This is a genomic window from Mycobacterium sp. IDUB_5 (genome assembly GCF_055419565.1).
Genome location: NZ_JBVAXX010000001.1, coordinates 1 through 115,343 on the forward strand (window position 1 = coordinate 1; position 115,343 = coordinate 115,343).

At 66.9% G+C, this 115,343-nt stretch carries 107 protein-coding genes and 1 pseudogene (1 of these 108 running past the window's edge); 57 read left to right on the forward strand and 51 right to left on the reverse strand.

What is annotated here, in order from left to right; translation table 11 throughout:
* The first annotated feature begins 694 nt into the window (after nt 1-694).
* The 7 genes from ACZY1G_RS00005 to ACZY1G_RS00035 are packed head-to-tail and all read left to right on the forward strand — an operon-like array spanning nt 695 to nt 7,009.
* The gene (locus ACZY1G_RS00005) at nt 695-1,894 is read left to right on the forward strand and encodes an NAD(P)/FAD-dependent oxidoreductase (protein WP_463821764.1); all 1,200 of its coding nucleotides are present in this window, start codon (nt 695-697) and stop codon (nt 1,892-1,894) included.
* Entirely contained in the window at nt 1,891-3,051 is a 1,161-nt protein-coding gene (locus ACZY1G_RS00010; protein WP_463821146.1) for an NAD(P)/FAD-dependent oxidoreductase, read from the forward strand. Before ACZY1G_RS00005 ends, ACZY1G_RS00010 begins: the two co-directional genes overlap by 4 nt.
* Nucleotides 3,044-3,454: a cupin domain-containing protein gene (locus ACZY1G_RS00015; protein ID WP_463821148.1), complete on the forward strand. Its 411-nt coding sequence runs from the start codon at nt 3,044-3,046 to the stop codon at nt 3,452-3,454. Before ACZY1G_RS00010 ends, ACZY1G_RS00015 begins: the two co-directional genes overlap by 8 nt.
* On the forward strand, nt 3,454-4,197 hold the full coding sequence (locus ACZY1G_RS00020; protein ID WP_463821150.1) for an SDR family oxidoreductase: 744 nt from the start codon (nt 3,454-3,456) through the stop codon (nt 4,195-4,197). The genes ACZY1G_RS00015 and ACZY1G_RS00020 overlap by 1 nt, the downstream gene beginning before the upstream one ends.
* Entirely contained in the window at nt 4,194-4,922 is a 729-nt protein-coding gene (locus ACZY1G_RS00025) for an SDR family NAD(P)-dependent oxidoreductase (protein WP_463821152.1), read from the forward strand. Before ACZY1G_RS00020 ends, ACZY1G_RS00025 begins: the two co-directional genes overlap by 4 nt.
* Nucleotides 4,923-4,932: 10 nt before the next feature.
* Complete coding sequence (locus tag ACZY1G_RS00030) at nt 4,933-5,583, forward strand: nitroreductase (protein ID WP_463821154.1); 651 nt, start codon at nt 4,933-4,935, stop codon at nt 5,581-5,583.
* The gene (locus ACZY1G_RS00035; protein WP_463821156.1) at nt 5,561-7,009 is read left to right on the forward strand and encodes an ATP-binding protein; all 1,449 of its coding nucleotides are present in this window, start codon (nt 5,561-5,563) and stop codon (nt 7,007-7,009) included. The genes ACZY1G_RS00030 and ACZY1G_RS00035 overlap by 23 nt, the downstream gene beginning before the upstream one ends.
* Here the strand turns inward: ACZY1G_RS00035 and ACZY1G_RS00040 are convergent.
* Nucleotides 7,006-9,798: an AAA family ATPase gene (locus ACZY1G_RS00040; RefSeq protein ID WP_463821158.1), complete on the reverse strand. Its 2,793-nt coding sequence runs from the start codon at nt 9,796-9,798 to the stop codon at nt 7,006-7,008. The genes ACZY1G_RS00035 and ACZY1G_RS00040 overlap by 4 nt on opposite strands.
* A gap of 169 nt (nt 9,799-9,967) precedes the next feature.
* On the reverse strand, nt 9,968-10,486 hold the full coding sequence (locus tag ACZY1G_RS00045; protein WP_463821159.1) for a DUF4334 domain-containing protein: 519 nt from the start codon (nt 10,484-10,486) through the stop codon (nt 9,968-9,970).
* Nucleotides 10,487-10,619: 133 nt separating this feature from the next.
* On the opposite strand from ACZY1G_RS00045, the gene ACZY1G_RS00050 reads away from it, so the two are divergent.
* The 3 genes from ACZY1G_RS00050 (at nt 10,620) to ACZY1G_RS00060 (ending at nt 13,496) form a co-directional block, all read left to right on the forward strand.
* Nucleotides 10,620-11,894 carry an FAD-dependent monooxygenase gene (locus tag ACZY1G_RS00050; protein ID WP_463821161.1) on the forward strand — a complete coding sequence of 425 codons (1,275 nt, stop codon included), beginning with the start codon at nt 10,620-10,622 and terminating at the stop codon, nt 11,892-11,894.
* Between the two features lie 8 nt (nt 11,895-11,902).
* On the forward strand, nt 11,903-12,613 hold the full coding sequence (locus ACZY1G_RS00055) for a TetR/AcrR family transcriptional regulator (protein ID WP_463821162.1): 711 nt from the start codon (nt 11,903-11,905) through the stop codon (nt 12,611-12,613).
* Between the two features lie 211 nt (nt 12,614-12,824).
* Nucleotides 12,825-13,496, forward strand: a complete 672-nt coding sequence (locus tag ACZY1G_RS00060; protein WP_463821164.1) for an SDR family NAD(P)-dependent oxidoreductase — start codon at nt 12,825-12,827, stop codon at nt 13,494-13,496.
* Between the two features lie 174 nt (nt 13,497-13,670).
* On the opposite strand, the gene ACZY1G_RS00065 is transcribed toward ACZY1G_RS00060, so the two are convergent.
* On the reverse strand, nt 13,671-16,409 hold the full coding sequence (locus tag ACZY1G_RS00065; protein ID WP_463821166.1) for an AAA family ATPase: 2,739 nt from the start codon (nt 16,407-16,409) through the stop codon (nt 13,671-13,673).
* A 253-nt stretch (nt 16,410-16,662) separates the two neighbouring features.
* Between ACZY1G_RS00065 and ACZY1G_RS00070 the strand changes: the two genes are divergently transcribed.
* From ACZY1G_RS00070 to glmS, 4 genes are all read left to right on the forward strand, one after another.
* The gene (locus ACZY1G_RS00070) at nt 16,663-17,619 is read left to right on the forward strand and encodes an alpha/beta hydrolase (RefSeq protein WP_463821168.1); all 957 of its coding nucleotides are present in this window, start codon (nt 16,663-16,665) and stop codon (nt 17,617-17,619) included.
* A gap of 64 nt (nt 17,620-17,683) precedes the next feature.
* Nucleotides 17,684-18,508 carry an SDR family NAD(P)-dependent oxidoreductase gene (locus ACZY1G_RS00075; RefSeq protein ID WP_463821170.1) on the forward strand — a complete coding sequence of 275 codons (825 nt, stop codon included), beginning with the start codon at nt 17,684-17,686 and terminating at the stop codon, nt 18,506-18,508.
* A 69-nt stretch (nt 18,509-18,577) separates the two neighbouring features.
* Nucleotides 18,578-19,336 carry an SDR family oxidoreductase gene (locus ACZY1G_RS00080; RefSeq protein ID WP_463821172.1) on the forward strand — a complete coding sequence of 253 codons (759 nt, stop codon included), beginning with the start codon at nt 18,578-18,580 and terminating at the stop codon, nt 19,334-19,336.
* Between the two features lie 64 nt (nt 19,337-19,400).
* The gene (gene glmS / locus ACZY1G_RS00085) at nt 19,401-21,269 is read left to right on the forward strand and encodes a glutamine--fructose-6-phosphate transaminase (isomerizing) (protein ID WP_463821174.1); all 1,869 of its coding nucleotides are present in this window, start codon (nt 19,401-19,403) and stop codon (nt 21,267-21,269) included.
* A 218-nt stretch (nt 21,270-21,487) separates the two neighbouring features.
* Here glmS and ACZY1G_RS00090 read toward each other — a convergent pair whose 3' ends face one another.
* The 4 genes from ACZY1G_RS00090 to ACZY1G_RS00105 all read right to left on the reverse strand — a co-directional run bounded on the left by ACZY1G_RS00090 (nt 21,488) and on the right by ACZY1G_RS00105 (nt 26,376).
* On the reverse strand, nt 21,488-22,513 hold the full coding sequence (locus ACZY1G_RS00090) for an NAD-dependent epimerase/dehydratase family protein (protein ID WP_463821176.1): 1,026 nt from the start codon (nt 22,511-22,513) through the stop codon (nt 21,488-21,490).
* A gap of 164 nt (nt 22,514-22,677) precedes the next feature.
* On the reverse strand, nt 22,678-23,625 hold the full coding sequence (locus ACZY1G_RS00095; protein ID WP_463821765.1) for an alpha/beta hydrolase: 948 nt from the start codon (nt 23,623-23,625) through the stop codon (nt 22,678-22,680).
* Nucleotides 23,626-24,741: 1,116 nt separating this feature from the next.
* Entirely contained in the window at nt 24,742-25,290 is a 549-nt protein-coding gene (locus ACZY1G_RS00100; RefSeq protein WP_463821178.1) for a TetR/AcrR family transcriptional regulator, read from the reverse strand.
* Nucleotides 25,291-25,509: 219 nt separating this feature from the next.
* Nucleotides 25,510-26,376, reverse strand: a complete 867-nt coding sequence (locus tag ACZY1G_RS00105; RefSeq protein ID WP_463812955.1) for an alpha/beta fold hydrolase — start codon at nt 26,374-26,376, stop codon at nt 25,510-25,512.
* Between the two features lie 145 nt (nt 26,377-26,521).
* On the opposite strand from ACZY1G_RS00105, the gene ACZY1G_RS00110 reads away from it, so the two are divergent.
* Nucleotides 26,522-27,271, forward strand: a complete 750-nt coding sequence (locus tag ACZY1G_RS00110) for a GntR family transcriptional regulator (protein ID WP_463812956.1) — start codon at nt 26,522-26,524, stop codon at nt 27,269-27,271.
* A 15-nt stretch (nt 27,272-27,286) separates the two neighbouring features.
* On the opposite strand, the gene ACZY1G_RS00115 is transcribed toward ACZY1G_RS00110, so the two are convergent.
* From ACZY1G_RS00115 to ACZY1G_RS00135, 5 genes are read right to left on the reverse strand one after another with little or no spacing between them, the layout of a single operon-like run.
* A complete protein-coding gene (locus tag ACZY1G_RS00115) occupies nt 27,287-28,072 on the reverse strand; it encodes an SDR family NAD(P)-dependent oxidoreductase (protein WP_463812957.1) in 786 nt (261 codons plus the stop codon).
* Nucleotides 28,073-28,077: 5 nt separating this feature from the next.
* Nucleotides 28,078-29,322, reverse strand: coding sequence for a flavin-dependent oxidoreductase (locus tag ACZY1G_RS00120; protein WP_463821180.1), 1,245 nt, complete (start codon nt 29,320-29,322; stop codon nt 28,078-28,080).
* A complete protein-coding gene (locus tag ACZY1G_RS00125; RefSeq protein WP_463821182.1) occupies nt 29,319-30,818 on the reverse strand; it encodes an aldehyde dehydrogenase family protein in 1,500 nt (499 codons plus the stop codon). Before ACZY1G_RS00125 ends, ACZY1G_RS00120 begins: the two co-directional genes overlap by 4 nt.
* Entirely contained in the window at nt 30,815-31,801 is a 987-nt protein-coding gene (locus tag ACZY1G_RS00130) for a PDR/VanB family oxidoreductase (protein ID WP_463812961.1), read from the reverse strand. Before ACZY1G_RS00130 ends, ACZY1G_RS00125 begins: the two co-directional genes overlap by 4 nt.
* Before the next feature lie 12 nt (nt 31,802-31,813).
* Nucleotides 31,814-32,902 carry an aromatic ring-hydroxylating dioxygenase subunit alpha gene (locus tag ACZY1G_RS00135; RefSeq protein WP_463821184.1) on the reverse strand — a complete coding sequence of 363 codons (1,089 nt, stop codon included), beginning with the start codon at nt 32,900-32,902 and terminating at the stop codon, nt 31,814-31,816.
* 213 nt (nt 32,903-33,115) lie between these two features.
* On the opposite strand from ACZY1G_RS00135, the gene ACZY1G_RS00140 reads away from it, so the two are divergent.
* The 10 genes from ACZY1G_RS00140 to ACZY1G_RS00185 are packed head-to-tail and all read left to right on the forward strand — an operon-like array spanning nt 33,116 to nt 41,100.
* The gene (locus tag ACZY1G_RS00140; RefSeq protein WP_463812964.1) at nt 33,116-33,586 is read left to right on the forward strand and encodes an SRPBCC family protein; all 471 of its coding nucleotides are present in this window, start codon (nt 33,116-33,118) and stop codon (nt 33,584-33,586) included.
* Nucleotides 33,587-33,599: 13 nt separating this feature from the next.
* Entirely contained in the window at nt 33,600-33,959 is a 360-nt protein-coding gene (locus tag ACZY1G_RS00145; protein WP_463812965.1) for a nuclear transport factor 2 family protein, read from the forward strand.
* Complete coding sequence (locus ACZY1G_RS00150; RefSeq protein WP_463812966.1) at nt 33,952-34,716, forward strand: SDR family oxidoreductase; 765 nt, start codon at nt 33,952-33,954, stop codon at nt 34,714-34,716. Before ACZY1G_RS00145 ends, ACZY1G_RS00150 begins: the two co-directional genes overlap by 8 nt.
* A 17-nt stretch (nt 34,717-34,733) precedes the next feature.
* Nucleotides 34,734-35,477: an SDR family NAD(P)-dependent oxidoreductase gene (locus ACZY1G_RS00155; RefSeq protein WP_463812967.1), complete on the forward strand. Its 744-nt coding sequence runs from the start codon at nt 34,734-34,736 to the stop codon at nt 35,475-35,477.
* Nucleotides 35,478-35,529: 52 nt separating this feature from the next.
* Nucleotides 35,530-36,420, forward strand: a complete 891-nt coding sequence (locus tag ACZY1G_RS00160) for a fumarylacetoacetate hydrolase family protein (RefSeq protein WP_463812968.1) — start codon at nt 35,530-35,532, stop codon at nt 36,418-36,420.
* The gene (locus ACZY1G_RS00165; RefSeq protein ID WP_463812969.1) at nt 36,417-37,520 is read left to right on the forward strand and encodes a quinone oxidoreductase family protein; all 1,104 of its coding nucleotides are present in this window, start codon (nt 36,417-36,419) and stop codon (nt 37,518-37,520) included. Before ACZY1G_RS00160 ends, ACZY1G_RS00165 begins: the two co-directional genes overlap by 4 nt.
* 32 nt (nt 37,521-37,552) lie before the next feature.
* Nucleotides 37,553-38,473 carry a VOC family protein gene (locus tag ACZY1G_RS00170; protein ID WP_463821186.1) on the forward strand — a complete coding sequence of 307 codons (921 nt, stop codon included), beginning with the start codon at nt 37,553-37,555 and terminating at the stop codon, nt 38,471-38,473.
* A complete protein-coding gene (locus ACZY1G_RS00175) occupies nt 38,470-39,543 on the forward strand; it encodes a cupin domain-containing protein (RefSeq protein WP_463821188.1) in 1,074 nt (357 codons plus the stop codon). Before ACZY1G_RS00170 ends, ACZY1G_RS00175 begins: the two co-directional genes overlap by 4 nt.
* 2 nt (nt 39,544-39,545) lie before the next feature.
* Nucleotides 39,546-40,367 (forward strand): fumarylacetoacetate hydrolase family protein, encoded by an 822-nt coding sequence (locus ACZY1G_RS00180; protein ID WP_463812973.1) that lies wholly within the window; start codon nt 39,546-39,548, stop codon nt 40,365-40,367.
* 7 nt (nt 40,368-40,374) lie between these two features.
* Nucleotides 40,375-41,100 carry a maleylpyruvate isomerase family mycothiol-dependent enzyme gene (locus ACZY1G_RS00185; protein ID WP_463821190.1) on the forward strand — a complete coding sequence of 242 codons (726 nt, stop codon included), beginning with the start codon at nt 40,375-40,377 and terminating at the stop codon, nt 41,098-41,100.
* A gap of 7 nt (nt 41,101-41,107) precedes the next feature.
* Here ACZY1G_RS00185 and ACZY1G_RS00190 read toward each other — a convergent pair whose 3' ends face one another.
* From ACZY1G_RS00190 to ACZY1G_RS00205, 4 genes are read right to left on the reverse strand one after another with little or no spacing between them, the layout of a single operon-like run.
* The gene (locus ACZY1G_RS00190) at nt 41,108-41,974 is read right to left on the reverse strand and encodes an NmrA family NAD(P)-binding protein (protein WP_463821192.1); all 867 of its coding nucleotides are present in this window, start codon (nt 41,972-41,974) and stop codon (nt 41,108-41,110) included.
* Entirely contained in the window at nt 41,971-42,870 is a 900-nt protein-coding gene (locus ACZY1G_RS00195) for an LLM class flavin-dependent oxidoreductase (RefSeq protein ID WP_463812977.1), read from the reverse strand. Before ACZY1G_RS00195 ends, ACZY1G_RS00190 begins: the two co-directional genes overlap by 4 nt.
* A complete protein-coding gene (locus ACZY1G_RS00200) occupies nt 42,867-43,640 on the reverse strand; it encodes an SDR family NAD(P)-dependent oxidoreductase (RefSeq protein ID WP_463821194.1) in 774 nt (257 codons plus the stop codon). Before ACZY1G_RS00200 ends, ACZY1G_RS00195 begins: the two co-directional genes overlap by 4 nt.
* 26 nt (nt 43,641-43,666) lie before the next feature.
* Nucleotides 43,667-44,752 (reverse strand): alkene reductase, encoded by a 1,086-nt coding sequence (locus ACZY1G_RS00205; protein ID WP_463812979.1) that lies wholly within the window; start codon nt 44,750-44,752, stop codon nt 43,667-43,669.
* 211 nt (nt 44,753-44,963) lie between these two features.
* Here ACZY1G_RS00205 and ACZY1G_RS00210 point away from each other — a divergent pair, with 211 nt between their 5' ends.
* The gene (locus ACZY1G_RS00210; protein ID WP_463812981.1) at nt 44,964-45,476 is read left to right on the forward strand and encodes a MarR family winged helix-turn-helix transcriptional regulator; all 513 of its coding nucleotides are present in this window, start codon (nt 44,964-44,966) and stop codon (nt 45,474-45,476) included.
* A 64-nt stretch (nt 45,477-45,540) separates the two neighbouring features.
* On the opposite strand, the gene ACZY1G_RS00215 is transcribed toward ACZY1G_RS00210, so the two are convergent.
* From ACZY1G_RS00215 to ACZY1G_RS00230, 4 genes are all read right to left on the reverse strand, one after another.
* Nucleotides 45,541-46,008, reverse strand: coding sequence for a DUF1348 family protein (locus ACZY1G_RS00215; protein WP_463812982.1), 468 nt, complete (start codon nt 46,006-46,008; stop codon nt 45,541-45,543).
* A 40-nt stretch (nt 46,009-46,048) separates the two neighbouring features.
* Nucleotides 46,049-46,678 carry an isochorismatase family protein gene (locus ACZY1G_RS00220; RefSeq protein WP_463812984.1) on the reverse strand — a complete coding sequence of 210 codons (630 nt, stop codon included), beginning with the start codon at nt 46,676-46,678 and terminating at the stop codon, nt 46,049-46,051.
* A 167-nt stretch (nt 46,679-46,845) separates the two neighbouring features.
* A complete protein-coding gene (locus tag ACZY1G_RS00225; RefSeq protein WP_463821196.1) occupies nt 46,846-49,593 on the reverse strand; it encodes a LuxR C-terminal-related transcriptional regulator in 2,748 nt (915 codons plus the stop codon).
* A 357-nt stretch (nt 49,594-49,950) separates the two neighbouring features.
* Nucleotides 49,951-50,124 carry a hypothetical protein gene (locus ACZY1G_RS00230; protein ID WP_463821198.1) on the reverse strand — a complete coding sequence of 58 codons (174 nt, stop codon included), beginning with the start codon at nt 50,122-50,124 and terminating at the stop codon, nt 49,951-49,953.
* 321 nt (nt 50,125-50,445) lie between these two features.
* On the opposite strand from ACZY1G_RS00230, the gene ACZY1G_RS00235 reads away from it, so the two are divergent.
* Nucleotides 50,446-51,057, forward strand: a complete 612-nt coding sequence (locus ACZY1G_RS00235) for an MspA family porin (protein WP_463821200.1) — start codon at nt 50,446-50,448, stop codon at nt 51,055-51,057.
* Nucleotides 51,058-51,069: 12 nt separating this feature from the next.
* The gene (locus ACZY1G_RS00240) at nt 51,070-51,561 is read left to right on the forward strand and encodes a hypothetical protein (protein ID WP_463821202.1); all 492 of its coding nucleotides are present in this window, start codon (nt 51,070-51,072) and stop codon (nt 51,559-51,561) included.
* 16 nt (nt 51,562-51,577) lie between these two features.
* Here ACZY1G_RS00240 and ACZY1G_RS00245 read toward each other — a convergent pair whose 3' ends face one another.
* Nucleotides 51,578-52,243: a cutinase family protein gene (locus tag ACZY1G_RS00245; protein WP_463821203.1), complete on the reverse strand. Its 666-nt coding sequence runs from the start codon at nt 52,241-52,243 to the stop codon at nt 51,578-51,580.
* Between the two features lie 249 nt (nt 52,244-52,492).
* Between ACZY1G_RS00245 and ACZY1G_RS00250 the strand changes: the two genes are divergently transcribed.
* Both ACZY1G_RS00250 and ACZY1G_RS00255 read left to right on the forward strand, forming a co-directional pair.
* The gene (locus ACZY1G_RS00250) at nt 52,493-53,485 is read left to right on the forward strand and encodes an NADPH:quinone reductase (protein WP_463821205.1); all 993 of its coding nucleotides are present in this window, start codon (nt 52,493-52,495) and stop codon (nt 53,483-53,485) included.
* A 122-nt stretch (nt 53,486-53,607) separates the two neighbouring features.
* Entirely contained in the window at nt 53,608-54,828 is a 1,221-nt protein-coding gene (locus ACZY1G_RS00255; RefSeq protein WP_463812995.1) for a multidrug effflux MFS transporter, read from the forward strand.
* A gap of 209 nt (nt 54,829-55,037) precedes the next feature.
* On the opposite strand, the gene ACZY1G_RS00260 is transcribed toward ACZY1G_RS00255, so the two are convergent.
* The 3 genes from ACZY1G_RS00260 to ACZY1G_RS00270 form a co-directional block, all read right to left on the reverse strand.
* Nucleotides 55,038-56,432, reverse strand: a complete 1,395-nt coding sequence (locus tag ACZY1G_RS00260) for an FAD-dependent oxidoreductase (RefSeq protein ID WP_463821207.1) — start codon at nt 56,430-56,432, stop codon at nt 55,038-55,040.
* 160 nt (nt 56,433-56,592) lie between these two features.
* Nucleotides 56,593-57,051 carry a nuclear transport factor 2 family protein gene (locus ACZY1G_RS00265; RefSeq protein WP_463821209.1) on the reverse strand — a complete coding sequence of 153 codons (459 nt, stop codon included), beginning with the start codon at nt 57,049-57,051 and terminating at the stop codon, nt 56,593-56,595.
* A gap of 545 nt (nt 57,052-57,596) precedes the next feature.
* Nucleotides 57,597-58,175 carry a TetR/AcrR family transcriptional regulator gene (locus ACZY1G_RS00270; protein ID WP_463813000.1) on the reverse strand — a complete coding sequence of 193 codons (579 nt, stop codon included), beginning with the start codon at nt 58,173-58,175 and terminating at the stop codon, nt 57,597-57,599.
* A gap of 95 nt (nt 58,176-58,270) precedes the next feature.
* On the opposite strand from ACZY1G_RS00270, the gene ACZY1G_RS00275 reads away from it, so the two are divergent.
* Both ACZY1G_RS00275 and ACZY1G_RS00280 read left to right on the forward strand, forming a co-directional pair.
* Nucleotides 58,271-59,149: an SDR family NAD(P)-dependent oxidoreductase gene (locus ACZY1G_RS00275; protein WP_463813002.1), complete on the forward strand. Its 879-nt coding sequence runs from the start codon at nt 58,271-58,273 to the stop codon at nt 59,147-59,149.
* Nucleotides 59,150-59,467, forward strand: a complete 318-nt coding sequence (locus ACZY1G_RS00280) for an NIPSNAP domain-containing protein (protein WP_463813004.1) — start codon at nt 59,150-59,152, stop codon at nt 59,465-59,467. It abuts the gene before it with no gap.
* 57 nt (nt 59,468-59,524) lie between these two features.
* On the opposite strand, the gene ACZY1G_RS00285 is transcribed toward ACZY1G_RS00280, so the two are convergent.
* The 8 genes from ACZY1G_RS00285 to ACZY1G_RS00320 all read right to left on the reverse strand — a co-directional run bounded on the left by ACZY1G_RS00285 (nt 59,525) and on the right by ACZY1G_RS00320 (nt 67,580).
* Entirely contained in the window at nt 59,525-60,679 is a 1,155-nt protein-coding gene (locus tag ACZY1G_RS00285) for a hypothetical protein (protein ID WP_463821211.1), read from the reverse strand.
* 1,236 nt (nt 60,680-61,915) lie between these two features.
* Complete coding sequence (gene dnaB, locus ACZY1G_RS00290) at nt 61,916-64,516, reverse strand: replicative DNA helicase (protein WP_463821213.1); 2,601 nt, start codon at nt 64,514-64,516, stop codon at nt 61,916-61,918.
* A 465-nt stretch (nt 64,517-64,981) separates the two neighbouring features.
* On the reverse strand, nt 64,982-65,437 hold the full coding sequence (gene rplI / locus ACZY1G_RS00295; RefSeq protein ID WP_463821215.1) for a 50S ribosomal protein L9: 456 nt from the start codon (nt 65,435-65,437) through the stop codon (nt 64,982-64,984).
* 11 nt (nt 65,438-65,448) lie between these two features.
* Nucleotides 65,449-65,706: a 30S ribosomal protein S18 gene (rpsR, locus tag ACZY1G_RS00300; RefSeq protein WP_335330002.1), complete on the reverse strand. Its 258-nt coding sequence runs from the start codon at nt 65,704-65,706 to the stop codon at nt 65,449-65,451.
* Between the two features lie 40 nt (nt 65,707-65,746).
* Nucleotides 65,747-66,253: a single-stranded DNA-binding protein gene (locus ACZY1G_RS00305; protein WP_043403644.1), complete on the reverse strand. Its 507-nt coding sequence runs from the start codon at nt 66,251-66,253 to the stop codon at nt 65,747-65,749.
* Nucleotides 66,254-66,319: 66 nt separating this feature from the next.
* A complete protein-coding gene (rpsF, locus tag ACZY1G_RS00310) occupies nt 66,320-66,610 on the reverse strand; it encodes a 30S ribosomal protein S6 (RefSeq protein ID WP_003931678.1) in 291 nt (96 codons plus the stop codon).
* A gap of 113 nt (nt 66,611-66,723) precedes the next feature.
* Nucleotides 66,724-67,194, reverse strand: a complete 471-nt coding sequence (locus ACZY1G_RS00315) for a DUF5078 domain-containing protein (protein WP_463821217.1) — start codon at nt 67,192-67,194, stop codon at nt 66,724-66,726.
* An 86-nt stretch (nt 67,195-67,280) separates the two neighbouring features.
* Nucleotides 67,281-67,580 carry a hypothetical protein gene (locus ACZY1G_RS00320; protein WP_463813015.1) on the reverse strand — a complete coding sequence of 100 codons (300 nt, stop codon included), beginning with the start codon at nt 67,578-67,580 and terminating at the stop codon, nt 67,281-67,283.
* Between the two features lie 108 nt (nt 67,581-67,688).
* Between ACZY1G_RS00320 and ACZY1G_RS00325 the strand changes: the two genes are divergently transcribed.
* Nucleotides 67,689-68,498: a DUF1206 domain-containing protein gene (locus tag ACZY1G_RS00325; RefSeq protein WP_463813017.1), complete on the forward strand. Its 810-nt coding sequence runs from the start codon at nt 67,689-67,691 to the stop codon at nt 68,496-68,498.
* Here the strand turns inward: ACZY1G_RS00325 and ACZY1G_RS00330 are convergent.
* From ACZY1G_RS00330 to ACZY1G_RS00345, 4 genes are read right to left on the reverse strand one after another with little or no spacing between them, the layout of a single operon-like run.
* Nucleotides 68,453-70,063, reverse strand: a complete 1,611-nt coding sequence (locus ACZY1G_RS00330; RefSeq protein ID WP_463821766.1) for a glycosyltransferase family 87 protein — start codon at nt 70,061-70,063, stop codon at nt 68,453-68,455. The two genes, ACZY1G_RS00325 and ACZY1G_RS00330, sit on opposite strands and share 46 nt — an antisense overlap.
* Before the next feature lie 59 nt (nt 70,064-70,122).
* Entirely contained in the window at nt 70,123-72,471 is a 2,349-nt protein-coding gene (locus ACZY1G_RS00335) for a transglycosylase domain-containing protein (RefSeq protein WP_463821218.1), read from the reverse strand.
* Nucleotides 72,472-72,479: 8 nt separating this feature from the next.
* On the reverse strand, nt 72,480-72,602 hold the full coding sequence (locus tag ACZY1G_RS00340) for a hypothetical protein (RefSeq protein WP_463813021.1): 123 nt from the start codon (nt 72,600-72,602) through the stop codon (nt 72,480-72,482).
* A gap of 38 nt (nt 72,603-72,640) precedes the next feature.
* Nucleotides 72,641-73,072 (reverse strand): DUF5318 domain-containing protein, encoded by a 432-nt coding sequence (locus tag ACZY1G_RS00345; RefSeq protein ID WP_335329994.1) that lies wholly within the window; start codon nt 73,070-73,072, stop codon nt 72,641-72,643.
* Between the two features lie 112 nt (nt 73,073-73,184).
* On the opposite strand from ACZY1G_RS00345, the gene ACZY1G_RS00350 reads away from it, so the two are divergent.
* From ACZY1G_RS00350 to ACZY1G_RS00360, 3 genes are all read left to right on the forward strand, one after another.
* Entirely contained in the window at nt 73,185-74,054 is an 870-nt protein-coding gene (locus ACZY1G_RS00350) for a DUF1707 SHOCT-like domain-containing protein (protein ID WP_463821220.1), read from the forward strand.
* 115 nt (nt 74,055-74,169) lie between these two features.
* Nucleotides 74,170-74,715, forward strand: a complete 546-nt coding sequence (locus ACZY1G_RS00355; protein ID WP_463813025.1) for a PadR family transcriptional regulator — start codon at nt 74,170-74,172, stop codon at nt 74,713-74,715.
* Between the two features lie 69 nt (nt 74,716-74,784).
* On the forward strand, nt 74,785-75,873 hold the full coding sequence (locus ACZY1G_RS00360; protein WP_463813027.1) for an inositol-3-phosphate synthase: 1,089 nt from the start codon (nt 74,785-74,787) through the stop codon (nt 75,871-75,873).
* A 77-nt stretch (nt 75,874-75,950) separates the two neighbouring features.
* On the opposite strand, the gene ACZY1G_RS00365 is transcribed toward ACZY1G_RS00360, so the two are convergent.
* Nucleotides 75,951-77,150 carry an enhanced intracellular survival protein Eis gene (locus ACZY1G_RS00365; protein WP_463813029.1) on the reverse strand — a complete coding sequence of 400 codons (1,200 nt, stop codon included), beginning with the start codon at nt 77,148-77,150 and terminating at the stop codon, nt 75,951-75,953.
* Between the two features lie 69 nt (nt 77,151-77,219).
* On the opposite strand from ACZY1G_RS00365, the gene ACZY1G_RS00370 reads away from it, so the two are divergent.
* From ACZY1G_RS00370 to ACZY1G_RS00395, 6 genes are all read left to right on the forward strand, one after another.
* On the forward strand, nt 77,220-78,116 hold the full coding sequence (locus tag ACZY1G_RS00370) for an alpha/beta fold hydrolase (protein WP_463821222.1): 897 nt from the start codon (nt 77,220-77,222) through the stop codon (nt 78,114-78,116).
* 134 nt (nt 78,117-78,250) lie between these two features.
* Entirely contained in the window at nt 78,251-80,320 is a 2,070-nt protein-coding gene (locus ACZY1G_RS00375) for a PhoX family protein (RefSeq protein WP_463821224.1), read from the forward strand.
* 151 nt (nt 80,321-80,471) lie between these two features.
* Nucleotides 80,472-81,266: an LLM class F420-dependent oxidoreductase gene (locus ACZY1G_RS00380; RefSeq protein ID WP_463813035.1), complete on the forward strand. Its 795-nt coding sequence runs from the start codon at nt 80,472-80,474 to the stop codon at nt 81,264-81,266.
* 83 nt (nt 81,267-81,349) lie between these two features.
* Nucleotides 81,350-83,149, forward strand: a complete 1,800-nt coding sequence (locus tag ACZY1G_RS00385) for an ABC transporter substrate-binding protein/permease (protein ID WP_463821226.1) — start codon at nt 81,350-81,352, stop codon at nt 83,147-83,149.
* The gene (locus tag ACZY1G_RS00390) at nt 83,149-83,895 is read left to right on the forward strand and encodes an amino acid ABC transporter ATP-binding protein (protein ID WP_463821228.1); all 747 of its coding nucleotides are present in this window, start codon (nt 83,149-83,151) and stop codon (nt 83,893-83,895) included. The genes ACZY1G_RS00385 and ACZY1G_RS00390 overlap by 1 nt, the downstream gene beginning before the upstream one ends.
* 68 nt (nt 83,896-83,963) lie before the next feature.
* Complete coding sequence (locus tag ACZY1G_RS00395; protein ID WP_463813041.1) at nt 83,964-84,404, forward strand: MarR family winged helix-turn-helix transcriptional regulator; 441 nt, start codon at nt 83,964-83,966, stop codon at nt 84,402-84,404.
* 3 nt (nt 84,405-84,407) lie between these two features.
* On the opposite strand, the gene ggh is transcribed toward ACZY1G_RS00395, so the two are convergent.
* Nucleotides 84,408-85,748, reverse strand: a complete 1,341-nt coding sequence (gene ggh / locus ACZY1G_RS00400; RefSeq protein ID WP_463813043.1) for a glucosylglycerate hydrolase — start codon at nt 85,746-85,748, stop codon at nt 84,408-84,410.
* A gap of 54 nt (nt 85,749-85,802) precedes the next feature.
* On the opposite strand from ggh, the gene ACZY1G_RS00405 reads away from it, so the two are divergent.
* Nucleotides 85,803-86,468, forward strand: a complete 666-nt coding sequence (locus tag ACZY1G_RS00405; RefSeq protein ID WP_463813044.1) for an SDR family oxidoreductase — start codon at nt 85,803-85,805, stop codon at nt 86,466-86,468.
* A gap of 55 nt (nt 86,469-86,523) precedes the next feature.
* Here the strand turns inward: ACZY1G_RS00405 and leuS are convergent, their stop codons facing one another.
* Nucleotides 86,524-89,358, reverse strand: a complete 2,835-nt coding sequence (gene leuS, locus ACZY1G_RS00410; RefSeq protein ID WP_463821229.1) for a leucine--tRNA ligase — start codon at nt 89,356-89,358, stop codon at nt 86,524-86,526.
* 197 nt (nt 89,359-89,555) lie between these two features.
* Between leuS and ACZY1G_RS00415 the strand changes: the two genes are divergently transcribed.
* Together ACZY1G_RS00415 and ACZY1G_RS00420 are read left to right on the forward strand one after the other, a co-directional pair.
* Nucleotides 89,556-90,506: an LpqN/LpqT family lipoprotein gene (locus ACZY1G_RS00415; RefSeq protein ID WP_463813048.1), complete on the forward strand. Its 951-nt coding sequence runs from the start codon at nt 89,556-89,558 to the stop codon at nt 90,504-90,506.
* A gap of 75 nt (nt 90,507-90,581) precedes the next feature.
* Nucleotides 90,582-90,935 (forward strand): hypothetical protein, encoded by a 354-nt coding sequence (locus ACZY1G_RS00420; protein WP_463813050.1) that lies wholly within the window; start codon nt 90,582-90,584, stop codon nt 90,933-90,935.
* Nucleotides 90,936-90,966: 31 nt separating this feature from the next.
* Here the strand turns inward: ACZY1G_RS00420 and ACZY1G_RS00425 are convergent, their stop codons facing one another.
* Nucleotides 90,967-91,572 carry a YqgE/AlgH family protein gene (locus tag ACZY1G_RS00425; protein WP_463813052.1) on the reverse strand — a complete coding sequence of 202 codons (606 nt, stop codon included), beginning with the start codon at nt 91,570-91,572 and terminating at the stop codon, nt 90,967-90,969.
* A gap of 132 nt (nt 91,573-91,704) precedes the next feature.
* Between ACZY1G_RS00425 and ACZY1G_RS00430 the strand changes: the two genes are divergently transcribed.
* Both ACZY1G_RS00430 and ACZY1G_RS00435 read left to right on the forward strand, forming a co-directional pair.
* Nucleotides 91,705-93,012, forward strand: coding sequence for an MFS transporter (locus ACZY1G_RS00430; RefSeq protein ID WP_463813054.1), 1,308 nt, complete (start codon nt 91,705-91,707; stop codon nt 93,010-93,012).
* 10 nt (nt 93,013-93,022) lie between these two features.
* Complete coding sequence (locus ACZY1G_RS00435; protein ID WP_463821230.1) at nt 93,023-93,802, forward strand: TIGR03084 family metal-binding protein; 780 nt, start codon at nt 93,023-93,025, stop codon at nt 93,800-93,802.
* Here the strand turns inward: ACZY1G_RS00435 and ACZY1G_RS00440 are convergent, their stop codons facing one another.
* Both ACZY1G_RS00440 and ACZY1G_RS00445 read right to left on the reverse strand, forming a co-directional pair.
* Nucleotides 93,803-94,297, reverse strand: a complete 495-nt coding sequence (locus ACZY1G_RS00440) for a pullulanase (RefSeq protein ID WP_463813058.1) — start codon at nt 94,295-94,297, stop codon at nt 93,803-93,805.
* 18 nt (nt 94,298-94,315) lie between these two features.
* Nucleotides 94,316-95,770, reverse strand: a complete 1,455-nt coding sequence (locus ACZY1G_RS00445) for a CCA tRNA nucleotidyltransferase (protein ID WP_463813059.1) — start codon at nt 95,768-95,770, stop codon at nt 94,316-94,318.
* A gap of 85 nt (nt 95,771-95,855) precedes the next feature.
* On the opposite strand from ACZY1G_RS00445, the gene ACZY1G_RS00450 reads away from it, so the two are divergent.
* The 8 genes and pseudogenes from ACZY1G_RS00450 (at nt 95,856) to ACZY1G_RS00485 (ending at nt 106,170) form a co-directional block, all read left to right on the forward strand.
* Complete coding sequence (locus tag ACZY1G_RS00450) at nt 95,856-96,641, forward strand: NUDIX hydrolase (protein WP_463813060.1); 786 nt, start codon at nt 95,856-95,858, stop codon at nt 96,639-96,641.
* On the forward strand, nt 96,638-99,010 hold the full coding sequence (locus tag ACZY1G_RS00455; protein WP_463821231.1) for a hypothetical protein: 2,373 nt from the start codon (nt 96,638-96,640) through the stop codon (nt 99,008-99,010). Before ACZY1G_RS00450 ends, ACZY1G_RS00455 begins: the two co-directional genes overlap by 4 nt.
* A complete protein-coding gene (gene murJ / locus ACZY1G_RS00460) occupies nt 99,007-102,561 on the forward strand; it encodes a murein biosynthesis integral membrane protein MurJ (RefSeq protein ID WP_463821232.1) in 3,555 nt (1,184 codons plus the stop codon). Before ACZY1G_RS00455 ends, murJ begins: the two co-directional genes overlap by 4 nt.
* A gap of 49 nt (nt 102,562-102,610) precedes the next feature.
* Nucleotides 102,611-103,186, forward strand: coding sequence for an RNA polymerase sigma factor SigM (gene sigM, locus ACZY1G_RS00465; RefSeq protein WP_463813063.1), 576 nt, complete (start codon nt 102,611-102,613; stop codon nt 103,184-103,186).
* 56 nt (nt 103,187-103,242) lie between these two features.
* A pseudogene (locus ACZY1G_RS00470) lies at nt 103,243-103,503 on the forward strand (hypothetical protein); the annotation flags it as partial.
* Nucleotides 103,504-103,580: 77 nt separating this feature from the next.
* Nucleotides 103,581-104,576: a thioredoxin-disulfide reductase gene (trxB, locus tag ACZY1G_RS00475; RefSeq protein WP_463813064.1), complete on the forward strand. Its 996-nt coding sequence runs from the start codon at nt 103,581-103,583 to the stop codon at nt 104,574-104,576.
* A complete protein-coding gene (gene trxA, locus ACZY1G_RS00480) occupies nt 104,573-104,908 on the forward strand; it encodes a thioredoxin (RefSeq protein ID WP_463813065.1) in 336 nt (111 codons plus the stop codon). Before trxB ends, trxA begins: the two co-directional genes overlap by 4 nt.
* A 74-nt stretch (nt 104,909-104,982) precedes the next feature.
* Nucleotides 104,983-106,170 (forward strand): N-acetylmuramoyl-L-alanine amidase, encoded by a 1,188-nt coding sequence (locus ACZY1G_RS00485; RefSeq protein WP_463813066.1) that lies wholly within the window; start codon nt 104,983-104,985, stop codon nt 106,168-106,170.
* Nucleotides 106,171-106,178: 8 nt separating this feature from the next.
* Here ACZY1G_RS00485 and ACZY1G_RS00490 read toward each other — a convergent pair whose 3' ends face one another.
* The 9 genes from ACZY1G_RS00490 to rpmH all read right to left on the reverse strand — a co-directional run bounded on the left by ACZY1G_RS00490 (nt 106,179) and on the right by rpmH (nt 112,460).
* Entirely contained in the window at nt 106,179-106,916 is a 738-nt protein-coding gene (locus tag ACZY1G_RS00490; RefSeq protein WP_463813067.1) for an acetyltransferase, read from the reverse strand.
* A 220-nt stretch (nt 106,917-107,136) separates the two neighbouring features.
* Nucleotides 107,137-108,129, reverse strand: coding sequence for a ParB/RepB/Spo0J family partition protein (locus tag ACZY1G_RS00495; RefSeq protein WP_463813068.1), 993 nt, complete (start codon nt 108,127-108,129; stop codon nt 107,137-107,139).
* Between the two features lie 43 nt (nt 108,130-108,172).
* Nucleotides 108,173-109,105 (reverse strand): ParA family protein, encoded by a 933-nt coding sequence (locus tag ACZY1G_RS00500; protein ID WP_463813069.1) that lies wholly within the window; start codon nt 109,103-109,105, stop codon nt 108,173-108,175.
* A complete protein-coding gene (rsmG, locus tag ACZY1G_RS00505; protein ID WP_463813070.1) occupies nt 109,102-109,785 on the reverse strand; it encodes a 16S rRNA (guanine(527)-N(7))-methyltransferase RsmG in 684 nt (227 codons plus the stop codon). The genes ACZY1G_RS00500 and rsmG overlap by 4 nt, the downstream gene beginning before the upstream one ends.
* A 71-nt stretch (nt 109,786-109,856) precedes the next feature.
* Entirely contained in the window at nt 109,857-110,423 is a 567-nt protein-coding gene (locus ACZY1G_RS00510) for a Jag family protein (protein WP_463821233.1), read from the reverse strand.
* A 36-nt stretch (nt 110,424-110,459) separates the two neighbouring features.
* On the reverse strand, nt 110,460-111,506 hold the full coding sequence (gene yidC, locus ACZY1G_RS00515; protein WP_463821767.1) for a membrane protein insertase YidC: 1,047 nt from the start codon (nt 111,504-111,506) through the stop codon (nt 110,460-110,462).
* A 43-nt stretch (nt 111,507-111,549) separates the two neighbouring features.
* On the reverse strand, nt 111,550-111,939 hold the full coding sequence (gene yidD, locus ACZY1G_RS00520; RefSeq protein WP_463821235.1) for a membrane protein insertion efficiency factor YidD: 390 nt from the start codon (nt 111,937-111,939) through the stop codon (nt 111,550-111,552).
* Complete coding sequence (gene rnpA / locus ACZY1G_RS00525) at nt 111,936-112,295, reverse strand: ribonuclease P protein component (RefSeq protein WP_463813073.1); 360 nt, start codon at nt 112,293-112,295, stop codon at nt 111,936-111,938. The genes yidD and rnpA overlap by 4 nt, the downstream gene beginning before the upstream one ends.
* 21 nt (nt 112,296-112,316) lie before the next feature.
* A complete protein-coding gene (gene rpmH, locus ACZY1G_RS00530) occupies nt 112,317-112,460 on the reverse strand; it encodes a 50S ribosomal protein L34 (RefSeq protein WP_046365060.1) in 144 nt (47 codons plus the stop codon).
* Between the two features lie 595 nt (nt 112,461-113,055).
* Between rpmH and dnaA the strand changes: the two genes are divergently transcribed.
* The gene (gene dnaA / locus ACZY1G_RS00535; RefSeq protein ID WP_463813074.1) at nt 113,056-114,525 is read left to right on the forward strand and encodes a chromosomal replication initiator protein DnaA; all 1,470 of its coding nucleotides are present in this window, start codon (nt 113,056-113,058) and stop codon (nt 114,523-114,525) included.
* Nucleotides 114,526-115,109: 584 nt separating this feature from the next.
* On the forward strand, nt 115,110-115,343 hold the 5' portion of the coding sequence (gene dnaN / locus ACZY1G_RS00540; RefSeq protein ID WP_463821237.1) for a DNA polymerase III subunit beta. The gene runs 960 nt beyond the window's last position; 234 of the gene's 1,194 nt are visible here — the first part of the coding sequence; its start codon is at nt 115,110-115,112; its stop codon lies beyond the right edge, outside the window.

Consider the following 115,343-nt stretch of genomic DNA (forward strand, 5'->3'; position numbering starts at 1 on the left):
GCTTCGGCACGAGATTGATCCTTCCAGCAAGGACGAATCCTCACAGGTCAGGAGTCAACCAAACTGGGGGCAGTCCCCATCGGCGTCTGCCACGACAACTTCGTTAGACACATGACAACCGCATGACAACTCCGCTGAGAATATGACACGCGGGCTGAGAACCTACAGCTACTACCTATGTGGCTTCTCAAACTTTCTGTCCAGTCGCGATTCCTGGGACTGCGATGATCACGGATTTCGCAGGCGACGTCCATACGTCGATTTCTCACTTTCGTGTCCACTCGGGGATAAAGCGACAGCAACGCTATGCAGATGACTTTCTTTCCAGCAGCCGCCTACTCGTCGATCCTCTGGCGCTTTCGCGCGTGTCGGTGGCCACGACGACACTGGGTGGCAGGCGTCGAAGGCAAGTGCAGGCGTGCTGACGGGAAGCGGCACCCACTCACCGATCTTCTGACGCTGCAATGCCGAGGCCACCCGCTTACCCCGATCAGGCATGGAGCTTGCCGCGCCGACAGGCGTGGCGAGGCGGAAGTTCAGAGTGGTGGCCGCGGTGGTCGCGCCGGCCGCAGCTCGCTCAAAGCCGGGGTAGCAACGTAGCCCTCTCGTGGACTACGGGATTCGCGTGGTCCTTGACACCGCTTTGCGTGCAACTGTCAAAACATCACATCGACGATGGAAGGGCGCGGCGGTCATGAAGGACGCTCTGATACTTGGCGGCGGATTCGCGGGGGTGTGGAGTGCGGCGGGTGCGGTGCGGCTGGCCCGAACTGCGGGCAGAGATAGGTTGCGAGTGCGGCTGATCAGCGCCAGTGACGACATGGTGATCCGGCCGCGGCTCTACGAACGCAACCCGGATAAGATGCGGATCGACCTGGATAGGCTGCTTAAGCCCATTGGAGTCGAGCGCCTCAACGCCCGGGTAGAGTCCATCGACACCGCCTCCCAGACTGTGATGGCGCGCGGCGCCGATGGCGCATTGGAGACAGCGTCTTATGACCGGCTGGTGCTGGCCACCGGCAGCCAGCTCAACCGGCCTGCTTTCCGCGGCGCCGCGCACGCATTCGACATCGACACCCTCGACGCCGCGGTCGCACTCGATGCCCATCTGCACCATCTGCCACAGCTGTCAACACCAGCTCGGTACACCGCGGTCGTGGTCGGTGCCGGTTTCACTGGACTGGAGATTGCCACAGAACTCGTCGGACGGCTGGGTGATGTGGCGGCAGGCCAGGAGGTTCGGGTGATCCTGGTGGAGCGCGCCGAGGTGCCAGGTCCTGAGCTGGGATATGCGCCGCGCCCGGTCATCATTGAGGCTCTTGACACGCTGGGTGTCGAGCGACGCCTTGGCCGCACCGTCGCCAAAGCGACCGAGACACAGGTGACCCTCGACGATGGCGAGGTGATCCCAGCCGCGACGCTGATCTGGACCGTCGGCATGTCCGCCAGCCCGCTGACGGCGCAAATCCCAGCCGAACGTGACCGGTTCGGCCGCCTGCTGGCAGACGAGTACCTGCGTGTGACACCGACCGTCTACGCGGCTGGGGACACCGCTGCGGCCGTCGCCGGTGGCGGCCACCCGACCATCCAGAGCTGTCAACACGCTCAGCCGATGGGTAAGTATGCGGGCCACAACGTCGCTGCGGATCTGCTCGGTTTGCCGATGCTGCCGTTCACTGCAGGTCCCTACAGCAACTGCATCGATCTCGGCGACGCCGGGGCGTTGATGACGGTGGGCTGGGAACGCACGGTCGAGAAGGCGGGCCCGGAAGCCAAAGCGATGAAGCACGCCATCAATACCCAATGGATCTACCCACCCACCGACTCGGCTGACGCGCTGCTCGCGAAGGCCGGCCACTTCAGTAACAGCGCCTATTCACAGGAGATCTCATGACCACCACCGTTGTAGTCGTCGGCGGCGGATACGCCGGCGTCATGGCCGCCAACCGGCTCAGTCAGCGTTCCGACACCGACATCATCATGGTCAACCCGCGGCCGCATTTCGTCGAGCGAATCCGCCTGCACCAGTTAGTGGCCGGCAACGACGACGCCGTGGAGGACTACGCGACGGTGCTGACCGACCGCGCCAAGCTGGTGGTCGACACCGCCGCGCGCATCGACGCCGCCGGCCGTCAACTTCACCTGGCTTCGGGAGCCACCATGGGCTACGACTACCTGGTGTACGCCGTCGGCAGCACCGCGCCGCTGCCCGACGCGGTACCCGGCGCCCGCGACTTCGCCTTTCCGCTCGGCGAATACGAGGCGGCGCAACGACTTACACAACGATTGTCAGACGTTCCACTGCAAGCACCCATCGTGGTCGTCGGCGGGGGCCTGACCGGGATTGAAGCGGCGTCTGAGTTCGCCGAGGCTGGTCGACGCGTCACCCTGGTCACCGGGGCGTTAGGCCCGTCACTGGCCAAAGGTGGCCGCCGCTCGGTGGCCAAACGACTGAAGATGCTCGGCGTCACCGTAATAGAGAACGCCCTCGTGAGTCAGGTACATGCGGATCGCGTCACGTTGCGCGACGGCACGAACTTGCCCAGTTCAGCGACGGTGTGGACAGCTGGTTTCGGCACACCGAACTTGGCCGCCGCCAGCGGCTTGACCACTGACCGGCTCGGCCGGCTGCTCACTGACGAGACCCTCACCAGCATCGATGATTCCTCGATCATCGCCGCCGGCGACGCCGCATCCCCGTCGGGCGTGCCGCTGCGGATGAGCTGCCAGCTCGCCATGCCGCTGGCCTCCCACGCCGCCGACACCCTCCTGGCCCACCTGGATGGCAACAAACCCGCGAACCTGAACCCCGCCTCAGTGGGTCAGTGCATCAGCCTGGGCCGCCACGCCGGCACCATTCAAATGTCGCATTTCAATGACGTAGCCATGCCGATGCATCTCGGCGGGCGCCTCGCGGCCACCATCAAAGAGCAAGTGTGCAAGGGCACCGTGTCGTTCTTGACCAAGGAGGCCCGCAAGCCGGGTAGCTACTTCTGGCCCAAAGGCGGTAAGAGACAGCAAAGTCTGCAGAAGGGCGCGGCACATGTCTGAGGTGATGGAGAAGCTCATGAAGGCCATGACGGTCATCCAGTCCGTCACACCGCCGATCATCCCCCAGGGCGCCGATGCGATGACCGCGATCATCGAATGGGGCCCCGGCGACGCGGGCGCGCCGCCGCATCGCCACCCCGGCGGGCCGTGCTTCGGCTACGTCCTGGAAGGCGAAATGCTCTTCGAGCTGGAAGGCGAAGCGCCCCGCGTCATCAAAGCCGGCGAAGCTTTCTGGGAACCGGGAGGCGACGTCATCCACTACTCCGACGGCAACAACCGCGACGACATCCCGCTGCGGTTCCTGGTGACCATGCTGTGCCGACCGGGCACCGACATGTTCGTCCTCGTCGAGGATGCCGAACTCGAACAACGCAAAGACCGCCGGATCCCGAAAGGACACTGATGAAAATCACCGTTGTGGGCGCCACCGGACAGATTGGCTCCCAGGTTGTCGAAATGCTCACCGTCACAGGCCATCAGGTGAGGGCGGCGTCGCGTTCGTCGGGGGTGGATGCTATGTCGGGCGATGGTGTAACGGACGCGTTCGACGGTGCCGACGTCATCGTCGACGTCCTCAATTCGCCCAGCTTGGAACCCGGCCCGGCATTAGAGTTCTTCACTCACTCGGCTACCACCCTGCTATCGGAAGCCAAAACGGCGCAGGTGCAAAATTATGTGCTGTTGTCGATTGTCGGCGTAGACGGTATCGAGGCCGACGGCTATTTGCGCGGCAAACTCCTGCAGGAGGAACTGGTGGCCGCCTCCGGTGTGCCGTACACCATCGTGCGGGCCACCCAGTTCCACGAATTCACCGAAGGAATCGCCGGGTCTCTGGTGGTCGACGGTGAGGTCCGCGTACCGGATGCGCTAATTCAGCCCGTCGCGGCAGCCGAGGTCGCCGCCGTGGTTGCTCGCGTCGCGGCGGAGGCGCCTCGCAACGGCGTGCTGAATTTCGGCGGGCCGGAGAAGATGCCGTTCGCCGAGATGGCCCGCACCGTCCTCACCCATCAGGGCAAGAACCTGCCCGTCATCATCGACCCACGGGCAACCTATTTCGGCGTTCCCGTCCAGCAGAACAGCCTGGTCACCGGTGACGGTGCCGAACGGGGCAGCACCCGCCTGGTGGATTGGCTGGGTGGACAGTGATCGAAGGCGAGCTGGCAGGCCGCACCGCGCTGGTGACCGGCGGCACCGCCGGGATCGGGCTTGCCACTGCTCGTCGCCTGGTGGACGCCGGGGCCTTCGTCGTCATCACCGGGCGCAACCGGGAACGCGGTGAACATGCGCAGGACGAACTCGGACCGCACGCCCGGTTCGTCGCCGTCGACATGGCCGATCTGGACGGGGTGGACCGGCTCTCACGCGACTATGAGCTCGACATCCTGGTCAACAATGCGGCACGATTCCCCGCCGCCCTGACCGTCGACCAGGACGAGAGCGACTTCGGGCACACCTTCGCCACCAATGTTCGCGGACTCTACTTCCTGGTTGCCCAAACAGTTCCCGCGATGATCCGCCGCGGCGGCGGGGCCATCGTCAACGTCACCTCCATGGTGGCGTCCAAAGGTGTTCCCGGCGCCTCGGTGTACAGCGCGTCGAAAGCTGCAGTCGAACAGTTGACCCGGACCTGGGCCGTCGAATTCGGCGCCCACAACATCCGGGTCAACAACGTCGCCCCGGGCCCAACTGCCACCGACGGCGTTGTCATCGAATGGGGCGCCACCAACGCCCAACTCGGCCGCGCCCTGCCCCTGGGGCGCACCGCTGATCCCGCGGAGATCGCCGAGGCCGTCTACTTCCTGGCCTCACCGCGCGCCAGTTTCATCACCGGCACCACATTGCACGTCGATGGCGGCGGTACCGCCGTCTGAAAGGATCGTGATGGACTTCGATGACGTGGTGATTCGTCGCCACTCCTCACGTATGTTCCTGTCCGACAAACCCGTCCCGCGGGAATTGTTGAACGAAGCTCTAACGTTGGCCATGCGCGCACCGTCGAACTCGAATGTTCAGCCCTGGCGGCTGTTTTTAGCATCCGGTGCTCGCCGTGACCGCCTCGCCGCATCGTTGGCCGCGAAGGTGCGCACCGACCCGCCGCCCACGCTGGGCTTGCCCGACTCCCACAGCCACCTGCGCCGCCAGCTTGGCGCCCTGCTCTACGGTGCGATGGGCGTAGCACGCGACGACAACCGGGGACGCTGGAACGCCCAGCTGCGCAACTGGGACTTCTTCAACGCCCCGGTCGCCGGAATCGTCTGCATGCACCGCGACCTCGGGCTGCCCGACGCCGTTGGAGTGGGTATGTTCTTGCAGACCCTGCTGCTCGCCCTGACCGAACGCGGTCTTGACAGCTGCGTGCAGGTCTCCACCGCCCTCTACCCGGACCTGGTGCGCCAGCAGCTCGACATTCCCGACGACCTAGCCGTCCTGTGCGGCATCTGCATCGGCTATGCCGATCCCGCCTTCGCGGCCAACAGCATTGACACACCGCGAAATCCGGTCTCCGACAATGTCGTTATCCGCGAAGATTAGCGTGACTGCAGCCCTTCGAGACGAGCTTCGGACAGTCTTCATCTTCCAGTTTCTGACCGACGAGCAGCTCGATGCGTTGTGCAGCAACGGAAGCGTCCATAGTGTCGGGCCCGGGCCGGTAGCTCATGAAGGTGAGCCGGCCGATTTCTTCTACGTGTTCCTCGACGGCGGTGAAGTGGTTGCGACCAAGCGATCCGGCGGTCGTGACGTCGAGTTGCATCGCACGTCCGAGCTTGGAACGTACTTCGGCGCGATTTCCAGTTCCACCCAGGTCCACGACGTTACTGTCCGAATGACGCTGCGCTCGCGACTATTTGTGGTTGAGGCTGAGTCGTTCGCCCGCTTCACTCAGAGCTGGTGGCCCATCGCCATGCACCTGCTTGACACCAGCGTCGCCCGCAGCCTGAGTCAGCGTCAGCTACTCGGATTACAGGAACGCCAACACGCCTTGGCGACCATTACCGCCGGCCTCACCCACCAGCTGAACAACCCGGCTGCAGCCACCGTCCGGGCGGTCGCCGACCTGCGCGACAGTATGGCCGAGTCCGACAGCAATCTCAGGGCGCTCGCCATCACCGCGCCCGATGCATTGGGCGACCTGCTCGGCATCCGCGCTGACATCACCAGCTTGGTAGCGAGTGCATCAACGTTGTCTCCGCTGGAGGCCGCGGACCGCGAAGAAGCACTCGACGACTGGCTCGCGAGGCGCGGTATCGCCGACAGCTGGCGCTACACCTCGACGTTCGTCGACGCCGGCGTCGACGAAGAGTGGCTTGATCGCATCGAAACGGCGGTGACAGCCGCAACGTTGGAGTGCGCCGTGAGCTGGATCAAACACTTCATCGACACCGAGATGCGGGTCCGTGAGATCGCCGAGGCGGGCGCCCGCATTGCAGCCTTGGTCAACGGCGCCAAACCTTACTCGCAGATGGACCGCGGTCCATATCAGTGCATCAACATCCACGAAATGCTACGCAGCACCGTGCTGATGTTCGGTGACAAGATCGCTATGGCCGATAAGGGAAAGCCCGTCACCCTTGTCAAGGATCTCGATTACCGCCTACCCGAAATACATTGTTATCCGGCCGATCTCAACCAAGTGTGGACTAACTTGATCAACAACGCGCTTTACGCAATGGACGGACACGGCACTCTCACCGTCCGCACCCGGCGCGACGGCGACACCATGGTCCGGGTGGAGATCTGCGACGATGGCCCCGGGATCCCCGAGCACATTCTCGGTCGCATCTTCGACCCGTTCTTCACCACGAAACCTGTCGGGTCCGGCTCTGGCCTGGGCCTGGACTTGGCGTGGCGGGTCGTGGTGAACCGGCACCGCGGCCACATCACCGTGCAGTCCGAGCCGGGTGACACGCGGTTCATCGTGTGCCTGCCGCTGGAGGCTCCAGCCCCTGACGCCGGTTAAGCGAACTTCTGCCGAAGTTCGCGTCTGGTGCGAACGCCCATTTTGGTATACACCTTGCGCAGATGCCAATCGACGGTGTGCGCACTGAGGAACAGCTGGCTGGCAATCTCCTGGTTGGTTAGCCCCTTGCCTGCTAGTTCGGCGATCTGGCGCTCTTGAGGGCTCAGGTCATCGCCAACGGCGGTGGGCGATTTTCTGGTCTTCTGCCCCGCAGCCTGCAGCTCGCGGCGGGCCCGCTCAGCGAACGCCATCGACCCCATCGCGACTAGATCTTTGTGGGCAACTCGCAGCGGTTCGCGCGCCGCAGTGGCAGGTCCGTTGCGGCGCAACCACTCTCCGTATATCAGCCGCACCCGAGCCAGTTGCACTACCTGGGAAGTGGCCTCGAAATGCCCGATGCTCTCCAGATAAAGCGCTTCGGCGCGCTTTCCGCTGCTGAGAAGCGCCTCTGAGCGAGTTAGCGAACCCAGCGCCCGCGGCGTGCCGGCCGCCAGTGTCCGCTCGCGCAGTTGCTCTAATGCTTGCCCGGCGAACTGTAAGTCGTCGGTGCGCACAGCCGCTTCGATCGCTTCGACCAACAGGTAGCCGTGGAAGCCGAGGTCGTCATACTGAAGTCCGCGGCGTGCGGCGGCAAGGGCGTCGGGGTAGCGGCCACGCCCGTTGTTCACTAACGCCGTGGCGTAATGCGCCAATCCAATGGCGCGGCCCTCGCCGCGGAGTTGACTTGACTCGATTGCGGCGATCGCGAGCGCGCCAACCTCCTGAACATCACCCTTCCATGCCGCCACGCTGAGGCCGTGATAGCGCAACGGGACGTAGTTGATGGCGTTCGACAAATCGCTGGCCTCAGCGACTAACGCAGTAGCCGTAGTCAATTCACCGTTCTCTACGTGTGCACCGGCGCGCGACAGCAACGCCGACGGCAGCAGTGCCAATGCCCCGGCATCAGTCGCCATCCGCACGGCGTGCGCCGACACTGCGCTCCAGCCGTCCTCCCACGTCTCGTGGATCAAACATTCGTGCACCAGCGGAAAGGCTCGCCAGAACCATCCTGAATCCGAGCGGACGCACTCCATGAGTGCATCCCGTGCGCGGCGCATCGCGGGCATCGCCGCCGCAGCGCCCAGGGCCAGGCGGTCGGCCAGCGCGTGGGTGATCACCTCGAGTGGCGTCTGTGGTGGCAAAGCAGCCAGCGCTACCCGGGCGGTCTCGGCGATCTGCACGGTCAGACCGGGCGCGCTGCGACCCACGTACATCGCCGCACTCAGCGCTTCCAGATAGGTCTCGGTAGCCAGAGCAGCGTCGAGGACCTTCAATTGCGCGGCCGCCGCGGTGAATTCGGTGACCGCTTCGGACAGGGCAGCGGCATGCCCGCTGGCCCGCGCCGACGTGAACGCCAATCGCGTCCGCAGCTGGGCCAATCGTGCCCGCTGCAGCTCGCTCAGCGGGCCCAGTTCGGCCGTCGCCAGCAGATGGCGTGACTGATCGAACGACGCAATCTCATGGTGAGCTTCCGCGGCGGCCAGCGCGCGCGTGCTGCGCATGGATGGATCGGGTGTTAATTCCGCTGCCCGCGTCAAAAAAGCTGCCGCGGCGGCTGTTCCGCCCCGCTGCCGCGCTCGGCCCGCCGACGCCTCCAAGTCGAGCGCCACCGGTTCGTCAAGTGCCTCGCAGGCCAACGCACGATGCCAGGCCCGACGGTCCGGATCCGCCGCCGGATCGGTCACTGCGGCCAGCGCTCCATGCGCGCGCCGCCGTTGTTCCGGGGTGGCCGATCGGTAGGCAACCGAACGCGCCAGCGGGTGATGGAACTGCACGCGGGTGTCGATCCGAAGTAGTCCGATGTCCTGCGCCGGCAGCATCGCTACGGGTTTGAGGTCCAGATGCGCCAGCGCGCGGAACAGCAACGCCGGATCACCCACTGGTTCTGCGGCTGCCGTCACCAGACACGTCTGCGTTTCGGCGGGGAGTTCCGACAAAAGCTGGAGGTATCGCCCTTCCACGCTGGCGCTCACCGGCCCGTGTTGCCCTCCGGCGGGGTCGAAAACATTGAGGGCTCGTGAGCTTTCGAGCAGCGCCAAGGGGTTACCGTGCGACTCTGCGACAATCCGGTCCGCGATGGCGCAGTCGAGGCGCCCCGGGAACGCCGACTCCAGCAGGTTGCGGGCGTCCCCGTCGTTGAGCCCGCCGACGGCCAGGGTCGGCAGGCCTGCGGTGCCGTCGATCGGAGTGCGCAGCGCGAACACCAGCCCGGCCGCCTCGGCGTCCAAGCGACGCGCGATGAAGAACAGCGTCTGGGCCGACACCGAGTCCAACCACTGTGCGTCGTCGACCAAGCAGAGCACTGGCCGTTCCTCGGCGGCGGCAGCCAGCAGCCCTAGCACCGCTAGCCCAACCAAGAGGCGATGGGGCGCAGCCCCGGCATCGCTGATACCGAAGGCGTGCTCCAGGGCCTCGCGTTGCGGTGGCGGAAGTCCCCCGCGGAAGTCGAGCACTGGTGCGCACAGCTGCTGCAGACCGGCGAACGCGAGATCCATGTCGGACTCCACGCCAGCCACAGACAGCACCGTGCAGTCTGCCGCCGAGTCCCGGAGGTTCTGCAGAAGAGCGGTTTTACCGATACCAGCTTCGCCGAGGAGCACCAGAACCTCACTGCGGCCAGACCGCAGGGCAGTGAGCAGTTGTTGGAGCCGTCGCCACTGGGGATCGCGGCCCGACAACGCCGTGGACTGGTAGGAGGTTGCCGTCAACTCACGACCCGAGCGCCAAACACGGGCAAATTCTGCCACGCTTGTGCACGGAAAGCAGAGCTGCGCGTGCCCCCAGGACTGGGCAAGACATGCCGCCGGGTCGAGCACCGCCCTTGAAAAACCAGTAGGTCAGCCGCTTGCGGCGCCACTCTCCCCGGCCAGTGCCGCCTGGCCTGGCGGGCGTTCCGACGATTCGCAGCGACGCCATTCACCGCGGTTCAGCGCACCGGCGAAGCAGCGCGTATACAGGGCGGTCCACCATGCCACGCCGTTCGACAGCGGCCACAATCGTGTCTCGGTCTACGGCACGCAGATAGTCGATGACCGGCGCCTGATCATAAATAAGTGCGCTGCTGACCACGCCCCGGTACTCGATCGAGCGCACCCGTCCGTTCGGCGTCATGGTCTCGACCTCCCTTCTCCGCGCCGAGACGTCCCGCGAACCTGTGGCGAACAGCGCAAGCAACGACACCAGGTCGGCGGCGAACACTCCTGTGCCGTCGGTGTCCGGGTACAACAGCGGGTCGACGGTCTCCTCGTCGACGAAACGCACTCCCCACCAACCACTTTCGATGAACATCTTGCCGCCCGGCGTTTCGGCGTAACTGGGGTCGACCTTCCAGGTACCGATCAAGGTCTCCATGTCCACGGGGTCCAGCGTGGCGTAGGAGACCTCCAGCTCGCGCTGGGTCACAGCGGTGGTTCCACAGCACTGAATCGCAGTCATCGTGGGGTCCTTTCGCTCTTGGGTGCGCCCCGGCGGGGCCGATCGGTGCAACCGGCCAGACGACCGGAATAGTCCGCGCCCAGCTACATCGACATCCGGGAATGAAACTGAATGTCTGACGATTATGTTCAGTATGAATACGGAACAAGCAGCATCGAAGCGCCAGAAGTCCGGCACGAACCGCGCCCTGGTGGTTGGAATGGGTGTCAGCGGGATCGCCACAGCAACTCGCCTGCGTGCCGCCGGGTGGACACCTGTGATCATTGAGCGCGCCGCAGAACGCCGACAGGGCGGCTATTTCATCGGACTCTTCGAGGCAGGGATGATCGCCGCAGACCGGCTCGGCGTCCTCAGCCACCTACACGACCGCAATCCCGGCGCCCTGAGCTACCTCATTGACCGCAGCGGGCACGAGCTGCGCACCTTCTCCATGAAGGATCTGCCCGGGCGTCCGTGGTTGATGTTGCGTGGCGACGTTGAGCAAGCCGCTTTCGCGACGCTGCCCGCTGATGTCGAGGTCCGTTACTCAACGATTCCGACGGCCATCACACAGGACGACCGGGGGGTTGACGTCACCTTGGTGAACTCGCAGTCCGGCGACACCGTGACCGAACGCTTCGACCTCGTGGTCGGCGCCGACGGGCTGCGGTCAACGGTACGGTCCTTGGCATTCGGCCCACACGAGAACTACCTGCATCGACTGGGCTACATGATCGCCGCATTCGAATTTCCCGGCACTCCGGCCGGTCTCGAGCCGGGCGTCAGCGTGCAGCTGGTCGAGCCCGACCGGGCGATGTGGGTGTTCGCGTTCGAAGACCACAACCCCACCATCATGATTTCCTACCGGACCGACGACGTGGACGCCGAGTTCACCCGCCCCGCCCCTGAACGCATCCGTGAAATCTTTTCCGATCAACCCCTTGGAGCCACGCTCGCCGACGTGCTCGACGTCCTCGACCACGCCGACAATGTGCTCTTCGATTCCGCCGAGCAGGTCCATATGGACCGTTGGCATGAGGGGCGGGTGGTGCTGCTCGGCGATTCAGCCTGGTGCGTCACGCTCTATGCGGGGATGGGCGTCTCGGCCGGTCTGATCGGCGCCGACCTGCTAGGCGAGCTTCTTGAACGCCACCCCCACGACATCGCGACCGCTTTGAGCGAATGGGAGCAGGGCCTGCGCCCCTATGTCCAGGAGTATCAGGCGGTGGGCCTAAAGCAGCGAGCGTTCTTCGTTCCAGACACGTCGGGGCAGGTCCGGCTGCGGCGGGCCATGTCCGTGGTCACCCGCTTCTCGCTCGGGCGTCGGGTTCTCAGCGCCGTCCTGGAGGGCGCCGTGGAGGCCCGTACTGCCGACATCACGGCCACGGCGCTGCAGCGTCTCGGGTTCACGCGGCCGGCGACGGTATGAATGCAGGCGTGACATCCGACCTCCCGGAGCATCATTCTCCGACGGCAGCACGCATCGTTGACGCTGCTCAGGACTTGTTGCAGCGGCGCGGCAGCAAGGCGGTCACCATCGCCGCCGTCGCGCAGAAGGCGCACGTCGGCACGGGCACCGTGTACCTCTACTGGTCCAGCAAAGCCGAGCTCCTTCTCGGTCTGATCGGTCGCGATTTCCTCGATCTGGCCGAACAGTTCATCGGCGACCTGCGGACCGACCCAGATCTGGCGCGGCCCTCTCGGCTGTTCCCGAGCCTGATGTCCCGAGCAGCACATCGACCGTTCGTCCAAGCAATGCTGCGCAACAACGACGATCTGCTGGGGTCGCTTGCCGACGACCCGACGTCTGCAGCGCTGGTGGACGCCTTGGGGCCCGACGCACTGATGAGCGCGCTGCTGCCGACCTGGCGCGACAACGGCCTTGCGCGCACGGATTGGAGTTCTGACGCGCAAGCCTATGCCCTCATGGCGCTTTATCGCGGCTTCCTGCTTCTCAGCGACGAGCAGCAGACCGAACCAGCGACGTCGGATCCCTCGATTGTCTTGGCCCGGGCCGTCATCGCGCTGTTGGGACCTGAACGTGCGACGAAGACGCAAATGCGCAGGGTTGTTGCAGACGGCATCGACTTCCTGGAACGCGGTGCCGCACTGGTACGGGAGATCATTGCTGGAAAGGGCACGCACTGACCGCGGATCGCACTGGCGGGCAACGACGGTCACGCGCGCTGGACCGACACCCGGCGGACCACCCGATGCGCCGACAACCGTGGTTGTGCGCGCCCAGGGCGAACCGGAGGTCGGCCGCTAGCGTGCCTGCTCGCGCCGGACTACGGGGTTTCCGTGGGCCTTACCGCCGGAACGCCTGACAGTGTTGACCTGACGCGGTATTGGAGGCTATGTGAGCGTTGCGGAACTAAGGGGTCGCACCGCCCTGGTGACAGGCGGGACTTCGGGCATTGGACTGGCCACCGCGCGGTTGCTTACACACGCAGGCGCCCATGTCATTGTCAGTGATGAGGACCCCGACCGGGGCAAGCTGGCTGCAACTCAGCTCGGCAGCGGCACGCGGTTCCTTCCCGCTAGGCTTGCCGACCTGGGCGACGTCGATTTCCTTGCGCGGCAGACCCCGATCGACATCCTGATTGCCGCTGCCGCCATCGCCGACCTGCACCTTCTGCAAGGGGTGTACTTCCTGGTGGCCGCGGTGGTCCCACCGATGATCCGCCGCGGCGGCGGGGCGATGGTCAACCTTCTCCCCAGCGCGCCCGAGTTCAACGCTCCTATGCGGTCTTTAACCCGCACCTGGGCGGCCGAATTCGGCCCCCACGACATCCGGGTCAACAGCGTTGCTTGCGGCCCCTCGGGGACCGACAACGCACTCAGGCGCACGGCGGAGCCCAATGAGATCGCTGAGGCCATCGCGTTTCTCGCATCACCCCGCGCAAGCTGCATCAGCGGCACCACCCTGAGTGTTGACGGTGGAGCCGCCCTCTGGCGAGGGGGTCAGTGGGTTAAACGTATGGATCGTTATCCAGGGACCGGCCCAGGTCTGGTGACCCCTAACCGGTGAGGATCCGTTCGTCAGGTAGAAATCAAACTCAGTGCCGAGCGCATTCCCTGGCCGAGGTCCGCAGCCCGGTAACCGGTCGAGTTCGAGAGCCGGTCGCCGCAACCAGCCAGTGAGCACGCTACTTCGCTCGCGACGGAACAACCCGCGACGAGGGATGCGCTGCTGCACGATAGGTCAGCGAAGTTCGACGCTGCGTAATTGGCGGCGAGACGTGATGGCAAGTTTGGCGTAGACGTTGCTGAGGTGCCATTCGACGGTGTGGGCGCTGATGAAGAGCTGCGATCCGATCTCGGTGTTGGTGAGTCCGGCTGCGGCCAGTTTGGCAACCTGGGTCTCCTGAGGGGTCAACGCGGTACCGGTCCGTGTGCGCTTGGCGGCTTTCTCACCCACCGACAACAGCTCGCGGCGGGCTCGGTCGGCATAAGCGTGCACTCCAAACCCTGTAAACATGTCGTGGGCGAGGCGCAGTTGTTCGCGAGCGTCGTTGCGGCGACTTTTCCGTCGCAGCCACTCACCATAAAGGAGATGTCCGCGCGCGAGCTGAACCTTGACTCGGCTTCGGCCGAGAAGGTCGATCGCGGCGCGGAAGAGCCGTTCGGCGTCGTCGTCGTCGGCCAGTAGCGCCGCGCTGCGGGCACTGACGCCCAGTCCCCACGGGGTGCCTGCGGCATTCGTTCGTTCTTGCAGTTTGGCCAGGGCGTCGGCGGCCACCTCACGGTGCCCTACGCGGACGGCGCATTCGACGAGTTCACTGAGGTTCCAGCCGGCAATGCCCAGGTCGTCGTAATCGCAGGCAGGTTGCAGCGCCGCCAAGGCGGCTTGGTACCGGCCCAACCCGTTGTTGAGAACACCGATGGCGTACGCGGCCAGGGCGATCGTTCGGTTCTCGCCGCGCTGCATACCGTCACGCAGCGCAGCCTCGGCCATCGCGATGGTCTGCCCCTCGTCGCCGGTCCACGCCGCCAACGTCAGCTTGTGGTAGCGCAACGGTGCGTACCCGATGGCCGCGGAGATGTCGTCGGCTTCGGCGATCGACAGCCGTGCGGCTGCCAGATCGCCGGCCATCACCTGGGCTCCGGCGCGACTGACGAGCGCGGTGGGCAGGATCTGCAGGGCGGCAGTGTTGGTAGCCAGGCGCACGGCGATCGCCGAGAGCCGCTCCCAGGCGTCGTCGTCCCAGATCTCGTGGACGGTGACTTCCACCGCCAGCGGGTAGGCCTCCCACTGCCAATTGTCCTCGGTGATGGCCGAGGCCGAGGTCCGCATCGCTGCCGCCGCCGTCGCCGCGTCGGATACCACTCGCCGCGCGAGGCCCTGGGCGAGTAATCCGACCGGTCGGGCCCTTGAGCTACCGTCGCGGTGAGCCACTGTCGCGTGAGCGATGCCGGTCAAGGCAGCAGGCTCACCCCCTCGTCCGATGTAGAGCAGCCCGCAGAGGGCCTCCAAGAACGCTTGATCGGCTTCGTCGGCGTCCCGGGGTGCCAGCCGCTGAGCTGCTGCGGCCATCGATGTGGCGTGTTCGGCCAGCGGAGGACCGGACTGATTGGCGCGGCGGCGGTGGAACGCCAGCTGGGTGGCCAGATGTAGGCGCCGGGCGTCATCGAGGTCGTCGAGCGGCGCCAGTGCCGCTGCGGCGACTAGCTCGGTGGCGGCGTCGAAATCCGCTGCGCGACGCTTCGCCTGGGCCGCCTTTAAAGCCCTCGTACCGCGCCGAGCCGGATCCGGTGTCAGTTCGAAGGCCTGGGTGAGAAACGCAGCAGCGGCGGCGATTCCGCCGCGTTGTTGGGCGCGTTCAGCAGCTCGCTCCAGTTCCTCGGCAACTGACTCCTCGGGCGCAGGGGCGGCGAAAGCGCGATGCCAGGCGCGGCGGTCGGGATCGGCGTCGGCATCGATACTCTCAGCCAGCGCGGCGTGCACTCGTTGTCGCTGGTCTGCGTCGGCGTCGCGGTAGGCCACCGAGCGCACCAACGGGTGACGGAAACGCACCCGCGAGTCGATGTCGATCAGCCCGGTGGCGCGCACCGCGGCGAAGGCCGACGCCTCGACACCCAGGCGCGTCGCGGCGCGGCTGAGCAGAGCGGGATCACCGACCGGCTCAGCGGCTGCCAGCGTCAACAGCAGCCGGGCATCGGCGCACAGCGCCGAGATGCGCTGCAGGTACCGCGATTCCACTGTCGCGGCCACCGAATGCGCGTCAGGCTTGTGGTAACCGCCGGCCAGATCAGCCGATGCCAAATCGCCCACAAACTCCAACAGCGCCAGCGGGTTCCCGCGCGTCTCGGCGACGATGCGGTCACGCACGCGCGGGTCGATACGCCCCAGGACGGCGGCGTCGACGAGTTCACACGCATCGGGCACCGCCAGTCCCGAGACCGCTAGTTCGGGCAGTCCACGCAACTCGGCCGTCGTCTCACGCGACGCAAACACCACCATCACGCGTTCAGCCAGAAGCCGCCGCGCCACGAAACTCAGCGTCTGCGCCGACACCTGGTCCAACCACTGTGCATCGTCGACGATGCACAACACCGGGGAGTCCAGCGACGCGCGGGCGATCAAGGCCAGAACCGCCAGGCCGACCAGGAACCGATCCGGTGCCGGCCCCGAAACCTGACCGAAAGCGGTGCCCAACGCCCGGCGCTGCGGATCCGGCAGCGCCTCTATACCTGCGGTCAGCGGGGAAATGAGGCGGTGCACACCAGCGAACGGCAGCTCCATGTCGGACTCCACGCCCGCGGTGCGCAGCACCCGGACATCGGATGCGGTGGACACCAAACGTTCGATCAGGGCGGTCTTGCCGACACCGGCCTCGCCACGCAACACCACCACCGCGCTGTGCCCGGTGCTCGCGGATTGCAACAACTTCGTCAACCGGGACAGTTCCACGACTCGGCCACACAAGACGGCTTCGCTCACAGCTCACACCCGACCGACGCCGTACAACGGCGATCGACGAGGTGCCCCGGCCACCCTGCGCACACTTTCGCGGACATCCCTTCCCACTACGGCGGCGCACACGTACTCGCCGTGTCGACCCCACGAGTCGGTGGCCGCAAGTTGTCGTAACCAACCCTAATATCGCTGCAATCCCACACCCCGGAGTCGATGTTCAAACCCCAGGGGGTTTCCGGGGGGCGCACACCGACCCCAGCTGGCAGCGTTGGCAGCTGTGTCCGCCGACCAGCTTGACCCCATCAGCCGGGGGTCCACCGACTGGACGCCACCTCCGGCTTTCCAGGAGATGGGGGTGATGCGGGCCCGCCAGCTCCTACACGACCTGCAGGCGGGCTGCGCCGACAATGATGGCTCACCAGCGGTCGAGGAGCAGTGGCTCGACATCGCCTGCGATTGGAACGACGTCCGGGTGCGCCTGGTCCGTCCCGTCGGCACGACCGGGGCGCTGCCGGTGGTCGTCTACGTCCATGGTGGCGGCTGGATGCTTGGCGATTGGCTCACCCACGATCGGCTAGTACGAGAACTGGCCGACGGCGCCCGGGCCGCGGTGGCCTTCGTCGAATACGACCGTTCTCCCCAGGCTCAATACCCGGCGGCCATCGAGCAGACCTACGCCGTGGCGGAGTGGATGAGCCGCCACGGGACGCGTGCGGGAGTCGATTCCTCCAAGATCGCCATCGCAGGAGACTCTGAAGGCGGCGCCATTGCCGCGGCGGTGACCCTGTTGGCCAAGGACCGCGGCACCTTCGCGTTCGCCCATCAACTGCTTCTCTATCCGGTCACCGACGCCGCGCAAGACAGTGGGAGCTACCGGCAGTTCGCCGAAGGCCCGTTCCTCAGCGCAACGACAATGAACTGGTTCTGGGATAACTACCTGCCCGAGGTCGCGATGCGCGCGCAGGCCACCGCCTCGCCGCTGCGTGCGCCCCTGGACCGTCTTCGCGGTCTACCGCCGGCGCTGGTCATCGTCTGCGAGAACGACATCCTGCGTGACGAGGGTGAAGCGTACGCCCGCCGTCTCACCGCCGCCGGGGTGCCGACCACCAGCGTCCGCTTCAACGGCGTTCTGCACGACTTCATGATGCTCAACCGTGAACGCACGACGCCACCGGCTGACACGGCAATCGAGTTGGCCGCGACCGTACTGCGAAAGATGTTGGCGGCGAGATGAACACGTTGATGTTCGGCGAGTTCAACCCTTGCATCCTCGCAACCGAGACAAGGGAAATCCACATATGACCCCCGACAAAGCAACCAACAAGAAGCCCGCAACCATCGACGAGGTGCACCCCGTTGGTGCCGCTGGGTCCGCCAAGCGACGTGTCGCACTGATCACCGGCGCCAGCCGCGGAATTGGGGCCGCGACCGCGCTGCTGCTCGGACAGCGCGGTTACCGGGTCGCGGTTCATCACGACCGAAGCCCAGCAGAAGCTGAACACATCGCCTCCCGGATTACCGAATACGGCGGTGACGCCCTGATAGTGAGCGCCGACCTCGCTGTGCCCGCCGAAGTCACCGAGATGGTCGAAACCATCACCCACCGGTGGGGTGCCGTGGAGGCCCTCGTGCACGCTGCACGGGTACCCCACCTACGCACCTCTTTCGCCGAGCTTCGGCTCGACGGCCTCGAACGCGCTGTAGCCCAGGAACTTCGGGCGGCCTACCTCGTGACGAACGCTGTCAGTCCCGACATGATTGCTCGCAGTTACGGACGTCTGGTCTACCTCAGCACGGTCCACTCCCGTCGTCCGGCGGACATGCGGATCGTCGAGGGAACCGCCAAGGCCGCACTCGATCAGTTCGTCCGCTACATCGCCCAGGAACTGGCTCTGCACGGCATCACCGCCAACCTAGTCGCCCCCGGCAACGTCGCCGGCGTTGATTCACACCCTACGAAGTGGTCCGACGACGAACTCTGGGTTCTCGGCGCGGCCAACACCGAGGCACGACTCGTCCTGCCCGGCGATGTCGCCCGCACGATTGCGTTCTTCACCAGCGACGACTGCGTGACCACCACCGGCCACTACGCCTTCGTCGAGACCGGACTGGCTACGCACTAACCCGAAGCCGAAGACTAACTCTCGAAACCCTTTGTAACCGCGTCACCTCACTAGGAAGGCAGCACGGCAATGGCCGAACCCACGAAGAGCATTACCGTCATCGGCGCTACCGGCCTAATCGGCCGTCAACTCGTCCCGCTGTTTCGCGACGCTGGACACAACGTCACCGCAGCCTCCCGTGACTCCGGTGTCGATCTGCTCACCGGCCAGGGCCTCGACGCTGCCCTTGCCGGCGCTGAGGTCATCATCGACGTGATCAATTCCGCCACCCCCGAAGACTCCGCTGAAGCCTTTTTCCAGCAGACCTCGGCCAAACTGGCCGCTGCCTCCGCCAAAACCGGCGTCAAACACTATGTCGTGCTGTCCATCGTCGGCGCAGACGAGATGGCCCCCAAAGCTGGATACATCCGCGGCAAGGTCGCCCAGGAGAGCGCGGCCGCGACCTCGGGAGTTCCCTGGACGGTCGTGCGGGCCACCCAGTTCCACGACTTGGCCGAACCCATCACCGAATCCCTGATCGCCGGTGACGAGGTGCGCGCCCCGGCCGCACTGATCCAGCCCATCGACTCCGCCGAGGTCACCGCGATCCTGGCTCGCATTGCCATCAGCGAGCCGCTCAACACCGTTCACAACGTCGGAGGCCCGCAGAAAATGTCCTTCTCCGACATGGCCCGCGCCGTCCTGCGCCACCAGAACCGAACGCTCAGCATCATCGACGACCCGTCGGCAACGTACAGCGGGCTGAACATCGATTACACAACGCTCGTCACCGACGACGAGGCCGAACTGGGCACCACGCGGCTGACCGACTGGCTGGCGCGCCGCTGATCTGCTCGGCCCCTTCTGCCGACCCACGACCCACGACCGACGACCCACGAGAGAATCTGCGGACATGTGTGCAATCGTCGGTTATGTGGGGCGCCGGCCCGCCTGCAACATCTTGATGGGCGCGCTACGCCGGATGGAATATCGCGGCTACGACTCGTCGGGTATCGCCCTGCTCCATGAAGACGGAGGACTGACCGTCTGCAGACGTGCCGGCAGGTTGGTCAATCTCGAAGCGGCGCTTGATGACACCGACGGCGACGCTCTTGCCGGCAGCACTGGCATCGGCCATACCCGCTGGGCTTCGCACGGCCGTCCCACCGACCGCAATGCCCATCCGCATCGGGACAGCAATGGCAAGTTCGCCGTGGTGCACAACGGCATCATCGAGAATTTCGCGGCGCTGCGTGCCGAACTGGAGGTCGCCGGTGTCGAGTTCGCCAGTGACACCGACACCGAGGTGGCCGTCCACCTGGTGGCGCAGGCCTACCGCAACGGGGAGACCGCCGGAGACTTCGAGGGCTCGGTGCTGTCGGTTCTGCGCCGGCTCGAAGGCCACTTCACCCTGGTGTTCGCCTTCGCCGACCAACCCGGCACCATCGTCGCCGCGCGCCGCTCCACCCCCCTAGTGGTCGGCGTCGGTGAGGGCGAGATGTTCATCGGGTCCGACGTCGCGGCGTTCATCGAACACACCCGCGACGCAATCGAACCGGGCCAGGACCAGGCCGTGATCCTCACTGCCGACGGCTACCGGATCACCGACTTCCACGGCGTCGACGCCTCCGACCGTGCCCGCCCGTTCCATATCGACTGGGACCTCTCGGCCGCCGAGAAGGGCGGCTACGAGTACTTCATGCTCAAGGAGATCGCCGAGCAGCCGACCGCGGTCGCCGACACCCTGCTAGGGCACTTCGCCGACGGTCGCATCGTGCTCGACGAGCAGCGGCTCTCCGATCAGGAACTGCGCGAGATCGACAAGGTGTTCATCGTCGCGTGCGGCACCGCCTATCACTCCGGGCTGCTGGCCAAGTACGCCATCGAGCACTGGACGCGGCTGCCCGTCGAGGTGGAATTGGCCAGCGAGTTCCGGTATCGCGACCCGGTGCTGGACCGCAGCACGCTGGTGATCGCGATCTCACAGTCCGGGGAGACAGCCGACACCCTGGAGGCCGTACGGCACGCCAAGGAGCAAAAGGCCAAGGTGCTGGCGATCTGCAACACCAACGGATCGCAGATTCCGCGTGAGGCCGATGCCGTGCTCTACACGCGAGCCGGACCAGAGATCGGCGTCGCGTCGACCAAGACTTTCCTCGCTCAGATCGCCGCGAACTATCTCGTCGGGCTGGCGCTGGCCCAGGCCCGCGGCACCAAGTACCCCGACGAGGTGGCCCGGGAGTACCACGACCTGGAGGCGATGGCCGATCAGGTTGAGAGGACACTGGGCTGCATTGCGCCGGTCACCGAGTTGGCGCGCAAGTTCGCCAACTCATCGGCCGTGCTATTTCTCGGCCGTCATGTCGGCTATCCGGTGGCGTTAGAAGGTGCTCTCAAGCTCAAAGAATTGGCGTACATGCACGCCGAGGGGTTCGCCGCCGGTGAGCTCAAGCACGGGCCGATTGCGCTGATCGAGGACGACCTGCCCGTCATCGTCGTGATGCCGTCGCCGAAGAACGCGGCAATGCTGCACGCCAAGCTGCTGAGCAACATCCGCGAGATCCAGGCCCGCGGTGCGGTCACCATCGTCATCGCCGAGGAGGGCGACGACACCGTGGCTCCGTTCGCCGATCACCTGATCAAGATCCCGGCGGTGCCAACGCTTTTCCAGCCGCTGCTGTCGACAATCCCCCTGCAGGTGTTCGCCGCCGGCGTGGCCCAGGCGCGCGGGTACGACGTGGACAAGCCGCGCAACCTCGCCAAGTCGGTCACCGTCGAGTAAAACGACGCGGGCCGGGCCCGCGAAACTCACTTAGCATGCCGGGAACGAACAAACCACGGCAACGAAATAAACGCGGCAGAACGACACCCGGCCACCGGCTTCGCAAGCGGGTCACGGCCGTCTTTCATGCGATTACCGCAGTCGGCTCCCTGACTGCGCATGACGCCAGAAACGATAAGCAAGGATCCTCTTCCCGCAGGCGGGCAGCTGGCTATCGATCAAACGAGACCTCGATCAATGAGCGATCGGGCCGTGTCGTGGATCGTTTCGGCCACTGGGCGCGGGGTCCATCCAAGAATAGATTTGGCTTTGGCGTTGCTGATCTGTGGCCGCTTACCCAGATGTGTGAGCGCTTCGCGGAGCGCGGGAACAGTCTCGGCGAGTCGGCGCACTTCGTCTTCGCTGTATTCCTCGGTGGGGACTCGAGATCCCGCCTCGCCCAGCTGGGCGCGCAGGATGGTAGCGATTCCGAGGAAGCTCTGCGGAGGTCCATCTGCCACGAGGAGGAATCGCTCACCGGAGGCACTGTCATTGGTCATCGCCTGGAGGTGCGCGGTCGCGACGTCGCGCACGTCGACGACCCCGAAGTACTGAGGCACGAGGCGGTCGAGTTCGCCGGTGAGCATGGACTGGATGAACCTCACCGAGGTCGACAGGTGCGTTCCAATGGTGGGACCGAAGATGCCCACGGGTACCAGAGTGGTGAGCTGCAGATTCCCGCCCTCACGGGCGACAAAGTCCCACGCGGCCCGTTCGGCGATCGCTTTCGAACGGATGTAGGCGGTGTTGCTGTCATTAGGGTCGGTCCAGTCCTTCTCAGACCATCGGTCGGTGGATTTCGAAGAGTAACCGACTGCCGCGAATGACGAGGTGAGTACTACTTTCGCGCACCCCGCGTCTCGGGCGTGCCGCAGAACCCGCAACGTTCCCTGGTGGGCCGGCAGGATGATGTCATCATCGTTGTCTGGAGCTTCCGCCGGAAACGGTGAAGCGATATGCATGACTGAGTGCGTCCCCGCAACAGCCTCTGACCAGCCGTCGTCTGCAGCGAGGTCGGCAACCGCGAAGTCCATGTCGTGCGGGTTGAGGCCTGCAGAGGCAACAGCATTCATGACCGCCTGCACGCGTCGCTCGTTGCGAATGGCGGCCCGCACGGCATAGCCGCTTCTGAGTAACTGGTTGACCACATGGCTGCCGACGTAACCGGCGGCACCTGTGACGAGAACTGTCGGTTGATCACGCATCGCAAATCACCCTCGCACCCTTGCGCTTCCGACCCGCCGCCTGCACTGTCCCCGGCGTGAGCGAACAAGCGACTGCGCACCAGCCCGTTTCTCGCGCCGCCTGCGACCCAGGCTTGCGGCCAGCCGTTCACAACTTACTCCCGGTGTACTAATCGCGATAACCGTCACTGTGTGAACGCCTTTCGCAGGGTGTGGGCGGCGAATTCGATTGCAGCGGTGGCGGCGGCGGTGTCTCGAACCGGGTTAAGCATCATGAAGTCGTGGATGATGCCGTTGACCCGCAGACTGGTGGTGGGTACCCCGGCGGCGGTAAGCTTGCGGGCATAAGCCTCGCCCTCGTCGCGTAGCACATCGTTTTCGTCCACAATCACCAGTGCCGGCGGCAATCCCTGGAGTTCATCGATGCTGGCGCGCAAAGGTGACGCGGTAATCTCGCTGCGCAGCAACGCCTCCGGCAAATAGCAGTCCCAAAACCAGGCCATCGCCTTGGCGGTCAGAAACGGCCCATTGGCGAACTCGCTGTAGCTATCGGTGTTCTGGGCGGCATCGGTGACCGGGTAGTACATCGACTGGTGGATGAAGCTCACATCGCCCCGCTGCTTGGACATGATCGCCACGGCTGCAGTCATGTTCCCGCCAACCGAATCGCCGGCAACGGACATCCGGGCCGCGTCCAACCCCTCGTCGGCGCCGTGGCGGGTAATCCACCGCGCGGCGGCGTAGGCCTGTTCGATGGCCACCGGGTATTGGGCTTCTGGAGAGCGGTCGTACTCGACGAACGCGACAGCGGCGTGGGCTCCGACCGCCAGCTCGCGCACCAGGCGGTCGTGGGTGGCGGCGTTGCCCAGCACCCAGCCGCCGCCGTGGATGTAGAGCACCACCGGCAACGGCCCGCTGATACCGGGTGGGGTGACGATGCGCACAGCGACATCGCCGTACTCACACGGCACGGTCACCCAGCGCTGATCAACGTCAAGCTTGGCGACGGGCGCAGCCTGTACGTCATCAAGGACCTTTCGGGCGCCCTCAGGGCCCAACTCGTAAAGAAATGGTGGGTCGGCTGTGGCGTCGGCGAACGTTTGGGCGGCCGGTTCGAGCACATGATCAGACATGACCCCAGTTTTCCCATCGCGGCGGTCCAGGAGGACCCCGCGAAACTCGTAGTCTGTCGGGTCGACGCCCGAAACTTGCCGTCCGGCGAAGTGATTACCGCGCAGCCACTCGCTGAAGGAAGCCCAGGCAAGGATTGTTGCGGCGGATGACGAGAACCCAGGACGCTTCACACGCCAAAATATGAGCAGGCCGCGTTAAGCACTCAACCTTGCCCACTTGACAGCTCCCGTCTGCGCTGGCGTGGTGCAGGCCGGGTCGGCGCAGAGAACCGAAGAGTCTATTTGTTCGGCGTTCCTCCGTTCGTGAAGTCGTACAGCATCATCGGACCTCGGGCGGTCGCTGCTGTTGCTGTGGCTGTGACACTCAAAGTTCTCAACTACATGTCCAATTGGACATCGTGTGGACAATTCGAATGAGAACTGGACTTCAAATTTGAGAAGGCACAACTCCTGTGGCTTCTCAAACTTCAAGTCCACAAGCGGTTCGCTGACCTGCGCCGACGGAGGCGTTCTCACGTGGTGTCCACCCCGGGAAATCTCACTTTCATGTCCACTCGTCCAGGGACGCGAATTGAGCTCGTGCCGGGTTCAATTCGCCTCACGATGCCTCACAAGGGGTATCGTCACGTGACGGCAAAAAGTACCTGCCCAAGCGACAGAAAGCCGATGTTCTTCACGCCTGTAGCAACCAGCCGCAGCAAAGGTGAGTTCCTCACCGGAGCGCGCCGTCTGGTGCCCTCCAGCCGACACTGTTCCCCTTACCGGCGAGGTGCGTCACCGCGACGAACTACGGACGGGCTCGGGGACCCCGTACACAGGTAACCCCTGGTCGGCTTGACCAGAGCCAGCGGTCCCCGATGCACTTACTGCAAAGGGTGGTGATGGTGTCGCCCCTCGAATCCGTCGACACGCTGAAGTCAGCCAGTTCGAGCTACCGCAGGTAGTCGCGCCCAGCCTGGTCGTGATGGACCAACTACTTGTATCGAACGCCCGTTCCAGGGCGTTCACGCACCGCTTGGGACACCACGCGCCTGTCTATCGGGTAGCCCGCGACCGTGAGTGGATGCAGCCACGGGCCTGCAGGCCCGGCTCAACGTTGGCGGTCACACATACCGTCTAGAAAGCTGGCCACCCGCGAAGTGCGAGATCCGCGACCCCTTGCAGTTCGTCACGGGTGGCTCCGCTTCGGGCTTGGACGGCGAGCCCTTGGCAGACTGCTAACACCCACCGGGCGAGCAACACCGAGTCGACGCTGATCGGCTCGCCGCCGGCGACCGCCCTGTCGAACCGTTCGGCGAGCCGACGGACCGACGCCCTGCGCAGCTCGGTCAGTCCGGGTGCCCGCCCAACGGTCAGGCAGCCGGGGATGTCGCCGCTGACCGCCTTTGCTGCGCCATGCACCATGGCCTCGGCAACCTCGCGGGCCGTCGGCTGCGCGAGAGCGCCGACCAGGTAGTCGCCGGGGCCGGCGAGATAGCGCTGAACGGTGCGCGCGAACAGGTTCTCCTTGGTGCCGAACTCGGCGTAGACGCCGCGCCGGTTCACACCCGTCACGTCGCTGACGTCGGAAATCGACACCCCGTCGAAACCGCGTTCCCAGAACAACCTCATCGCGGCGTCTTCGACCCGGTCGGGGTCGAACTCCCTGGGCCGCCCTACGGCCACCTGTCGCCCCCTCTGTGGAATGCCGGTCACATTTGAGTCTGGGTTGCCGACGGGCTTATGGGTTTGATCGCAACGTGCGTGATCGCAGCATGCCGCGGGTACGGGACGTTATGGGGCTCAGTCGGTTACGCGTAAACCCGACGTCAACCGGAGACGTCAGGCCCGGTCGCGATCTCTGGATCCACGGCGGGGTGGTGGACTGTTGCGGTGAGACGTCTCTTAGACCTTGGCCAGGAACGCGCGAATGAGACCACTAATTTCCTCGCCGTGGGTTTCGAGGGCGAAGTGTCCGGCGTCGAGTAGGTGGTACTCGCCATTTGGCAGATCTCGCCGAAACGCCTCGGCGCCAGCGGCTCCGAAGATCTCGTCGTTCTTGCCCCAGGTGACCAGTAGCGGTGGTTGGTGTACACGGAAGTACTCCTGGAATGCCGGGTATCCGTCGAGATTGAATTGATAGTCCCAGAAGAGCTGCAGCTGAATCGCGTCGTTGCCGGCGCGGTCGAGCCCGGCCTGATCGAGCAGCCAGGCCTCTGGCGCGATGCGGTCCAGCCGGTCCGCGGGCACCCCGTGCGTGTACTGCCAATGGGTGGCTTTGGCGGTGAGCAGCTCCCGCACGCCGGCTTCATTGGCGGCTCGGTCCTTGGCGTGGGCGAACAGGATGTCCCAGAACGGCGTAAAGCCCTCCAGGTAGGCGTTGCCGCTCTGGGAGATGATCCCGGTGATGCGTTCTGGATGAGCGCTGGCGATCCGCAATCCGATGGGGGCGCCGTAGTCGTGGATGTAGATGGCGAAGCGTTCCAGTCCGAGCTGCTGGATGAGACCTTCGGTGATCTCGGTGAGTCGGTCGAAACTGTAGGTGAAGTCGCCGACCGACGGCATCGCCGACTGGCCGAACCCGATGTGGTCCGGCGCCACGAGGTGGTATTCGTCGGACAGCGATGTGATCAGGTTGCGAAACATGTGGGAACTCGATGGGAACCCATGCAGGAGAAGCAGGGTTGGCTTCGACGGGTCGCCTGCCTCACGGTAGAACACGTCGAGTCCGTCGATGCTCGCGGTGTGATAGCGGGTGCTGAAGTCGGTCATTGCGAAGCCATTTCTCGTAGTGGCGTGAACGTCTCGTCATTGCCCACGCTGGTAGGAAAGCGCATCCACGCGCGAACTGCTACTGTGTATACACAATCGATGCCCTGCCGTCCAGCCCTTGCCCCACGATCGAAGGAAGCACCCGATGCCGGTTCGCGTTGACTCGGCGCTCGACGATCTCGCGGTTCCGACGCTCGACAATCCCCGTGAGATCAGTTCACAATTGCACACCCATCTGCGACGGCTCATCAACGACGGCGAGATCGCCCCGGGCACCGAACTGAACCAGGCCGACCTTGCCCGCCGGTTCAGCGTGAGCCGCATCCCCATGCGCGAGGCGTTCCGAATGTTGCAGCAGGAGGGGCTCATCGACGTCGCGCTCAACCAACGCGCGGTCGTTCGGGCGCTCGACGCCACGGAGGTCGACCAGTTGTACGGGGTGCGGATCACCCTGGAAGCTCTTGGGGCGCGCATCACCGCGGGCCGCCTGAGTGAGGCAGAGGTGGCCGAGGCCCGAGTGTGCCTGAACACCATGCGAAAGACCAAGCGCGCCAAGGACATGAGTGAGTGGGTCGCCGCCCATCGACGCTTCCACAGCCTGTGCACGGCGCGGGCGGGAACGCCCCTGGCGGGGATCATTCTGTCCTATTCGGAGCGCAGCGAGCGATACGTGCGGTTCGGTCAACGGGCCCACGCGGACACATTCGCCGTGGCCGAAGCCGAACACGAACGGTTGTTGACTGCATTGGTCGAAGGACAGGGCGAAACTGCTGGTGCGTCGATGGCACATCATCTCGCACACACTGCTGCAACCGTTTTGGCCGACCTGGACGCGGGCTTCGAAGCGGTCACGGTGGCTCAGTCGTTGCAGATGTGCGGGGGCGGGTCGCTGTAGACGTCCGCGTACCCGTCAGCTGAAGACGAGACCCCCGTCCACCACCAGCGTCTGGCCAGTGATGAACCCGCTGGCCGGTGAGCACAGGAACGTGATGGCCCCGGTGAGGTCGGCGGGCGTCATCGCCCGGGGAATGGCGCGCTGTCGCTCCAGGGTGGGGAAGTACGACGTGTCGTTCAGCGCGGCTGAGGATTCGTTGTCGACGAGTCCGGGTGCGACGGCGTTGACGGTGACGCCGTCGCGACCCACTTCCTTCGCGATGGATCTGGTCATCGCCATGACGGCACCCTTGGACGCGGTGTAGTGCGCGAAGAACGGCACCCCGGCGTGCACGGTCGCGGAGGCGATGTTGACCACGCGACCGTAGCCTTGCGCCTTCATCCTGGGGTAGACCGCGGCGGTGGCCAGCCACACACCTTTGGCGTTGACGCCCATCACTTTGTCCCAGTCGTCGACTGAGATATCGGCGAAACTCTTCTTGGCGCCCAGACCTTCGTAGATGGCCGCATTGTTCACCAGGACGTCGACCCGATCGAACCTGTCCACTGCTGCCGACACCATGGCCTCCAGTGAAGCCGGATCGACGACGTCGGTGCGGTGAAAGAATGCATCCGCTCCGTCGCTGTCGAGCTTCGCGGCCAGCGCCTGACCCTCCTCGACCAGGACGTCGGCTACCACGACCTTGGCACCCTGGCCGGCGAGGTGCGTCGCCAGTGACGCTCCGATACCGCGGGCTGCACCGGTGACGACGACGACCGAGCCCGCGACGGACTTTGGCTCCACGGCAGGGGAATCCGACATCTGACTCACCTGGCCTCGTCGGGAACGGAGAAGCCGGCAACCTGGCGGTACCGTTGCGAGATCTCGTCCAACTCCGCACGGCTGATCACGGTGTCGATGTCATCGAAGGGCTTGTCGCCGGTACGTTCCCACACTTCCTTGAGGATGGCGTCCGGCGGGGTTGCGCGGTTGGTCAGCACCACCGCCGACGTCTTGGGCCGCCGGTCGGCTTCATAGGCCAAGAGGGCCGTGGGAGCATCGTCGTCGGACTGCAACGCCTCGCGGAGCGCACGGGCGTCCAGGATTGCCTGGCCGGCTCCGTTGGACCCACGTGGCACCATCGGGTGGGCGGCATCACCGAGAAGCGTTGCCCGCCCCACGGTCCACGACTCCAACGGGTCCTGGTCCACCATGGGGTACTCCAACACCGTGTCGGCGCCTCGCAGCAGGGCGGGCACGTCCAACCAGTCGAAGGTCCAGTCGGAGAAGGCGGGGGCGAAGTCTGCGGGGTCCCCTGGTTTACCCCAGTCGCGGTCCCCGGAATAGGGTCGTTCGATCTCGGCGACCCAGTTGATCAGTTGGGTGCCGTCGGGGTTGTCGCGAATCGGGTAGATGACGAGCTTTCCGTCGCGTAACCACCCGGCGCGAACCATGCTCGCCCCGGACAGGAACGGCTGCCCGACCGTGGTTCCGCGCCACATCAGGACTCCGGAGTAGCGCGGTGCGCCCTCGTCGGGATGGAATTGTTTGCGGATGGCCGAATGCACCCCGTCGCAACCGATCACGGCGCGACCAGTCACCGGCTCCTGCGGTTCGCCGGTGGTCGCCGAGCGGAAGCGCGCCGTGATGCTCGAACGATCCTGGTCCACCCCGAGGCATTGATGGTCCCCGGTGATGGCGTCATCGCCCAGCCGCTCTCTGACGATGTCTGCCAGGGTCAATTGCAGATGCCCGCGGTGGATCGACAGCTGCGGTGTGGGGTAACCGGCATATCGGCCGGCTGGTTCGGTGTAGATGTGCTGACCGAAACGGTTGAAGAACGCCGACTCGCGAGTTTCGACGGCGATGGCCTCCAAACGTTCCAAGACGCCGAGGTCTGCCAGGACCGCGGTGGCGTGCGGGAGGACGTTGATGCCGACCCCGAGCGGCCGTAGCTCGGGTGCTGCCTCGTAGACGCGGCACGGGATGCCTGCTGCGTGCAGTTCCAAGGCCAGTGTGAGGCCCCCGATCCCTGCGCCGACGATGGTGATGGGTGCTGTCGTGGTCGTCATGGCTGAGCCTTCTTCGCCTGAGTGGGGTTGGCATGCATATCGATTCGATCCGCCAGAATTTGCACTTCGGTGGCCTCGTCGACCGCGATCTCGCCGTGGCCGCGGCCGATGCCGCTCTGTTTGAAGCCACCAAAGGGCATCGACGGGTCCGACGCGCCGACGCGGTGGATGTTGACGAAGACCGAGCCGGCTTGAATGCGCCGCCCGACGTCGAAGGCGTGCTCGACGTCGTCGGACCAGACCGACGCCGCCAGCCCGTATTCGCTGTCGTTGGCCAATGCGACGGCTTCGTCTTCGGTCTCGAACGCGAGAATGGGCACGACGGGGCCGAATTGCTCCTGCTGCACCAAGGGTGAGTCCTGACGCAGACCGGTGACGACCGTGGGCCGGATGAAGTACCCGTCCTCGGGGCTGGAATCGAGATACTGTCCGACCTCGGCGACGTGGGCACCCTCGCTGCGGCTGGTCTCGATCAGATCGGTCACCGTGCGGTGTTGCTGACCGTTGTTCAACGGCCCCATCCGGACCGCGGGGTTGAGACCCTCTCCGACCACCAGCGCGTTGGTCGCGGCGGTGAAGGCTTCGGTAAATTCCTCGAACAGATTGCGCTGCACGTAGAGCCGCTTCGGCGCGTAACACACCTGGCCGGTGCTGGTGAACGCGCCCCGGACCAGTTCGTCGACCAATTGCGTTGTCACAGTGGCGCTGTCGAGGACGATGGCGGGATCGTTGCCGCCCAGTTCGAGGCTGAGGTTCTTGAGGTTCACGCTTGCGTCACGCATGATGGCCCGGCCGGTGGCGGTACTTCCGGTGAAGCTGACCTTGCGCACCCGGGGGTGGGTGGTCAGTGACGCGCCAACCTCCGGACCGGAACCCGCGACGACGTTCACCACACCGGGGCCGACCGTCGCCGCAAGGCGGCGCAGCACCAAGGCCAGCGCCAGCGGCGAGTTGTCGGGCAACTTGACCACGACGGTATTGCCGGCCACGAGCGCCGGAGCGATCATCAGCGTCGCGAGCAGCACGGGATAGTTCCACGGCACGATGACGGCGACCACTCCCATGGGGGCACGGCGTTCGACGATGCGCCCCCGGTGGTCCTCGGTGACCGACTCCCGAGATGCATGGTCCGCGAGTCCGGCGTAATAACGCAGGGTTCGGGCCGTGTTGGCGATCTCGGCGGTGGCGTCGGCCAGGATCTTGCCGTGTTCGCGGGTGAGCAACGTCGACAGGGACGCTCGGTCCGCGTCGATGTCGTCGGCAGTCCTATGCAACGCGGCCGCCCGATCGGGGGCAGGTCGGGCGGCCCAACCCGCGAACGCGGCTTCCGCCGCCGCCACCGCGGCGTCGACCGACGCGCGATCTCCGGTGGAGTAGCCGCCGACGGTCTCAGAAAGTCTGGCCGGATTGCGCACCTCAATGATGGGCCCGTCGACGTCGCGCCCGTCGATCAGCAGCGGGATGGTGACCGTAGCGGCGTGGTTGGCGGCGGTCATGACACGTCGATCGTCACGACCGGCGTCTCGCCGGCGGCGGCCTGGATGACGCGCGATACGCAGCAGCACATCCTGCGGTTGGCGTCGCGTTGGCGGGCGCTGTAGAAGACGTCGCGATGATCCACCACGCCGTCCACCCCGAGGAGCCTGACCTCGCACAGTCCGCACTCCCCCTTGCGGCAGTCCGACATCATGTCGACGCCGGCGCCTTCGAGGGCCTGCAGCATCGACTGATGCGTTCCCACCCGGGTCTCCACCTGCAGGCGCGGGATGCGCACGATGAACTCTTCCGCGTCGAACCACCCGCTGTTGCCGAAGGTCTCATAGCGCAGATTCGAGGGCGGGAGCCCGGCGTCGGCCCAGCACCGCCGTACGGCGTCCATCAGCCGGATCGGCCCGCACACGTACAGCTCGGTGTCGTGGTCGACGGTCTCCACCAGCTTGGCGGCGTCCAGCGAGGTGCCCTCGTCGTCGACGTGGACGACCATGCTGTCTCCGTGGAGTTCCTGCAACTGCGGTAGGTAGGCCATCGCCGGTCGCGAACGTCCGACGTAGACGAAGGTGTAGTCGGCTCTGAGGTGGTGCAGCACTCGCGCCATCTCGGCCACCGCGGTGATTCCGATGCCGCCTGCGAGCAGGAGGTAACGCGGAGCACCGACACGGAGCGGGAAGTTCTGCAGCGGCTGGGTGAGTTCGACGGAATCACCCACCGTGAGCGAGTGCATGAACACCGATCCGCCCCGCGAGTTCGGCGCCCGCAGGACGCTGATGGCCAGATGCGTGCCACCGTCGTGCGATTCGATCACGGAGTACGATCGGGTGTCTCGCCGCCCGTCCACCTGGACGACGACATCGACATGTGAGCCTGGTTGGGCGGCAACGGGATTCGATACTTCGACGACGATCCGACGGATTCCCGTGGCGATGTCACGCGCCTCGACGACGGTGCCAAGTTGCCAGACTTCCTTGTTGGTGGCGGCCATTGGTCAACCCCGTCAGCTCTGGGAGGGGAGGCGGCCTTCGGCCTCCAGTTGGCAGGTGAGCAGTCGACGGATCCACATGCCACCGGCGTCGATGTTCAAGTTGTAGAACTCGTAGTCGGGGTTGGCGTCGATCGCCTTCTGCTGGGCCTGCAGCATCGCCGTGTCCTCGGTGAAGACGTGTCGAATGCCGTCGCGGATCTGCGTGGTCAGCAGTTGGCTGTCCATCAGGTAGTTGCGCATCCACGCCCAGTGGTACCGGCACGTCGTGTCGGTCTCCGGGGTGATCGTGTTCATCACGTACCCGTTGATGCCCTGACTGCGATCCCCCTGCGGTGCACCGGTCCCGGTCTTCGCGACGCCAACGTCGATGCAGATGGTGGAGGGATACCGGTAGTGGATGATCTGCCACCGGTCGACGTTGCCGTCGAAACCGGGGAACTTGTTTCGCATCTGGGCGGCCATGAACGGCACCGGCGGGATGTCGATCATCCACCTGCTGAGGGTGACGCTGTTCCCGTCGTGCACCACGTCGAACTCCGAGGTGCTGATGTTCTCCCCGCCGATGCTGCTGGTGTGCAGGAACTCTTCGTGGGTGAGGTCCATCAGGTTGTCGAGCACGAGCTGAAAATTGCATTGCAGCGCGATCGTTTCCCCGTCGCCGGCCCACTCGTCCATCTGGTGCATGTCGGGCACCTCGTCGGCCTTCGCGAGGTAGGGGTCCCCCAGCCACACCCACACGAAGCGGTGGCGCTCCACCACGGGGTATGACGGGACGGTGGCGCTGGGGTTGAGCACCTCTTGGGCCGGCATCGACGTACAGCGGCCGGCCGAGTCGTAGACGATGCCGTGGTACGGGCAGCGGATCCCGTCGCGGCTGACCAGCTTGCCCATGGACAGGGGGGCGAGGCGGTGCCAGCAGGCGTCGGCCAGCGCCACTGCCCGGCCGTCCTCGGTTCGATAGAGCACCAGCGGCGTTCCGTTGACCCGCACGGCGGTTGGGGTGCGGCCGACCTCGCGATCCCACGCGGCGGCATACCAGCCGTTCTGCGGTGCCGGCTGCGTCTTGATCGTCGTGGAGCTGCGAGATTCGACCGTGGTCATCGTCTGCACCCTTTCGGTTCGGGAGTCCCACCCATGTGGTCCGGGTCACGTTCCTCAAAGAGTATACACATTGTCGAGGGTCCGCAAGGGGTCGAGCCGATTCGGAAATTGGCGCACGCCAAAGTGTAGACACATTGATGTGAAGTGGGTTACGGTGGTCCACGTCACAACGTCGCCCGCGTGCAGCGACCCGCTAACCCAAGGAGGCACAACATGATCGACATCAGCCGGACGATCCCGATCAACGACGGCATCCAACCCGCGTTGACGGTGGACGACGTCTGGGCCGGGCTCGTCGAGAAAGCCGAGAACCCCCTGCCCTACGTCGCCGCGATCAGCGCATGCTCCGTCGTCGAACGGTTCGAAGGTGGCCTCATCCGCGACATCGAACACGTCGGACCCGTCCGCGAAGTGGTGACGTTCTACCCCAAGAAGCTCGTCCACTTCGTCCGCACCCATGGCGCCGCTCGCGGCACCATCGACAACGAAATCTGCCTCGACGAGGCCGGCAACGACGTGCTCAAATTCAGCTTCCGACTGGTCGTGGACGGAATCGCCGAAGGCAGCGCCGAGGAGGCAGCCTTCGGCGAACAGATGCAGTCGGACTACCTCGACGCCGTCCACACGACGCTGCAAGCCGTCCGCGACCGCATCGTCGGTACCACCACGTCGGCTGCGAGCTAGGGGAATGACCGTGATGACGGCACCGACAGCGGCCCAAGTCTTCGCGATCGTCGACTCGATGGACCTGCAGGCACTCGGCGAACTCTTCGCCGACGACGGGTCACTGGTCTTCGCCAACCGGCCGGCCTTGATCGGTCCCGACCAAATCCGGGAGGGCGTGGGATGTTTCTACGACACCATCGCCGGGCTGAAGCACACCATCCTCGCCGAGAGGACTTTCGGCGCCGACACCGTCATCGAGCTCACCGTCGACTACCTCCGCCACGACGGTGGCGAAGTCACCATCCCGGTCGCCACCATGTGGCACGTCGACCACACGGGCAAGTTCGACAGCTACCGCGTGTACTTCGATCTGGCGCCGGTCTATGCCTGACTACCCGGAGCTGGCCGGCAAGGTCGCGGTCGTCACCGGTGGCGCCGGCGGCATCGGTCGCGCCTGCGTCAACGCCTTTGCCGCCCAGCGTGTCTCGGTGGTGATCGCCGACAGCGACGACGCCGCGGGTCGAGCGGCGCTCGAGGGCTTGCCACCCAAATCTGAAGCCATCTTCGTGCCGACCGACGTGACCGACCCCGCCTCGGTCGCCGCGATGGTCCAGGCAGCCGTGGACACCTTCGGCGGGCTGGACATCGCCTTCAACAACGCCGGCGTCGAGGCCGCCGGTCGAACCATCGCCGACATGACCGACCGGGACTGGCAACGGGTTATCGACGTCAACCTGACCGGCGTATGGCAGTGCCTACGGGCCGAAATACCTGCCCTGCTTGCGCGCGGCGGCGGCTCCGTCGTGAACACGGCGTCGGCATTGGGACAAGTGGCGTTGCCGCTGCAAGCGTCCTACGTCGCGTCCAAGCACGGCGTGATCGGTTTGACCAGGGCTGCGGCACTCGAGTTTTCCGCCCGCGGGATCCGCATCAACGCGATCTGCCCCGGAGTGGTACAGACCGCCATGATCGACGAGGTGGCCGCAGCCAACCCCGGCTTCATGGCCGACATGCATACCAAGCATCCCATCGGCCGCATCGCCGCCGTCGACGAAATCGCCGACGGCGTCCTGTGGCTCAGCTCGTCGGCATCGGCGTTCGTCACCGGCAGCGCATTGAGCATCGACGGCGGATACAGCGCCGCATGAACGAGAGGGAACCCCACGTGAGCGACTTCGACGGGACGGTGGCCATGATTACCGGCGCCGCCCGCGGCATCGGCGAGGCATCCGCCAAGGCACTGTCGGACGCCGGCGCCGCGGTGGCGATTTGCGACGTCCTCGACGACGATGGCGAACGCACCGCGGCCGCCATCAACGCCGCGGGCGGCTCGGCGGTCTACATCCACACCGACGTGGCCGACCCCGCATCGGTCCAATCCGCCGTCACCGCAATCGTCGAACGGTTCGGTCGCCTGGATTTCGCCCACAACAACGCCGGAGTGTTCAGCCCCGCGCCGACGGCCGACCTGGACGTCGAGCGGTGGCGGTGGGTCATCGACGTCAACCTGACCGGGGTGTTCCTCTGCATGAAGTACCAGCTGCCGCACATCGTGAAAAGCCGCGGCGCAGTGGTCAACACGGCATCTGTATGGTCTCAGGCCGGAGCGGCCACCCAGGCGGCCTACAGCGCCAGCAAGCACGGCGTGGTCGGCCTCACCCGCACCGCCGCCTTGGACTACGGCGCCACCGGAGTACGGGTCAACGCCATCGCACCCGGACCCATCGCCACCGCCATGACCGCCTCGGTACCCGAGGACATCATGAACGTGGTGGTCGGCCGCACGGCCGCGGGCCGTTACGGCCGGCCCGAGGAGGTCGGCAAGGCCGTCGTATGGCTCTGCTCACCGGCCTCCTCCTACGTCAACGGCGTGGTCCTGCCCGTCGACGGAGGATGGCTGGCCTCGTGACGACCCCACCACCGCACATCAACCCCGACCCACTGAACGAGGAGAACCGACCATGACCGACCGCACGTGGGCGCTCGCGCAATACCGCACCCCGCACGGCATCGCGACCGGCATCCACGTCGACGACCACGTCTTCGCCGCACCGCCCGCCTTCGGCGGACTCGACGTGATGGACATCCTTGCCAACTGGGGGCACTGGGCCACGGTGCTGCGCGCCCTCGACCTCGACACCCTCACACCGGTCGGGGACGCCGAACTGGTGGCGCCCCTGACCTACCCGAACAAGGTGATCTGCGCCGGCGCGAACTACTACGACCACGCCGACGAGATGGGCGTCGGCCGGCCAGACCCGGCGGTCGAACCCTTCTTCTTCCTCAAGACTCCCACTACCACCGTCGTCGGGCCCACCGCGGAGGTCGCCATCTTCGACGACGGTCGCTCGCAGGTGGACTGGGAGGCCGAGCTGGGGGTCGTGATCGGGCGCAGGTGCGCGAACGTGGACTCCGCCGACGCCGACGACGTCATCGCCGGCTACCTCGTCGCCAACGACGTCTCCGACCGCGGGGTCTTCCATCGCAACGGCGCCGTGGCACCGCCCTTCGAGTGGGATTGGCTGGGGCACAAGAGCCAAGACGGCTTCTGCCCGCTCGGTCCAGGACTGGTGCCGGCCTGGCTGGTGCCCGATCCGCACGCGCTCAAGATCCGCCTGGACGTCAACGGCATCGTCAAGCAGGACTCCGACACCTCGCAAATGGTCGTCGACGTCCTCCGGTTGGTGTCCGCCGCCAGCCGAATCTTCACACTCGAGCCCGGCGACGTCATCCTCACCGGCACCCCCGCCGGCGTCGGTATGCCGCGCAAGGACTTCCTGCGTCCCGACGACGTCGTCACCGTGGAAATCGAAGGCATCGGCCGCATCTCGAACAAGGTCGTGGCCAAGTGAGCAGCCCCACGGCGACCACGTCGGGGTGGCCCTTCGCGGCACCGGTACCGGCCACCATGCGTGCGGTGGCCTTCCACGAATTCGGCGGACCCGAGGTGCTGCGCGTCGACGAGGTGCCCACCCCCCGAGCGGGTTCCGGTGAGGTCCTCATTCGCATCGCCGCGGTGAGCGTCGGACGCCTGCTCGACCTCGTCGCCCGCTCCGGCCGTCACCCCTATGCGACGTTCACCTTCCCGCACGTGCTCGGGGCCGAGCACGCCGGCGTCGTCGCAGCCGTCGGCGAGGGTGTCACGGGGTTCACCGTCGGCGACCGAGTCGCCACGTTTCCCGTCCTCACCGACCCGAACTGTCCCACGGTGGCTGCGGGATTCGCCGAGCTCTCCCCCACCGCACGGATCATCGGCACCCACCTGTCCGGCGCCTACGCCGACTACATCGCCGTACCCGCCACCAACGTCTTCGGAGTACCCGACGGCATGTCCCCGGCCGATGCCGTGGCACTCGCACTGGCAGGCGTGGTGGCGATGAACCAATTCACCCGTGCCGGACTCGTCGCGGGACACCGCGTCGTCGTCCAAGGGGCGTCTTCGGCGCTGGGCTCCACCACCGCACTGCTGGCCCGCCACCTCGGAGCCCGGGTGATCGTCACCTCGCGCGACGAGATCAAACGCGCCCGGCTGCGCGAACTGGGCTTCGCCGCGGTGCTGCAGGCCTCCTCGCCGACCTTCGCCGACGACGTCCGAGACGTGTTCGGTGGCCGCGGCGCCGACATCGTGGTGGACAACCTTGGCGATCCCCAGGTGTGGACCCACGGCATGGATGCGTTGGCCGCCGGCGGGGCGATGGTGTCGTCGGGCGCCTTCCTCGGCAGGACGGTGCCGGTGGACCTGCAACGCCTGTACTCGTTGGGGCAGCGCGTCATCGGGGTGCGTTCGGGCAACCTCGACGCGGCACACCGTCTCTGGGGAGAGGCGGGGGCGGGCTTCCGCAGTGTCGTCGACCGCACCTTCGCGCTCACCGAGGCGCCGCGAGCCCACGAATACGTCGAGGCCAGCGCCAACGTCGGCCGTGTCGCCCTGCTCACCGAACCCCAATCCTGAACCCCCATCCATTCCAGAAAGGGACCCTTCCCATGAGCGAAGCGCCTACGCCCGCAACCGAACCCGCCGCACCGGTGTCGAAGCTGGGCTACGTCACCTTCGACACCCCCGATGTCGAACGCATGGTGTGGTACTACACGCAGGTCCTCGACCTGGAGGTCGTCGAGCAGTCCCACGACTACGCCTACCTGACCACCGGCGCTGACCACCACTGCGTGGTGATCCGCAAGACCGACGGCGTCAAGCCCCGCTCCGCGGTCGGCTACGAGGTATGGGGTTCGCTCGGTGACGCTCACCGGCGGCTCAATGACGCCGGCTACGAGGTGTCTCGCCGCACCGACCTCGCGCCGGGAACCCCCGACGTCCTTGTCATGGCCGAGCCCTCCACCGGCGCCGAACTCCACCTCTTCGAGAGCCAAACCCCCAGCGGCGTCGACGGTCGGGCCACCCTGCGCCCAACCAAACTCGGTCACGTCGCCGCCTTCACCACCGAACTGGAACGGCTCCAGGGCTTCTACCAAGATCTGCTGGGTTTCCGCTGGTCGGACACCATCGGCGACTTCTTCGTGTTCCTGCGGTGCAACGCCGACCACCACGCCGCCAACTTTCTGCGCAGCATCAACAAGACCGGCATGCATCACATCGCCTACGAGATGCGCGATCCCAACCACCTCATCACGATGGTCGACCATTTGGCCAAGAACGACATCCGGCTGCACTGGGGCCCTGGTCGACATGGGCCCGGACACAACATGTTCACCTATCACCGCGATCCCGACGGCAACACCATCGAGTTGTTCACCCAGCTCGACCTCATCCACGACGAGTCCAAGGGGTATTTCGAGCCACGCCCGTGGCACGAGACTTACCCGCAGTACCCCCGGACCTGGGAGGTCGACATCGCCACCATCAACATGTGGGGTCCGTTCAACGAGGCGGAGTTGGAGCGATGAGCACCCCGACCCACGTCGACGACCCGGCGTTGCAACAGCTGTACCGCGACTTCGCCGCCGAGCACCTCAACCCGCTGTGGACCCAACTCGGTGACCTGATGCCGACGGCCCCGGCCCCCAGGGCGGTTCCCTTCGTGTGGAAGTGGTCGACGCTCTACCCGCTCGCCCAGCGCGCCGGCGAACTCGTCGCGGTGGGCCGCGGCGGGGAGCGACGGGCGATCGCGCTGGCCAACCCCGGCCTCGGTGGACTGCCCTACGCAACGCCGACGCTGTGGGCGGCCATCCAGTACCTCGGCCCCAAGGAGACCGCACCCGAGCACCGTCACAGCCAGAACGCCTTTCGCTTCGTCGTCGAGGGCGACGGGGTGTGGACCGTGGTCAACGGGGACCCGGTGGCGATGCGACGGGGTGATCTGCTCCTGACCCCTGGGTGGGCCTTTCACGGTCACCACAACGAGACCGATCATCCGATGGCGTGGATCGACGGTCTGGACATCCCGTTCGTCAACTACACCGACACCGGGTTCTTCGAGTTCGGCTCCGACGGTGTCACCGACGAGTCGACGCCTGATGTGTCGCGGGCCGAGCGACTGTGGTCCCACCCTGGTCTGCGACCGCTCGTCGGGCTCGGCCGGCGGACCACCACGCCCATCACCGCCTACCGGTGGGAACACACTGACGCCGCTCTGCGCGAGCAACTGGCGCTCGAGGACGAGGGTTACGCCGCCACCACCGAACCCGGGCACGCCGCGGTGCGTTTCACCAACCCCACCACCGGTGGCGACATCATGTCGACCATCCGTGCCGAGTTTCACCGGCTGCGCGGCGGCACCCGCACCCGGGCCCGCCGAGACGTCGGGTCCACGGTGTACCAGGTGTTCGACGGGGTCGGGCGGTTCCAGTTGGGGGACAACATGACCGAGGTCGCCACCGGCGACCTCGTCGTCGTCCCGTCCTGGACCGAATGGTCGATCGACGCCGAGACGGACTTCGACGTGTTCGCCTTCTCGGACGCGCCGATCATCGAGCGGCTGCACTTTGACCGCAGCCACGTCACCGAAGGAGCCTGACCATGAGACTCGCCACCCTGCGCACCGCCACCGGCACCGTGGCCGTGCGCGTCGACGATGCCGCGACCGCGACGGTGATCGACGGATACGCCGACCTGTCAGTCCTGCTGACCGAGCCCGACTGGGAGACGCTGGCCCGCGACGCGGCCGGCGTCACGGTCGACTTGGCCCACGCCGACTACGCACCGGTGGTGCCGAAACCGGGAAAGATCGTCTGCGTCGGACTGAACTACGCCACGCACATCACCGAGATGGGCCGTGAGCTTCCGCAGTACCCGACGCTGTTCGCCAAGTTCGCCGAGGCCCTCACCGGTCCGTACGACGACGTCGTCGTCCCCGGATACGCTGCGGCCGAACTCGATTGGGAGGCCGAACTGGCCGTGGTCATCGGCAGGAAGGCCTATCAGGTCCCCGAGGCCGATGCCGACGGCTACATCGCGGGGTATTCGGCGATCAACGACTACACGATGCGTGACTATCAGTACCGCACCCTGCAGTGGGACCAGGGCAAGACCTTCGAGAAGACCAGCGGCTTCGGCCCGCATCTGGTCACCGACTACACCCTCGGGACCCGCATCGAAGCGCGCCTGCAGGGCGAGGTGATGCAGAGTGCCATGACCGACGACCTGGTGTTCGGTCCGGCGAAGCTCGTCGAGTACATCAGCCACATCGTCACGCTGCAGCCCGGCGACGTCGTCATCACCGGCACCACCGGCGGTGTCGGTCACGCCCGCAAGCCCGCCCGCTACATCCAGAGCGGCGAGACCGTCGAGGTGAGCATCGAGGGCATCGGCACCGTGAAGAACACGACGATCGTCAAGTAGGCGACTGATGACGTTCGAGGCACTCGACCTTTCCGAGCGGCTGCTCACCGCCCGGCGGGGCACCGCATATCTGGCACAGCGCATCGCCGAACTGACCGACACCGACTTCGACGACGACACCCTGCTCGACGGCTGGACGCGACGACATCTGGTGGCCCACGCGTCCTACAACGCGTTGGCGCTGTGCCGGCTGCTCGACTGGGCGGCGACCGGCGAGGAGACGCCGATGTACGCCTCCACCGAGCAACGCGCTCGCGAGATCGCCGAGGGCGCCACGCTCAACGCCGGGGCGCTGCGAAACCTGTTCGCGCACAGCTGTGCCCGTTTGGATGAGAAGTGGCGACATCTGCCACGTGCCGCCTGGCAGGAGACGGTGCGCACCGCGCAGGGCCGGCAGGTGCCCGCCGAGGAGACGGTGTGGATGCGTACCCGCGAGGTGTGGATTCACGCGGTGGACCTCGACAACGGAGGCCGGTTCGCCGACTTTCCCGTCCCGGTTCTGGAGTCGTTGCTCGCCGACGTCGTCGGTGCGTGGCGCACGAGGGCCGAGGGGGCGGGTCTGGTGGTGACCGTCGACGGCCACGACGCCATGGCCGTGCACGCCGACACCGATGTCACCGCGACCATTGCCGGTACGCTGCCCGCGGTGGTCCGCTGGGCGACCGGCCGCGGAACGATCGGCATCCGCGGCGTGGGTGTCGAGGCCATCCCGGCCGCGCCGCGCTGGCTCTGAGGGACGCCTACCGCCGCGGTGAGTCCAGCCGGTGGCTGGCCAGCCAGCCGGCGAGGTCCTCGACGTCGGGATCCAGTGTGCGGGTACGTGCCCGGTCTGCCTGGTAGGCGGCTGTCTCGTTGAGCCAGTGCCACATGGCGGCCTGATCCGGGTCATCCACGTCGTCGGCCGCTCGACGCACCAAGACCGCCGGCGCGCCCAACCGCTCGGCAACACGGTCGGCGATCTGCTCGCCGGTCAGGTCGTCACCGGCGATCTCGACCGCCGACCCCGGCGCTGGTGGGGCGAGCAGAAGGGCGGCCGCGACCGCCCCGATGGTGCGGACCGACACCATCTGCAGCGACACGTCCTGCGCCAGCGGCAACACCACGCGGGTGGCACCGTCGGCCCGGTCGATCTTCGACGGCAAGTTCTCCATGAACCACATCGGCCGAACGAAGGACACCGGCACCGAGTCCAGCAGAAGCCGCTCGACACGGCGTTTGCTGTCGAAGTGCGGCACGCCGCTGTCCCTTTCGGCCCCGCCGACCGAGCTGTACACCACCGACGGCACCCGGGCCAGCTCGGCGGCGCGGGCGATGACGCCGCCGTTGGCCACCTCCTCGTCGACCCCTCCAGGTCCGGTCATCGTGGTCATCACGAACGCCGCGGCGGCGCCGTCGAACAGCGCCTGCACCGAACCGGGCGCGCTCAGATCGACTCTGGCCAGTTCCACACCGCGCCGCGCCAGCGCCGCCGCCTTGGGCGCCCCGGGTTCGCGCACCGCGGCGCGCACCGTCGCGCCGGCGCGCAGCAGCGCCTCCACCGTGGCGCCACCCTGCTGACCCGTCGCACCGATCACCGCCACCGGGCCGTCGCCGGCATTCCGGGTCACGGGCGTGGCCCTCGCCGTTGGGCCACCGCGGCCCGCACCGCGGGCACGACCTCCTCCGCGAAACGCCGAGTCTGGGCGAGGTCGTCGTCGGGGGCGCCGAAGATGAACGTGTCCATCCCGGTCTCGACGGCCAGTGTCGTCAGGTTCTCGGTCCACTGCGACACCGTCCCACGGAACGGGTCGTCAGCCTCGAGGTCACCGATTTCGCCGAAGACGTTGTAGGCGCGCACGATCGACGCGGGATTGCGACCGGCATCAGCGGCGCCGCGGTCGATTTGGGCGTTCATGTCGGGAAGTGCCTCGGGCGGGAAGTAGGAGTTCGACGGCAACCACCCGTCGGCATGCCCGCCGAGGTACCGCAACAGCTTCGGACCGCCCACGCCCAGCCAGATCTGCATGTCGTGAGCCGGCTGAGGCCCCGGATGCAGACCCTTGAGCCGGTAGAACTCGCCGTCGTAGGTGACCGACCGCTGTCCCGACCACATCAGCCGCGTCACCTCGACGGCGTCACGCAGTGCCTGTGCGGCCTCCCCCGGCGAGCGACGCGGACCGCCCATGGCCACCACTGCGTCCCAGAACGCACCGGCGCCCAGCGCCAGTTCCATCCGGCCGCCGGAGATGACGTCCAGACTCGCCGCCGCCTTCGCCACCACCGCAGGATTGTGCAGCGGCAGATTGGCCACGTCAGGCACCACCCGTACCCGCTCGGTGCGCGAGAGCAACGTCGCCATGAACGACCAGGCGTCCAAGAAGTGCTTCTGATACGGGTGATCTTGGACGCCGATGAAGTCCAGACGCGCGTCGGCGAGATCGGCGATGGCATAACTGTTGTCGAGGAGGTCCGGGCTAGGGGTCACGAACACCCCGAAGCGCAGCTCCCGTCCGTAGTCGGTCATCGCATCCACCCGCCCGCCACGTCGAGGGTCGACCCGGTGATGTAGGACGCATTCTGCGACAACAGGAACGCGACGGTGTCGGCGATCTCCTCCGGGCGCGCCAGCCGGCCAAGGGCGTTCATCGAGCGGGTCACCAGGTGCGGCTCGACGTTGGTCAGCGCGGGGTGGACGTAGTCCGCCCCGTTCTCGGCGGCCATGTCAGTGGCGGTTCCACCGGGCGCGACCGCGTTGATGGCGATGCCGGCCTCCGCCAGTTCCGGTGCGAGATTGAGCGCCATCGCACTGACCGCAGCCTTGCTCGCGGCATACAGCGTGTGGTGGTGCACCGCGATGCGAGCGCTGACCGAGGACGTCAGCACGATCCGACTGCCGGGCGGCATCACGGCGGCAGCGGCCTGCACGGCGAACAACTGGCCCCCGACGTTGGTGCGGAACACGGTCTCGAAGTCGGCCTGCGTGATGTCGGCCAGCGGGGCGAAGTGCTCGATGCCGGCGTTGCTGGCCAGCAGGTGCAGAGCCCCGAATTCCTCCACCACGGCAGCCACCACGTCGGCGATCCGCGCGGGATGGGTGACGTCTCCGCCGAAGGACTCCGCGCGGTGACCCCACGAACGTAGATCTTCGACCAGCTCCTCGGCGGCGCCGGCGTTGGACCGGTAGTTGACCGCGACGGTGGCGCCGGCCTCGGCCAGTCGCCGCGCGATGGCCGCACCGATGCCGCGGCTTCCGCCGGTGATCAGGGCGACCCGACCGTCGAATGTGGTTGTCATGTCAGTCTCTTCTCGTCTCTGAGGGATCACGCCGAGGTGGGCACGGCGTCGAGGGCGGGATAGTCGGTGTAGCCACGGTCGCCGCCGCCGTAGAACGTGGCGCGGTCGGGTGCGTTCAGCGCTGCCCCGGTAGCCAGCCGGCGGGGCAGATCGGGGTTGGCCAAGAACGCCGCCCCGAACGCCAACAAGTCGGTGGTGCCATCCTCGACGAGGGTGAGTTGGTCTGGACCGGTGATGCCCCCCGGGGTGGCAGGGTTGAGGATGAAGGTCCCGCCGAATTGGTGGCGAAGCTCGTGGGTGAAGTCACGATCTCCGGACTCCAGAAGGTGCAAGTAGGCCAATCCCCGCGGTGCCAGCGCCTCGACGAGCGCGAGATAGGTGTCGCGGGGGTCCTCTTCACGGATGTCGTTGAGCGGGTTGGCCGGTGAGATGCGCAGCCCCACCCGATCGGCGCCGATCGCCGCCGCAACGGCGTCGACGACGCGCAAGGTCAGACGGATGCGGTTTTCGACCGAGCCGCCCCAGCGGTCCTCGCGCAGGTTGGCGTTGGTCGACAAGAACTGGTGCAGCAGATAGCCGTTCGCACCGTGGACCTCGACACCGTCGAAGCCGGCGGCGACGGCGTTGCGAGCCGCCGCGGCGAAGTCGAGCACGGTCTGGGTGATCTGCTCCTCGGTGAGTTCGTCGGGGACCACGAAGGGCTGCATGCCGTCGGACGTGAAGACCTCGCCGGCCGGGGCGACCGGGGACGGGCCGACGGGCACCATGCCCGCGGGAAGCAGGCTCGGATGACCGATGCGGCCCGTGTGCATGAGCTGGGCGAAGACGACACCGCCGTTCGCGTGAACGGTGTCGGTGACGGGCCTCCATGCCCGGACCTGCTCCTCGGAGTGCAGTCCGGGGGTGTTCGGGTAGCCCTGACCGATGGTCGACGGCTGGATGCCCTCGGTGATGATCAAGCCCGCGCCTGCCCGTTGTCCGTAATACTCGGCCATGCTCGGCGTCGCCGACGCTCCGGGGCCATAGGCGCGGCTGCGGGTCATCGGGGACATCACGATGCGGTTCTTCAAGTCGATACTGCCGACCTTGATCGGGTCGAAAGCAGTGGTCATGATCTCTTCCTCCGTCGTCTCTGCACTCAGGCCACGGGATCGTGGCCTGGCGGTCTTGAACCCGATCCGACGTTGTCGGACCAGGTTACCTGTCCGAACAGTTAAATTGGCACATTCATTCCCCTTCTACCGTCGGTGCAGTACAGAAGGCCTTTTCGCGATCCGCAGATGCGCCTATGGCCGTATGAGGCTGCAGGTATGCTGTCTGAGCATGAAACATGTGAACGGTTCCGACGACACTGCCGACGCTGGGCTCGAATCCAGCGTTCCGGTGCCTGCTGCCGCCGACAGCGGCCCGATCAGTCATGCGATCTTCCGCGTGGCGAGGCTGCACCGGATGATCGCAGGACATCTCTTGCGTGAGGTGGGCCTGCACCCCGGGCAGGAGATCGTGATGATGCATCTGTGGCAGGCCGGCCCGCAACGCCAAGTCGACCTGGTGCGCGTGCTCGACTCGGACGCCGCCACGATGACCCGCACCATCCGGCGCCTGGAGAACGCGGGGTTCGTGCGCCGCGTGGCAACCCCGGTCGACAAGCGGGCCTCGCTGATCGAACCCACCGCCGCGAGCATCTCCCTGCGCCAACGGGTCGAAGGCATCTGGGCCGAGCTCGAAGAGGCCGCCGTCGGCGGTTTTGGACGCGCGCAGCGTCACGTCATCGAGGAGAGCCTTCTCACGTTGGAGGCCCGACTGAGCCGCACCGCGGAGGGCCTCAACCGCTGAGCCGCCCGGCATTCCGGTCGTCATCGGCCCGGTGACGTGCGCCACCGCGCGTCGTCGACGTGCACTACCAGATCGGAATGTCGCAGCCTGGGCCTCGTTGGTCGGTGGGCCTCGGGCCGAAGAATCGGCGCTCGGACTCGTCGATGGCGAAGTCGTTGATGCTCGCTTCCCGGCGTGCCATGAGGCCGTTGCCGTCGAACTCCCACAACTCGTTGCCGTAACTGCGCCACCACTGACCGCGCAGGTCGCGACACTCGTACTGAAAGCGCACCGCAATCCGATTGCCGTGAAAGTCCCACAGACTCTTGCGCAACGAGTAGTCAAGCTCGCGCTGCCATTTCGCCGTGAGGAACTCGACGATGCGATCCCTGCCTGTGAGAAAGACATCACGGTTGCGCCACACGCTTTCTGGGGTGTAGGCCAGGCTCACCCGCTCTGCGTCGCAGGTGTTCCAGGCGTCTTCAGCAGCCTGCACTTTCTGCGCTGCGGTCTCCAGGTCGTACGGCGGAAATGGTGCACGGGCCTCGGACAAGTCGTAACTCCTCGGAAACGGATCGCGTAAGAATCGAGCGTCAAGCACGGTTGGCGAACGCCATCATCGAGCTGTAGGCAGGGATCGCATACTGACCGAAGATCGGTGCGACGGCCTGGCCTCCGTCGTTTCGCCAGTCGCGCAACAATTCCGCGGCGATGGCGACCGTGCTGGTGAGCACGATCCCGGCGCGAGACATCCGATTGGCGGCGGCGCTTGCCGCCAACCCACTCCAGGTTCCCGACGCGTCCAGCACGGCCCACACGCCGTACCCCTCGGCCACCGCGGACATGCCGCTGAACGCAACGCAGACGTCGGTACTGATTCCCGAGATGATCAGCTGATCACGCCCAGTCGCGGCGACGACGGCCTTGAACTCCTCGTTGTCCATGGCGTCGACTTCGCCGGGGCGCCGCACCACCTTCGCGTCGGGAAGCTCTGCGGCGAGCTCGCCGATCACCGGACCGTTGGCGCCATCGTCGGAGCTGGTGGTCACCACGATGGGAAGATCAAAGGCCTTCGCCAACTGAGCCAACGCAATCACGTTGCGGCGCAACTCTTCCTGGTCGTGATCCTTGACCCCCATGAGCAGTCCGGCCTGATGGTCGACGAAGAGCATGGCTGCCCGGTCACGGTCGAGTTTCACGGCGGGGTACGAGTCAGACGACATGCTGCGCTCCTAAAGTGGGGAAACGAATGAGCGATTCATTCGCGGGGTCACCGACGACGAAATGCCCTTCGAGTGACTCACCGAGCCTACGAAGCGCACTCGCGCAGTGCCGCAGGGTTCGCATTCAGCGGCACCAAGTTAGGTGATTTTCGCCGAATGGCCGCCGGTCACGGGCGTGGTGCGTGACGGCTGCCCGGACCGGGCGGTCCTTGTGGCGCCGACGAAGTCGCGGGCAGCGCGTGCCGGATTTCCCGACGCGACTTCACGTTCAGCTTGGAAAAGATGCTCCGAAGATGCGCGTCGACGGTGCGTGGGCTGAGCACGAGCTCGGCGGCGACTTCCTTGGAGGTCTTGCCGACCGCGACCCGCTCGGCGACGGCGAGTTCCTGCTCAGAGAGTCCGCCGGTCTGACCGCGTGGCTGCGGCGCCATCTCGCCGGCCGCCCGCAGTTCCCTCTCGGCGCGCTTTGCGAACAGCGCCGCTCCCGCATCGGAGAATGCCTCGAAGGCCTCCCGCAGCTGAGGGCGCGCCTCGCTACGCCGTTGACGGCGGCGGAGCCACTCGCCGAACAGCAATTGGGTGCGGGCCAATTGGATCGGGGATCGACTGTCCCGCAAGTGATCAACGGACCCCTGGAAGCACTCCTCCGCCGTTGATTCCGGGCTGACGAGCGCGCGGCACCGTTGGTGAACGCCCAAGGCCCACGGCGTGTTCGCCGCCTCGGCGTGCCGCCGGAGCCGCTCGGTGAGGTCGACGGCCATGTCCATGCGCCCTGCGAAGGCGGCCGCCTCGACGAGCTCGGGTGGGATGAACACGTGGAACCCGAGCTCGTCGAGACCGGAGCCGCCCTGCGCGGCCGCGAGCGCCTCCCGGTAGTTGCCCGTCCCGTTGTTGACGAGCAGGCGCGCGTAGGCCATTGCCGCCAGCTGCCTGGGTCCCGGCGGGGCGGGTGCCGACGCCGCCAGCCGCTCACAGAGCCGGTCTGCCTCTCGGCGATCACCGCTCCATGCGGCGACGCCGAGCTCGACGAGTTCGGGAACGACGTCGGAGAACTGCCGTGCCTCGGCGACGCAGTCCGCGGCGCGACGCAGCTCACCTGTGTGCAGGTGGGCCAAGGCGCGGGAGGTGAGCGCAATGGGAAGCGCGCCAACCCTTCCCGCGGCGCGCACCGCGGTGAGCTGTTCGTCGAGGATGGTGTCGAGCGCGTGATCGTCCCACGCGATGCTGCAGATGATCCACGCCGATGCCGGGTCGAAGCCTTCCGGCCGGGTTGCCTGCGGGCGCAAGGCGTCGACTGCTCGTCGCGCCTGCGTGACGGCTGCCGCCCGGTCACCGACCAACGCCGTCGTCAGCGCCGACGAGATGAGGTCGGCGAGCTCGGCGCCGGCGGACGGTTCGTCATGCTCGAGTGTGGACAGGTCGACGTCGGCGTCGGCCCCGCGTCCGGTCCAGTACGCGGCAACCAGTGCTTGCAGCCGAATGGGCGCCCCCGTGCCGGGCTCTTGGGTGGCCAGTTTCCGTGCTGCAGCCAGCAGCCGGCTCGCCTCGTCTGCTCGACGCGTCCGTGCGAAGGCGGTCTGGGCGTCCACGGCATCGACATGGCTGGTGCGCACCTCGTCGGTGGCGTCCAGGCGTGCTGCGGCGGTGAGATCGGCCGCCGCGTCGACGTCGCCAGCCTCGAGTTTGACCGCAGCGGCCTCGACGGTCAGCCCAAAGCGACGTGCGGGGTCAGCGGTGAGGGCAGCGCCGCGTTCGAGGAATGCCGCAGCTGCGGCCACGCCACCTCTCGCGCCGGCGGCGCGGGCGCTGTCCTCCAGCTCCCGCGACACCACTTCGTCGAGACCGACTGCGGCTTGACCTCGATGCCACGCGCGGCGGTCCTTCGCCGTCACGGCGTCGGCGGCGGCGGCCAACATCTCGTGACCCGCACGGCGCTGCGACGCATCCGCTGCGTGATAGATCGCCGAGCGCACCAGGGGATGAGCAAACGCGACGCGTCTGCCGATGGTCATCGACACGGCATCGGCTGCTTCCGCCGCAGAACCGCACACCCCGGCCGACTGCGCAGCGCGAAACAGCAATGCGGGATCACCGGTGGGATCACAGGCAGCAAGCAGCACGAATGTTCGTGCTGCCGAGGACAGGCCGGCCAAACGCCGCGCGTAGTCGTCGAGCACGGATGCCGGAGGTGTGATCACCCCCGGCAGGGCGTACCCGCCCGCCAGGTCCGCCGCGACGCGCACACAGCCTGCCAACTCGGCGATCACCGAGGGGATTCCGCCCGCCTCGTCGAGGATGCGGTCACGCACCGCGTCGTCGATCGGCGCGGCCAGGGTCGAAGCCAGCAGACGGCGCGCACCGTCGAGCAGCAGCGGTGCCAGCGGGAGCTGGGGCAGTTCGTCGAGGGCGGGCACCCCGTGATCTGGGCGGGTAGCGAAGATTACGGTCACCGGTTCGTTGCCCAGGCGCCTCGTCGCGAGAATGAGCGCCTGAGCGCTCGACGAGTCGAGGTACTGGGCATCGTCGATGAGGCACAGGGTGGGGGTCACCACCGTGAGCAGTGCGACGACCCCCAGGCCGGCCCTGAAGGGATCGGCTTGGCCGGGTCGCAGTCCAAACGCCATCTCCAGCGCAGCACGCATGGGCCCCGGCAACGTGGGCAGCAACGGCAACCTCGGCGCCAGCAGATGCTGGAGGGCGGCGAAGGGCATGCGGGACTCGAATTCGACGGCCCGCGAGCGCAGAATCGCGAAGTCCGTCACCGCCATCGTCTCGACTTCGTCGAGCAGCAAGGACTTTCCGAGTCCGGCGGCGCCACTGACCACCACACCCGCGGACGCGCCGGAGCACGAGGCGTCCAACAGCTTTCGGAGCGCCTCGGCTTCGGTACGCCTGCCCATCTGCGCGGAATCCACGAAATCCTCCATGACCAGCGGAGCCGCCGTGTCGAATCTTCGTCGGTCTCCCAGCGTCGTCTGAGCATGACACATCACGCTTGAGCGCGGGAAGTCGTCGGCGCTTCACCTCACCGCAGGATCAGCAACGGTCAGCAGGAGCCGTTGGGCCCGATCGATCCGGCGGCCCGACCGTGACCAGGATGAGCTCGAAGGACTCCGTCAGGGTAGACAGGGCGTCCGCCGGCAGAGGATCGAAGAACAGTCGGCGAACCAGATCGAGGTGCGCCGGCGTCGCGGCCGCGATCGAGCGGCGGCCCTCGCCCGTGAGGAGGGCATCGGTGGCACGTGGATCTCTGGGCGAGGGTCGACGCGCGGTCAGGCCTCGTTCACACATGCGCCGCAGTTGGTGCGACACGCGCTGCGCTCCCAGCCGATCTCGACGGCGAGGTCGGAGACCTGCGCGACCCCCTCAGGCCTGGCGCTGAGCGCCAGGAGCATTTCGTAGTCGGCCAGGGACAACCCGCTGTCCCTGAGCAGCTGCCGGTTCATTTCGTAATGGATGCGCGACTGCACATATGTGAACGCAGTCCACGCGCGTTGCTGCTGCGTCGTCAGTCCTCGCGGGTCACTACTCGATGACACTGTCTCGACCTCCGGAGAATGCGACCGACACGACGCCGTTGGACGCAGACGCCAAGCACATGGCGCGACCCGGCCAATCTTCGCAGTTGGTCGATGACCCGCCCGCGCGATTAGGCGAAGTTCACCGATGCGCAGTCGGCGTCCAGTGGTGACCATGGGCCGGTGACAGTCACAGCACGAGGACGGGGTGGGGCGAAGGCCCGGGACAGACGTCGACGTTCGCACCTGATGCCGTCGACGGTGTGTTCGATCGTGCTGTCGGCCGCCGCGATGGGCAGTCCCCCTGCTGCACAGGCCGATTCAGTGGAGATGGCCCCACAGCACTACGTGAAGAACACCCGTGACGGCTGGAGCCTGTCGATCGACGTCGCCGGCGAACGCGTCAACGCCGTTCCCAACCTCGCAGCGGCGACGAACTCCCGTGAGGCCTTCGTGACGTTCAGCGCGACGGCGACGGCCGCCGGAGGAGGGGCGCCCATCACCGACAGTGTGTTCATCGCCGGGTATCAACTGGGTTGTCAATCCGACGTGTCGAGTGGTCTGGGTGTCGGCGGGGCCGGCGCCTTCGGCGGCAACGCGTCCCTGACGGGAATGCCAGCGGGCGCCGGTGGCCTGACGGGGTTCCTCCAGACCACGGTTCAGCCGGGTGTGATCGTCGACGTGCCGATGGCCAACATGGCCCTCAACGACGGCAGCGCCATGTTGGACGTGGACAACATCCACATCAAGGCCGACGCCTGCGGGGGTGACGTCACCATCAGGTCATACGCCTATCTTCGAACGTCCACCTCGGCAGCGCATTCGGAGTTCGCCATCTACGGCGATCCCATCAAGATTTGAGAAAGGGGGGTCATGAGCTCGAAGTTTCCGCTGGCGTTGTTCCTCGTCTCTCTGGCGACGCTCATCGCGACGCCCGCGCCGGCGTCCGCCGAGCCGAGTCCCGGCCCGCCGCCATTCATTCCGCCCAACTACGGCTACCCCACCGCAGGACTCCTCGCACCTGGCGTCTTGGGCAGACCCTACGGCTATGCGACGTTTTACAATCCCATCCCCCCGGGCGGCGCGCCCGGTCTGTTCGACGCGGCCGGGGTGGGGATAGCCACCAATGCCGACCCCGGTCAATCTGGCGTGGGCATGCCCGGGTCGCGACTGGGTAACGCGCCCAACAGATTTGGACCGAACGGACCCGCGCCAGGGGTTCGTACCTCCGACAGCGCTGCCGGGGGGGTGAATGTCGGCGCCACCGGTGTGTCCACTGACTTGGAGGATCCCTACGGTCGGGCCCCGGTGGCGCCACCGCAAGGCAACGAATCAACGTTGCCCGCGTTCGTCCTGGGGCCGTGACGATTGGGGAGGTCGATTACCAGTGCAGCGCCGCAGCGGCGAAGTCCGCCGCCTGGTCGATCGCACCGTTGTCGACGTAGGCGCTGTGCGCAGGGCGGTCCCGCCCTCCGGGCTCGCACACCGGATCCCCTGGGTTGCACAGCTGAAGGACCTTGCTGGCGAACGGAGCACCGATGACGATGGGCGGCGCCTGTGAGTCCAGAAGGGTCACGATGCCAGGCGATGGCAGACCAAACAGGACCACCGCGGCCACGTGTGAGGCGACGTCGGGGGACAGCGGGCCGGTGATACCCGGCGGGAGGTCGTAGTTCGGCGTCAGATGGTCGAAGGTGGTGTAAGCCGCCACCGCAGCCCCCTGCGAGAAGCCGCCAAGCACCATCTTCGTCTGCGGGCACGACTGCGCGATGTCGCGAATGGTGTTGCTCGCGTCAATGACACCATCGACGACCCGGGGAAAGTCCAGCGAAGCGGGGTAGTCGACCGGATGTTCGTCGACGGTGTGGGTGCCCGCACGGGCCCGCAGCGCCGCGATGAACGGATCGCCCACCTTGCCTGCGCCCGGCCCCTCGAACGTACCGCGGGCAAAGATTACCAAAGCATCTGAACACGCGTCCGCGGCCGCGGCAGACGGGTCGAGATTCGCAACGGCAACCGCGCCTCCGACGACCAGTGCTGCTGCCATGACGGTCTCTCCCAGAATCAATCTGTGTCGCTTGATGTTTCGCTCCCTCAGTGACCGCGCACGTTGCCCGGCCGGCTTGCCCGGGCTCTCGCGAAGTGTCACCCGTGGGCGACCCATGAGCCAAGAGATAGGCAATTCATACCGAGTGCTGGGCGTGCGCGTCGCCGTTGCGATCGTCGAATATGTCACAGTGGCAATCGCTTTCAAACGCCCAACACCATCGGGCCACACCGCATAGCATCAGCGACGATGCGCGCAATTCATTACGACCGCCAAGGTGCAGCCCACGACGTTCTGGTGTTCGGCGAGTCGCCGACACCGGTGGCGGGACCCGGTGAGGTGCTCGTCCGTGTGCACCGGTCGGGCATCAACCCCAGTGACGTCAAGAACCGTACGGGCTTCGTCTCGACGATGGCCTTCGACAGCGTCATACCCCATCAGGACGGGTCCGGAGTCATCGAGGCGGTGGGCGACGGCATATCCTCCGACCGCGTCGGTGAACGCGTCTGGATTTACGAGGCGCAGTATGGCCGCGCCGCAGGGACGGCAGCCGACTACGTCGCGGTGCCCTCGGGCAATGCGGTCGCACTCCCCGACGGCGTGTCGTTCGACGTCGGTGCGGCGCTTGGTGTTCCGGCGATGACCGCGCACCGGTGCCTCTTTGCCGATGGCGGCCTTCGAGGTCGACGTGTCCTGGTTCACGGCGGCGCCGGCGCGGTGGGCTCCGCCGCCGTCCAGTTGGCCAAGTGGGCCGGCGCCTGGGTCGTGGCGACGGTCCGTCGGCCCGAACAGATGCAGATCGTGCGCCAATCAGGAGCCGACCTCGTGCTGAACCTGCGCGAGGTCGACGTCGCCGCCGCCGTCCGAGCCGCTACCGACGGGGCGGGCGTCGATCGCGTCGTCGACGTCGACGTCGTCGCCAACGGCGAGCTCGATCTGGCGTGTCTGGCCAACGGCGGTGCCATCAGCGCGTACTCGGTTGGCGATCCGGACGCCACCGTGTCGGTGCCGGCGATGCCGTTCATGCTGGCCAACGGCGCAGTGCGCTTCGTCTACGTCTACACGATGCCGAACCACGCGAAAGTGGCTGCAATCGGGGATATTACGAGGTGTCTCGCCGCGGATTCCTACCGACCGCAGATCGGCCTCGTCCTGCCTCTAGAGCGGACCGCCGATGGCCACGACGCGGTCGAGGCGGGCGTCGTACAGGGCAAGGTCCTCATTGCCGTCACCGACTCCTGAGTGGTCCGACCCGCCGCCCCAACGCCGTCGGATCGGTGATTACCGCCTAAAGGCCACGTGATGGCACCGAGGTCGACGTACGGTCCCCGCGTGATACCGCAGCGCCGCCCAGCGGCCCTCCCATGGTGACGCCGAGCTCGCCGACGGCACCGATTCCACTCAGTTGGCTCTGGGTCCTGGCCCTCCTCACCGCGGTTGGTCCCCTGTCGGTCGACATGTATCTGCCGGCCTTTCCCGCCATGACCGAGGAGTTTGGTGCCGCCCCGGCGACCATGCAGGTGACATTGATGACCTTCATGGTCGGCATGGCCACCGGGCAACTGGTCGGCCCGTTGTCCGACCGGTGGGGACGACGCCCGCTTCTGCTGGCGGGTACCGTGCTGTGCGCCGGCGCAGGTGTGGCCTGCGCGCTCGCCCCGTCCGTCGAACTGCTCGCGGCATTCAGATTCCTGCAAGGATTTGGGGGCGCCGCCGGTGTCGTGCTCAGCCGAGCGATCGTCTCCGACCGCGCCGAAGGCGCCGCCGCGGCGCGGATCTTCAGCCTGATGATGATCATCAACGGTGCAGCACCCATAGCGGCGCCGCTCATCGGCGGCAGCCTGTCCGGGGTCATCGGGTGGCGCGGAGTGTTCGGCATTCTCTCGGGCCTCGCCGTGGTGATGGTGCTCGGCGCCACCTTCGTGCTCTCCGAGACGCACCCCGCTTCGCGGAGCTCGGACGGTGGAAGCCGCAGCACGACGCGTGGCTTGAAGGACACCCTCGGCAATCGCCAATTCGTCGGGTATTCCCTCGCCTTTGCATCTGGCTTCTCGGTGATGTTCGCCTTCATCTCCGCCTCCCCGTTCGTTCTTCAGACCATCCTCGGCCTGTCGACCACCGGTAACGGAATCGCTGTCGCCGCCAATGCAATCGGGCTTCTGATCATGAACGCCGTCAACGCCAGACTGGTCGTACGTTTCGGCCAACGACGGCTGCTGGCCACTGGGGTAGGACTGCTTGCAGTGTTCTCCAGTCTTGTGTTGGTCGACGCGCTTACGGGACCGCGGATTTGGGTAATGCTGCCCCTGCTGTGGTGCACGGTAACCAGTCTCGGACTGGTGGTCGCAAATGCCACCTCCCTTGCGCTGGACCAAGTTCGCCGAGTGGCGGGAACGGGCTCGGCCGTACTGGGACTGCTCCAGTATGCGCTCGCGGCTGTCGTGTCGCCGGTGGTCGGCGTCGCCGGGAGCGGCACCGCAGTGCCCATGTCCATCACGATGACGGTGTGCGCGTTGGTAGCGATCGGCGCGTTCCTCAGCTCAGGTGCTGCCCACTCGCCAATCGACCGCCACGGCCGTAGCTGACGACAGCCCGGGGACAAGACCGCCAAGCCCACCCCCGGCCACCACTGCAACCACGGCGACGGCCGTCGTCTCGGACCGCGGACACGGCATCGCCCTAAAGTTGCACAGCGTGGGGGCTTTCGCCTGGGTCGACGTCCAACGTGCGCAGCCGGAACGCCGACGATGCCCCCCTGATCGAGCGGGCGGACCCCTGCGACGGAAGGCCGACGTCAGGTCAGTGCGCCGAGAAGTTGGTTGAACGCCTCGGTCATGGACGGGTGGGTGTAGATCTCGTCGCGCAGCTGTGTGGCGGTGATGCCGTGGCGCATCGCCAGGGACACCACGTTGATCACCTCGTGGGAGTCGTAGCTCAGCAGGGCCGCGCCAAGGATCGCGTCGTCGTCGGCGTCGACCACGACCTTCATCATTCCTCGGGCCTCGTCGACGATGCGCGCCCGCGGCACCGTCGCCATCGTGGCGACGGGCAGCGCCGCGACCCGTACCCGTCGCCCGGAGGCGCGGGCGTCGCGTTCGGTCAGACCCACCCGTGCCAGCGGCGGCGTCATGAAGAGCGTGTACGGCACCGCCTTTCGGTCGGTCGTGCTGCGCGTGCCGGATCCGACGAGTTGGTCGAGCACGATGCGGTAGTCGTCGAGGGAGACGTAGGTGAACTGCGGTCCGCCGTTGACGTCGCCCATCGCGAAGACGTGGGGCTGGCTGGTGCGCAGGTGGTCGTCGACGGCCACCGCCCCGGCGTCGGTCATGTCGATTCCCGCCGCGTCCAGCCGCAGCCCGTCGGTGACCGGCCGCCGGCCCGCCGCGGCGAGGACGAGGTCGGCGTCGACCGATTCGAGCGCACCGTGACCGTGGTAGGACACCGTTGCCGGTGCGTCCGCGCCGGCCCGCACCTCGCGAACCTCGGCGTCGATGACGACGGTGACACCGTTCTCGCGCAACAGGTCCCGGGCGCACGCGGCGACGTCGTCGTCCTCCTGGCCGAGGATTTCGGAGTGGCGTTCGAGCACCGTGACGTCCGAGCCGTAGGCGGCGTACATGGCCGCGAACTCCAGGCCGACGTAACCGCCACCGAGGACCACGAGACGTCGGGGCAGCTCCGGCGTCGCGAGCAGGTCGGTGCTGGTGACCATCACGCCGCTGTCTGCCAGGCCGGGGACGTCCGGAATCCGGGGTTCGGACCCGGTGCTGACGACGAGGTGCTCGGCGGACACGACCGCCGTGCCGCCACCGTCGACGAGGGTGACCTTGACGGTGTGCGGGTCGACGAATTCGGCCCGGCCGGTGAGCACCGAGACCGATTCGATGCCGTCGAGCATGGCGAAGTTGTCCGCCCTCAGCTTGGCGGTCAGCGCGAGCTCGTTCTCCACTGCCCGGCGGTAGGCGGCGGGGCCGCGTTCACTAAGTTGTTCTGCTTGGTAGACAAGGGACTTCGTCGGCACGCAGCCGATGTTGATGCAGGTGCCGCCGTACATCTTCGCGGACTGCTCGATCATCACCACCCGCTTGCCCTTGCGCCCGAGGGTGGCGGCCAGGGTCTTGGCGCCCTTGCCGAACCCGATCACGGCAAGGTCCGCCGCGACGGACGTGCCGTTGGTGGTTTCGGTCATCGAGCTCTCCTGGGGGTCGGGGTCGTGCTGGGGTCGATTTCGTTGTTGAGGAGCACCGGCGCTTGTCCTGACCGGGCCAGACATAAAGCATCTAGCGTCGATGTTTCCAGGCTGCAATGGGTTTCGTCGCCGCTGCCATGGAACCAACGCCACGGTGGCCCTAACCAACAGGCGGCTCAGGGCCGAACTGTTGCGTTCGGTGAATCAGCGTCCAATTGCCGCGAAACAGCGGTGTGATGACCTGCCACCGCCACCGCCATGAGCCGTCGACCGTCTCGAATGTGCTCTCGAACCAGCACGCCGACACCAACTCGGCTAGCCCGACCTCGTTGAGGGCGAACAGGCTCAGATAGTTGCGGACCCGCGCCCGGTTCGGCGCGGCGAGGTCGTCGAGTTCGATCGACACTGCAGACATGGCGTGCTGGGTTCGGGCATCGTCCCTGACCACCGACTTACCCCAACGAACTACCGCGTCGCTACCGTCGGCGTCGGCGAAGAAATAGCGACCCTGGCTGAAGAGGGCGGCCAGCCGTGGCCAGTCGTGTGCGTCGGAGGCGATTGCGTATTCGAAGAGCTGGCGGTGGATCTCTTGGTGGGCGGCCAATCCTCCAAGGCTCATTCGACCTCCCCGACTCAAACGATGACATGCAGACGGCGCCGCAACCGGGGCACGCGATCATCAGTGTGGCCCGGCGTGACCGCCACGCCCGGCAGGATAGGCATGTTCTGCCGAGTCCCCGCCTACTCAGCGCCCCCTGGGAGACAGGGCAGCGTTCACCTGGGCCGCTAGGTCGCGCCAGATCGTCTGGCGGGCACGGCTTCGGCGGGATGCAGGCGATCTATGAGTTTGCCCTTCGCCTCGTTCGACAACCCATGTCGACCGGTGCCGCCCACGAGCAGTCGGAGCCTTTACGTCGCTGATGCACGCTCTCCCGATTGGCCATGGGAGGTCCGCAGACCAATGACCGACCGCGGCGACATGTTCTTGCATTTGGCGTCAACCGAAACCGTTGGGGCACCGACCTGAGATTCCGGGGCCATCGTGCTCCAAAGGCCCGTGACACGTCGAAATCGGAGCGTTTGCATCAGTATGGGTTTCCTTGCAGGTCATCACGCCGTACGCAAAGGTCGGAGCGGAGGACGCGCACCAACAGCTGCGGCCCGTCAGGTCAGCGGCGCGTCGGCGATCGCGTCGAACACGGCCTCTAGCAGTTGCACCAGCTGATCGGGACGGCGGCCGTTGAGCGCCGCAGTGCCCATCACGCTCCGCATCAGCAGGACCCCACTGATCACCGACAGCAGCACGTCGCTGCGCAACTGGCGCCCTGGTGCCGAAAGTTGGCGGGCCAAGCGCCTCCCCACGTTCCGCTCTATCGCGTCGCGGACGATGGCCGCAGCACGCGGATTCGACGCCGACCTCAGCATGATCAGGAACGGTTCGAGGTGGTCGGCATCCGGACCGGAGCGAGCGACCAGCGCCGCCGCGGCGTCGCGTGACACATCGCCGGATCTCTCGGCGATGAAAACCGGTGACGAGAACGAGGTCTCGACAGCTTCGGCGAACAGTTGCTCCTTCGACCCGAAGTACCGATTCACCAGCATGGCGGTCACCCCGGCGTCGCCGGCGATGTCACGCACGCCGACACCGTCGTACCCGGCACTCGCAAAGTTGCGGATGGCGGAGGCCAATATCGCTTCACGGGTGGCGGCGGCGTTGCGCGGGCGCACACGGTCGGTAGGCATGCCCAGACGGTAGGGAATACCACGGGCAATGTCTACGTCTGTATATTTCGTTCATGTCTACAGTCGTATACCGATGGAACTTGATGGGAGAAGCAATGAGCACAGAATCGCACGTCATCCTCGTCTCCGGCGCCTCGCGCGGGCTCGGACGCCACATCACCGAAGCTGCCCTCAACGCAGGGCATCGCGTCGTCGCCGGCGCCCGTACCACCTCCGCTCTCGATGACATCGCTCTTGCGCACCCCGACCGCCTCGCCATCGTCGAGCTCGACGTAGCCAACGACGACCACGTTCGCGCCGCCATCGCCACCGCCCTTGACCGCTTCGGCCGCCTCGACGTGTTGGTCAACAACGCCGGCTACGCCAACATGGGAGCCATCGAGGACGTCGACTTCGAAGACTTCCGCGCCCAGGTCGACACGAATTTCTTCGGCGTAGTGCGGTTGACTCGGGCGGCGTTGCCGATCATGCGGGCACAACGCAACGGGCACATCGTCCAGGTGTCGTCGGTGGGTGGCCGGATGGCGCGGCCAGGCCTCGCGGCATATCAATCGTCGAAGTGGGCCGTCACCGGTTTTTCGGGGGTACTCGCTCAAGAGGTCGCTCCGTTGGGCATCAAGGTCACCGTCTTGGAACCAGGCGGCATGCGGACCGATTGGGCCGGTTCCTCGATGCGCATCGACCCGGTGCGCGAAGACTATGAGTCCACCGTCGGCGCCGCTGCGGCGCTGAGCAATTCGACGTCGATCGGCGCCAGCGACCCTGCGAAGGTCGCCGCGCTGCTCCTCGAGATCGTCGACATGGCCGAGCCACCCCACAGACTCCTCGTCGGCCCCGACGCCTTCCGCTACGGGACCGCGGCGGGGCGCAACCTATTGGCCGCCGACGAGCAACACGAACAGCTCAGCGTGTCGACCGCCGCCGACGACGCCACCGCCGACCAGCTCGACCCGCTGGCCTCTCGAGGTCGCTAGATGGTCATGGAACTACACACCTACACGCTGAGAGACTTCGAGGCTCTGCGCCGCTACACCGAGGACTTCTGGCCCCGGCACATCCGCACCCTGCACGATTACGGCATCACCGTCCACGGAGTATGGATCGACGACGATGCCGACAAGCCTCGCGTCATCGCCCTCGTCGGCTACCCACCGAACAGCGATCCGACCGAATTAGCGGAGAGGTACTGCGCCAGTGTGGATTTCGACGAGGACCACGAGGACTTCGACGACTCGCTGATAACCGCCCGCCAGACCACACGGCTTACACCGATTGGCAACACCGCGCTGTGAACCTTCGTGTCCCGATCGCAGTGTCACGCTCGGGGTAAGACACCGTGCGATCGATGTTCAACCGAAGCCGGGCATGACCGACAGCGCCGTCACAATCGTCGCGGTGGACACCGCCATCGAGACGACGTTGCCGATGAATGGGTGAAAGTCCGGGGGCAGCCGTCGAGCGATCGCCGCGGCGACCGGTGGCCCGACGAGTGCACCGAGTACCGCCCCGGTCACGATTGCCTGTACGGAGCCGTGGAACGCGAGAACCGTTGCCGGAGCGATGGACACGACGGGAACGAAGGTGGGATACCAGCCGTAGGTCGCCCACTGCCGGTGCCACAGCGCCGCACTGAGCGCGGCGGTCAGGACCTGTGACGTCAGCAGTTCGGGAAGCAGGTTCCCGACATTGCCTGCCATCGCAGGGTTGAGGAGGTAGCTAATCACCGTGCCGGCCAGCAATCCGGCGCCGGCCCATTCATTGCCGATGAACTGAGCCTCGGTGAAGTCGGCCAGGATGCGCCGCGACAACCATCGCGGTCCTTGTCGACTGGTGTCTACGAAATGGTGGGGAGACCCGGCGATGCAGCGCGGTGCCATCACGCGCGGTGTACGCATCCAGGGCATATGCCGACACAACGCGAACGCCGCCACTGCGCTGATCGCCATGCCCGTGGTCGCCCCGACCACGGGGGGAAGACCAAGCGGGCGGCACCCAAAGTTCACCGCGACCAACGCGGCGGGGGTGCTCAGCGCCGCGCCCAGGACCGCCCCGGACAGCGCCACCGATCCTCGGCCTCCGTACACCAGGACGACGGCCGCGGGAACCGACGCAAACGGTACGAACGTGGGCTGCCACACGCCCGACGCGGCGATCGTCCACCCCCACGCTGCGTTGCTCAGCACCAGACCCAGGGCTGCGCTGCCCACTGCCCAGGCGAACAGGCCAGTGCCGGAGGTGACCGGAAAACCCCGCCAGCGCGTCTTCGACCTGGTGGCCCGGTGGGCAAGGTACCCGCCCATCAGCATCAACGCGCCGGCCAAAGCGGAATGCGCGTAGCCAGGTTCGGTGGTATCCCCAAGTATCCAGACAATCCACGATGCCACGTCGGCGTAGTCGCCCTCCCATCCGGCGTAGGCGGGCATGACCACCGGTAGCGACGGGCGCAGCCTGTCTAGACCAAGCAGCGTCACCGTCGCGGAACCCGCAATCAGCGCTGCGGTCATCCACAAGGTGAACGCTGAGGCACGTTCCCGCACGGCGGAATTGGAGTAGGTAACGACGCATCGCGCGGATGTACGTGCCACGTCCCGCCCGCGGTTCGACTGCGACGAATTACTCAATGCGTTTGAGCTCCTCCCGCGGCTCGGTGTTCCTGGAGCGCAACGCAGCGAGTCGACAGTACAGCGGAGCGAGGTGTCTGGGCACGGACTCTGTCATCAACCGGCGCCGTCGTCGCCGGACGCGGAGCGATCGCAGGCGTGGGATCGCGGCACTCCGCACAGCAACACAGCCGGCGGTGCCTTCAAGGTAGACAAGCGGTTGTCTCATTTCAACTTTGTGCCGAACCACCGCTGGTGTGCTCGCGACGCCCTGTAACCAATCCGGTTGTGGAGGCCTCTCGTGAGACCTGCGTCATGACGGTGGTGGTTCGCCCTTGCAGCCCCCGCCGTCGGCAAACGCCCATCATCCGGCTGTGGGTCAATCGCCATGGCGACGCCTTGGTTCAGCTCACGTGGGTCGACGGGCTAACGTGAATGCCTGTCCGTTCGCACCAGGGGCAACGGCGCCCAAACCGGCCCGGACCATACGCTCGCGTGGCCCCCATCGTCGCATCGATGAGCATCGGCGCCGCGAAGGATAGCGCTGCGCGAATCGTGGGCACCCCGGAAGTCACGAATTGCCGAAAGCTGCAATGACGTTGTCGGCCCCCCGAGTGACACGTCTATGTATAACCGTAGATGTTCACCACAGCCCGCGTCGGGGAGTAATTGGAGCACACCACGCATCGCCTCATGGATAATCGAGATATCCACGACGGGTAACAGGCCGCCGCGCCGTCATCGCTTGTGACAGTTGATGAAACGGCACCCCGCTTGTCGTCAAAGGACCCTCGACGTGTTGCAGCCGCCGAATGAAGCCACACCCGCCGATCGGCCCTCGTACATCACTGCAGCGGCAACCGCTGCGTTCGCGTCAGCAGCCCGCCCACCGAAATCTCACTTTCATGTCCAATTGGACACCCACGACAGGCTGGTGACGGCCGCGGCGTCGGCCCTCGCCCCGGGCCGACCGTCGAAGCCGGTGACACGCGCCGGATCCACTCAAACATTCACCGCAGTCTCATTACCGCCCCGCCAAGCGCCGGGGACCCAGAATTCTCACTTTCATGTCCAATTGGACATCAGGTGGACGTTTTACTTGAGAAGTGGACATCAAACTTGAGAAGCCACAACTCCCGGCTACTGCTTCGCCATATTCGCGAACCGCGACAGATGCAGCTGATGCGCGACCGTCACTGTTCGCGTCGGGCCGGCGCGGTGCTTGGCGACGATCAGATCAGCCTCGCCACCACGCGGGTCGTCATTGTCGAACGCGTCCGGACGGTGAAGCAGCACAACCATATCCGCGTCCTGCTCGATCGAGCCCGACTCACGCAGATCCGACAACTGCGGCTTCTTGTCCGTTCGCTGCTCCGGACCACGGTTCAGCTGGCTCATCGCGACCACCGGAACTTCAAGCTCTTTAGCCAAAAGCTTGATCTGGCGGGAGAATTCGGACACTTCCTGCTGGCGCGACTCGACCTTCTTGCCTGACGTCATCAGCTGCAGGTAGTCAATGACCACGAGCCGCAGGTCTGTCTTCTGCTTCAGCCGTCGTGCCTTGGCGCGGATCTCCATCATCGTCAGGTTCGGCGAATCGTCGATGTAGAGCGGCGCCTCGCTGATCTCACTCATGCGGCGCGCCAGCTTCGTCCAGTCGTCGTCACTCATCTTGCCCGACCGCATATCGGCGAGCTTGATCCGCGCCTCCGCCGACAGCAGACGCATGACGATCTCGGTCTTACTCATCTCCAGCGAGAACACGATGCTCGGCAGGTGATGCTTGATCGAGCACGACCGCATGAAGTCCAGGCCCAGCGTCGAGTTGTGCGTCGGGATCATCGACCGGCTTGCCAGATACATGTGACTGGCGTTGTCGACCTCCACGCACCGAACCGGCACGCTCGGCACCGGCCGAACATCGACAATGAATCGGGAGTTGGACCGCACGCTGCTGCGGGCGCGACGCTCCTTGTGCAGCACGTCTTTTCGGTGCAACCCGAACACGCTGTCCGTGGCTGAGAAGTTGACGAGATAAGCCGTTGACGTTGCCTCCGAGCGCCCCTTGACCGTCTTCGTCGCCACCTGGCAGCGGTATCCGAGCGACACGACGAGCTCGCGGAAGTCCTCTGCCAGACGCCGATTCGTCACGCAGAACTGCACCGCGCCACCATTGGTCACTGTGCCGTCGGTATCCAGCAACCCTGCCAGGAGCGCGCGGCGCTGCGTTTCCGACGCCCGCAGGTACGCGGTGGGGATGTGCTTGTTCCCGAGCACCCCGAGCGTTCGGAGACGACCCTGCACGGTGCCCACAGCATGGCGGCACGTCTGGCACAGGCGCAACCCGCACGACGGCCCACCGCACTGCGAACACGTGGGTGCCGCAACAGGTTCGGAGACGAATCGGGCGCGACCACCACAGGACCGCCCACACGTCCGCACCTGGCTCGTCTGAGGAACGAACGTGGTTCCGCACACCACGCACTCGCGCACCGCGACGGGTTCTGGCGCAGCCAATTGCAGCCCGTACCGCAGCCGAGCACCGGGCGAGGGAACGGTGACCAGCCCCTCCCCTTCGATCCGCATGAGGATCTCCGGGTCGACAGTCGTGATTTGTGCAGCCATCGATGTGCCGTCGCCCAACCAAGCGCCCAGCGTGTACGGCGGCACGAGCAGTTCCGCCTCGACACCTTGGATGGGCGCCGCGTTCCGCACCGAGTGATTGAGGCGACGATCAGCTGTCGCGCACCGCAGCGTTTCGGCGATCTCGCGCGTTGTGCGGATGTCGTCGGCGTCGTGGGCGGATCTGCGCGACGCACGGGTGCGGGTCAGCCACTGATGCTCGGCATCTGCGACGATCACTGTGCCATCGGAGAACTCGACCTCGAAGCACGGGCGCTCGGTCATCACCTCGGTCGCGGCCACCACGCGCGTCGGCATGCCGTCGGGCCCGATCAGCTCGTCCCCGACGGCGACCTCACCCATCGTCGTCCAGCCCGACGGCGTCGGCAGCGGCGTGTCCAGCGCCAGCGCCTTACCCATTCCGGGACGTGCGGCGACGACGATCATCTGGCCCGGATGCAGCCCGTTGGTCAGCTCGTCGAGTTCAGTGAAGCCCGTCGGCACGCCCTTGGAGATTCCGCCCTGGGAAGCGATCGCGTCGATCTCGTCCATCGTCGGCTGCAACAGTTCTTCGAGCGGGACGAAGTCCTCGGTGGCACGCCGCTCGGTGACGTCGTAGATCTCCGCCTGTGCGCGGTCCACGATCTCGTTGACGTCCGCGCCCTCGGCACCGGCGTAGCCGTACTGCACGACCCTGGTGCCCGCCTCCACCAGCCGGCGCAGCAGCGACTTCTCCGCGACGATCTCGGCGTAGAACCCGGCATTGGCCGCCGTCGGCACCGTGGAGATCAGCGTGTGCAGATAGGGCGCGCCACCGACGCGGCGCAGCAGCCCCCTTCGGTCGAGTTCGGCGGCCACGGTGACCGCGTCAGCGGGCTCTCCGCGGCCGTACAGATCCAGCACGGCGTCGTAGACGAGTTGGTTGGCTGGCTTATAGAAGTCGCCTGGGCGCAGGCGCTCAAGGACGTCGGCGATCGCGTCCTTGCTCAGCAGCATGCCGCCCAGCACGGCCTGCTCGGCCGCGAGGTCCTGCGGCGGCTGTCGACCGAAATCCTCGTTCGGAGGAGGCTCCATGGCCGCACGATCATCAGGCCGGCCCAAGTCATCGACGACAGCCACGCGGTGACCTCACCCCTCCCAAGTGTCGAACGGACGTTCGATGAGACTGTAAACCGGCGTACCGACACTGTCCCCGCGGCGTCCGTCATCGTGTCCGCGACGGCCAACGCTAGACGTTGCTACAGAAGACGCAACCATCCCTTGTTGACAGAGCTGGGGATGGAATGTGGATAGGTCTGGTGAGCCATGTTGAGCTGCTGGGGACAACTTGTGGATCAACGCTGTGATCTGGTCCGTTTCCGCAGATGATCGCCTGTTGGGAAGGTGTCAGCTCTGTGGATGGTAAATCAGTCGGCGTGTCGACCCGGGTTGACTTCTCGGGCGTGTTGCGTTTCGACTGAGGGCCGAGGAGGTTAACACCGGGTTATGTTCGCTGTGGCGAGATTCGCCGGGAAAGTTCGCCGAGCATGACAACGGCCGGGTTCGGACCTCTCGGTCCTCACCCGGCCGTTGACTCGTCAGTTGTTAGTTGGCGACCACGTTCACCGACACGGTCGCGGCCACATCGTGGTGCAGCCGGATCGTGACCGAGTGCGTGCCCACGCTCTTGATGTGCGCCTTGGGCAGCTGCACGGTGCGCTTGTCGAGATTGGGTCCGCCGGCCTTCTTGATCGCTGCGACCACGTCGGCCGCGGTGACCGAGCCGAACAGCTTGCCTGAGTCCCCGGCGGTCTTCACAGACAGCTCGACGCCGTCGAGACCCTCGATCGCCGTCTTCAACTCGTTGGCATGCTCGAGGCTCTTGACGCCCTTGAGCTCCTGCGCGCGCCGGATGTCCTCGGCCTGGCGCTGCGCACCACGGGTGGCCACGATCGCCAGCCCGCGGGGCAGCAGGTAGTTACGCCCGTAGCCGTCCTTGACCTCGACCGCGTCGCCGGCCGTTCCGAGGTGCTCGACCTCGGCAGTAAGAATCAGTTTCATCTCAATCGTCCTTACCGCGTCGCCGAGCTGAACGGCAGCAGCGCGACCTCGCGGGCGTTCTTCACGGCGATCGCGATATCGCGCTGGTGCTGAACGCAATTGCCGGTCACCCGACGGGCGCGAATCTTGCCGCGCTCGCTGATGTAGGTGCGCAGCAGCGCGGTGTCCTTGTAGTCGATGTTCTGCCCCTTCTTCGAGCAGAACACGCACTTGCGTGTCTTGACCGGCTTTTCCGGAGCCGGACGCCTCTTGGTGGAGGACTTGGCCATGTGTCTAACTCTTTCTCGAAATCACTCGAATTATGTTGTCTCAGAAGGGCGGTTCATCGTCAGCGCCGCCAAAGGAGCCCGACGCGGGCGCGCTGCCCCACGGGTCGTCCTTGGGCTGCTCGGAGCCGCGCGACGAATTACCGCCACCGCCCCCGCCGAAACCGCCACCGCCGCCGCCACTGCGGCTCGCCTTGTTCACCTTCGCGGTCGCGTAGCGCAGCGACGGCCCGATCTCGTCGACCTCGACCTCGACCACCGTGCGCTTCTCACCCTCGCGGGTTTCGAAGGAGCGCTGCTTGAGCCGGCCCGTCACGATGACGCGCGACCCACGGGTCAGGCTTTCGGCCACGTTCTCGGCGGCCTCACGCCAGATGTTGCACCGCAGGAACAGCGCTTCGCCGTCCTTCCACTCCCCGCTCTGACGGTCGTAGATGCGCGGGGTGGACGCAACGGTGAAGTTGGCCACCGCGGCACCGGACGGCGTGAAACGCAGTTCCGGATCGGCGGTCAGGTTTCCTACGACGGTGATGGTGGTGTCACCAGCCACGAGTTCCTCCTTGGTGAGCGGACGTTGGGCGCGAGCCTACGCAGCGGCTCCGACGATCGGCACTCTTTAGTGCTTGTCGGTCCGCATCACCTTGGTCCGCAGAACGGACTCGTTGAGGTTGAGCTGACGATCGAGCTCAGAGACCGTCGCTGGCTCGGCTTTGACGTCGACGATCGCGTAGATGCCCTCGGCATGCTTGGCGATCTCGTACGCCAACCGGCGCCGGCCCCAGATGTCGACCTTGTCGACACTGCCACCGTCCTTGCGGATGACGTTCAGGAACGTCTCCAACGACGGAGCAACGGTGCGCTCGTCGAGTGTGGGGTCGAGAATGACCATGATTTCGTATGGACGCATAGGAACCCATCACCTCCTCTGGTCTGATCGGCCACGGCGTGTCCATGGCAGGAGGGTCGCCTGCGTCGGCAACCGGCCAAGGCTACATGACCAGGGAGGATAGAACGAAATCGCTAGCGGCGAACAGGCCAGTCCCAGACCGACATGTCGCCCTTGGGGTAGTTCATGCAGACATCCGTGGCGTGCGCCACGACACCCTTGTTGTTGAAGAACAGCTTGGCCCAGTTGCCCCAGTGCGTGGCCACGTTCTCGTAGTAGACGTTGGTGGCGGTGTCCTCGGAGTACTGACGCCGCGCGACCGGATCCAGAGAGAAGAACCAGTGGATGCGATCGAACGCCTGCTGCTGGACGTCGGCCGGGCGGTTACTCCGGTCGATCATGTACCGCTCGAAGTACACCGGGCTGGTGTCGCGGGCGGCGGCCATGTACTGCTCGACGTCGCAGGTAGTGACGATGATGCGGTGCGGGATCGGATAGTCGTCAGTGGAATCAGCCTGAGCGGTGCCCGCCGCGCCGAACAGCGCGCCCGCGGCAGCAGCCGTCGCCAGTGCGGTCCTCAGCACTCGACTCGCCAAACCGGTCATGGTCGCTCCTACCTCGTCGAATGCGGGCGCGCATCGCGCCGTGGGCCAACTATATAGCGCAGCTAGGCAGCTGCCCAGTCCGATGCTCAGCCGCCGTTGGTGACGGGGTTCGACGACAGCGTGATGAACTGGCCGTGCTTCCACACGCCCCAGCGGCCACCCCACATCGACGTCCACACCACCGGCTCGTTGTTCCACATGTCGGCCGGCTTGCGTGGCGCCCAGTTCGGCACCGGCTCACCCGGCGGATTCGGGGGGAACTCGGCCGGGCCGGGCGGAGGCGGGGGCGGTTGAGCGACGGACGTCGCCGCGCCGAAGCCCAGCGCACCCGCGGCGAATCCGCCGAGGATCAGCGCGACGGGCACGGTCTTGGTCAGAAAACTCATGAGACGACTCCAGCCTGCAGACTGCACAAAGATGCTTAGCAAATATAACCACTACGCGGCACCGGGAAACACCCCGGTTTCGAACTCCAGGGTGCCGGGTAGAGCGCGATGATGTCCCGGCCGGAGATCGTCGACCGGATTCTGGCGCACGGCGGCGTCCGCCGCACGGTACGGGCCGGCTTCGTCGCCAGCGGTCTCCTGCACTTCCTCATCGCCTACGTGATCGCCAGGATCGCGCTCGGCCGCGGTGGGCACGCCGATCCCTCAGGCGCCATGGCGACGATCGCCGCCGCCACCGACGGAGTGCTGATCCTGTGGGCGATCGCCGCGGCACTCGTACCGCTGGCCGCCTGGCGTCTGACCGAAGCGCTCCTCGGTCTGCATCCAGCCGAGGGGGGTCGTGACCCCAGCGACGCCAGCATCGGTAACCGGCTCAAAGCCCTTGGCCTGCTGGGGGTCTACTGCAGCGTGGGGTACACCTGCGTGCGGTTCGCGATCGGGCGTCGTGAACCCAGCAGCGAGCAGAACTCCGGAGCGAGTGCTGTTCTGATGCAATCGTTTTCAGGTCGAACCCTGCTGGTCATCGTCGGAGCGGTGATCGCGGTGATCGGCGGCTACTACGCCTACAAGGGAGCTTCCCGCCGCTTCGTCGACGACCTGACCACCTCCGGCGGCAGGGTGGTCGTCGTGCTCGGGGTGTACGGCTACGTCGCCGAAGGCGCCGTCTACGCGTTGGCCGGGGTGTTGGTGATCGTGGCCGCCGTGCGGGCCGACCCGGCCAAAGCCGCCGGCCTCGACGCCGCGGTCCAAGCGCTGGGGTCGGCGACATCCGGCGACGCGATCCTGTGGTTCGCCGCCCTCGGTTTCGCTGCCTACGGGTTGTACAGCTTCGCGCTGGCTCGGTGGGCGCGGATGTGACCGCGCGGCTGTAGCCAATCCGGCACCCACGACGGATAGGCATCCGGGGCGCGGTCGAACGGGCCGCCCGCCGGATCGTCTGCGCCGTCAGCGCGGACCAGGTCGCGCTCCGGTCGATAGATCTGCCGAATGATCAACGCGCACAACGTGACCACCGCGATATCGCGCAGGAGCACGGTCGCGGTGAACCACTGCTCGGGTAGTCCCTTGTTCTGTTCGCCGAACAGGTAGAGCATGCGCGGCACCCAGACCAACATGTCGATCGTCATCCACGCCAGCAGCACCCTTCGGTGCGGTAGCGCCAGCACCGCCAACGGCACGAGCCACAGCGAGAACTGCGGACTCCACACCTTGTTGGTCAACAGGAACGCCGCCACCACCAGAAAGGCGATCTGCGCGATGCGCGGCCGGCGTGCGGCAGTCAGGGTGATGTAGCCGATCGCGATGCAGCACGCCACGAACAGAGCGGCGCTGAAGGTGTTGAGCACCACCGGCGGCTCCCAGAAGCCGAGATTCGGATCGAACCCCTGCCACCCGGTGAACGACTTCACCACGTTGTAGAGCGAATCCATGTCGTCGCCGCGACGGGTGTTGAGCCGGAAGAACTCCGACCACCCCCGCGGGAACAGAAGCATGATCGGCAGATTCACCACCAACCAGGTCGCCACCGCGGCGAGCGCTGTCGTGGCGACCTCCCGCAATCGCGACGTGCGTATGGCCAACAGCACCATGGGAATCAGCAGCAGGAGTGGATAGAGTTTGGCCGCCACCCCGAGGCCGATCAGCACGCCGGCGAGGACCGGCCGTCGGCGGGCCCACGCCAGCAACGCACCGGCGGCGCACGCGGTCGCGAGGGCGTCGAAGTTGGTGAAGATCTGGAAGATCACCAGCGGTGAGGCCGCCACCAGGGCGGCGTCCCAGATGCGGCGGGCACCCGCCAGCAGCGCCGTCGCCCACACCGTCGTCAGCCACGCCAGCGCAAGCCCGAACGCGGAGATGTTGAAGAACATCACCACCTCGGCGATGATCGGCACCGACGTCAGCTTGGTCAGTGTCGTGTACGTCTTGGCCAGCGACATCGACAGGTACTGGTAGATCCCGGTCAGCACCGGATACTCCATGTAGCGGACCGCGGGGGTGCCGTCGTACTGGGCGCGCGGCATACCCTTCTCGTCGGTCTCCAGCCAGCTCGACTTGTACGGGAACTTCCCGAGATTCAGCAGTTCCGCGGTGTAGAGCGGCACGGTGTCGGAGTAGCAGAGCTCGTAGTAGGCCCGGTTGTTGGCCCAATTGCCCACCCGCTGATCGGCGGTCCCCGTCCCCGTCGTCTGTAGGCACGCCGCCTTCGTCGAGTAGCCCAGCGCCAGGAACACCAGGGCGATGAGCAGCATCACCCGTAGCGGGGTCAGGAATCGGGTACGACCGATCAGCGCGTGCCGGCCGACGGGACCGCCGATGGTGCCCGACAGCGCGGCGCCGAGAGTATCTGTGCGGCTGGGGAAGTCGCGGTCGTCGAGGCTCCGGAGGTCTTCTGCCAGCGGAGCCGGCGATTCGACACCTGCCAGCGGAGCCGGCGAGTCGACGTCCAGCGAATCTTCGGTACCGGCCGGCGGGACCGGCGAGGTCACGGAGGCGGCGGCGGAGCGCCTGGCACCACCGGAGCCGGGGCACCGGGTGGCGGCGAACCGGGCACCGCCTCCGGACCGGGCGGAACCCCTACCGGGGCGGGCCCCGGCGTCGCCGGGACTGTCGTCGGCGGGCCCCACGGAATCGTGATGCCGGGCGCGATCTCCAGCGTCGGCTGGATCACCGTCTCCGCCGGTGGAGGTGCCACAGTGGTCGACGGCGGGGGTGGCGGAGCCTGCGGCACACCGGCGTAGCCGCCGATCTCCTCCGGCTTCGGGAACGACTCGTTGTCGGTGCCGTCCAGTGCGCCGTCCATCGTGGCTTTCCAGATGTCGCTGGGAATGCCCGAGCCGTACACCGGCGAGCCCCATTTGTTCTCGAGAGGCTTGGTGCCGTCAACGGTGCCGACCCAGACCGCCGTCGACAGCGACGGCGTATAGCCGACCATCCAGGCATCACGGTTCGCGCCGGTGTCACCGAGCTGGTTGGTGCCGGTCTTGGCTCCCGACGGGCGGCCGCCGGCCAACGCGTGACCGTTGGAGTAGCCGGCGATCGGCTGCATGGCCGCGATGACGTTGTCGGCCACGGCCTTGTCGATGCGCTGCTCGCCCGCGTTGTCCTCCTGGCTCGCGTCGAACAGGACGGTGCCCTCGGCGTTGACGACCTTCTGCACGAAGTGCGGCTTGTGGTAGACCCCGGACGCCGCGAGGGTCGCGTAGGCCGACGCCATGTCGATCACCCGGGATTGGTACTGCCCCAGCACGACGCCGTTGTTCGGCGGTCCGCCCTTGCCGTCCTCGGACAGCGTGTGCTCGACGCCGGGGAAACTCTCGGCGATACCGGCGGCATGCGCCGCGTCGGCGACGTCCTGCGGACCGTTCTTGAGCTTCAGCATCAGCCGGTAGTAGCTGGTGTTCAGCGAACGCTTCAGCGCTTCGGCGATGTTGCAGTTACCGCAGCTGCTGCCTTCGACGTTCGTGATCTTGATGCCGTCGACGGTCACCGGGGAGCTGTCCACCTGGTAGCCCAGACCCATGCCCTGCTGCAGGGCCGCGACCAACGCGAACACCTTGAACGACGACCCCGTCGGCAAGCCGGCCTGCGCGAAGTCGAAGCCGTTGGCGTCAGAGCCGCCGTAGTACGCCTTCACCCCGCCGGTCTTCGGGTCGATGGACACCACCGCCGTGCGCATGTCCGGATCCTGACCGTCCATGTACTCGTTGACGGCGTCCAGCGCCGAGGACTGCGCCTTGGGGTCGATGGTCGTGGTGACCTGCAGGCCTTCGGTGTTGAGCTGCTGTTCGCTGATGTTGAAGATGTTCATCAGCTCTTCGATGACCTGGCGTTCGATCAGGCCGTTGGGCCCGGTCGTCTGGTTCTGGGTGGTCGCCGCGTCCGGCGGGATCGTCGGCGGGAACACCTGCGCCGCGCGATCCTGCGCCGACAGCGCGCCGATCGACACCATGCCGTCGAGCACCCAGTTCCACCGCTCGGTGGCGGCCTCCGGGTCGACGGCCGGATCCAGCCCCGAGGGCCGCTGGATCAGGGCGGCGAGCAGTGCACCCTCGGCCACGCTCAGCTGCTCGACGGGCTTGTTGAAGTACGCCTTCGACGCCGCCGCCACGCCGTAGGCGCCGCGCCCGAAATAGATGATGTTCAGGTACGACTGCAGCACCTGGTCTTTCGACCATTCGCTGGACATCTTGGTGGAGATGACCAGCTCCTTGGCTTTTCGGATCAGCCCGCCCACGCCGGACCGGGCATCGCCGACCAGCGCGTTCTTGACGTACTGCTGGGTGATCGTCGACCCGCCCTGCAGATCGCCGCCGAAGATGTTGTTCTTGAAGGCACGCAGGAAGCCGGTGAACGAGAACCCGGGGTTGGAGTAGAAGTCCCGGTCCTCGGCGGCCATCACCGCGTCGCGTACGTGCACCGGGATCTGGTCGATGTTGACGTCGACGCGGTTGCCTTCGGGCGGAACGATCTTCGCGATCTCCGACCCGTCGCTGGCCAGAATCGTCGACACCTGCGCGGTGCGGATGTCACCGGGCTTGGGCACGTCGACGATCAGGTACGCCATGCCGAAGGTCAGCAGCGGCAAGACGATGAGAACGGCGGCGCATGCGATCAGGCCGCGCCGCACCCACTTCCAGTTGACCTGCTCACGCCACCCGGGCCGACGATCCGACGGGCCACCACCAGACCCCCCGCCTCCCGGTCCTCCGCCACCCGTCGGGCGGCGCGGCGGTGGCGGCGGTTGCTTGGGCGGGCGGCCGTCGAGCGCACGTTTGACGTCGTCGATCGGATCCTTGAGATGCCGCGGCCGTTCATCCCGAACCGGCGGCAAGACCGTGGTCAGACGATCGTCGGGACGAGGGCGCGCTGCGTGCGCGGGACCGTCGGACCGGTGCCGAGTTGGCTGGGGCCGGGGTTGAGGCTGGGGTCGCGCGCCACCGCCGTCGGCCGGCCTGCGCCCATCGCGGGCTCGGTCGGGTGAACGGTCGGGGCGCCCCGCGCTATTCACTGGCCGTCCGCGCGGTGCTGCGCGCGGTCTGCGTGCGGCGCGGACGGGATCCCTTGGGCGGCGGAATCGCGCCCAGCACGTAGGACTTCACCAGGTGATTCCAGCTGCAAGTCCGACATACCTCCACTACATGTACCGAAAACTCGTCATAGCGCGTCGCCAGCAGGACAAGCTCCTCGGCGGTGCGGGCCGATCCGGAGACGGCGCCGAGGTGATCGCCGAACACCCAGGACACCAGCGTCAGCTGTTCCTTGCGGCAGATCGGACACATGACCGAACTGGGCTTGCCGTGGAATTTCGCGGCCCGCAACAGATAGGGGTTGGCGTCGCAGACCTCCGAGACGCCGGTGCGCCCGGAATACACCTCGGCCAGCAGCGACCGGCGCCGCAGGGCGTAGTCCACCACCTGTCGCTGCAATCGCACGCTGACCAGAGTACGTCGGCGCTGCGACGGCGGAGGCGCGACCGGGCTCCCGACCCGACCGGGTTCGCGGCTGGCCTGCGGGATCAGCAACCCAACTCTTACGATCTCCGTCGTGGCTTCTGGCAGCTCAGCTCGGGGAACTTCGTGGACACGCGCGAAGGACAGTGATCGCACCGACACGTGCCAGATCCTCGACACCGCGCTCGCCGAGGGGCAGCTGTCGATGACCGAGCACGGGGAGCGGGTGAAGGCCGCCACCAACGCGGCGACGCTCGGTGAGCTCCAGGAGCTGGTGACTGATCTCCAGACCGCCAACGCGCCGACGCAGCTGCGCAAACCTCCGCGACGGCTGCCGTCGCTGCCCGGTGGCGCCGGCATCCGGATCGCGATGGCCGTCGTACTGGTGGTGTTCGGGATCGCGATCGGCTGGGGCCTCTACGGCAACACCCCCTCACCGCTGAACTTCACGTCCGATCCGGGGGCCAAGGACGACGGAATCCCCGCCGAGGTGCTCACCCCGCCACGTCAGCTGCATTCTCTGGGTGGGCTCACGGGTCTGTTCACCCAGATGAAGCAGAAGTTCGGCGACACCACCGGGTACGACATGACCATCTACCCGGACTACGCGTCGCTGGAGCGGCCGGACCCGAAAGAGCCACGGCGCGTACTGAGCTACTCCTACCGGGGCGGGTGGGACGACCCCAGCGAGACGAGCATGGGCTCCGATGCGCGGGTCGTCGATCTGGGCGCCTTCGACATCCCCAAGCTGGTCGGGATCCTGCGCGGTGCTCCCGAAGCCGTGGGGATCGAACCCAAAGACGTGAAGCTGACGTACATGATCATCGGGCCGAACAGCGACATGACCGCTGCGCCGGACAGTATCGAGATCACCATCTACGTCACGCCCAATTTCGGAAACAGCGGATACATGGAGCTCAACGGCGATTTGACCGTCAAGCGCATGAACTACGCCAACGACTGACCCCTGCCGCCTGTCCTGTGACGGCGCACCCGTGTGGCACTCAATATATCGGCGCGATACTATTGCGCGAGGTGTCGAGCCGTCGTAGCGGCTGAATCATGGAGGAGGTGCCCGGATGCTCGAACTCGCCATCCTCGGGCTGCTCCAGGAATCGCCCATGCACGGGTACGAGTTGCGCAAACGACTCACGGGCCTGTTGGGAGCGTTCCGCGCGTTCTCCTATGGTTCGCTGTATCCGGCGTTGCGCCGCATGCAGGCCGACGGCCTGATCGTCGAGGATGCCGCCCCGGAAGGCACCGTCAAGGTGCGCCGCGCGCGCCGTGTCTACCAGCTGACCGATGCCGGGAAGCAGCGCTTCACCGAGCTCGTCGCCGACACCGGGCCACAGAACTTTTCCGACGACGGATTCGGCGTACACCTCGCCTTCTTCAACCGCACCCCGGCCGAGGCCAGGATGCGGATTCTGGAAGGCCGCCGCCGTCAGGTGGAAGAGCGCCGGGAAGGTCTGCGTGAAGCAATCGCGCGGGCGAGCAACTCGTTCGATCGCTACACCCGCCAGCTCCACCAGCTGGGACTGGAATCGAGCGAACGCGAAGTCACATGGCTCAACGAGTTGATCGCGGCGGAGAAGTCGGCGCAGGGACGCGCAGAACAAAGTTGAGCCGCAGCACCACCGATACAGCCGAGTACACCAACACAGCACTGAAGTAGGACAAGAGGAGAAGTCGTCATGACCGCAAGCAATGACGTCCGGGTCGCGATCGTCGGCGTGGGGAACTGCGCGTCCTCGCTCGTGCAGGGCGTGCAGTACTACAAGGACGCCGACGAGAACGCCAGCGTGCCCGGCCTGATGCACGTCAAGCTCGGCCAGTACCACGTGCGCGACGTGAAGTTCGTCGCTGCGTTCGACGTGGACGCCAAGAAGGTCGGCTTCGACCTGTCCGAGGCGATCTTCGCGTCGGAGAACAACACCATCAAGATCGCCGACGTACCTCCCACCGACATCGTCGTGCAGCGCGGTCCGACCCTCGACGGAATCGGCAAGTACTACGCCGACACCATCGAGGTGTCCGACGCAGAGGCCGTCGACGTGGTCAAGGTTCTCAAGGACGCCGAGGTCGACGTTCTCGTGTCCTACCTGCCCGTGGGTTCCGAAGAGGCCGACAAGTTCTACGCCCAGTGCGCCATCGACGCGGGCGTCGCCTTCGTCAACGCGCTGCCGGTCTTCATCGCCTCGGACCCGGTGTGGGCCAAGAAGTTCGAAGACGCCGGTGTGCCGATCGTCGGCGACGACATCAAGAGCCAGGTCGGCGCGACCATCACCCACCGCGTGATGGCCAAGCTGTTCGAGGATCGCGGCGTCACGCTGGACCGCACCTACCAGCTCAACGTCGGCGGCAACATGGACTTCCTCAACATGCTCGAGCGCTCGCGGCTGGAGTCGAAGAAGGTCTCCAAGACCCAAGCCGTCACGTCGAACCTGCAGGGCTCGCTGGCCGGCAAGATCGACGACAAGAACGTCCACATCGGTCCGTCCGACCACGTTGCATGGCTCGACGACCGCAAGTGGGCCTACGTCCGGCTCGAGGGCCGCGCCTTCGGTGACGTGCCGCTGAACCTGGAGTACAAGCTCGAGGTGTGGGACTCCCCCAACTCGGCAGGCGTGATCATCGACGCGGTGCGCGCAGCGAAGATCGCCAAGGACCGCGGCATCGGCGGACCCATCGAAGCCGCCTCCGCCTACCTGATGAAGAGCCCACCCAAGCAGCTCGCCGACGACCTCGCGCGTGAGCAGCTGGAGAAGTTCATCGCCGGCTGAGCACTCTTCGCATCGAGTCTGCGGGGAGATCGCCATCTCACTGGGATGGCCGATCTCCCCGCAGACTCGTTTCCGGGCTAGAAGCCGAAGCCGAGTTCGGCCGGCACGTCGCTGGCGAAGGCCCTGTCGAGCGCCGTGACGATGCCAGAGTCGGTGCAGCGCAGTCGCTGTGCTGCAGCGAACGACGACGCGCGGTGCGCCCCGAGGTACAGGCTGCCCAGTACCGACACGTCGAGGTGGACATCCGCCTCGGCATCGGTGGGCTCGCACTGCGCGCGCCCGTCGCGCACCGTCAGCGCGAAACAACCACCGCGGCCCAAGAATTCGTCGGATACCTCGAGGACGACCGCCAGATCAGCCGAGTAGGTGCGTGCCTGCAACACCGCGGGGACGTCGAGCATCCGCAACCACAACCCGTCGAACACGTCTGTGGTGCGCACCAACCGCGGATCTGTCAGCAGATAGGGCAGCACACTGCCGGGATGGGTGTGGATACCGACGACGTCCCTGAGGTCGAGTCCGAGTAACACCCGCCACAGCGCGATCTCCGCCTCCGAGGTCACCGCCGCGAACTTGGTGACCTCGGCGGTGCTCTTCTCGTCGCTGCGGTGCAGGCGGTAGAACGCGAAGCCGTCCGGATGCAGCGCGCAGTACCGCGGTGTCCCCCCGCCTCTCGACGCCTCACGATCGGCCAGGACCTCGTCCCACAGCCGGGCGGGCGTCTTCAGGCCGCCGGGTGTCTGCCGTCGCCACCGCTCGTCGATGTCCTCCAGCTGGGCGCGGTACTCCGCGGGCCGGACGATGCGCACACCGCCTGTGTCCGCGGCACCCGGATGGATGCGGGCGCCTCGTCGCTGTACCTCGAGCCGCTCCCACACCGTCGCCGGGCCATAGCCGAAGCGCCCGTAGATCTCGGCTTCGCTGGCCTCCAGACCGGCGATCGGATAGGCGTCCATCCGCCGATGCAGTTCGTCGAACATCCCACTCAACGCACCACGCCGACGGTGCGTCGGAGCGACCGCGACCATCGACACACCGGCCATCGGCAGCACCGCCCCGCCGGGCACGGTCAACTCCAGATCCAGGAACAGCGCGGTTCCCACCACGTCGTCGCCGTCGCAGGCCACCACGGCACCATCGCGAGCGATGAGAGACCGCCACGCAGCAGCGGTCTCCTCGGGTTGTTCGTGAGCGAAGCCCGTCGCCGTGATCAAGTCCATCGCCGGCCAGTCGGCCTCCTCAGCACTGCGGAAGGTGATGTGGGACATGGGAGACATGGCCTCGACGGTGGCACATCCGGCACACCGGTCGCATCCCAATATCGGCGCTGTGCGTAGTGTCCAACCATGGACGACACCGACGACGAACTGGCCGGACTCTCCGAATTCGTCTTCCTTCCCGAGAACGCGCGGCAGGCCGGCGTCCTCGGTGAACCGATGTCGGCCGCACGGATCGAGCACGGTCCGGTCAGTGCATTGCGGTTCGGCGACGAGCCGGTCCGGGTGGTGTTCCTGCACGGCGGCGGCCAGAACGCCCACACCTGGGACACCGTGATCCTGGGCCTCGGCCTGCCCGCGCTGGCGATCGACCTGCCCGGGCACGGCCGGTCCGCGTGGCGCGAGGACGGCGACTACGGCCCGGTGCTCAACGCCCGCGCAGTCGAGCCGGTGGTTCGCGACCTGGCGCCCGATGCGGATCTGGTGGTCGGCATGTCGCTCGGCGGGCTCACCGCGCTGCGACTCGCTGTGGACGCGCCCGAGCTGGTGCGCCGCCTGGTCCTGGTGGACGTCACCCCGTCGGCACCCGAGCGGCACCAAAAGATGACAGACGCCCAGAAGGGGACCGTCGCGCTGGTGCAGGGTGAGCGCACCTTCCCGTCCTTCGCCGCGATGCTGGACGTGACCGTCGCCGCGGCCCCGCACCGCGATCGGGAATCGTTGCGGCGAGGCGTGTTTCACAACTCGAAGCGGCTAGAGGACGGTTCGTGGACATGGCGCTACGACTCCATCCGGACGGGAAAGGGTTTCGCGGGGCTCTGGGATGACGTGCCGCGGTTGCACACGCCGACGACGTTGATCCGCGGGGCGAACTCGTTCTTCGTCGATGACGACGATGCCGCCGAATTCGCCCGCACCGCAGCGGGTTTCCAAGGCGTGCACGTCGTCGAGAACTCGGGCCACTCGGTACAGAGCGATCAACCGGGCGTGCTGGTGGAGTTGTTGCGAGGCGTTCTCGGCAACTGACCGGGGCCGCCGTTCCTGGACATGTGCTGTTCACCGTCTGGTTGTCTGCTGCTAGTCCTGCTGCCGTAGGTTCGCGGCGGTCCGGCCGTCCAGCCCACGGTCGGATTCCGCGTTGGAAGGAATCGAAAGCACCCATGACGCTCCTGCCGTTGAACCTGTTCGTCAGCCATGACGGGAAGTCTCGCCGCCAACACGTCACGTGCGTCTACAAGTGCGGGGACGCCTGCTCGAAACCGGTTCCCAACCGCAGCGACAACGAGTACTTCGGCGACATCGCCAAGGCCGTGTCGCGCCGCTCGATGCTCCAGGCGGGCGGCGTGGCCGTGCTCGCCGTCGGCGCCGGCTCCGCGCTGGCAGCCTGCTCCTCCCCCACCCAGCCCGCACCCACGTCCTCGTCGGCGGCACCCGCGCCCCGGCCCGTACCCGGGATGAACTTCGCATCGGTGGCACCGAACAGCGAGGACGCCGTCGTCGTCGCCGACGGGTACCGGCACGCCGTCGTCATCAGCTGGGGTGACCCGATCCTGCCCGGCGCGCCCGCCTTCGACGTCAACCGGCAGACCGGCGCGGCGCAGCGCGGCCAATTCGGCTTCAACAACGACTTCGCCGGACTGCTGCCGATCCCCGGCCGGCGTGATCACTTTCTGCTGGTCACCAACTTCGAATACGTGACACCGCAGTTCATGTTCCCCGGATACAAAGCGGATGCGCCCACCCGCGACCAGTTCGAGGTGGAGATCGCCGCTGTGGGCATGGGTGTCGTCGAGGTCGAGCGGACCCCGGACGGTCTGAAACCGGTGGTGGGCAACTACAACCGGCGCATTACCGCCGACAGCCCGTTCACACTCGTCGGCCCCGCCGCGGGGAGCGCCTTCGTCAAGACAGCGGCCGACCCTGCAGGGCGCACCGTCGCCGGCACGTTCGCCAACTGCTCGGGCGGGGTCACCCCATGGGGCACGGTGCTGTCCGGAGAGGAGAACTTCCACGAGTACTTCGGCGCGGCCGAGGGCGCACCGAAACCCGGGCCCGTCGACACCGATCGGATGGATCGCTACGGCGTCGAAGTCGAACCGACCGCGCTCAAGTGGGAGACCTTCGACCCGCGGTTCGACCTCACCAAGAACCCGAACGAGGTGAACCGGTTCGGCTACGTCGTCGAACTCAACCCGTGGGATCCGGCGTCGACCCCGGTCAAGCACACCGCCCTCGGCCGGCTCAAGCACGAAGGCGCGACCATCTACGTGACCGACGACGGCACCGTCGTCGCCTACACCGGTGACGATCAGCGCTTCGACTACATGTACAAGTTCGTGTCGTCCAAAAAGATCCAGCCCGGGGCCGGGGCGAGCGCCATGGCGCACAACATGACGATCCTCGACGAGGGCACGCTGTATGTCGCCAAGCTCTCCAGTGACATCCCGCCGGGACAGATCGACGGCTCGGGCACGCTGCCGGAAGAGGGCTCGTTCAGCGGAACCGGCACCTGGCTGCCCCTGCTGCGCAGCGGCCCAGGCGGGCAGGCGCAGTCACTGGTCGAAGGCATCACCGCGCAGGAAGCCGCGGTGTTCACCCGCATGGCGGCCGACAAGGCAGGCGCAACCAAGATGGACCGGCCCGAGGATTTCGAGGCCAACCCCAAGACCGGCAAAGTCTATGTGGCGCTGACCAACAACGACGAACGCGGCGCGCCCGGCGAAGCCGCACCGGATGCCGCGAACCCGCGCAACGACAACAAGAGCGGGCAGGTGCTCGAGATCACCGACAACCACACCGGCACCGACTTCACGTGGGAACTACTGCTGGTGTGCGGTGACCCGGCAGCCGCCGACACGTACTTCGCCGGCTTCGACAAGACCAAGGTCAGCCCGATCTCCTGCCCCGACAACCTCGCGTTCGACAACCACGGCAACCTGTGGATCTCGACCGACGGCAACGCGCTGGACTCCAACGACGGGTTGTTCGCCGTCGCGCTCGACGGCCCGAATCGTGGTGAGGTGAAACAGTTCCTGACCGTGCCGATCGGCGCGGAGACCTGCGGGCCCGTCGTCACCGACACGCTCGTGACGGTGTGTGTGCAGCATCCCGGCGAGAACGACGACAACAGCATCGACGATCCGCAGTCGCGCTGGCCCGAGGGCGGCAACGGCACGGCGCGGCCGTCGGTGGTGGCGGTGTGGAAGGACAACGGCTCGATCGGCGTCTGAGCGCTCGCGCGAAGACCATGGGCAGCGTCTGAGCGCTCGCGCGAAGACCATGGGCAGCGTGTAGTTCCTCGCGCGAGCAGACGCGAACTCACGTGATTACGGCCCGTAGCGCACGAGTTTGCGTCTGCTCGCCAGGGGATACTGTGCTGGAATGACGAGCCGTCCCGTGCGCATCGGCGTGCAACTGCAGCCTCAGCATTCGACCGAGTACCGCCACATCCGCGACGCCGTGCGCCGCTGCGAGGACATGGGCGTCGACATCGCCTTCAACTGGGACCACTTCTTCCCGCTGTACGGCGACCCCGACGGCGCGCACTACGAATGCTGGACCATGCTCGCGGCGTGGGCGGAGCAGACCTCGCGCATCGAGTTCGGCGCGCTGGTGACCTGTAACTCCTACCGTAACCCCGAGCTGCTCGCCGACATGGCCCGCACCGTCGACCACATCTCCGACGGCCGACTGATCCTCGGCATCGGATCCGGTTGGAAGGAAAAGGATTACGACGAGTACGGCTATGAGTTCGGCACCGCGGGCAGCCGGCTCGACGACCTCGCCGCCGCGATGCCCCGCATCACGTCGCGTCTGTCCAAACTCAACCCGGCACCGACGCGCGACATCCCGATCCTGATCGGCGGGCAGGGCGAGAAAAAGACGCTGCGCCTGGTGGCCGAGTACGCCGACATATGGCACGGCTTCACCGACGCCTCCACCTACCCGCGCAAGGCCGAGGTCCTCGACGGTCACTGCGCCGACGTCGGGCGGGATCCGTCGGCTATCGAACGGTCCTCCGGCGTGCCCGAGGGCAGCGAGGACGCGATGCTGGCCGGCGCCGAGTCGCTCGTCGGACTCGGTGTCACCCTGCTGACCATCGGGGTCAACGGCCCCGACTACGACCTCACGAAGGCCGAGGCGCTGTGCCGGTGGCGCGACCAACGCGACGGCTGACGGGCGACGTTCGACCGGCCCGGTTCTGCTCCGGATGAGCCGAACCAACCGGGCCGGTCGCACCGCCCACTACGTTGCTTGAAATGAGCTGCAAGCGGGCCCTGGGTCCGATCCTGAAATGGTTCGCGCTGCTGTGGGTAGCCGGGCTGCTCGTCGCGATGGGGCTCGCCGCCCCGGCGGGCGCCCAGAACGACCAGTGCGCGCCACCCGGGGAGCAGAGCGCCAGCGCGCTGCCGACGAATCTGTCCTCGGCGGCGGCCGGCCCCGGCGAGGACAAGTACACGACACCTGGCGCCAAGCCGCTGCAGGACATCGACGTCAACGCACTCGGCCTCTCGAGACCCGGCACCCTGACCGTCGGCACCCTCTCCGACGCCCCGCCGAGCATCTGCATCGACTCCGCGGGCCAGTTCACCGGCTACGACAACGAACTCCTGCGGGCCATCGCCGACAAGCTCGGACTCAAGATCGAATTCGTCGGCACCGAGTTCTCCGGCCTCCTCGCGCAGGTGGCATCACGGCGGTTCGACGTCGGCTCGTCGTCGATCACGACCACCGACGCCCGCCGGCAGACCGTCGGCTTCACCAACGGCTACGACTTCGGCTACTTCTCGCTCGTCGTCCCGCAGGGTTCCGCGATCACCGGCTTCGACAAGCTCGCCGAGGGACAGCGCATCGGTGTCGTGCAGGGCACGGTGCAGGAGTCCTACGTCATCGACACCCTGAAACTGCAGCCCGTCAAGTTCCCCGACTACAACACCGTCTACGCGAGCTTGAAGACCGGGCAGATCGATGCGTGGGTCGCGCCGTCGCAGCAGGCGCAAGGCACAGTACAGCCGGGCGATCCCGCCCAGATCATCGAAAACACCTTCAGCCTGGACAATTTCGTCGCCTGGGCGGTCGCCAAGGACAACCAGCCGCTGATCGACGCGCTGAACTCCGGCCTCGACGCGATCATCGCCGACGGCACGTGGTCGCGGCTGTACTCCGACTGGGTGCCGCGTGCCCTACCGCCGGGCTGGAAGCCCGGTTCGAAAGCCGCGCCGGTGCCCCAGCTGCCCGACTTCAACGCCATCGCCGCGCAGAACGCGTCGCAGCAGGCGCCCGCCGCACCTGTCGCACCCAAGTCGACGCTCTCCCAACTCGCGGCGTCGTTCCTCGACTGGGACCTGTACCGCCAGGCGATCCCCGATCTGTTGACGACGGGCCTGCCCAACACCGTGATCCTGACCGTCGCGGCCAGCGTCATCGGATTGGTGCTGGGCATGGTGTTGGCGGTCGCCGGTATCTCGACCTCGCGGTGGCTGCGATGGCCGGCCCGGATCTACACCGACATCTTCCGCGGTCTGCCCGAGGTCGTCATCATCCTGCTGATCGGCCTCGGCATCGGCCCCGTCGTCGGCCACCTGACCGGAAACAACCCCTACCCGCTGGGCATCGCGGCGCTCGGGTTGATGGCCGCTGCGTACGTCGGTGAGATCTTCCGCTCCGGCATCCAGAGCGTCGACCCCGGCCAGCTGGAGGCCTCCCGGGCCCTCGGCTTCAGCTACGCCACCTCGATGCGTCTCGTGGTGATTCCCCAGGGTGTGCGACGGGTGTTGCCCGCGTTGATGAACCAGTTCATCTCCCTGCTGAAGGCATCCTCGCTGGTGTATTTCCTCGGGCTGATCGCCAACCAGCGTGAGCTGTTCCAGGTGGGCCGCGACCTCAACGCGCAGACCGGCAACCTGTCCCCGCTCGTCGCCGCCGGCCTGTTCTATCTGGCACTGACGATCCCGCTCACCCACCTGGTGAACTTCATCGACGCGCGCCTGCGCCGCGGACGCCGACCCGACGAGGAAGACGACCCGTTGCTCACCTCGACCGCCCAGGAGATGAACTGATGGCGACCGCCACGGGACCAACACCGGTGTCCTTGACCGCCACCGACATCCACCTGGCCTTCGGACCCAACGCGGTGCTCCGCGGTGTCGATCTCGACGTCGCCGCGGGGACGTCGACAGCCGTCATCGGTCCGTCTGGGTCGGGTAAGTCGACATTGCTGCGTACCCTCAACCGCCTCTACGAGCCCGATCGTGGGGACATCCTGCTCGACGGACGCTCGGTGCTGCGGGATGATCCCGATCAGCTGCGGCAGCGAATCGGCATGGTGTTCCAGCAGTTTCAGCTGTTCCCCCACAAGACGGTGCTGGACAACGTCACGTTGGCGCCGCGACGCCTCAAAGGCCTCGGCGCCGACGCGGCCCGCGAACTCGGGCTCGCGCAACTCGACCGGGTCGGACTCAGACACAAGGCGGAGGTGCGGCCGTCGACCCTGTCGGGCGGACAGCAGCAGCGCGTCGCGATCGCCCGCGCCCTGGCGATGTCACCGCAGGTCATGTTCTTCGACGAGGCCACCTCGGCGCTGGACCCCGAACTCGTCAAAGGCGTGCTGGCGCTCATCGCCGAGCTCGGCGCCGACGGGATGACGATGGTGATCGTGACCCACGAAATGGATTTCGCGCGATCCTTCGCCGACACCGTGGTGTTCATGGATCGCGGCCGCGTGGTCGAGACCGGATCACCGGAGCAGATCTTCGAGAAAGCCGAAACCGAGCGGTTACAGCGCTTCCTCTCGCAAGTGCTGTAGAGGTATTTGCTGCGAAAGCGGCTGACCACGCGTCGCGGGGGCTCTCGACCAGTTAGACTGCCAAAACTATGGTGACCACGGAAGCGCAGGTCAGCGACGTTGCGGGCGATCTGCAGCGGGTGCTGGCCAAGTTGATGTCCGTGCTGCGCCATACCGGCAAGACTCCGACGGCCGGCGATCTGACGCTCGCGCAGCTGTCGATCCTGCTGACACTCCTCGACCGGGGCCCGATGCGGATGACCGAGCTGGCCGCCCACGAGCGTGTCCGCACCCCCACCACCACCGTCGCCATCCGGCGCCTCGAGAAACTCGGCCTGGTCAAGCGGTCCCGGGACACCTCGGATCTGCGTGCCGTGCTGGTGGAGATCACCCCTGAGGGGCTCGCCCAGCATCGCGACGCGCTGGCGTCCCGACAGGCGCATCTGGCTCAGCTGCTGAGCAAGCTCAGCGAAGAGGAACTCACGGCGCTGTCGAACGCGCTTGCGCCCCTCGAGCGCATCGCCGAATAACGCTCACCCCAACCAGTCGAGGACCGCGGCCGCGGTCCATGACTGTTGCATGCTGCCCAGCGGCTCCCCGGTGAACGGTTCGTAGTACTCCGCGAAGGTACCGTCACTGGCCTGGCGCAGCCCTTCACGCCGCAGCGCCGACGACCGTTCCGCCCAACCGCGCCGCGCGAAGCACCACGAGAACAACCACGTCACCACCGGCCACACCGGCCCGCGCCAGTACTCGCGGGACCGGAAGTCCCGCGACACAGGCGACGTCGACGGGATCAGGGCGTACGCCATGTCCGGATGTCCGCAGAACCGTGGGCCCTCGAGCAACCGGATCAGTGCCCGCTCCCGCTCGTGCGGCAAACCCCCGCACAGCAGCGGTGCGAACTGCGCGACCGTCTCGGTTCCGATCCACCGATCCGCGCGGACATCGTAATCCTTTGCCGCACCGGTCCTTTGGTCTGTCGTATCGATCACGCCCGCACGGAATCGGTCCGCCCACGCATACAGGTCCTTGACATCGGCGTGCGGGCGTTTGTGGTCCTCCCCGATCTCGGCGAGAACCTGGCAGGCGACCGAGAAGATCGCCGAGACGAACACATCCTCGACCGCGAAGCTGACGGCGTTGGCCAGCAGGCGATCGTCGTACCGCACCGCCTTCATCTGCTCGACGAGCCACAGGTAGCGGTCGTACTCGAGATCGCTGGGCCGCTGGCTGGCATCGGTGTTGATCTTATTGTCTTCGCGTTGATACGGCGGCACGTCACCGGGAATCACGTTGCCGTACGGGCCATCCCAGCGCGGGGAGTTGTCCATGCCGGACTCCCACCCGTGGTACACCGTGATGCGGCCGCGCTCCTTCTGATCGCGGCACTCCGCGAGCCACCGATGCCAGCGCACCAGATCGCTCCACCGGCGGTCGAGGAACGCATCGGCCACAGCGCGGGTGGAGCGGCCGCGCCTGCGCGCGTGATCGAGGATGCGCTGCACGGCAATCGCGTGCACCGGAGGCTGGGTGATGCCCGAGGTGTGCCTGCCCCGGGGAGCATCAGGCGAGAGCGCCGAGGCCGCCCATCGCGCCGGCCCGGGGAAGTACCCGTCGACCCCGTTGGCGAACACGATGTGCGGGATCATGCCGTTGCGCCACTGCGCCGACAGCAGGGTGTCCAGCTCCACGACAGCCCGCTCGACCGACAGCGGAGCCAGCCCGATCGAGACGAACGCGGCGTCCCAACTCCACATGTGCGGATACAGCAACGGTGCCGCGGTGGTCATCGTGCCCAGATCGTTGCCGCGCAACAGGTAGGCCGCGCGGGCGGCGAGTTGCGTGGGGGCAAAGCTCGGATCGTGTGGCATCGCCTCCAATGATGCGACGAGTTCGGGCTGGGCGCAGGTCGGTAGGGTGCGAATGTGCCAACCGCCATGATCACCGGCGCTGCCGGAGGCCTCGGGTCCGCGCTGGCCGACGCGCTGGCGCCCACCCACACGCTCTTCCTCGCCGGGCGCCCCTCAGCCCGCCTCGATGCCGTCGCCGAGCGCCTCGGTGCCACCACCTGGCCGCTCGACCTGGCCGATCCCGACGCGATCCCCGCGCTCGTGGAGCCCATCGTCGAACTCGACGTGCTGATCCACAACGCCGGCGTCGCCTACCCCGGCCGCGTCGCGGAGAGCACCGTCGACCAGTGGCGCGCCACCATGGCCGTCAACGTCGTCGGCGCCGTCGCACTCACGCTCGAACTGCTCCCCGCGCTGCGCGCCGCCGCCGGGCACGTCGTGTTCATCAACTCCGGCGCGGGCATCAACGCCTCACCGGGATTGGCGTCGTACTCGGCGAGCAAATTCGCTCTGCGTGGCTTCGCCGACTCGCTGCGGGTCGACGAACCCTCCCTGCGCGTGACGTCCGTGCACCCCGGTCGGATCGCCACCGAGATGCAGGAGGATCTGATCGCCTACGAGGGTCGTGACTACGACCCGTCGCAGTTCCTCAGCGCACGGACCGTCGCCGCGGTCACCGTCGACGCGATCAACGCACCCCGCGACGCCCACGTCCACGAGGTCGTCATCCGCCCGCGCTGACCGCGATTTCGGCGTGCCAACGTGCGCTCAGCGACGACGAGCACGCCGAAATCGCTCAGACGACGACGTTGACCAGCCGGCCGGGCACCACGATCAGCTTCTTCGGGATGCGCCCGTCCAGGAAACCCGCGACCTTCTCGTCGGCCAGCGCGGCCGCCTCGACCACATCCGCGGCGGCATCGGCTGCCACCGTGACCCGGCTGCGCACCTTGCCGTTCACCTGAACCGGATACTCGACGGTGTCCTCGACCAGATAGGCCGGATCGGCCACCGGGAACGGACCGTGCGCCAGCGACCCCTCGTGCCCGAGCCGCGACCACAGCTCCTCGGCCAGGTGCGGGGCAAGCGGAGCGACCATCAGCACCAGGGGTTCGAGCGCCTCGCGCGCGGTGACGGACTGCTTGGTCAGGTGGTTGGTGTACTCGATCAGCTTGGCTGCCGCGGTGTTGTTCCTCAAGCCCGCATAATCCTCTCCGACTCCGGCGATCGTGCGGTGCAACAGCTTTCGCGTGTCCTCGTCAGCCTCGCCGTCGGTGGCTCGCACCTCGCCCGTCGCCTCGTCGACCACCAGGCGCCACACCCGCTGCAGAAAGCGATGCGCGCCGACGACGTCCTTGGTGGCCCACGGCCGTGACGCCTCGAGTGGGCCCATCGACATCTCGTACACCCGCAGCGTGTCCGCGCCGTACTCCTCGCAGATCTCGTCGGGTGACACCGAGTTCTTCAAGCTCTTGCCGATCTTGCCGAACTCCTGGTTGACCTCCGCGCCCTCGTACCAGAACTTCCCGTCCCGCTCCACCACCTCGGCGGCAGGCACGTACGCACCGCGCGCATCCGTGTAAGCGAAGGCCTGGATGTAGCCCTGGTTGACCAGTCGTCGGTACGGTTCCCGCGAGCTGACGTGGCCCAGGTCGTAGAGCACCTTGTGCCAGAACCGCGAATACAGCAGATGCAGCACCGCGTGCTCTACACCGCCGACGTACAGATCGACACCGCCGGGATCCTGCGCGCCGTGCTCGGCCGGGCGCGGACCCATCCAGTACGCCTCGTTCTCCTTGGCGCACATCGCTTCTTTGTTGTACGGATCGGTGTAGCGCAACTCGTACCAGGAGCTACCTGCCCACTGCGGCATCACGTTGGTGTCGCGAGTGTAGGACTTCATCCCGTCACCGAGGTCGAGTTCGACGTTCACCCAGTCGGTCACCTTGGCCAGCGGCGGCGATGGCTCACTGTCGGCATCGGTCGGATCGAACAATACCGGCGAATAGTCCGGCACATCGGGCAATTCGACGGGAAGGAGGTCTTCGGGCAGACCGTGGGCGCGGCCGTCGGCGTCGTAGACGATCGGGAACGGCTCACCCCAGTAGCGCTGCCGGGCGAACAGCCAGTCCCGCAGCTTGTATTCGACGCGCGCCCGACCGCGGCCGTCGGCGACCAGGCGCTCGGTGATCGCCTCCTTGGCGGCCGCCACATCCATCCCGTCGAGATAGTCAGAATTCACCAGAGGCCCGTCGCCGGTGTAGGCGGCCTCCGAAACATCGCCGCCGGCAACGACTTCGACGATGGGCAGACCGAACTCGGTGGCGAAATCCCAGTCCCGCTGATCTCCCCCGGGCACCGCCATGATCGCGCCCGTGCCGTAACCGGCGAGCACGTAGTCGGCGATGAAAACCGGAACCTGTTGTCCATTGGCCGGATTCACCGCGTAAGCCCCCAGGAACACACCGGTCTTGGTTTTGTTCTCCTGGCGTTCCAGATCCGATTTCGCTGCGATGGACGCCCGGTAGGAGGCGACGGCCTCCCCCGGGGTGGCGGCGCCGAAGGTCCACCGCTCGTCCACGACATCGGGCCACTGCTCGGCCACCAGGGCGTCGACGAGATCATGCTCGGGAGCCAGCACCAGGTAGGTCGCACCGAAGAGCGTGTCCGGCCGGGTGGTGAACACCTCGACATCGCCGGCATCGGTGGCGAACAGCACGCTCGCACCGGTGGATCGGCCGATCCAGTTGCGCTGCATGGTCTTGACCTTGTCCGGCCAGTCCAGCACCTCGAGATCCTCGAGCAACCGGTCTGAGTAGGCGGTGATGCGCATCATCCACTGCCGCAAGCGTTTCCGGAACACCGGGAAGTTGCCGCGCTCGCTGCGGCCGTCGGCGGTGACCTCCTCGTTGGCCAGGACCGTGCCCAATCCGGGGCACCAGTTCACCACCGAGTCGGCCAGGTAGACCAGCCGATGGTCGGCCAGGACGTCGGCGCGCTCACCACTGGTCAGCGTCGACCAGCTGCGACCGTCACCCACCTCACGCTCGCCGCTCTCGAACGCGGCGACCAGCTCGGCGATCGGCCGGGCCTTGTTCTGTGCCGGGTCGAACCAGGCGTCGAAGATCTGCAGGAAGATCCACTGCGTCCACTTGTAGAAGTCGACGTCGGTGGTGGAGAAGCTGCGCCGCGTGTCGTGTCCGAGACCCAGCCGACCCAGCTGGCGGCGGAAGTTGACGATGTTGGCCTCGGTACGGGTGCGCGGATGCGTGCCGGTCTGTATCGCGTACTGCTCGGCAGGCAGACCGAACGCGTCGAAGCCCAACGCGTGCAACACGTTCCGGCCCGTCATGCGGTAGTAGCGGGCGTAGACGTCGGTCGCGATGTACCCCAGCGGATGCCCGACGTGCAGCCCCTCCCCCGACGGGTACGGGAACATGTCCTGCACGAACATCTTGTCGGCGGGAACCGCCGTGCCGTCCGCCGGTGCGAGCTCCCCGACCGGATTGGCCACGTTGAAGGTGCCGTCCTGCGCCCACCGTTGCTGCCAGGACCGCTCGATCTCCCCCGCCAGCTCCGCGGCATAGCGGTAGCGGGGAGTGTCGTCAGTTCCAGTCGGCGTGTCGGTCACGCCATCAGGGTATAAGCCGCAGCCCGGCCGCCTCGCGGGCCACGGGTTGATCTCGGTTCCGTTGCGGATGCGTCAGGGGTTGGTCCCAGGTCGATTCCAGCCCTGGTGAGCGGCTCGTCGGCGTGGATACATTTCTCGCCTGACCCGGTCGCCCACGCACCGGGGGGTCGGGACAAGGACTGGGAGGACTTCACTCGATGAGCGAAATCGCCCGCGGCTGGCGGGTTCTGGCAGGAGGACTCGGCGCGTGCACCGCCGCGATGGTCGGGGTGCTCGTCGGGGTGTTCGCTGTCGCGGCCACGGCATCGGCGCAGCCGCTGCCGGTCCAGCCGACCCTGCCGTCCCCGGCCACCATCGCGGCGCCGGGTGCGGCCGCGGCGCCCGTGGGTGTGGCACCGGTCACCGGTCCCGTCACCGCTCCCGTCTCCGCGGTACCCGCCGGGGTCTCTGCAGCAGTACCGGCTGCAGCACCGGCGGCTCCGCAGCCGCAGATCGTGCCGGCCACCTCCGGCACCCTGACCGACTTCTTCGCGGCCAAGGGCGTCACCCTGCAGCCGCAGTCCAGCAGCGACTTCCGTGCCCTCAACATCGTGCTGCCGATGCCGCGCGGCTGGCAGCACATCCCTGATCCGAACGTGCCCGACGCGTTCGCGGTGATCGCGGACCGCGTCGGCGGCAACGGGCTGTACTCGTCGAACGCGCAGGTCGTGGTCTACAAGCTGGTCGGCGACTTCGACCCGCGCGAAGCGATCAGCCACGGATTCATCGATGCCCAGCAGCAACCTGCGTGGCGCGCCACCGACGCCTCGTTCGCCGACTTCGGCGGGATGCCGTCGTCGCTGATCGAGGGCACGTACCGGGAGAACGCGTTGACGCTGAACACGTCGCGTCGACACGTCATCGCGACCGTCGGCCCCGACCGCTACCTGGTGTCCCTGGCCGTCACCACGAGCGTCGACCAGGTCGTCGCAGCCGCTGACGCCACCGAGGCGATCGTCAAGGGCTTCAAGGTGAGCGTTCCGTCCGCGGCGCCCGCCCCCGGCGCGCCACTGGGCGCACCCCCTGCGCCGGCACCGCCGGCGCCTCCTGCTCCTGCTGCCCCCGCTGCGGTGGCCCCCGCGCCGCAGCTGTTGGGCCTGCAGGGTTGAGCGGCGTCGTCCCCCGGGCGAAGCCTGGCGCCCGGGGGACGGCGGCCCGCCACGGAGGCCGTATTCTCGTATCTCGTGATGATCGCCGCGGTGTTGTGCCTGGGCGTCGCGCTGCTGACCGCGACGCTGGGTGTCTGGTCGCTGATGCGGCCCGCCCCATCGGGTGACTTCGTGCGGCAGGTCCTGCGCGGCGTGGCCCCGATCCAACTGGCCGCGGCCGTCATGCTCGCCGCAGGCGCAGCCGTCGCGTTCGCCGCGCCGGTGTCGACGGCAGCGGTGGTGCTCCCGGTATGCGTGCTCGGGGCGACCGCCACCGTGGCAGCAGGCTGCTGGCAGAGCGCGAAAGTCGTCGCCCGTGCCAATGCGCTGCAGAGCGCCGACGCCGGGTGTGCCGGGTCGTGCGCGGCCTGCACTCTTTCCTGCCGTTGAGGTCGTGCCGCTGACGGTCCTGCCGGTGCCGTCAGTTCCTGCTGAGATCGATCGGATGGGTTGCCAGGAGCGGCAGCGGCATCGGCTGACGGCGCAGCACCCGGCCCCACAGATCGGTCCGGGGCTCGGACAGCACGTCGGACGGCAGAGCCGACAGGACGATCCAGTCGTCGCGCTCGATCTCCCCCTCGAGTTGGCCGATGGTCCAGCCCGAGTACCCGGCGAAGATGCGAACGCCCTCGACCATCGGAGCGACGGCATCGGGGTCGGCGTCCAGATCGACCATCGCGATACGGCCCTGGATGTGGCGCAGCCCGGGCACCCCGGTGACGTCGACCCCGGTGCGCAGCGTGGCGAGGCAGAGCGCGGCATCGCGCTTGACCGGGCCGCCGACGTACATCGTCTTCGGCTTCGTGGCCAGCTTCACCCACTGCGGAAGCACGTTGTAGACGGCGGTTTCGCTGGGCCGGTTCAACACCACACCCAGCGTGCCGCTGTCGTTGTGCTCGACGACGTAGATCACGCTGCGCCGGAACGTCGGCTCCAGCAGATCAGTGTTGGCCAACAACAACGTGCCCGCGCGCACCCGGTGCGCCGCTGGGGCGACGAAATCCTCCGGGTCCTCATGCTGCGCCACCCGGCCATTCTGTCACCACCGCCGTCGCACGGAGGCGAACAAGCGCACAGCGGCGCGATATTTGTACTGTGGTGTCCGGTCGCCTCCTGCCGACCTCCGACGCGCCACCCTCTCCGCTAGGACGTGACCTCCGTGCCCGACGATCGCGCACCCCGCGCAGCGTGGCGTTCGGTGTGGACGAACACACTCTCGTCGACGAAATCGCTGCCCGGGTTCCGCCGTCTCCTGGAGTTGCGCGCCGTCAGTCAGTTCGGCGACGGGCTGTTCCAGGCCGGTCTCGCGGGCGCGCTCCTGTTCAACCCCGAGCGCGCCGCCGGTCCGTGGGCGATCGCCGGGGCGTTCGCCGTGCTGTTCCTGCCGTATTCGGTCCTCGGACCGTTCGCAGGCGCGCTGCTGGACCGATGGGATCGACGCGTGGTGCTCGTCGGCGCCAACACCGGCCGCCTCGTGCTGGTCGTCGTCGTGGGCACGCTGTTGGCCGCGGGCCTGGGTGATCTGCCGGTCCTGATGGGCGCGTTGGTGGTGAACGGGCTGACCCGGTTCGTGTCGTCCGGGCTGTCGGCGGCGCTGCCGCATGTGGTGCCGCGCGAGCAGGTGGTGGCAATGAACTCGATCGCGACGGCCACCGGCGCGGCGGCCGCGTTCTTCGGCGCGAACTTCATGCTGCTACCGCGCTGGTTGTTCGGCTCCAGCGATTCTGGCGCGTCGATGATCATCTTCCTGGTCGCGGTGCCGGTGGCACTGGCGCTGTGGTTGTCGGTGCGCTTCCCGCCCCGAATGCTGGGCCCAGACGACAGTGTCCGCGCGGTGCACGGCTCTGTCGCCTACGCCGTGGCGACGGGATGGCTGCACGGGGCTCGGACGGTGCTCTCGGTGCCGACGGTGGCGGCGACACTCGCCGGGCTCTCGGCGCACCGGATGGCGTTCGGCCTCAACACGTTGTTGGTGTTGGTGACGGTGCGGCACAGTGACACGGCCGCAGTGGCGGGGCTGGGTACCACGGTGCTGTTCGTGGCGGCAACGGGCATCGGGGCGTTCCTGGCGACCGCGGTGACACCGATGCTGGTGAAGCGCTGGGGCCGCTATGCCACCCCGATCTGGGCGCTGGCGTTCGCGGCGGCGGTGCAGCTGTGCGGTGCGACGTTGAGGCTGCCGGTGATGATCGTGTGCGGTTTCCTGCTCGGCGGCGCCGGACAGGTGGTCAAGCTCTGCGCCGACACGGCGATGCAGATCGACGTCGACGACGCGCTGCGCGGCCACGTGTTCACGGTGCAGGACGCGCTGTTCTGGATGGCGTTCATCCTCGCGATCGCCGCGGCGGCGTTCGTGATGCCCGCCGACGGGCACGCACCCGGTGTCGCGATCGCGGGTACGGGGCTCTACCTCCTGGGGCTGGCCGTGTACGCAACCGTGGCCCGGCGCCGGCGCCCGGCGGGCTAGGGTGACCGGCATGGCCGGAGCTGCCCCGATCGTCGCTGACCTGCGCGCCGAAAGCGACGACCTGGATGCGCTTGTCGCCGACCTGCCGGCAGCGCGCTGGGCGGCCGACACCCCGGCGGCCGGGTGGACGATCGCCCACCAGATCGCGCACCTGCTGTGGACCGACCGGGTCGCCTTGATCGCTGTCACCGACGACGCCGCATTCGCTACCGATGTGGTGTCCGCGGCGATGCAGAATCCCACCGGCTTCGTCGACGACGCGGCCGAGGAAGTGGCCACGGCGGCACCTGCCGAGCTGCTCAGTGACTGGCGGACCACCCGCGCCGCACTGCACGACGCGCTGCTGACGGTTGCCGACCGACGCAAGCTGCCGTGGTTCGGCCCACCGATGAGCGCCGCATCCATGGCGACCGCTCGGCTGATGGAGACCTGGGCGCACGGTCTCGACGTGGCCGACGCTCTGGGGGTGACTCGGACGCCGACGGCCCGTCTGCGCTCCATCGCCCACATCGGCGTGCGTACCCGCGATTTCGCGTACACCGTGCACGGGCTGACACCGCCGGCTGAGGTGTTCCACGTGAAACTGCGTGCGCCCGGCGGAGACGAGTGGGCGTGGGGACCCGAGGACGCGACCCAGCGGGTCGAGGGCTCAGCCGAGGATTTCTGCATGCTGGTGACGCAGCGCCGGCCGCGCACCGCTCTCGACGTGGTGGCGCTCGGCCCGGACGCCGAGCAGTGGCTGACGATCGCGCAGGCGTTCGCGGGGCCGCCCGGGACCGGCCGCGACTGATCAGAGCGGGGTCGCGCTGTCGGCGGCGCCGTCGCCATCAGCGTCGGCCAGGCGCACATCCCAGCGTCCGTCACCGTCGGTGTCGACCCAGGCCGTCCCCGTCCCGAACGCCCGATCGGCGAGCCCGTCGCCGTCGGTGTCCACCAGACGCTCCCCGGCTTGCCCGTCACCGTCGAGATCCACCGCCGCACTGCCCGCCGGATGTTCCACACCGTCGAGCCCGAGCCAGCGCAGCGCCGCCCCGCGATCCAGGTGCACCGCCCACGTACCGGTCCCGTCGTCGGTGACGTCGACCGCGCCCGCTCCCCCGACCCCGAGCACACCGCGTTCGGCGAGACCGTCGGCGTCCAGATCGGCCAGCGCGTCGTCGACCAGGCCGTCGTGATCGAGATCGAGCATCACCGCGTCCAGAACGCCGTCAGCGTCGACATCGGTCGTCGGATCGGCGCTCCACATCGTGGCGCCGCCATCGAGGTCGCCCAGGCAGTACTCCATACCCTGTCAGACGCGCGACTACCCCTGCTCGTTCCACCACCTGAGCAATTCTTCGACCGCCTCCTCGTGGCTGAGCGGGCCGCGATCGAGGCGCACCTCCTTGAGGTGGTTCCACGCCTGCCCGACCGCGGGCCCGGGTGGGATGCCGAGTATCTTCATGATCTCGTTGCCGTCGATGTCCGGCCGGACCCGGGCGAGATCCTCCTTGGCCGCCAACTCGGCGATACGGTGCTCGAGGTCGTCGTAGTTGGCCTGCAGCCGGGCCGCGCGGCGCTTGTTGCGCGTGGTGCAGTCGGCCCGCACCAGCTTGTGCAGCCGGCTCAGCAGCGGTCCCGCGTCCGTCACGTACCGGCGAACCGCCGAATCGGTCCACCGGCCTTCCCCGTAGCCGTGGAACCGCAGATGCAGGTACACCAGCTGCGACACGTCGTCGACCATCTGCTTCGAGTACTTCAGCGCCCGCATCCGCTTGCGCGTCATCTTCGCGCCCACCACCTCGTGATGGTGGAAGCTGACACCGCCGTCCGGCTCATGGCGCCGGGTCGCCGGCTTGCCGATGTCGTGCAGCAGCGCCGCCCAGCGCAACACCAGATCCGGGCCGTCATCTTCGAGATCAATGGCCTGCCGCAGCACCGTGAGCGAATGCTGGTAGACGTCCTTGTGCTGATGGTGTTCGTCGATCGCCATCCGCATCGCGCCGACCTCGGGCAGCACGATCTCGCCCAGCCCCGTCTGCACCATCAGGTCCACGCCCGCCACCGGATCGGCACCCAGCAGCATCTTGTCCAGCTCAACCGCCACCCGCTCGACGCTGATCCGGGACAGCTGCGGCGCCATCTCCGTCAACGCCTGCCGCACCCGCGGCGCCACGGTGAAGCCCAGCTGCGAGGTGAACCGCGCCGCCCGCAGCATGCGCAGCGGATCGTCGGTGAAACTGACTTCGGGTTCGGCCGGGGTGTCCAGCGTGCGGGCCTGCAGCGCGGCGAGGCCGCCGAGCGGATCCAGGAACTCCCCCAGCCCACCCGGCTGATCAGGATCCAGGCGCACGGCCATCGCGTTGACGGTGAAGTCACGGCGGACCAGATCCTCGGCCAGGTTGTCGCCGAAGCGCACCTCCGGGTGACGGGTCACGTGGTCGTAGGAGTCCGCGCGGAACGTGGTGAGCTCCAGGCGGTCGCCGTTCTTGCCGACGCCGAGGGTGCCGAACGCGATACCCGTGTCCCACAGCGCGTCCGCCCACCCGGCCAGTAGCGCCTGCATCTGCTCCGGCCGGGCGTCGGTGGTGAAGTCCAGATCTGTGTCGAGTCGGCCCAGCAGCGCGTCGCGCACGCTGCCTCCCACCAGATAGACGGAGTGCCCTGCATCGGTGAACAGTCGGCCGAGCGCCCGCAGCACCTTGTGGTGCCGCCCCAGCGATACCTGCGCGGCAGCCAGCAGTTCGGCGACGTCTTGTCCGGACGAGGGCTCAGACACGTCCGATGAGCCTACTGGTCACAGGCATGTCACCGACCGGCGAGTGGGGCGTGGCCGGCAGTTCATGGCAGCTACTATCGCTTGGGTGTCGGACGGCGAGCAGCCAAAACCTCGACGACGCCGCGGGCGGCGTCGGGGCCGACGCGCGGCAGGACCCCCCGAGGCCGGCGCCGATCAGTCGAACGGCAGTGGGCAAACGACCCCCGCTGCCACTCCCGCCGAGAATGCACCGGCAACTCCGAAACCGCAACGCTCCGGCCCGCGCCGCCCCACCGAGCGCCTCCGCACCGTGCACGAGACATCGGCGGGCGGCCTGGTCATCGACGGACTCGACGGACCCAAGGACAGCCAGGTAGCCGCGCTGATCGGCCGGATCGATCGCCGCGGGCGCATGCTGTGGTCCCTACCCAAGGGCCACATCGAACGGGGTGAGACCGCCGAGCAGACGGCGATCCGGGAGGTCGCCGAAGAGACCGGCATCCAGGGCAGCGTGCTCGCCGCCCTGGGCAGCATCGACTACTGGTTCGTCACCGAAGGCCGCCGCGTCCACAAGACCGTGCACCACTATCTGATGCGCTTCGCCGGCGGCGAGCTGTCGGACGAGGACGTGGAGGTCACCGAGGTGGCCTGGGTGCCGCTGCGGGAACTGCCGAAGCGCCTGGCCTACGCCGACGAGCGCCGACTGGCCGAGGTCGCCGACGAGCTGATCGACAAACTGCACACCGACGGGCCGTCGGCGCTGCCTCCCCTGCCCCGCAGCACGCCGCGGCGCCGGGGACAGACGCACTCGCGCACCCGCAACCACCGGTCTGATCCGCCGGCGCAACCCCAGCCGGGCCGCCGGGCGAACGGCTACGGTCAGGGTCCGTGATCGGCCTGCCCGCGCGCCTGCTCGCCGCGGTCGTCGCACTGCTGGCTGCCGTCCTGCCGATCGTCGCCTCCGCGGTCGCGCACGCCCAGCCGCCCACGCTGCCGTTCCTCACCGTCCAGATCGACGGCATCACTCCGGATGTCGTCACCACCACCAGCGATCCGATGGTCACCGTCACCGGCACCATCCGCAACGTCGGCGACCGCGCGGTGCGCGATGTAGTGGTTCGCCTCGAACGCGCCGGCCCGGTGACCTCGTCGACCGCGCTGCGCACCAACCTCGCCGGCAATGTCGACCAGTACCAACCGGTCGCGGACTTCATCACGGTCGCCCCCGAGATGGCGCGCGGACAGACCGTCCCGTTCCGGCTCGCCTACCCGCTGCGCTCGGCAGACCATCCATCGCTCGACGTCACCGAACCGGGCGTCTACCCGGTGATGGTGAACGTCAACGGCACCCCCGACTACGGCGCGCCGGCCCGCCTCGACGACTCGCGCTTCCTGCTGCCCGTGCTGGGAGTTCCGCCGGATCAGCAGAACGATGCCGCGACCGACACGGTGACCTCCGCGGTGCCCCCCGACACCACCCGGCCCGTCGGCCTGACGATGTTCTGGCCGCTGGCCGACCGGCCGCGGCTGGCGGCGGGAGCCCCGGGCGGCACCACCCCGGTGCGGCTCATCGACGACGACCTCGCGGTGTCGCTCGCCCAAGGCGGCCGGCTCGACAGTCTGCTGGCGGCAGCGGATTTCGCGACCAGCCCGCAGGTCGATCCCGGTGGCGAGGTGACCGGCGCGCTGTGCCTGGCCGTCGACCCCGACCTGCTGGTCACGGTCAACGCGATGACCAATGGCTACGTCGTCAACGACGCCGCGGACGCGGGTCCGCGCACCACACCCACGCACCCGGGTACCGGCCAGCAGGCCGCCATCGGCTGGCTCACCCGGCTCAAGGCGCTGGCGCAGCGCATGTGCGTCACCGCAACGCCGTACGCGCAAGCCGACCTCGACGCGCTGCACCGTGTCGCCGATCCTGTCCTGGCCGCGGCGGCGACGGGCGGAGCCGCCGACGTCGTCGAGCAGATCCTCGGCGTGGCATCCACCCGCGGCGCCACCATCGTCGGCGACGGTCCCCTCACCGCGGACGCCGTCGATCTCCTCTCGGCGCAGGGTCCGACCATCGCTCTCGCCGCAGCGAACCTGACCGGACCCGACGAGGCCGACGGCGGACAACCCCAGACCGCCGACACGGCCCCGGTGCGGTACACGCCCAACGTGGTGACCGCACCGTTCGATCCCGCCGTCGGCGCGGCACTGGCAGGCATGGGCACTTCGCCGGAATCCCCCTCGTACCTGGCGCCGTCGCTGAGCATCCCGGTGAAACAGGATTCGGCGACCGTCCGCCGCCAGGACGCCCTCGGTGCGCTGCTGTGGCGTGGACTCGACATCGACGCCGCACCGCGCGGTCAGCTGATCATGCCGCCGTTGATGTGGAACGCGACCGCCGACGACGCGCAGGCCGTGCTGACGACGGTCGCCACCACGATCCGTTCGGGACTGGCGGTGCCGCGGCCGCTGCGAGCCGTGCTCGACGAAGCCGCCGCGGTCCACGGCAGCGAGACGCCCCCGACCGCCGGCGTCGTCAACCCCCGCGGACGCTTCGACGACGCCGTCGTGTCCGGCATCGCGGCGACCACCGACCGACTTCGCGGTCTCACCGACGCGCTGAGCACCGACGAGCGCACCGGGCTCACGGGACCGCAGTACACGGCGCCGCTGCGCGAGGACATGCTGCGGGCCTTGAGTCAGTCGGTGCCGCCCGACGCCCGCAACGGGCTGGCCCAGCAGCGGCTGACGACCGTCGGCTCGACCGTGGAGGATCTGTTCAAGGCCGTCACGATCGTCAACCCCGGCGGTTCCTACACGCTGGCCACCGAACGCAGCCCGCTGCCGCTCGCTTTGCGCAACGATCTACCCGTCCCGATTCGGGTGCGGCTGCAGATCGACGCCCCGCCCGGCATGACAGTGACCGATCCCGGCGAGATCGTGCTGCCGCCCGGCTTCCTGCCGCTGAAGGTGCCCATCGAGGTCCACTTCACGCAGCGCGTCGCGGTGGACGTGTCGCTGCGCACCGTCGACGGGCTGACCCTCGGGGAGCCCGTGCGACTGTCGGTGCACTCCAACGCTTACGGAAAGGTGCTGTTCTTCATCACGTTGACCGGCGGCGCCGTGCTGGTGCTGCTCGTCGGGCGCCGCCTGTGGCACCGGTTCCGCGGCCAGCCCGACCGCGCCGATCTCGAAGCGGACCCGCACCGCCCTGATCCGATCGAGGTGGCGCTGGCGTACTCCGACGACGACGGGAGGCGACGATGAGCACGGCGCAACCGCGGCGGGCCGAGCTGTCCGACGCCGCCGTGGTGTCACGCTCGTGGGGTATGGCGCTCGCGACGCTGGTCAGCCGGCTCACCGGGTTCGCACGCATCGTCCTGCTCGCTGCGATCCTCGGCGCGGCGCTCTCGAGCGCGTTCACGGTGGCCAACCAGCTGCCCAACATGATCGCCGCGCTCGTCCTGGAGGCGACGTTCACCGCGATCTTCGTACCGGTACTCGCCCGCGCCGAACGTGACGATCCCGACGGCGGAACCGCATTCATCCGCAGGCTCCTGACCCTGGCCACCACCCTGCTGCTGGTGGTCACGGTCATCTCGACGGTCGGTGCCCCGCTTCTCGTCGACCTCATGCTGGGTTCGGAGCCGTTGGTGGATCGGCCGCTGACGACGGCGTTCGCCTACCTGCTGCTGCCGCAGATCATCTTCTACGGATTGTCCTCGGTGTTCATGGCGATCCTGAACACCCGCAACATCTTCGGGCCACCCGCATGGGCGCCGGTGGTCAACAACGTCGTCGCGATCGCGACCCTGGGTCTGTATCTCCTTGTGCCGGGCGAACTCTCGCTGAACCCGGTGACGATGGGCGATGCCAAGCTGCTGGTGCTCGGCATCGGCACCACGCTGGGTGTCGTCGCGCAGGCCGCGGTGCTGTTCGTGGCGATCCGCCGAGAACGGATCAGCCTGAGGCCGCTGTGGGGCATCGACGCGCGGCTGAAGAAGTTCGGGATGATGGCGCTGGCGATGGTGCTCTACGTGCTCATCAGCCAGGTCGGGTTCATCGTCGGCAATCAGGTCGCCAGCGGTGCGGCGGCCTCAGGTCCCGCGATCTACAACTACACCTGGCTCATCCTGCAGCTCCCGTTCGGGATCGTCGGCGTGACGGTGCTGACGGTCGTGATGCCACGCCTGTCGCGCAACGCCGCAGCGAACGACGGCCCGGCCGTGCTCGACGATCTGTCGCTCGCGACGCGGTTGACGATGGTGACTTTGATTCCCGTCGTCGCGCTGATGACCGTCGGTGGTCCGGCGATCGGCAGCGCGCTGTTCTCCTACGGCAACTTCGGCGCCGTCGATGCGGGATATCTCGGCATGGCGATCACGCTGTCGGCGTTCACGCTGATCCCCTACGCGCTGGTACTCCTGCAGCTGCGGGTGTTCTACGCCCGCGAGGAGCCGTGGACGCCGATCCTGCTGGTCGTGCTGATCACTGCCGTGAAGGTCGCGGGGTCGCTGGCAGCGCCGCACCTGACCACCGATCCCGAACTGGTCGCCGGCTACCTCGGTCTGGCCAATGGACTGGGCTTCCTGGCGGGCGCCACGCTCGGCTACCTGCTGCTTCGCAGCCGGCTCGACCCGCCCGGCGGGCGCCTGTTTCCCGCCGACGTGGTGCGCACCGTGCTGGTGACCATCACCGCGGCGCTGGCGGCGGGGCTGACCGCGCACGTTCTCGACCGGTTGGCCGGACTGGCGTCGCTGACCGAACACTTCGGTGCGGCCGGGTCGCTGCTCCGGTTGGCCGTCCTGGGCCTGGTCATGGGGCCGATCATCGCCGGTGTCCTGCTCGGCGCGAAGGTCCCGGAGGCGATTGCGGCGACGGCCGCAGTGCGGTCGCGCCTCGGTCGCCGGCGTGTGCCGGCCGACGCGTCCGTCCAGACCCGGTCGAGCGGCGGGCTCACGTACCCTGATCTCACCTCGACGCGACGGACGCGTCAGTTTCCCGGCGCGATGCAGCGGGGACACGAGGGCGTGGTTGGCGAACGCCGGACCGGGAAAGGAGCTGCCGTGAGCGACACCCCCGCCGGTGGTTCCCCGACACCGCCGCAGACCTTCGACCCGTCGACGGCACGGCCGTTGGCCGACGACTTCCAGCCCGATGTGCCGGATGTCTCCCCCGAACCCGAACGCGAACCGGCCGCGGTCGAACCCGAGCGCCCGACGGAAGCCATCCCCGCCGCCGGCCCGCCGCGCCCTCGTGCCGACTACAGCAACGACCCCACCCGCGAATCGCTGGCGTTCGACCCGCCCCGCGAACCGCCGCTCGAGGCTGCGACCGCCGCCGAGGACCTGCACCTCATCCCCGGCGCCACCGTCGGCAAGGGGCGCTACCGCTTGCTCGTCTTCCACGGGGGACCACCCCCCCTGCAGTTCTGGCAGGCCCTCGACACCGCGCTGGACCGGCAGGTGGCGCTGACGTTCGTCGACCCTGACGGCACCCTGCCCGCCAGCGAGGTCCAGGCCATCCTGGACCGCACGCAGCGGCTCGGACGCATCGACATGCCTGGGGTGGCACGGGTGCTCGACGTGATGACCACCGGCTCCGGCGGGCTCGTCGTCTCCGAGTGGATCCGCGGCGGTTCCCTCGCCGAAGTCGCGGACACCTCCCCCTCCCCCATTGGGGGTGCCCGCGCGATCCAGTCACTGGCCGCGGCGGCCGAGGCAGCGCACCGCAACGGTGTCGCGTTGTCCGTCGATCACCCGGCCCGTATCCGGGTCAGCATCGAAGGCGATGTGGCGCTTGCCTTCCCGGCCACACTGTCCTCGGCGACGCCGGATGACGACATCCGCGGCATCGGCGCGGCGCTGTATGCGCTGCTGATCAACCGCTGGCCACTACCGGAGAGCGGCGAGCCCAGCGGGCTGGCCGCCGCCGAGCTGGATCCGGCGGGGCAACCACTCGAACCGCGTGCCGTCGACCGCGACATCCCATTCCAGATCTCCGCGGCCGCCGCCCGCGCGGCCCAGGAGAACGGCGGTATCCGCAGCGCGTCGACGATGCTGAATCTGCTGCAGCAGGCGACGGCGATCGCCGACCGCACCGACCATCTCGCCCCCGTGAACGAATCGGCGACCGAAGCACCGTCGGCACCCGACGCGGCGGTCGATCCCGACGAGGCAGCTCGCCGACGCAAGCGCCTGATCATCGGAGCCAGTGTGGCCGCTGCCGCGGTGGTGCTCGTGGTGATCCTGCTGGCCACCATGCTCAGCCGCATCTTCGGTGACGTCGGCAACGGGCTCAGCGGTGACGAGCTCGGCCTCAACGCGCCGACCTCGTCGGAGCCGGGTAGCAGCACTCCCGATGCCGGTGCGGTCGTGAAACCCGTTCGCGCAACTGTGTTTTCGCCCGAGGGCGAGGCCGACGCACCTGACCTGGCGGGGTTGGCGATCGACGGTGATCCATCGACGGTGTGGCCGACCGACACCTACAGCGACGCGGCTCCCTTCCCGGGGTTCAAGAACGGTGTCGGTCTGATGCTGCAGCTGGCGCAGCCGACCACGATCGGCTCGGTGGGCATCAGTGTCAACAGCACCGGTACCGCGGTCCAGATCCGTTCGGCGACGTCGGCGTCGCCGTCCTCACTGGACGACACGACCGCACTGACCCAACCGACGACGCTCAAGCCCGGAACCAACACCATCCCGGTCGAGAACGCCGCACCCACGTCCTACGTCCTGGTGTGGATCTCCACACTCGGACAGGTCAACGGCCAGAGCCGCAGCGACGTCGCGGAGATCACGCTCAAAGCCGCCGGCTGAGCGAAAACTGGTGCGCTGAGCCCCCGCTCGGGCCGCCTAGGGTTCGGCTGTGGGGATTTTCGGAGCGCACAGCGGCGGCGAGCTTCGGCCGCGCACCGACGCCGAGCTGCTGGCCGCCCACGTCGCCGGAGACCGGTACGCGTTCGAGGAACTGTTCTACCGACACCACCGGCAGCTCTACCGGCTCGCCACGCTGACCACGGCCAACCCCGACGACGCCGCCGATGCGCTGCAGGACGCCCTGCTGGCAGCGCACCGCACCGCCGGCGCCTTCCGCAACGATTCGGCGGTCAGCAGCTGGCTACACCGCATCGTGGTCAACGCCTGCTTGGACCGTCTGCGCCGCAACAAGTTCCGCGATCATGCCGCGCTCGACGAACAGCTGACCTGCGGTACGGATCCGACCCGCCGCATCGACACCGCGATCGTGATCGAACGGGCTCTGATGGGCCTGCCGGTCGAGCAACGCGCCGCGGTGGTCGCTGTCGACATGCAAGGGTTCTCCATCGCCGAGACCGCGCGGATGCTCGGTGTGGCGGAAGGAACGGTCAAGAGCCGATGCGCCAGGGCGCGGGCCAAGCTCGCGGCGTCGCTGACGGTCTTCGCCGCCGAACACATCGACTGAACCCTGTCGGATAACCTCGGACGGTCAGCGGACAACGCAACCGGCGGGGGAACACGATGGGCAACGACCTCGAACCCGTCACACCGGAGCTGCTCGCCGACCTCCAGGCCGGGCTCCTCGACGACGACACCGCCGCGCAGGTTCGCCGGCGCGTGCGCGCCGATCCCGAGGCCGCCCGCGCGTTGGCGGCGCTCGACACCGTCCGTCGGGAACTGGGCCTTCTCGGTGCCGACACCGCCTCAGCGCCCGAGGTGCCCGCCGACGTCACCGCCCGCATGGGGGCAGCGCTGCGCGACGCCCAACCGCCCCCGAAACGCCACTGACCCGCCCGAGCGGCCAACGGGAACACCCCGGCCTACCCTGGTGTTCAAGGATTGCAGGCAGAAAGGCACTCATGACCTCCTCGTCCACCGTCCACGACGTCATCATCGTCGGTTCCGGTCCCGCCGGGTACACCGCCGCTGTGTACAGCGCGCGGGCCCAGCTGAAGCCCCTCGTCTTCGAAGGCAGCCAGTTCGGCGGTGCCTTGATGACCACGACCGAGGTGGAGAACTACCCCGGCTTCAAGGACGGCATCACCGGGCCCGAACTGATGGATCAGATGCGCGAGCAGGCGCTGCGCTTCGGCGCGGACCTGCGCATGGAAGACGTCGATGCCGTCGACCTCACCGGACCGGTGAAGAAGGTCACCGTCGGCGACGAGACCTACCAGGCGCGCGCGGTCATCCTCGCGATGGGTGCGGCGGCCCGCCACCTCGGCGTCCCCGGTGAGGACGCGCTACTCGGCATGGGTGTGAGCACCTGCGCCACCTGTGACGGCTTCTTCTTCCGCGATCAGGACATCGCCGTGGTGGGCGGCGGCGACTCGGCGATGGAGGAGGCGACCTTCCTCACCCGCTTCGCGCGCAGTGTGACGCTGATCCACCGTCGCGACGAGTTCCGCGCTTCGAAGATCATGCTGGAGCGCGCCGAACAGAACGAGAAGATCACCATCCTGACCAACACCGCGGTGGAGGCCGTCGAAGGGGATCCGAAGGTCACCGGCATCAAGCTCCGCAACACCATCACCGGCGAGGAATCCTCACTCGCGGTGACCGGTGTGTTCGTGGCGATCGGGCACGATCCGCGATCGGATCTGGTGCGTGGGCAGGTCGACCTCGACGACGAGGGATACGTCCAGGTCGTCGGCCGCACCACCTACACGTCGGTCGACGGTGTCTTCGCCGCAGGCGATCTGGTGGACCACACCTATCGGCAGGCGATCACCGCCGCCGGAAGTGGTTGCGCCGCAGCCATCGATGCGGAGCGGTGGCTGGCCGATCACGCCGAGCCGGGCGAAAGAACTTCCACCACAACCGAAGACAGCGACCTGATTGGAGCACAGCAATGAGCGAGACCACCTCGGCGACCGTAGCTGTCACCGACGATTCCTTCTCTCAGGACGTTCTGGCCAGCGGCACCCCGGTGCTGGTGGATTTCTGGGCGACGTGGTGTGGGCCGTGCAAGATGGTCGCTCCCGTGCTCGAAGAGATCGCATCCGAGAAGGCCGGGGCGCTGACCGTGGCCAAACTGGACGTCGACGAGAACCCGGCGACGGCGCGTGACTTCTCGGTGGTGTCCATCCCGACCATGATCCTGTTCAAGGACGGCCAGCCGGTGAAGCGGATCGTGGGCGCAAAAGGCAAGGCTGCGCTGCTGCGCGAGCTCGCTGACGTCCTCTAGCGAACCGCATCGGACCCCCGGACACTTCCCTGGGGTTTTCCGAAATCCTCTCCCCTTCTGAGAGAATGCTGCCTATGTCGAGTCTGCGTCGCGGTGACCGTTCTGCAGCGGTCACCGAGATCCGGACCGCGTTGGCCGCCCTGGGGATGCTGCACGATCCGGACGACGACCTGGTCACCGGGCGCAGAGTCGCCCCTGACGTGTTCGACGGTGAGCTGGACCACGCAGTGCGCGCCTTTCAGCAAAACCGCGGCCTCCTCGTCGACGGAGTCGTCGGGGAGGCGACCTACCGGGCGATCAAGGAGGCCTCGTACCGCCTCGGCGCGCGGACCCTCAACCACCAGTTCGGTGCCCCGATGTACGGCGACGACGTCGCCACCCTGCAGGCGCGCCTGCAGGATCTCGGGTTCTACACCGGATTGGTCGACGGACACTTCGGCTTGCAGACCCACAACGCCTTGATGTCGTACCAGCGCGAGTACGGGCTTTTTCCGGACGGCATCTGCGGTCCGGAAACGCTGCGCTCGCTGTACAACCTCGGGTCCCGGGTGACCGGTGGTTCGCCGCACGCGATCCGCGAGGAGGAGCTGGTGCGCAGCTCCGGGCCGTGGCTTTCCGGCAAGAGGATCATCATCGATCCGGGTCGCGGCGGGGGCGACCACGGTCTGATCACCCAGGGTCCGTCGGGGCCTATCAGCGAGGCAGACATCCTGTGGGACTTGGCCAGTCGGCTCGAAGGCCGGATGACGGCCATCGGCATGGAGACGTTCCTGTCCCGTTCCGCGACCGCCTCCCCCACTGACGCCGAACGTGCCGCGACTGCGAACTCCGTCGGTGCCGACCTGATGATCAGCCTGCGATGTGAGAACCAGAAGAGCATGGCGGCCAACGGTGTCGCCTCGTTCCACTTCGGCAACTCGCACGGCTCGGTGTCCACCATCGGACGCAATCTCGCCGACTTCATCCAGCGGGAAGTCGTCGCGCGCACCGGGTTACGTGATTGCCGCGTGCACGGCCGGACGTGGGATCTGCTGCGCCTGACCCGCATGCCCACCGTTCAGGTGGACGTCGGCTACATCACCAATCCCGGCGATCGGGCCACGCTGGTCTCCCCGTCGGCCCGTGATTCCCTTGCCGAAGGCATTCTCGCAGCGGTGAAGCGGCTCTACTTGCTCGGCAAGAACGACCGCCCCACGGGCACGTTCACGTTCGCCGAGTTGCTCGCCCACGAATTGGCCGTCGAACAGTCCCGCAACAGCTAGCAGCCGCTTCAGCAGTTGGATGCCGCGCCGGCGCCGACCGGCTGCTGCAACTCCGCGCTCTCCAGCAGACGTTCCAGCGCGGCTTCGACGCCGGCTTTCCACCCGAGACCCTGCTCCAGCTCGAGCCGCAGTCGAGGGAAGTAGGTGTGGTGCGACACCACCTCGAAGCCGGCGTCGAGTAACAGATCGCTCGGAATCACGCAGGTGCCCAGTGCACAGTCGCCGAGGGTGTCGAGTACCGGTGCCACATCGGTCGGCACCTGGGCGACGTCGGCGAGCTCGTCCGCTGCGGCAGACCGCCCGAAGGCTTCCAGTGCTCGCACTCCTCGTCGTACGAGATCTCCGACCACGGCGGTGATCAGTGCGCGGGACAGGTCGTCGTGCCCGGGCCCTGTCTCGACACCCAACGACGTCAGAAGCACGGCATCCGGACTGACCGGGCCGGTCGGGAATTGTGCCGCGCGTGGCACGCTGCGTGGCGGCGCATAGAACGCGTAGCCGAGGCACGGTTCGTCGCCCGTCTCATCCTCCGGCAGCGGGGTTCGCGATTCGACAGCCAGCTGTCCGCACGACCCCCACTCCAGCATGACCATCGACAGCCAGGCTTCTTTCTCGAACTCAGGGTCCGAGAGGTGCTGGTCGTCGCCGACGATGCTCGGATCGACCTCCCAGTACACGCATCGTCGCGCATGCTTCGGCAATTGCTCGAACGCTTCGAGCCGCAGAGGGGTGATTCGTGCGGTCACTACGCTCCCGGGTGTCTCCGCCGCGAGGGGATGCGCGGCTGCTGCCCCTCAAGGATAGAAGGCACGGGTCCATTGGGCTCGATCCGGAGCAGTCCGACAGGCCGCCACGGCGTCGAGCTCGAAAACCACTGCCGCTCAGCGGCTTTCCCCGGCGTTCCGGAATCGGCGTCGGACCACTGTGCCCTAGTGTCACAGTGACGTATCGGCCGCGTGTGGTTGGTCACCGGGTTGTCGAGTTCATGAGGTCCACTATCCGCTGCAAATCGTCCACGGAACCGAACTCGACGACGATCTTGCCTTTCCGCTTGCCGAGGCTGACCGTCACGCGTGTGTCGAACGCGGACGACAGCTGCTCCGCGACATCCTGCAGCCCGGGCATCTGGATCGGCTTCCGGCGCGGCGCCGGCGGGGCGCCCGCACCTTCGCGGTTGGCCAGCGTGACGGCTTCTTCCGTCGCCCGGACAGACAGGCCCTCCGCGACGATCCGGGCAGCGAGTTCCTCTTGCTTGTCCGGTCCGCCCTCGAGGGCGAGCAACGCCCGGGCATGGCCCGCGGAGAGCACTCCCGCCGCTACTCGGCGCTGCACCGCGATCGGCAGACGCAGCAGACGGATCATGTTGGTGATCACGGGACGGGATCGCCCGATCCGCGCCGCGAGTTCATCGTGGGTGACGGCGAACTCGTCGAGCAACTGCTGATAGGCCGCCGCCTCTTCCAACGGGTTCAGCTGAGCGCGATGGATGTTCTCCAGCAGCGCGTCCCGCAGCATGCTGTCATCGGCGGTCTCGCGGACGATCGCGGGGATCGAGGCGACACCCGCTTTCTGCGCGGCCCGCCACCGGCGCTCCCCCATCACCAGCTGGTAGCGCGTCGGCGCATCCCCACTGTCCGGTATCGCACGCACCACGATCGGCTGCATCAATCCGAACTCGCGGATCGAATGCACGAGTTCGTTCAGCGCTTCTTCGTCGAATACCTGGCGCGGCTGACGCGGGTTCGGGTCGATCAGCGACGGGGCGATTTCCCGGTACACCGCGCCGACGTCACCCGCCGGTGGCGTGACGTCCGGCGGTCCGCCGAAGACAGCATCGGCGGCGGCGGCACCCATCCGGGGCCCGGTGGTGGCCGGCTCGTCGCCTTCGGCAGGGCCGGTCGGGATCAGCGACGCCAGGCCGCGTCCGAGGCCACTGCGCTTACGTGCCGGGTTGTTCATCCAAGTCCTTCGTTCGTCACACCGCTGCCGGATCGGGAGGTCGTCACTGTCGCGCCTCGGGGGCTCCGCGCTGGGCGAGCTCACGGCTGGCGTCGAGATAACTCATCGCACCCCGTGAGCCTGGGTCGTAGTCGATGATCGTCATCCCGTATCCGGGTGCTTCGGACACCTTCACGCTGCGCGGAATCACGGTTCGCAGGACCTTGTCACCGAAGTGCGCACGTACGTCGACGGCGACCTGGTCGGCCAGTTTGGTCCGACCGTCGTACATCGTCAGCACCACGGTCGTCACGTCCAGCTCGGGGTTCAGATGCGACTTCACCATCTCGATGTTCCGGAGCAGCTGGCCTACGCCCTCGAGAGCGTAGTACTCGCACTGGATCGGAATGAGGACCTCTGGGGCGGCGACAAGTGCGTTGATCGTGAGCAGACCGAGAGAGGGCGGGCAGTCGATGAAGACGTAGTCGAAGTCGTGATGCTTCAACTCGGCGAGTGCGGTGCGCAGTCGCCCTTCTCGAGCGACCATGCTCACGAGCTCGATCTCGGCGCCGGCCAGGTCGATTGTCGCCGGAACGCAGAACAACAGCTCGTTGTGCGGGCTCTGCTGGAGCGCCGACTCGACGGAGATCTCACCGATGAGCACCTCGTACGACGACGGTGTCCCGGGACGGTGCTCGATGCCGAGCGCGGTGCTCGCGTTGCCCTGCGGATCGAGATCGATGACGAGCGTACGTGCGCCCTGCAGGGCCAGGGCTGCCGCGATGTTCACTGCCGTCGTGGTCTTGCCGACGCCGCCCTTCTGGTTCGCGACCGTGAAGATCCGCTGGCGAGCTGGCTTGGGCAGCAGGCCCTCGGACGCGGCATGCATCAGTCGGACGGCGCGTTCGGCCTCGGCTCCGATCGGGGTGTCGACGTCATGGGTACCCCACGTTTCACGTGAAACATCCGGGGTGGGCTCCTCGGCCGTTGACGTCACCGTTGTCTCCTTCCCGCCGGAGTCCGACGACGTCGCTCCTCTTCCAGAAACCCTACGACCACTGTCGCGGGCGGGTCCACGAATTGCGCGCCACACGTCCTCACCTCAACCTCGGTCAGTCCGAGCGCGGCCAACGACTGGCGATGCTCGTGCACCTCATCGGCAGCGCGCTCGCCTTTCATCGCGAGCATCCGACCACCGACCCGCAGTAGTGGCACGCTCCATTTCGCGATCTTGTCCAGAGACGCCACCGCACGGGACACCACTGCATCCTGCTCCCCCACGACCTCGCGAACGGATCGATCCTCAGCCCTGCCTCGTACGACCACAGACCCCAGGCCGAGCTCGGTGACCACCTCGCGGAGGAAGTCGCTGCGCCGAAGCAAGGGTTCGATCAGAGTCACGGAGACGTCGGGCCGGGCCAGCGCCAACGGTATCCCGGGAAGGCCCGCACCGCTGCCGATGTCGGCGACAGCCTCTCCGCGGTCGACCACATCGGCAATCGCGGCGCTGTTCAGAATGTGGCGATCCCACAGCCGCTCGACTTCACGCGGACCCAGCAGTCCGCGTTCGACACCGTCACCGGCCAAGATCTCTGCGTAACGGAGCGCAGCATCGGCAGCGTCACCGAAGACTGCCGTCACCGCCGCAGGCGGCGCTGGCACCTCCGCATGTTTCACGTGAAACATCCCCTGCCTCGAGTCCGACACTGGTCCGCCCACCGAACTACATCGGTGTAACTCCAGGAGTCTCAGTCGACGAGGACGACCACGCGACGCGACGGCTCCACGCCCTCGCTCTCGCTGTGCACCCCGTCCACCTCTGCCACGGCGTCGTGCACGATCTTGCGCTCGAACGGCGTCATGGGGGACAGCTCTTCGCGCTCACCGGTCTCGAGAACGCGATGGGCCACCTTGCTACCCAGAGTCGCCAGCTCGTCGCGACGGCGCTTACGCCACTGCGCGATGTCGAGCATCAACCGACTCCGCTCCCCCGTCTTCTGGTGGACAGCCAACCGAGTCAGCTCCTGGAGGGCGTCGAGCACCTCACCCTTACGGCCGACCAACTTCGTCAGGTCGCCACCGCCGTCGATGCTCACGACCGCGCGGTCGCCCTCGACGTCGAGATCGATGTCACCGTCGAAGTCCAACAGATCCAGTAGCTCCTCGAGATAGTCGCCGGCGATCTCGCCCTCGGCGACGAGCCGGTCCTCGAGATCGCCCGTGCCCGACGGAACATCGCTCGTCGACTCCTCGACGACGACGTCCGAGCTCGTCTCGTGGATCTCTTCCAGGGACGTCGTCTCTGAATTCGTCATGGATATACCTCTCCCTCGTTCGCGGTCACCCGCGCGTCAACGTTTCCGCTTCTTGGGGCGCGCGCCGGGTTTCGGGGTTCGGCTCACCGCCCCGTTGCGTGTCGCAGCATTCCCAGCGCTCTCGCTCGAGCCCGACGACCCCTGTTCCGTTCCACTGGACTCGACGATCTCCAGGTCATCGGCAGCTGTGGCATCCGCAGATTCACCATCGAGGCGCGCGGCCTTCTTCCGGCTCGGCTTCGCTCCCGGCGCGGGTGCGTTCGCCGCGCGGCGCTCCAGCGCCTCCTGCTTCTTGGCTTCCTCTTCCTTCTCGATCTTGCCGAACACGTAGTGCTGCTGACCGAAGGTCCAGATGTTGTTGGCGAACCAGTACAACAAGATGGCCAACGGAAGGAACGGGCCGCCGACAACCACGCCCAGCGGGAAGACGTAGAGCGCGAGCTTGTTCATCATCGCGGTCTGCGGGTTGGCGGCCGCTTCCGGACTCTGACGAGCCACCGACGCGCGGCTGTTGAAGTACGTGGCGACACCGGCGGCGATCATGATGGGGACGCCCACGGCGATCACGGCCGGGCGGTGGAACTCGGTGAATGCCTCGAGGCCGTGCTTCTGGATCATCGTCGCGCCGAGCGGAGCCCCGAACAGGTTGGCGTCCAGGAAGTGCCCGACGTCGGTGGCGCTGAAGAAGTAGTTGCCGAGGCTCTTGTTCTCCTCGACCGAGAGGCCAAGTCGACCGATGCCCGTCTGTGTCCGGTTGAAGGACATCAGCACGTGATACAGACCCAGGAACACCGGAATCTGCGCCAGCATCGGCAAGCAGCCGAGGATCGGGTTGAACCCGTGCTCCTTCTGCAGCTTCTGCATCTCCAGCGCCATGCGCTGCCGATCCTTGCCGTACTTCTTCTGCAGAGCCTTGATCTGCGGCTGCAGCTCCTGCATCTGGCGCGTGGTGCGGATCTGCCGAACGAACGGCTTGTAGAGGATCGCTCGCAGCGTGAACACGAGGAACATCACCGACAGCGCCCAGGCGAAGAAGTTCGAGGGGCCCAGCAGGAACGCGAACGCCTTGTACCAGACCCACATGATCGCCGACACCGGGTAATAGATGATGTCGAGGCTGAAGAAGTTAAACACGCGGCAGACTCTTCCCTTGCTGATCCGGTTGGTCTTCTAGGTCTACGGGGTTCTCGCGGGGACCACCGACTGTCACAGCGGTGGCGTCACTGTGACGATCACACTCCGGGCGTACGTGACCGGGAGAACGATCGGGAATCGGGTCCCACCCTCCGTTATGCCATGGTCCGCATTTGAGCAGACGAACCAGAGCCAGCCAGCTCCCCCGCACCAAGCCGAACTCGGTGAGAGCCTCGACGGCGTACTGGCTGCAGGTGGGTGTGAATCGGCACGTCGGGAGACGCAGCGGAGAGACGGTGGTGCGGTAGAGCTGAATCGTCCACACGAGAGCGCGGACCGCGCGGGAACTCACGGCGCGGGAACTCACAGCGTGGGAAGTCACGAGGAGGCCTCCGCACGACTCCTGATGCGGCGCAACGCGGTACGCACCTGCTGCTCGAGACGAAGGGATACTGCGTGTCGGCTACCCGGGAGCGCGCGGATGACCACTCGATCGGTGGAGTTCAGATCAGGCAGGAGGGTACGGGCGACATGACGAAGACGCCTCGACACCTGATGCCGCTGGACGGCATTGCCGACCGCTTTGGAGACGACCAAGCCAATCCGTGGTCCGGCTTCCTCGGTCTGATCAGAACGCAGGCAGTAGACGACGAGATCAGGCTGAGCCGCCCGCGTCCCTCGACTGACTGTGGCACCGAACTCGGTCGACCTGGTCATCCGGTTCTGTGCCGGAAGCACCGCGTCAGACCTGGCGTCGTGTCACGCAGTCAGTGACTGGCGGCCTTTGCGGCGCCGACCGGACACGATGGCGCGCCCCGCACGGGTGCGCATCCGCAGCCGGAACCCGTGCACGCGTGCGCGGCGCCGGTTGTTGGGCTGGAAGGTCCGCTTGCCCTTGGCCACGGCAGTCACTCCTTGTTGGTCTGGCCCCCACGCTCTGTCCGTGTCTCACGACGGGCATCGCGCTGTCGGCCGTTGGTAAGTTCGGCGGTCTTACTTTGCCGGCGCGGCCTCCGACGTAAGCCGGATCGCAGCCGTATCACCACGTGCGGGCGACTGTTCGAGGGTACTGACGAGAATTCGCCGGGTCAAACCTGCGTCGAACCACCTCCGGTGGTGACGAGCACCGGCAGAGTCGCACGTCAGGAGCATCACATTCACCTCAGCCGTCACGCGGATCTGGAACGATTGCGCCAGGCGGACTTACGCTTCCCCGCAATGTTGCAGAACTGTTGGCACTCGGAGAGAAAACTGTTAGCTTCTGGCAAGGCCGATTCCATGCCGGGACGGCGCAAGACAACGAAGCGAGGATCGTCCACTCGATCGAGAGCCCACCACGTGTCATCGCGTGGTGATGAGTTCCGAGGATTGGCAGCCTCGCTGGTAGACAGCGAACAACGACGGATCCCTGTATTTCCACAACCTGTGGATAACTTTGTGGACAGTTCGTCGTTGTGGTGTAGCCGTCCTCGCGGCGGCCGGTAGGGGGTGGGTGTTCTTGTCAGCCGACCCCGACCCTCCGTTCGTCTCGATCTGGAACAACGTCGTCACCGAACTCAACGGTGATCGCGGTTCCTCCAGCGGCACCCTCACCCCGCAGCAGCGGGCGTGGCTCAAGCTCGTCCAACCCCTCGTCATCACCGAGGGGTTCGCTCTGTTGTCGGTACCCACCCCGTTCGTCCAGAACGAGATCGAACGTCATCTGCGGGAGCCGATCATCGCCGCGCTGAGCCGCCAGCTCGGCCAGCGCGTGGAGTTGGGGGTTCGTATTGCCGACCCCGAACCCGACGACTCCCCCGTCTTCACCCCGGTCTCTGTTCCTGATACCGACGACGACCTCGTCGACGACGATCTGGCCGCCCGCGCCAGCGCCGAGGAGAACTGGCCGAGCTTCTTCGCCAATCGTGGGCAGAACACCGCTCCCGACGACGCGACAGCGATCAACCTCAATCGCCGCTACACCTTCGACACTTTCGTGATCGGGGCCTCCAACCGTTTCGCCCATGCCGCGTCACTCGCGATCGCCGAGGCGCCGGCGCGCGCCTACAACCCGTTGTTCATCTGGGGCGAATCGGGTTTGGGCAAAACACATCTGCTCCACGCGGCGGGCAACTACGCCCAGCGGTTGTTTCCCGGCATGCGGGTCAAGTACGTGTCGACCGAGGAATTCACCAACGACTTCATCAACTCCCTGCGCGATGATCGCCGCGCGTCGTTCAAGCGCACCTACCGCGACATCGACGTGCTGCTGGTCGACGACATCCAGTTCATCGAGGGCAAAGACGGTATCCAGGAAGAGTTCTTCCACACCTTCAACACCCTGCACAACGCGAACAAGCAGATCGTCATCTCCTCCGATCGCCCGCCCAAACAGCTCGCGACCCTGGAGGACAGGCTTCGGACCCGCTTCGAGTGGGGCCTGATCACCGATGTCCAGCCGCCCGAGCTCGAGACCCGGATCGCGATCCTGCGCAAGAAGGCGCAGATGGACCGTCTCGACGTGCCCGATGACGTGCTCGAACTGATCGCCAGCCGCATCGAACGCAACATCCGCGAACTCGAGGGCGCCCTGATCCGGGTGACCGCGTTCGCCTCGCTGAACAAGACATCGATCGACAAGTCGCTGGCCGAAATCGTGCTGCGTGACCTGATTTCCGATTCGTCGACGATGCAAATCAGCACCGCGGCGATCATGGCCGCCACCGCCGAGTACTTCGAGACCAGCATCGACGAACTACGCGGCCCCGGCAAGACCCGCGCGTTGGCACAGTCGCGGCAGATCGCGATGTACCTGTGTCGCGAACTCACCGATCTCTCCCTGCCCAAGATCGGTCAGGCATTCGGCCGCGACCACACCACAGTCATGTACGCGGAGAAGAAGATTCGCGGCGAGATGGCTGAGCGACGTGAGGTCTTCGATCACGTCAAAGAACTCACCACGCGGATCCGTCAGCGCGCCAAGCGCTGACCGCCGACCCCCGTTTCTCCCCCTGCGCCGCCGACACGCGGCCCTGTGTCGTACTCACGACACGCCGGGTACTGCCCTCTCCCCCGGCCGTCCGCCCGAAAAACTTCTCTCTCGTTCGCACCACGAGTCACAGCCGCGGCCTGGGGAGCACCTGTGTACAACCTGTCGTCAACCCGCGTGCGCAGTGGGGTGTTCTTCCCCAGATCGCTGTTCATCCCCAACCGGCCGATGTCATCCCACCGCCGATGCACAGATGCCCCACAGCCGTTCACCGCGCTGGCCTGCGCGAAACCCCTCATATCCCCAGATTGCACAACACCTAGTACTACTGCTCATTTCTCTCTATCAATATCTCTTGGAAGAAGACCCCTGGGGAAAGCACACGGTGGACGGCCCCACGGGGACCTCTCGGCGTGGGCCTGTCGGCCCGATCGTTTAGCTTTCAAGTTGGAGCGGAAAGCTCTACGGTGGTTCATCGACAGCCGTTCCGGTCGTCGCAGCGTGTCGTAGCGGCGCGGTGTGCCCGTCGGAGAAATCGCTGATCAAGGCTTCATCGGGGTGTACATCGAAGGGACGCAATAAACGTGGCGACGTCAACGGTAGGTCTCACGGACTTGAAGTTCCGGCTGAGCCGCGAAGAGTTCGCCGACGCAGTCGCCTGGGTGGCCCGTAATCTGCCGTCACGGCCGACGGTGCCCGTCCTGGCCGGCGTCCTGCTGACCGGATCCGACGAGGGTCTCACGATCTCCGGATTCGACTACGAAGTCTCCGCCGAAGTCCAGATCGCCGCCGAAATAGCCTCTCCGGGAAGTGTTTTG

Coding starts and splice junctions, on each gene's coding strand:
- ACZY1G_RS00005 (WP_463821764.1), top strand. CDS start 695: ATGAAGGACGCTCTGATACTTGGCGGCGGATTCGCGGGGGTGTGGAGT.
- ACZY1G_RS00010 (WP_463821146.1), top strand. CDS start 1,891: ATGACCACCACCGTTGTAGTCGTCGGCGGCGGATACGCCGGCGTCATG.
- ACZY1G_RS00015 (WP_463821148.1), top strand. CDS start 3,044: ATGTCTGAGGTGATGGAGAAGCTCATGAAGGCCATGACGGTCATCCAG.
- ACZY1G_RS00020 (WP_463821150.1), top strand. CDS start 3,454: ATGAAAATCACCGTTGTGGGCGCCACCGGACAGATTGGCTCCCAGGTT.
- ACZY1G_RS00030 (WP_463821154.1), top strand. CDS start 4,933: ATGGACTTCGATGACGTGGTGATTCGTCGCCACTCCTCACGTATGTTC.
- ACZY1G_RS00035 (WP_463821156.1), top strand. CDS start 5,561: ATGTCGTTATCCGCGAAGATTAGCGTGACTGCAGCCCTTCGAGACGAG.
- ACZY1G_RS00045 (WP_463821159.1), bottom strand. CDS start 10,486: ATGACTGCGATTCAGTGCTGTGGAACCACCGCTGTGACCCAGCGCGAG.
- ACZY1G_RS00050 (WP_463821161.1), top strand. CDS start 10,620: ATGAATACGGAACAAGCAGCATCGAAGCGCCAGAAGTCCGGCACGAAC.
- ACZY1G_RS00075 (WP_463821170.1), top strand. CDS start 17,684: ATGACCCCCGACAAAGCAACCAACAAGAAGCCCGCAACCATCGACGAG.
- ACZY1G_RS00080 (WP_463821172.1), top strand. CDS start 18,578: ATGGCCGAACCCACGAAGAGCATTACCGTCATCGGCGCTACCGGCCTA.
- glmS (WP_463821174.1), top strand. CDS start 19,401: ATGTGTGCAATCGTCGGTTATGTGGGGCGCCGGCCCGCCTGCAACATC.
- ACZY1G_RS00090 (WP_463821176.1), bottom strand. CDS start 22,513: ATGCGTGATCAACCGACAGTTCTCGTCACAGGTGCCGCCGGTTACGTC.
- ACZY1G_RS00095 (WP_463821765.1), bottom strand. CDS start 23,625: ATGTCTGATCATGTGCTCGAACCGGCCGCCCAAACGTTCGCCGACGCC.
- ACZY1G_RS00105 (WP_463812955.1), bottom strand. CDS start 26,376: ATGACCGACTTCAGCACCCGCTATCACACCGCGAGCATCGACGGACTC.
- ACZY1G_RS00110 (WP_463812956.1), top strand. CDS start 26,522: ATGCCGGTTCGCGTTGACTCGGCGCTCGACGATCTCGCGGTTCCGACG.
- ACZY1G_RS00115 (WP_463812957.1), bottom strand. CDS start 28,072: ATGTCGGATTCCCCTGCCGTGGAGCCAAAGTCCGTCGCGGGCTCGGTC.
- ACZY1G_RS00120 (WP_463821180.1), bottom strand. CDS start 29,322: ATGACGACCACGACAGCACCCATCACCATCGTCGGCGCAGGGATCGGG.
- ACZY1G_RS00125 (WP_463821182.1), bottom strand. CDS start 30,818: ATGACCGCCGCCAACCACGCCGCTACGGTCACCATCCCGCTGCTGATC.
- ACZY1G_RS00130 (WP_463812961.1), bottom strand. CDS start 31,801: ATGGCCGCCACCAACAAGGAAGTCTGGCAACTTGGCACCGTCGTCGAG.
- ACZY1G_RS00135 (WP_463821184.1), bottom strand. CDS start 32,902: ATGACCACGGTCGAATCTCGCAGCTCCACGACGATCAAGACGCAGCCG.
- ACZY1G_RS00140 (WP_463812964.1), top strand. CDS start 33,116: ATGATCGACATCAGCCGGACGATCCCGATCAACGACGGCATCCAACCC.
- ACZY1G_RS00145 (WP_463812965.1), top strand. CDS start 33,600: ATGACGGCACCGACAGCGGCCCAAGTCTTCGCGATCGTCGACTCGATG.
- ACZY1G_RS00150 (WP_463812966.1), top strand. CDS start 33,952: ATGCCTGACTACCCGGAGCTGGCCGGCAAGGTCGCGGTCGTCACCGGT.
- ACZY1G_RS00160 (WP_463812968.1), top strand. CDS start 35,530: ATGACCGACCGCACGTGGGCGCTCGCGCAATACCGCACCCCGCACGGC.
- ACZY1G_RS00170 (WP_463821186.1), top strand. CDS start 37,553: ATGAGCGAAGCGCCTACGCCCGCAACCGAACCCGCCGCACCGGTGTCG.
- ACZY1G_RS00175 (WP_463821188.1), top strand. CDS start 38,470: ATGAGCACCCCGACCCACGTCGACGACCCGGCGTTGCAACAGCTGTAC.
- ACZY1G_RS00180 (WP_463812973.1), top strand. CDS start 39,546: ATGAGACTCGCCACCCTGCGCACCGCCACCGGCACCGTGGCCGTGCGC.
- ACZY1G_RS00185 (WP_463821190.1), top strand. CDS start 40,375: ATGACGTTCGAGGCACTCGACCTTTCCGAGCGGCTGCTCACCGCCCGG.
- ACZY1G_RS00195 (WP_463812977.1), bottom strand. CDS start 42,870: ATGACCGACTACGGACGGGAGCTGCGCTTCGGGGTGTTCGTGACCCCT.
- ACZY1G_RS00200 (WP_463821194.1), bottom strand. CDS start 43,640: ATGACAACCACATTCGACGGTCGGGTCGCCCTGATCACCGGCGGAAGC.
- ACZY1G_RS00205 (WP_463812979.1), bottom strand. CDS start 44,752: ATGACCACTGCTTTCGACCCGATCAAGGTCGGCAGTATCGACTTGAAG.
- ACZY1G_RS00210 (WP_463812981.1), top strand. CDS start 44,964: ATGAAACATGTGAACGGTTCCGACGACACTGCCGACGCTGGGCTCGAA.
- ACZY1G_RS00220 (WP_463812984.1), bottom strand. CDS start 46,678: ATGTCGTCTGACTCGTACCCCGCCGTGAAACTCGACCGTGACCGGGCA.
- ACZY1G_RS00230 (WP_463821198.1), bottom strand. CDS start 50,124: ATGAACCGGCAGCTGCTCAGGGACAGCGGGTTGTCCCTGGCCGACTAC.
- ACZY1G_RS00235 (WP_463821200.1), top strand. CDS start 50,446: ATGCCGTCGACGGTGTGTTCGATCGTGCTGTCGGCCGCCGCGATGGGC.
- ACZY1G_RS00240 (WP_463821202.1), top strand. CDS start 51,070: ATGAGCTCGAAGTTTCCGCTGGCGTTGTTCCTCGTCTCTCTGGCGACG.
- ACZY1G_RS00245 (WP_463821203.1), bottom strand. CDS start 52,243: ATGGCAGCAGCACTGGTCGTCGGAGGCGCGGTTGCCGTTGCGAATCTC.
- ACZY1G_RS00250 (WP_463821205.1), top strand. CDS start 52,493: ATGCGCGCAATTCATTACGACCGCCAAGGTGCAGCCCACGACGTTCTG.
- ACZY1G_RS00255 (WP_463812995.1), top strand. CDS start 53,608: ATGGTGACGCCGAGCTCGCCGACGGCACCGATTCCACTCAGTTGGCTC.
- ACZY1G_RS00260 (WP_463821207.1), bottom strand. CDS start 56,432: ATGACCGAAACCACCAACGGCACGTCCGTCGCGGCGGACCTTGCCGTG.
- ACZY1G_RS00265 (WP_463821209.1), bottom strand. CDS start 57,051: ATGAGCCTTGGAGGATTGGCCGCCCACCAAGAGATCCACCGCCAGCTC.
- ACZY1G_RS00270 (WP_463813000.1), bottom strand. CDS start 58,175: ATGCCTACCGACCGTGTGCGCCCGCGCAACGCCGCCGCCACCCGTGAA.
- ACZY1G_RS00275 (WP_463813002.1), top strand. CDS start 58,271: ATGAGCACAGAATCGCACGTCATCCTCGTCTCCGGCGCCTCGCGCGGG.
- ACZY1G_RS00280 (WP_463813004.1), top strand. CDS start 59,150: ATGGTCATGGAACTACACACCTACACGCTGAGAGACTTCGAGGCTCTG.
- ACZY1G_RS00285 (WP_463821211.1), bottom strand. CDS start 60,679: ATGACCGCAGCGCTGATTGCGGGTTCCGCGACGGTGACGCTGCTTGGT.
- rplI (WP_463821215.1), bottom strand. CDS start 65,437: ATGAAACTGATTCTTACTGCCGAGGTCGAGCACCTCGGAACGGCCGGC.
- rpsR (WP_335330002.1), bottom strand. CDS start 65,706: ATGGCCAAGTCCTCCACCAAGAGGCGTCCGGCTCCGGAAAAGCCGGTC.
- rpsF (WP_003931678.1), bottom strand. CDS start 66,610: ATGCGTCCATACGAAATCATGGTCATTCTCGACCCCACACTCGACGAG.
- ACZY1G_RS00315 (WP_463821217.1), bottom strand. CDS start 67,194: ATGACCGGTTTGGCGAGTCGAGTGCTGAGGACCGCACTGGCGACGGCT.
- ACZY1G_RS00320 (WP_463813015.1), bottom strand. CDS start 67,580: ATGAGTTTTCTGACCAAGACCGTGCCCGTCGCGCTGATCCTCGGCGGA.
- ACZY1G_RS00325 (WP_463813017.1), top strand. CDS start 67,689: ATGATGTCCCGGCCGGAGATCGTCGACCGGATTCTGGCGCACGGCGGC.
- ACZY1G_RS00340 (WP_463813021.1), bottom strand. CDS start 72,602: ATGGGCGCAGGCCGGCCGACGGCGGTGGCGCGCGACCCCAGCCTCAAC.
- ACZY1G_RS00355 (WP_463813025.1), top strand. CDS start 74,170: ATGCTCGAACTCGCCATCCTCGGGCTGCTCCAGGAATCGCCCATGCAC.
- ACZY1G_RS00360 (WP_463813027.1), top strand. CDS start 74,785: ATGACCGCAAGCAATGACGTCCGGGTCGCGATCGTCGGCGTGGGGAAC.
- ACZY1G_RS00365 (WP_463813029.1), bottom strand. CDS start 77,150: ATGTCTCCCATGTCCCACATCACCTTCCGCAGTGCTGAGGAGGCCGAC.
- ACZY1G_RS00370 (WP_463821222.1), top strand. CDS start 77,220: ATGGACGACACCGACGACGAACTGGCCGGACTCTCCGAATTCGTCTTC.
- ACZY1G_RS00375 (WP_463821224.1), top strand. CDS start 78,251: ATGACGCTCCTGCCGTTGAACCTGTTCGTCAGCCATGACGGGAAGTCT.
- ACZY1G_RS00380 (WP_463813035.1), top strand. CDS start 80,472: ATGACGAGCCGTCCCGTGCGCATCGGCGTGCAACTGCAGCCTCAGCAT.
- ACZY1G_RS00385 (WP_463821226.1), top strand. CDS start 81,350: ATGAGCTGCAAGCGGGCCCTGGGTCCGATCCTGAAATGGTTCGCGCTG.
- ACZY1G_RS00390 (WP_463821228.1), top strand. CDS start 83,149: ATGGCGACCGCCACGGGACCAACACCGGTGTCCTTGACCGCCACCGAC.
- ACZY1G_RS00395 (WP_463813041.1), top strand. CDS start 83,964: ATGGTGACCACGGAAGCGCAGGTCAGCGACGTTGCGGGCGATCTGCAG.
- ggh (WP_463813043.1), bottom strand. CDS start 85,748: ATGCCACACGATCCGAGCTTTGCCCCCACGCAACTCGCCGCCCGCGCG.
- ACZY1G_RS00415 (WP_463813048.1), top strand. CDS start 89,556: ATGAGCGAAATCGCCCGCGGCTGGCGGGTTCTGGCAGGAGGACTCGGC.
- ACZY1G_RS00435 (WP_463821230.1), top strand. CDS start 93,023: ATGGCCGGAGCTGCCCCGATCGTCGCTGACCTGCGCGCCGAAAGCGAC.
- ACZY1G_RS00440 (WP_463813058.1), bottom strand. CDS start 94,297: ATGGAGTACTGCCTGGGCGACCTCGATGGCGGCGCCACGATGTGGAGC.
- murJ (WP_463821232.1), top strand. CDS start 99,007: ATGAGCACGGCGCAACCGCGGCGGGCCGAGCTGTCCGACGCCGCCGTG.
- trxB (WP_463813064.1), top strand. CDS start 103,581: ATGACCTCCTCGTCCACCGTCCACGACGTCATCATCGTCGGTTCCGGT.
- trxA (WP_463813065.1), top strand. CDS start 104,573: ATGAGCGAGACCACCTCGGCGACCGTAGCTGTCACCGACGATTCCTTC.
- ACZY1G_RS00485 (WP_463813066.1), top strand. CDS start 104,983: ATGTCGAGTCTGCGTCGCGGTGACCGTTCTGCAGCGGTCACCGAGATC.
- ACZY1G_RS00495 (WP_463813068.1), bottom strand. CDS start 108,129: ATGAACAACCCGGCACGTAAGCGCAGTGGCCTCGGACGCGGCCTGGCG.
- ACZY1G_RS00510 (WP_463821233.1), bottom strand. CDS start 110,423: ATGACGAATTCAGAGACGACGTCCCTGGAAGAGATCCACGAGACGAGC.
- yidC (WP_463821767.1), bottom strand. CDS start 111,506: ATGTGGGTCTGGTACAAGGCGTTCGCGTTCCTGCTGGGCCCCTCGAAC.